Origin of the sequence: Marinicrinis sediminis, assembly GCF_042685085.1 — a bacterium.
Classification (GTDB): Bacteria; Bacillota; Bacilli; order Paenibacillales; family KCTC-33676; genus Marinicrinis; species Marinicrinis sediminis.
This window is the reverse complement of sequence record NZ_JBHUMM010000043.1, coordinates 599,565-714,907: the sequence shown is the minus strand read 5'-3', so window position 1 is coordinate 714,907 and position 115,343 is coordinate 599,565. Positions and strand designations below refer to the sequence as shown.

The following is a 115,343-nucleotide window of genomic DNA, read 5'->3' as shown; positions in this document are numbered from 1 at the left end:
GAGTCTCAATATCGTGCAATATCGTGATCGAGATAAACTTAGGAAACCAAATTCACTTTGTTTCCTCATGAGGCACTATATATTAAGCAATAGAGTTATGCTGCATACATTAAGCAATATAATTGAAAGAACCTGAAACACAGACTGTAGCAGCTAGTACATGACAACATCTCATGACAATAAAAATCATGTCATTCAAAATATACGAGTCACGCAAATAAGTCTGAGACCAGATAGGTTTTTTGTTTACTCACACGGATGATTTGAAAGACTTGGCATGTAAACAACCCTGAGAAAGGAAGTTTGAATAATTTGAACTTCACCTGCGAAGGGTCTAAAAAGCAAATCACATTTTAGTTTACATAATATATATTATCGGACATCATATAAAATGAGGTATAGAATATGTATCTCCATTTTTGCCTTGTGCCATTATAATCGTACCTGGTACTACCTTGTTGTCATTTATTTTACTGAGCTTATATGTAGTCATTTTTTTCTCTTAAATCCAGAATTTTTTTCGAATGTAGTCTAATGCATCGGTACCACCAAATGTGCTTATGATCAAATCAGTCACGTCAAAAGTTCTTGAATGTATACTACCCCACCATGCACTTAGTAATTGAGAACGTTCAATAATTAAACAATTAAACTGAAGATAAAACTTAGGGAATCATTTTGATCACATTTCATATGAAACCCCTTACCGCCCTATCGTATACAAATAATAAATCTTCAAAGTAGATTGGCCCTGTTTTGTTGATCTAAATCACCCTATAGTTGAAGAACAGATCATTAAAACTTCTTCCTTAAAATTTCGTCAATTAACCAAAATAATAGTGCGCCTATTATTGTTACTGCAACAAGTAAGGAACCCTCAAGCAAGTAAGAAATCACTAATCCAGCTATTAAACCAAAAATACTATGAATAACTAATGCCACTATAGTTCTTTGTTTTCCGTTTAGATTTATTGTTAGATAATCAGATAAAAAAGATACAGGTACCCCTATAAGAAGTACAAATGGAAAAGAACCTATAAAAAGAAGTCCAATAGCTAAGAAACTTGTGCCTTCTGTTATCGCAAAGTGAAAAGTAAGAAATATTCCAATTAATAAACTAGTTAAAACAAGCCTTAGAAATTTCCTTAATAATATCAAAATACTCCCCCTTACTCTCCTTTTTATGGCCCGCTCAAAAACAAATTATTATGCAATCGCTATCGATCTAATAACTTTTGGTACATCCCATCCAGATTGATTGAGGTTCGTTACTGCATTATCTACAGGTTATCTACTTGAAGGTCTTCTCCAGAAACAACGAAATATGGTTCAATTATCTCATTCCAAATATTACTTTATTAATCAAAAATATTCAAACTGAGGACTTAGACATTTTAAATCTTGATGTGTGGAATATAGTCCCCTCTTGTTCTTTGACCTCTTCCTTCTTTTATAATCCTTTCAATCTTGCCTCAGTCATCTCGCGTTTCCGTTTCTCCAAGGATCATGTTTGCACTTTCACATTATGTTGACCAATTGTCATCTTCATTCTACACATATCGCATACTGCTCTTTTTCAGCTCTTTCGTACTATATAATAGCTGGTAGTCTGCAATACCCGAGATTCTGGACAGACGGGAAGCAAACGCTTCACATTCTGTAGTTGTTTTCATGTGTATCATGCAGTAGAGATTGTACGGAAAATCCGGCAGCATGGGTCGGTGATAGGCATGAGTGACTTCCGGCTGCTCAGCCAGCCATTCTCCAAGTTCATTCAGGCGAGATTCCGGTACGCGCCAAACGATCATCGGATTGGCAGTGATTCCCATTTTCCGATGCCTCATCACCATCCCGATTCGACGGATCAATCCGGATGCTTTCATTCGGTCGATATGCTGAAATAATTCTTCTTGTTCGATCCCTAACTGGTTTGCGATCCATTGATAAGGCTGTGGGACCAGCGGCCATTCATCCTGGAGCAGACGAAGGATCGAGCGCTCTAACTCAGTCAATGGGAAACTGGATGCTGATTGTCGGGATGTCATGGACGAAGTTGATTGGTGGGGAGTCATGGACATGGATCTATCGCTCCTTGTGAACTTGAAACTGGACGTTAATCTTGTATCGTTTTTTAGCCGGAAGTGTATGAACCTCATATTGCGTAGTGAGTTCGATTTCCTGGCTTAATCGCTGGATTTCCTTCTGATCGGCAGCTATTAGGGTAAACCAAATATTGTAGGGATGGTTGCGTACATAATTATGGGTAACCGCTTCATAGTGGTTAATGATCTCACCTACAGCAGGTACATCTTCCTGTGCCACTTTCATTGCACACAAGGTGCTTGCATAGCCGAGTGTTTTAGAATCCAGTATCGCGCCGAATCGCCTGATCCATCCTTCCGACTGCAAGGTTTGCAACCGGCTCAGACATTCCTGTTCCGTCATCCCGACCTCTTCCGCAATACGTGCATAGGGTCTGTCACAGACGGGGAAATCACCCTGCATGCGTTGCAACAGTGCTCGATCCATTTCACTTAGCATCGTATCCTCCATCCCGACCGTGGTAGACACACCAGGGTTCCTCTGCCATAAAGTCTCCGTCATGATAATAATGGGCACGAGCACGACAACCGCCGCAGATCTTCTGATATTCGCAACGCCCGCACCCTCCTCCATATTCCATCGTACGGAGCTTGTGGAACAGTTCACTTTCCTTCCAAATCTGATCAAAAGGCTCATGGCGTACATTTCCTGCAGAGACGTTCAAGTAAGCGCAGGCCTGTACGTTACCTGTTGGACTGATGATGCAGTAACTGGTACCGGCAAGACACCCCTTCGTATAGCGAACACGAATGCCCTTTTGCCTGGCTACACGCATAAACTGCGGCGCACAGGTCGGTTTCAGTTCAATATCCAGTTCCAGCTGCTTGTCCATAATGTCGTGAAGCAATTGTTCATAGGCGTGCGCTCTCAGGGACTCTTCTTCGAGATGAACGGCTCGTCCAGTTGGAACCAGGAAGAAGATATGGTGACCTCTTGCCCCGTATTCAACTGCCAAATCTGAGAGTCCGGTTACTTCATGTTGATTCCAGTCCATAACGGTCGTATGTATTTGAAAAGGCAGGTTTGCAGCACGACAAGCCTCCATGCCTGCTACCGCTTCCTCATATGCATGATGGTAACGGCGAAATCGATTATGCTTCACCGGGTCCAGGCTGTCCAGACTAATGCCCATCGCCATCGCTCCCGCTTCCTTCAACTCCCTGGCCAATGATTCAGTCAGCAGCGTACCGTTCGTGCCAAATACCGGGCGAAGTCCGGCCTCAGATGCATAAGCAACCAGTTCGACAATATCCGGTCGCATCAATGGTTCACCACCGCTGAAGATCATGATCTTGAATCCCGCGCTTGCAATTTCATCGAGCAGTTTTTTGGCCTCTTGGGTATCCAGTTCCTCGTCTTGTCTCACGCCTGCCTCCCGGTAGCAGTGATCACAGAACATGTTGCACTGATTGGTAGTATTCCAGGATACAATCATGCCTCTTCCACCTTTCTAAACGTCTCGGCGACCGCAGGTGGATGGGCGTCCAGACGCAGGCTGATTTCTTCCTCCGTTAAATAACAAGCCGGATCGGAAGACCAGAAACGACCGGAAACTGCTTCAGCTCTCGCTCTAAAGTTGCCATTGCAAACATCCAACCAGTTGCAGCTGGCACATCTGCCCTCCAATAAAGGCTTGCGGTCTCGCAGTCCATTTAGAATGGGATGATCGGTCTGTGTCCATATCTCAGAGAATGGCTGATTCCGAATGTTGCCGAGCCGATGATTGCGCGTAAACTGATCAGGATGTACATTTCCGTGCCAATCGACCTCTCCGATCGCTATACCAGTCCGGTTGCCTCCGCTCAAACGCATGCGACCCAGAACTTGTTCCGCCATCGCCGGGTTTCGTTCTCTCAGCTTGAGGTACAAATAAATATTGTCGGCATGGTTGTCCACTGTCAGAATCTCCTGCTGCATGCCGCGAGCGTGAGCTTCCATCGTCCGTTTCATAATCGTATCTAATGCTTGCCGTGTCTCATTGGCTGTCAGATCCAGAGATTGAATCGCCTGACCCCGACCGCTATACACGAGGTGATAAAAACAGGCACGCGGGATTTTTTCTTCTTTCAGCAAGTCGAACATATCATCAAGCTGATGAAGATTTTCCTGGTGAAGAGTTAATCTCAGTCCTACTTTCTGCCCGACATCCAGACAATGACGAATCCCCTTAAGCGCACGATCAAAAGCGCCTTTTTGCCGCCGGAACCGATCATGCGTGTCTTGCAGACCATCCAGGCTGATGCCGACATAACTGATTCCGATTTGCTTCATTTGTCTCGCCGTATTCGCTGTAATGAGGGTGCCATTGGTGGAAATGGTGACTCGAATACCACGCGAAATCGCATAGGCCGCCAGCTCCAGCAAATCGGGCCGCATGAAAGGTTCACCGCCAGAGATGAGCAGAACGGGCACCCGAAAAGAGGCCAGATCATCAATAAATGCCTTGGCTTCCGAGGTATCCAGTTCATTCACGGGCTTCACACAACCGGATTCTGAATAACAGTGCAAACAATGGAGATTGCATGCCTGCGTACTGTTCCAAACCACAACCGGTCCCCTGTCGCCACCCGTACCGTGACGAGCCTGGCTGGCTCCGTGCTGATATCTCAGTGAATCTCCATAGCTTTGGTGTGCACATAACAATCCTGAAATACTAATCATCTTCATTCACCTTCCTATGCTCCCTATTATAGCCAGCAATGAACAATCAGAATGGATCATTTATGTGACGTTCCAGTGGATGGTCATGTGCGCCTTTTCACGTTACACACGTTTATCTTCATACAGAAAGGCGATCCCTCTAACAAGGATCGCCTGAATTCGGATAGTGAATATTTGTAAGTCACGCTCTTTCGTGTCATGTCGATCTTTCGGCTTGAGCATGGTTAGCGCTACCTGTTTCGTTGTCTGTTTCGTTGCCTGTTTCGTTGCCTGTGAACACACATCTCAAGCATGAAATTTGATGCGTTGTAGTCTGAGGGCGTTAAGTACGACAGAAACCGAGCTGAACGCCATCGCCGCTCCAGCCAGCCAAGGGGCCAGCAGTCCGACAGCCGCCACAGGAATGCCAAGTGAGTTGTAGGCCAATGCCCAGAATAAATTCTGCTTGATGTTGCGCATTGTTTTCCGGCTCAGCCAAATGGCATCTGCAATACGGTTCAGATCGCCATGCATCAACGTTAGATCGGCGGCTTCCATCGCAACGTCAGTACCGGTTCCAATGGCCATCCCAATATCTGCTGTAGCGAGAGCGGGTGCATCATTAATACCATCTCCGACCATGGCAACCTTCTTGCCTTGCGCCTGCAATTTCTTGATCTCCTCAGCCTTTCCTTCCGGCAGCACTTCGGCAAGCACATTTTCAATCCCGACTTGTCTGGCAATGGCCCGGGCGGTTCGTTCATTATCTCCGGTCATCATATATACCTGAATGCCCAGCTCCTTCAAACGGGCAATAGCACCGGCAGAGGTTTCCTTAACGGTATCGGCCACTGCCACCATTCCGGCATATCTACCGTCAACCGCGACGAGCATCACGGTTTTACCCGACTGCTCCATTCTCTCCATGTCTGGGAGGGCTTTCTCGAACGAGATATCTTGCTGTGCCAGTAGCTTGCGTGTCCCGATCCATACTTCTTTGCCCTCCACGACTGCACGAATCCCGAACCCGGGCATCGCTTCAAATTGGGATGAAGAAGGCAATTCAATACCTTTCTCTTTCACACCGCTGACTATCGCCTCCGCAAGCGGGTGCTCGGAATGACGTTCTGCTGCACCTACAAGCTGTAAAAAGGCGGTCTCGTCCTCTTGATCGACCACGATGTCCGTCAGCGATGGTTTTCCATTCGTAATCGTTCCGGTTTTATCGAGTACAATCGTCTGAATATGCTGGGTCGTTTCCAGATGTTCCCCGCCTTTGAACAGAATACCGTTCTCGGCTGCGCGTCCAGAACCCGCCATAATGGAGGTAGGTGTAGCCAGACCGAGCGCACAAGGACAGGCAATGACGAGCACAGCAATGGCTTTTTCCAGCGCACCTGCTAGATGACCTTGATCTACAAAGAACAACCATATGAAAAAGGTGATCAACGAAATCGCTACGACGATCGGCACGAAAATGCCGGAGATTCGGTCTGCGATCCGCTGGATCGGCGCTTTCGATCCCTGCGCTTCTTCCACTACCCGAATAATGTGGGCGAGTGCTGTCTCTTTGCCTATCTTTGTTGCTTCCATCATAAAGGAACCATGCTGATTAATCGTAGCACCAATGACGAAGTCGCCGGATTGTTTCTCTACAGGGATACTCTCGCCGGTCAGCATGGATTCATCAATGGATGAATGGCCCTCTCTGACAATGCCATCCACTGGAATCTTCTCACCCGGTCTGACCATCACCTGATCACCCACTACCACCTGATCCACGGCTACTTGAATTTCCGTTCCTTCACGGATCACGGTTGCGGTCTTGGCCTGTAAGCCCATTAAGGACTGAATCGCCTTCGATGTCCGTCCTTTGGCCAGCGCTTCAAATAGCTTCCCCAGAATAATGAGAGTGATCAAGATGGCACTGGTCTCAAAATACAGTTCCGGATTGTGGGAATGGTCTTGATTCAACCAGCGCACGCTTACATAGACACTGTAAAAGTAGGCCGCTGACGTTCCCAGCGCCACGAGTACGTCCATATTGGCGCTTTTGTTTTTTAACGCCTTGTACGCCCCGATATAAAAAGGTCCACCGACCCAAAACTGTACAGGCGTAGCCAACAACAGCTGAAACCAGGGATTCATGAGAATGTCTGGCGCCCAGATAAAGGATGTCCAGCTAAAATGTCCAACCATCGCCCACAGCAAGGGAAAAGAAAGGATGGCAGACACAATCAGCTTCTGCTGCTGCCGCTTGATCTCTGCTTGACGATGATCCTGACTCGGATTCTCCTCATCCTGTGTTACCGCCTCATAACCGAGTTGCTGAATTTTTGCGATCATTTCCTCCTGCGATACCTGCGTCGCCGAATAGGTAACATGCGCCGTTTCCATCGCAAAATTCACAGTGGCCTCACTGACCCCCGGAAGCTTGCCCAGTCCTTTCTCAATCCGGTTGGCGCAGGCTGCACAAGTCATGCCGGAAATACGGAAATCTGCGCGCTCCTTGACCGTATCATAGCCTAACTGTTTAATTTTATCTTCAATTTGCTGCCCGTCCACTCGGGAAGGTTCATAGGCGACGGACGCCTTCTCCATCGCAAAATTGACGTGGGCCTGTTGCACACCTTCCAAACGCGATAACCCTTTTTCAATCCGATTGGCGCAAGCCGCGCAGGTCATTCCCTTGATTTGCATCTGCATCTGTTTCAATGGTTGTTCATTCACGGTGACACCCCGCTTTCTGACTCTCATCATCCTCATAATGGAATCTTCTCATCTATTTTATACCCACTGGGGGTATGTTGAATTCAAAAAAATATATGGCTCAACCGCCGTCAACCGAAATCAAGCCATACCTTTGGAGCAAAGATCAAGGCTCCAAATCAGGTTCAAACCTTATTGTACATCATAGCCTTGATCTTCGATCGCTTCCTTAATCTCTTCCACACTGGTCTTGGCCTCATCATAACGAACGTCTACCTTTTTGGAGGCAAGATCGACTTTTCCTTCTGCATCCAGCTTCATCAACGCTTTTTCAATAGCTGCTACACAGTGATTACAAGACATGCCTTCCACCTGCAAAGTTAGTTCTTTCATTCTCTTCACTCCTTTTATTTCATTAGTTTGTTGACCGTGACGATCAATTCATCCAGTACCTCATGCTCGCCAGCTTCAATCCGTTCAATGACACAGCTTTTCATATGGGCTTCCAGCAGCAGCTTGCCTACACTATTCAGGGCCGACTGCACGGCGGCAATCTGATTCAGTACATCATCGCAATACGTATCCTTTTCGATCATGGCTTTTACACCGCGAATCTGTCCTTCAATCCGATTCAGACGAGACTGCATATTCTTTTTTACCTGTTCCGAATGATGACTCTTTCTTTCCTTGCCTTCTCCCGGATCAGAATGACAGGCATGCCCTCCCGTCACAGACGGATTGTTTGTTGTCGTTTCATTCATTCTCATACCTCCTGTAGGTATCTGTCTTACTTATCATAATATACCCTAATGGGGTATGTCAAATGTGATGAATCCATTTCTTTCAAAGATTTTCAGGGATGTTTAGAATCGCTTGCAGACTTTAACTTGTACATGATGTACATTCGATAGAGTCCATAGACCAGTATCAGGAATCCCAGGTAGATCACGATGGCCAGCAATGCGCTTGAAAGTGAGCTTGTCAGCTTCTCGCCAACAAACGCAAATACGAGCATGACCGGAATCTTCCCGAGAAAGGTAGCGAGTAAAAAGACGACCCACGATATGTTTCGATATGCGGCGAATATATGGATGAGCTGGGCTGGAATAAACGGAATCAACCGGAATACGAGAATGGCCATAAATGCATGTTGATCCACCAGTTGGGTAAAGGCCTGCCACTTTCGACTGTTCCATTGGATCGGTTTCTGTTGCGATGGTCTGGATAGGGTCATCAGCACTACCATAAACATGATCATGCCCGCCAGTGTAGACGAGACAACACTCAATAAGCCGCCAATCCAAAAACCGTACTTCACACCTACTGCTCCAGCAAACACCCCATAAGGCACGACGGGAACCAATCCAAATAAAATGCCCACGAGCAAAATAATCGGGATATCGGTGAGCCGGTCTTCTTGCAGCCAGTCCATTAATGGCTCTCTGAAGCTTATAACAAGTACAGCCATTAGCAAATAGCCTGCTAACAGACCAAGGGAAGGTTTACGTATCAATCCGTTCGATTCCTTTCTGTGACCATCTATCAAATAGGAGATTGGTCAATCATGAAGATATTCAGCCGTTCCTTGATCCAGAATTTGTTTCCAGGAGGATCCGCGATCTGTTGTCTTGTACATATTCATGTTATACGTGGCGATTACCAGATGATCGGTTTGCTCGGGATGTTGGGCCAGATACTGAACCGCATCCTGTTTCTGAAGAGGGAGTGACATCCTGAATACCTCATTCATTTGATCATCGAACTGAACCAGTTCAGGACCTTCTCTTGTGTATATACCTGCCAGCAACGTACCATTGGATGCAAACTCTATTGCCGTGACTTGTTCCTTCAGTAAAGGTGAAAAGTCATTTCCGTAGTTGCTGGATATATACAGGCCTTCTCGCGTAGCAACCGCGACGATCCTTTCATCGGTAGGATGTACAGTTAAGGATTGAACGTCACTTGTCAAACCTGACAGGTTACTGGCGACCCAGGTCTGCCCCTGATCCAGGCTATACATGAGTCCGGACTGATTCATTTGTTGATTTGGAAACGGGTTCATCACATAGATTGTATGGCTTTCGTATCCGGCATCCATGATATGAAAATCCATTTCCCCATACAAGGTGATCCGTTCCAGTTCCCCATTGTCGTAAGACCCCTTCACAATCCCTATAGGGTCCTCCAAGGTAGAATCGACAGCAGGATGTCCACTGCTGTAAAATCCGTTATTCACACCTGAGAATCCCATGTAATCATGGCGATCCCCTTGTCCGACAAACCAATCTTCATCCCTGTACATCCGAATGCCATCGTGTGTAGCTACAATCAACTGGTCTCCATCAGGTGCATAACTCATTCCATGATAATGCTGGATAACCATCGATTCTTTCTTGTCAGGATAAAAAGTAAGGATCGCACTGATGACGACAATCAAGATCAACAGGTAGATCAACCCGTTCAACGATTTTATGTACGTGCGATGTTTCAATTTTACTACCCATGCGATCAACAATAAGCAGATAAAGAATATCAATAGCATCCAATCCCAGGCAAATCCCATGCCTTGTTCTTCTTCTCCATTGTGAACATGAACATTTGTCGCAGTCGCAATAAACAAAATTAGAACAACTGCGATCTTACCCACGTTATACATCTTTACTCTCTCCCTTCATAAATGGCAGACAAGTTCTGTATGCAAATCATCCATGAAACGCATCCTCGTGTCAAGTTCATCCTATTCCATTCGCATATGGGTCTGAAGATGGGACTGAGGAATCCGAAAACAGAAAAAAGAGCAGAATCAACTGCTCTCCCAAGACCCTTCGTTCGTACTTTTTATACGTTTTTTTGAAATCCATTTTGACAGGATAATGAGGACAATCATGCTGACAGCCAGCCACCATAAGCGGGTTTCGTATTCCGCTATATTCATGAGGTCATGTCCGAGTATGACATACAGCAGGGTGCCAGGTATTTGACCAATTCCCGTCGCAATCAGAAATGATCGAAACCGGATGTTGCTGATACCTGCCAGAAGACTGATCACATCAAATGACACGATCGGCACCAACCTTGCGATCAAGATGATGGCAAACCCGTTTCGACCACTAATCTCGTCAATTCTGCCAAGCCTGCTGTATTTGTCCATCAGTTTCCGGGTATAGCCATAGCCAAGTTTCCGGGCAAGCCAGAAGTTGAGCAGTGCACCTGCCATTCCGCCTACCCACGAAATCACAAAGCCCCAAAAGATGCCAAAAACCATTCCGTTTGCTGCCGTGATGACGAAACCAGGAAGTGGCGCTGCAACCGCTTGTAAGATCATGAATCCGATACTCATCACAGGCGCAATCCAGCCAAATGATCGGAGCAGTTCCACCAGTTTATAGATGGAGTCTCTGGAAAACAGAGCGAATAGACGATGGACCTGTTCGGCATACATCCCATAGCCTAAGCCGATTAACAGGCATATGAACAAGATCAGGAAAAGCAAATACTTGTTGATAGGTCGATGCTTCATCAGTCAGGCTCCCTCAATATCCGTCTGGCCTCCAGCATGCGCTGCAATCCGGTGAAGGTCTCTACCACCAGAAACAGACCTGTGGACCAGAGCAGCAGGCCAGGCAGCAGAATCATCAGTGTGAAAAGCAGGAAACCTTCCGTCCGTTCCGCGACCCCCGCCTGATAATAAAAGGACTTCATGCCCTTCTTCTCCGTCAACGCCCCTACCGTCAAAAAAATGGTCATCGAAAATACAATGGAGGCTGTCAGTAGGAGCAGCAGCAATTGCGCATCTGGGTATTTCACTGCCAGACCGATGATGACGGACAGCTCCACCAGCCGGTCAAAGGTAATGTCCAGCAACGTTCCCCACGGGCTGGTCTGTTTCTTCAAACGGGCCATCGAGCCATCCACGGCATCAAGAAATCCAGAGAACCAGAGCACGGCAACTGCGATAATCGGCAGATCGGCATAAATCCAGTAGCCAACGGAGACCCCAATGACAAATGCAATCCACGTGACCTGATTCGGGGTCAGTCCCCATTTCAGCAGCAGCCGTGCCGTATGACCGATCACGGGCTGCACATATTTTCTTGCATGGGTATCCAGCATGGTACGTCCCTTCCTTCCGCGTTCCCTCAATTCGTTATACGTGTGCTATCCCTGAATCGAGCCCTGAATCGAGGATGCGATCAGGTGAAGCTCACTCACGTCAAGCGAGATGCCGACCTGATCTCCCGCCTCATATCGGCTGTCTGCATCCATTCGCTGCAAGATGTGCAAGGTCTTGCCCTGGCAATGCACCGCTAGCTCATAAAATCCTTGCCGAAGCCTGGTCGATTGAACTTCACCGTGCAGGACCGCTTCACCGGGATCTCTGGAAATACGCATCTGCTCCGGCCGAATGACCAATGTGACGCTGCCCGGTGGTTGTTCCGGTATTAATGACAGATCAAGCCGGAAAGATTCCGATTCAAACACGCCTTGCTTCAATTCGCCATTGAACACATTGCGTGCTCCGATAAAACGGGCCACTTCCGGACTGTAAGGTTTCATGTATACGTCCATGGGAGAACCGATCTGCAATACCTTGCCCTCCTGCATAACAGCGATCCGATCGGCAAGCTCAAAGGCTTCCTCCCGATCATGGGTCACCAGCAGCATCGTAATCTGATATTGCTGATGAATATCTCGAACAAGCTGTCTCATTTCAGCACGGATGCCAGGGTCGAGAGCACTGAAGGGCTCGTCCAGCAGCAGCAGCTTCGGTTTGGTGACAATTGCTCGGGCGAGTGCCACACGTTGTTGCTGCCCGCCGCTCAGCTCATTCGGATAACGGTCATCAAATCCGGCAAGTCCAACCGCGCCCAGCACTTCCTGTGCGGCCTGTTTACGATTTTTCTTCGACCAGCCCTGCATTTTCAGCCCGAAGGCGATATTGTCGATGACAGGCATGTGCGGAAAAAGCAGAGGCTGTTGAAATACCATGCCGAATCCCCTTTTTTCTGCTGGCAGATCCGTAATGGTTTCATCTCCTAAACGTATGACACCCTCGTCGGTCTGCAATAGTCCTGCGATACATTTCAGCAAGGTCGTTTTCCCGCAGCCTGAAGGACCAAGGATGGCAAAACTTTCTCCCTTCGTAATATGAAAATGTACGGGACCGATCGAGAATCCGCTCTCTCTTTTCCCCTGCTGATATTGTTTTTTCAAACCATCTAGCATCAAATCGGCCAACGGTTACGCCTCCTTTCCCCTTCCGTTCTGTGATTCATATGGATTTGGCACGCGATCGTTTGCGGTAATATGCATTCAGGATCATATCCAGTCCCCACAAGGCCCCGGCAGCCAGTCCTGCGAATACGAGCGTATACGCTGCTGCAATGGTCGGATCTCCGCCACTGGCGAACGGGAACAGCAAAATGGGAATCGTGACCACTTGTCCGCCTCCAACGAGAAAGGTAATCAGGTACTGGCTGAGCGAGACCAACATACTGAGACCGGAACCGGCTATGATCCCCGGTAAAATATGAGGCAGCACGATCCAACGAAAACGCTGGAATCTGCCCGCGCCCAGCATCCGACCCTGTTCTTCCCATTCAAATCCAAGGGTTCCGAAGCTGATCATCAAGGCTCGAATCATATAGGGGAGCGATGGGGACAAATGTGCCAACACAACACCAAACACCGATTCTGTCAAACCGAGTCGAATAAAGGTCAAATGCATACCCATCACCGAAACAAACGCTGGAATGATAATGGGTGCATACAGGACGGCCTCTATCCATCGTTTCCCCTTGAACTGATAGCGCGACAAGGCGTCCGCAGCTGGTATGGCCAGTATGAGGTTAATCAGCGTGACGATCATCGCAATCCCGATACTGGTGATAATGGCTTCGCCCGTGCCAGAACTGGATGAAAACATATATGTCCACGCTCTCAAGCTCCAGCTATCAGGAATCAGCTGCGGCCAAGGCATGCGCAGAGAGAATGCGCCCAGAAACAGCGGGACAAGGGGCAGGGTGACGAGAATCAGGATCAACATCGTGATCCCAACATGCATGCGATGCATCCATTTGCTCATGACCATCCCCTCCCGCCTGCGGTCAGCCATCTTCTGCCTAACCGGTAAGCGAGCAAGCCCATCATGGCGGTGATCACCACGAGCAAGATCCCCACGGCCATCGCTTCAGGTCTTTGTGACAAATCCCCTGCATACCATTCATAGGCGAGCACAGGCAGTTGTTTCGGGTAAGTCACCCCAAGCAGATAAGGGACTTCAAAGGCTGAAAAGGTAAAGGCAAACACGATAAATGATGCCGCAAACCAGGCCGGCAAAAGCAATGGCAGCACGATTTCCTTCACAAACTGAAAACTGCTTGCTCCAAATACCCGAGCCGCTTCATGCCAGGCATCATGAATACGCAGCAGTACCGGGTACAGCACCAGCGAGATGAAAGGTGCTTCCTTCCACGTATACGTAAGCACGACCCCGATGCCGAATGGATCATTGACCAGAATCGGAAACTCGGTCATTTGATCGATCCAACCGAAATGATAGGCCAATCGTGCGATCCATCCACTCTGACTGCAAAGCAGCACGATGAGATAAGCCCCAGCCAAATGGGGCACAACGAACGGAAGCTGAAACCATCTTCGCCAAAACGGCACCCATTTCATCTGCTTGGATTTACTCAGCAAAAACAGGCAAATGGACATCATCAGCCCGAGGAGAGCCGCAAACAGGGTAGCGAGCAACGATACCCGCAAGCTAAGCCAAAAGGACAGCCAAAAATCGGCTGCACTCAAAATATGGGAATAGGCGGAAAAGGAAAAAGCGGATTGACCCGCGACCGGGAAATATCCCAGGCTCTGAATCAATCCTTCTGTAATCCCGCCGAAAAACAGCACCACAATGACGATGAGTGCCGGCAGAGTCATCCATAGCGGTTTATGGCTTCGCCACATGCTCATTCCAGCTTTCTTCTATTATACTCACATAGTCTGATCGAATCTCCGGCAGGCGATGCGAGGCCAGTTCTTCAGCAGACAGCGTAGCGGGTCCGCGATCAATCTCAGCGAGTCTGTTTGCATCTTCTTCCGACAGTTTGGCCGGGTCAATGGCCATGTCCTCTCCCCAGTGCTTGGGATCAAACTTAGCAATTTGTGCGGCTGGAGACAGCAATTCATTGATAACGACCATCGCGCCCGCCGGCTCGGAGGCATTGAACGGAATGCCCAGGTAATGCGTGTTGGAAAGGGTGCCGCTGTCCAGCACGAAGGTACGTGTCGTTTCCGGGAACGTTCCCTTTTCAATCAGGTTCGATGCCCGGGAAGGATCATAGCCCATGCTCATCCATACTTCGCCATTGGCAAACATCTGATCCAGCTTGGCCAGACTTTCCGGATATGTCTTGCCCTCCCGCCATAAATAGGGTTCGATCTCATTCAGATAATTCCATGTTGGCTCCAACATCGCTTGCAATTCCGCTTCCGTCAAATCAGCCATATAGGGCTCGTGACCGCCTGTGGTTTCCATCATTACGTGCCGGACAAATGCACTGCCGTTGAAATCTGGCGGAGCGGGATACGTAAATGCACCCGGATTCGCCTTCACCCATTCCTTCAATGCTTCCATGGATGTCGGTGGATCGGCCACCTTGGCTTCATCATAAATGAAAACAAATTGTGCTTTTCCCCAAGGTGCTTCCATTCCTTCTGTCTCCAGGCCAAAATCGTTGGCAATATCCGGTGCATCCAGGTCGACATATTGATTGGCGTTAGGCAGCTTGGATACAAAAGAGCCAAATAAAAGATCGTTCTCCTTGGCTGTCTTGAAATTCTCGCCGTTGATCCACATAATGTCGATGGAGCCATCCTTTTTGGAGGCCTGTTTCTCTGCCAGCAATTGATTAATGATGTCTTTCGTATCATTCATCGGAACTCGCTTCAGCTTCACATTGGCTTGTTCCTTCACACGCGGAGCGACCCATTCATCGATATACGTGTTGATAGAGTCACTGCCACCCCACATATACAGATGAACGGTTTGTCCCTCTGCCTCCTCCGCAATTTGGTTCCATTCCGCGTTCAGCACATCCAGCTTATTCGCTTCGCCATTGTCCTCATTTGAACTTGAACAGGCAGACAACACGATTGCGGCCAGCAGGATCATCATCAGTCCCGCTGCAACAGATTGACGTTTCATCCATCCCTCTCCTCTTCTCTTCATCTAATTTCTATGTTATATCATATCTTTCACTTTAGCGCGAATCACGTATTTTCTCTGTAAGCTGGCTTACAAAATCGCCAATTTCATGCATGAGCCAGGCAGGCTATTACGTATGTATGAGCTGAATGCAATAAAAAGGGGAATCAATGTGATGAATACTGATCATGATGTGCAACGCATTCAACAGCTGATCCAAACATTTCTGGATGATCAAGAGACAGATGGATCGTGGCGGTACGGGTTTGAAATCGGTGTACACGCCGACGCCTACACGATCATGATGCTTCGCTCACTGCAAATTCGCGATGAAGCCTGGATTCAGGAGCTTGCTCAACGTATTCGAGCCAAGCAGACACCACACGGTACCTGGAACGTATACCCGGACGAGCAGGAGGGCAATTTGGATGCCACGGTAGAAGCTTATTTCGCCCTTCGTTATGCTGGCTATGTCAGTGCCGACGATTCTGGTTTGAAAAAGGCAAGAGCCTTTATCCACGAACAGGGCGGACTTGGACGACTCAACAGCCTGATGACCAAGGTCATGCTCGCTTGCTGTGGTTCATATCACTGGCCGACCTCCTTCCCGCTTCCGGTTGAAGTCATGCTCCTGCCTCCTGGTTCCCCTGCCCATCTCGATGATTTCTCCGGTTATGCGCGCGTTCACCTGGTTCCTGTCATGATTCTTGCTGACAAGCGATTCAAGCTTGTTCACTCGCATACACCCGATCTAACTGAATGGACTCGGACTCCATCTGTCGACAGTCAGAGAGAACGCTCAGCAAGTGCCATCTGGCAAGCGCTACTCTCCTATACTACCCCACTTCGACACTGGCCGAAACCGTTGCATCAGCGAGCCTTGCAAAAGGCAGAGCAGTATATGCTGGACCGCATTGAACCGGATGGCACGCTGTATAGCTATGCCAGTGCCACCTTTTTGATGATCTTTGCGCTGACGTCACTCGGATATCCATCACGGCATCCGGTCATCCAGCGAGCGATTCAGGGGATTCGTTCGCTGCGGTATCCGACAAATGGATCGGTCCATGTCCAGAATTCTACCTCTACCGTATGGAATACCGCCTTGATCAGTGATGTGATGCAAAAATCCGGTGTGCCATCTTCCCATCCCGCTATCCGGCAAGCCGGGCATTATCTGCTTCAGAGACAGCAGACGAAGCTTGCGGACTGGAGTGCAAAAGTGGAACATCCCGTCGCCGGAGGTTGGGGGTTCTCCGATATCAACACCTTGAATCCTGATGTAGATGATACGACAGCAGCGTTGAGAGCCATATCCCGTCTGCGTCCTGATAACCCTTCCATCCGTACCGCTTATGCTCGCGGTGTACAGTGGGTGTTGTCTATGCAGAACAGCGATGGAGGCTGGCCCGCATTTGAACGAAATACGAATCACCCCCTGCTTCCGCTGCTGCCGATCCCCGGTTCCCACTATGCTGCAACCGATCCGTCCACGGCCGACTTAACGGGACGAACGTTGGCATTCCTCGGAGATGAAGGGCTGGCCAAACTGCATCGGCATGAAGTACAGAAAGCGGTTCGCTGGTTGTATCGGGATCAGGAAAAAGAAGGTTGCTGGTTTGGCCGATGGGGTATTAGTTATATTTATGGCACCTGGTGTGCAGTCCGGGGATTGCTAGCAGTTGGTGAAGCTGCCTCACACGAACCCATCCGGCGCAGTCTGGATTGGCTCATGCATATCCAGCTCCCTGACGGAGGCTGGGGTGAATCCTGTCGCAGCGATCTGCAACAGCAGTATGTACCTCTGACGAAGGCGACCATGACCCAGACAGCCTGGGCGATGGATGCCTTAATCGCGGCTTGTGACAAACCGACGGAGGAAATTGAGCGTGGCAAGCGCTACCTGGTCCGTCATCTAGATGAACTGCATCGAGAGACATATCCAACAGGAGCAGGACTACCCGGCACTTTCTACATTCGATATCACGCCTATCCACCTCTATGGACATTGCAGGCGCTGAGTCATTACAAGCAAAAATACGGGTCAGACTAACTCGCATTACAAGATACCTGTGAAATTCATGATTTCATTCAAACGGGCCGACAGGATCGCCAATTGATCTGTGATCAACAAGTATCCGATCACGATCAGAATCGCACCACCTGCCTTCATCATGATACGGGTATAGCGATGGAGTCGTTTCATCGATGTGAAGAAATAGGCAAAGAGGAAAAATGGCACTGAAAAGCCAAGCACATAAACGAGCATATAAATCATCCCGTTAGCCGGATCGACCGCAGCCATTCCGATAATCGTGCCTAGCATCGGGCCAATACAGGGCGTCCATCCGGCTGCGAATCCAAGTCCGAGCAGAAACGAACCGAGGTAACTGCCAGCTGGTCGTGAAGACGACATGGACCTGTGATCTTGCACGAACCATTTCCATTGCAGCACGCCAATCAACATCAGTCCCATGAAAATGAACAGCATGCCGCTTCCAATCCGTATCCATTCCCGGTAAGTGATGAACCAACTCCCAACCAGTGTAGCAGAGAAACCGAGCATGAAATAAATGAGTGAAATGCCCGCGACGAATACAGCCGTATGTGTCATGATTTGCATCCGAACCCGTACGGACTTCTGTTTGTCTGTCATATCCTGATAGGACAGGCCTGTCAGTCTAGACAAGTAAGCGGGATACAAGGGCAGTGTGCACGGAGAGAGAAAGGACACGAGCCCTGCTGCAAATGCAACACCTAACTGCACACTCATTCCAGATTGCCCTCTTGATGATGCGACTGTTCTTCGATCAACTCGTCCAATGCGAGACGCAAGAGCTTCTCCCCCTCTTCTCCTCCAGCTCCTATTTTCTTGTAGGCTATCCTTCCCTGATGATCCAGCATGATGACCGTAGGGGTACTGAGAACTCTAAAATCTTGAGTCACTTCACCTTCCTCATCCAAATATACGGGGAAGGTATACTGATTCTCGTCTATATAGGACTGGACGGTATCCCGGTTATCCAAATGAGTCAGATTAATCGCTGCAACGGCTATTTTGTCCTCATAATCCTTCACAATTTCATTAAAACCGGGCATTTCTTCTCGGCAGTAGTGACACCAGGTGGCCCAAAAATTGATGAACATCGGCTTGTTGACCTGCTGGCTGTCTATACCGTCATCCGATAACCCTTCCAGTTGAAAAGGCGGAACATGGGCTCGTTTCTCTATGGGGATGACAATCGAATCGGGCAGGTTTGCGGCTTGTTCCGGTGATCCGTTGGAAGGCCGGGATTCAGCCGCATGGTTAGCTCCACATGCAGACAGCAGCATCGTCATGAGCAGGACAAGCAGACCTCCTGTTTTTTTATAGGAAACAGTTGCAGGAAGCGAACATTTCATTTCGTGACAACCTCCTCTTTCTTTATTGAAGCCTCGTTCCAGATATGCGGGAAGAACTCGATGCAAATGATGCCAGCCAAAAGTAATGCCATCGTAATGGGGCCATTCGGATAGACATGGGTTTGAAACGTAAATGCGGATGCGCCAATCAGGATGACCCCCGCCCGGTTTACACCTTTCAGATATAAGGCGATCGCCGCAAATAATACAGCGGCCACCCAGGACCAGACGGCTAGCGTGATCAACAACTCTCCCCCTGGCATATCCAGATTGAACAGGGAAAGAAACAACTCGTACATTCGATCATATGCCGGATCATCCACGGTTATAGCGGCATCACGCATGTATTTGATTAGAATACCCGTGGAGATCCCTGCAAGGGTGTCAAACGCGGTGTACGTAATGGCGAAGATCCATAACGCGATCCGGCTGATACACGCGAAGAAGTGATCGACCTCTTTTAACAGCAGCCATATCGAAGTCGCGACCAGTGCAAACAATGGTAATTGGTAAATATGTAGCGTGAGCCACCAGTCTCCCTCTTCGGCATGTGCCAGCATATGATCAAAGTATACATGGGACGGGTGCCATAGCTCCAGCAACCCAAGTGCTGCCGGGGCGCCGAGCAGGATCAACCATCTCCACCATCTGAACCATTTGAAACGAGACGTCATCTGAACCAAGCGAGTCGTCCTCCTTCATCATCATCCATATCTCATTGAGCTTACCAGACCTGCAATTTTTTTTATGTAAGTCAGCTTACATACGTGTGATCAGGATCACAGATACACTGAAGCTGTCAAAATCATGCACAAATAAGGAGGGATTTTCTTTGTCAAACGAAAACGAAAATGCGAAGCGTACTTTTTCAGTCAAATCCGGTATCTTGGCCAGTCTCATCGGTGGGTTGGTGATGGCTCTGCCTATGGGGTTAATGGGTTCCTTATCGGGTGTTGCCTCCCTCATAGGCAGTGAATCCGCTATCGTCGGTTTCCTGGTGCACATGATCATCAGTGTCCTATTCGGAATCGCTTTTGCGCTATTCGCCGGACTCTTTCCATTTCATTCTGCTGTTCTGGGATTGATTTTCGGTGTCCTGGTCTGGGTAGCTGGGCCTTTGTTTCTGATGCCTATGCTGACCGATGGCACAGGTGCCTGCGGCACGGCCGCGTGTGGCATTTCTGAGCGAGGAGCCTGTGGCACAGTGAAGCAGGACGCTTGTGGAACAGCCGGAAAATCAGATGCTTGCGGAACAGTTGACAAGTCAGCATGTGGCGAAGCCCATAAATCAGCATGTGGAACTGCGGACAAAGCTTGCGGAACGGTCGCAGCCAGCAGCAACGCTTGTGGAAATCCATGCAGTGGGGGCAGCAGTGACGCATCCGGCATGCTGGTGAGCCTCGGTATGCATGTACTGTATGGTCTTGTCACCGGTCTATCCTTCAAAATGATCAGCAGCAGAAAAACGGTATAGAATCGTTCTGGTGTTCATCTTCAATGCTAAGGTCCCGTTCTCTTGCTCGTTTTCTATCAGGCAGGAATTTTGCCAGAAATAGCGAATAGAAACAGGAACCGTCATTTTAAATTGGAGGTATGAACATGGTCTTGCAACGCATTAGTTTGTTAACGATTGGGGCACGTGATTTGCCAAAGCTGCGGGCATTTTATCAAAGTCTGGGGTGGGAGGAAACGGAAATCAGTTCAGACAAGTATGCCGCCTTCAAAACGGCGGGCGTCATCCTCTCCCTGTTTCCGATGGAAGAATTGATCAAGGATGCCGGTATGGAACAGGCACAGTGGAAAGAAAGCCAGGATGGATACAGTACGATCACGATGGCGATTAATGTGGATCAACCTGAGCAAGTAGATGAAACCATTGAGGAAATTCGCAAGTTGGGCGGACATATTTTAAGGGAACCGAGCGATGCGTTCTGGGGAGGACGGACGGCATACTTTGCCGATCCTGAAAAAAACTTGTGGGAAATTGCCTATAATCCTGCTTCTGTATTTGATGAAAGAGGGGCCATGCTCTCCTATTAGCCACATCGCCCCATCATGATTGATTTGAATATGCTTTTCATTCGGACACCTGCAAGGAGCTCAGACCACTCTTATGAAGTGCTTGCTTCCTTGGAGGTGTTCGAGGTCATTTCTTGAATCCAGGCCGCTACATCCGTCATTACCTGTGCATCGACCGAATTCACTTGTGTATACTCCTGATTGGTCGGTTTCCCTTCACCTGGCATCATCAGGTGATTCAATTTCGGATATAACTGGAAGGTCCAATTGCGCTTGCTACTGAAAGCCTCGTACCATTGCTGATAATCTTCCATGGTAACCTGGTAATCGCGTTCGCCCTGTAATAGCAGGACAGGCTTTGTAATGGAACTTGCTTTCTCGACGGGATCGTAGGCGATCAGGTCTTGCACATACGTTTTGTACATACCCAATATCTTCTCTGTTGGCGCTAAAGTGTCGATTTCGTCCAATTTCGCTATCTCTTTATTTACAGCTTCGATCTGAGCCTGATCTGTTTCATCCACTTCTCCATCCAATCCCACCAGGTATTCCACTTGCTCCGGAATTAACTCGTGATGACCTCGTGCAGGTCCGGCCATGATAATAAACCCAGCAGCTTCCCTCGAATCTTCTGCAATTCTTGGCATGGCATAACCACCGATACTGTGTCCGAGTACAAAAATTTGATCTGGATCGATACGCTGGACGGATTGCAGTATCTTTACAATCGCCACAGCATCGTCAATGGTTTCCTCGTATAAGGTTCCCTCTATATCTTGTGCAAATACTTCCGGGTACGTATAGTTTCGTTTATCGTACCGATACACCGCAATGCCCTGTTCCGCCAATCCCCATGCGAGGTCCCGAAATGGCTTGTTCGATAATATCGTTTCATCGCGGTCGGTGGCCCCTGAACCATGAACAAGTACGACAACGGGAAATCGATCGCCTTCTATGGGAAGTGTAAGGGTGCCTCCAAGCTCGAATCCATTCACATTGGAAACGAGTTCTTCTTCCATGATGGAGACCGGCATCTCGATCTCTATCCCTTCCTGATACATCGCAAATTGAAGTCCCGCAATTTCTTGACGGTCATTGAAGTAGACATCTACATTCACATTTTCCTTGGATAGCTCAACGGGCACAGCGATGATGGTATAAGTACCCTCACTCTTTCGCCATACTTCAGAAAACCGTACCATCTCTCCCTGATTCGCTTTCAAATCTTCAAACAAAGCCTGATAAATGGTCGCATTTACTTGAGAGGTCATTACCTCATCATGTGCATAGTCCGTATACGCCGTCCCATAGTTTGTTTCGAACAAGTCCCTCACATAGCTCAATGCCGTTTCTTCCAACGTGAGATTGACCTGTTCATGAGATTCATCAGGATCTGTTTCTTGCTGATCACCTTTGTCTATGTTGTCAGGCGTGTTGCTCATCTGATTTTGGTTCTGCTTGGCAGAATGATGATTCGTTTGAGGTTCATTGGCGCAACCCGCCAACAGCATCGTCCCAGCCAATAGCATCATCCCTACGAAGATGATCCAAAGCTTTTTCATCGGCTTCCATCCTTTCTGTTCCGGCGTTTTTTTCTCCGAAGTTATAGGGTAAACAGGATCACTAATATCAGTGCAACGGGCACGAGCAGGATCACATAACTCATAGGCTGAGCAAAGTTAATGGTATAGCCAATTCCAAAACGTTTTTCTACGAAAATCGACGGATCATTTGGATTAAAATAGAGAAGCCCGCCTTTCCAATACGAATCGTCATCTACACGCTCCTGCTTGTTGGCCTGTTCCGTTACGAGTGCCCCTTCTATATCGGAATCGACTTTACCCACTCGGATGGCAAGAACAAGCACTCCCGCTAAAATCAAGAGAAAGAAAGCAATTGGCATGAACACAAGGAATTGATCATGGAACATATTTTCATAGAGAAGATGAAGTTGCAAAAAACTAAACAACATGGTGATCAATACGTTGATGATCATGAGAAACCAGCTGGTATATTTGCGCAACCGCAGCTGTCTTAACCTGGATGAGGTCAAATTGGCTGCGTTGATTTTGATGCCGGATCTTTTAGTGAAAAGATTGATGATCAGGAACATCATTTGAACAGTAAGCAACACCAGCGGCAATCTGATCACGGACATCCAGTTTTTATCCGTAAAGGCATCTGGTTGTCCATCTGCTCCCCAATGAATCGGAATCTGGCCTGGCAACTGGTCATACAACCGAATGGATAACACGACAAGGATGACCGTTACTATACCAGGAATCAAATGGATCCAGGATGGAAGCATCTCATCCTTCACACGCAAGGCTAAATCTGTAACATGAACCTGCTTGACGTCACGAAACCACTCTTCTGCTTTCTTTCGTTTCATCGTCTGATAATGGAAGTAAAAATAGAGAGAAAGGCTTGTCAGCAAAACCGTAAAAATGGCCAACACACCGGAGAGCACAAGCTTCGTTTCATCTGTCCCGTTCTGATTCCAGATGACATAGCCAAGTGTGACGGCAAGGCCCACGACGAAAGTAAGCGCGGCATATTGCTTTTTATAAGATTGAAGTCGAGGGTGTTTCGTTTGCTCATTCGGAACGGTGACACCAAACACCACCGATCTCTTCACTATAAATGGAATGAAAATCTGAACGGCACTGATAAATAAAATCGCCATAAACAACATCGTAAATGCCATGGTTACCCCTCCTTAATTTGATGCATCAAGTCTGTAATTAAGCTGTGCAACTTTTCTTCACTGATGCCTCGTACGAGTGCCTCGGCTACAAGCGGTCGAAATGCTTCGGACATCAGATCCATGCGTGCTTGTGAGACATCTTGGCTGACGATAATGACGGCTCCTTTTTTCGGTACGATTTCAATGATTTCCTTGGAGACAAGTTCATGGTAGCTCTTGTTGACCGTGTGCATGTTCACGCCAAGATCGCCTGCCAGTGCGCGAACCGAGGGCAATGTGTCTCCTCTCGACAAGTCACCTCTGGCAATCGCCACGATAATTTCATTTTGCAGTTGTAGATAAAGGGGTACGCTGGAAGCCGGATCGATTGTAAGCATGGGGATCTCCCTCCTGTCTTTCTATAATTGGGACGGAAAAGAAATGACATAAACTTTGTTCTAGTTATACTATAACAACTGTTCTATTTACACTATAACAAATCTGTTCTACTTTGTATATAACAACTTTATTGCTTTGTTGGGCTTCTCGTGATCATAGATGACGCTATATATGATGAAATCATACTTGATATGATTTCAAATGGATCTCATGAACTGATGTCACGATTAAATTTCCTTATTAAATCTCCTTAGTTAATCTCTTTGATTTAACTCATTAATATTTAATGTCATAAAATAAAAAAACCTCGATGAATCGGCCCCATTGCCAGGGTCGTTCATCGAGGTGTCATCCTCAATCGTAAGTGTGAAGTTCAATAGAAGTGTTATTCTTAAAAGGAAGGATGGCGAAGTATCATGCTTACGCCTTTCGGGAAGTTTGATATTTACGCATGAAGGAAGTATCGATATAGCGCTTCAGCTTCCAGCACCATTTGCTGTGGATGGAAATGCCCTTGTACAGCAACAGCCCTTGTCCCCCGCCTGTAGAGAGGATCGACAAAAAGGACGATTGCGGTTCATAGGAGGTCAGGTTTGATGGTGTCGTCTTTTGTTTCAGACTCTCCATCAGATTAGACCATAAAACAGGTGCTTGCCGTACCGCATATACGCCAGCCTTGGGCATCGATGGCGCAGATGCGAGCGAAATGCAATCGCCTGCCCCAAAGATGTTCGGATACGTGCTGGATTGCAGCTTTTCATTCACAAGCAAGTAACCGCTTCGATCGGTTGGCAGCCCACTCTCACGGAATAGAGAAGGCGCAGCGGGACCTGTGAGCCATAACAACTCATCATATGGGACGGATGTGCCGGATTGCAGGGTCAATCGTTTCTCTTTCACTTCCGATACGGACGTATCCAACATCAGATTCAACCCTTTTTGCCTGGCAATAGCCGCCATGCGATTCGCGATCCGGTTCCCGTAAGATGCCAGCAATTGACCGCCATGAATGAGTGTGACAGGTGGAAGCTGATGTTTTTTGCGATAGGCCTGCAAGCTGAGACTCATCTCGATCCCCGAAGCCCCGCCACCGACCACGACGGTTCGCTTGCTCTGTTGCAGGTTGTCCACGAAATGGGGTAATCGATAGTTGGGTTTGATCAGTGCCGCTTGATCCAGTACGCCAGAAACGTGATGATGGGCAATTCCGGAACCGATATTAACGGACAGCCAATCGTAAGCAATCGCTGAACGTGTCATGAATAACTTGCTTGAATGATTTGAATGACCCGTTTTACTTGTTTGGTCGGATGTATGCGAAGATGAATCCGCATCGACATAAACGAGTTGTTCGTGCGGTTCAATTTGCTTTGCCTTCGCTTCTATAAATGTAACCCCTGCCTGCTCACACATCGCAAGGAGATCTATTCGAATGTCATCGAGGCTGTATATGCCCTCCAGGTAGCCGGAGAACATGCCGGAGTAATATTGATAGCGATCCGCTGATATGAGGGTCACCTCGGTACCTGGCAACACCTGATCCTGCCATTTTTTCAATAGATGTACATGGGCATGCCCGCCTCCGATCAGAACAAGTTGTTGCGGACTCAACGGAACCACCGGATATATCGCTTCATCAGCTTGGGAATAGCACCGGAGAACAGTTTGTTGCGCCAGTATTGATCAGAAGCTCGCTGAACAGCCGCCCCATGTGTCGGATATGGATGGATAACATGCGAGATGTCTCCAATCTTGTGTCCGTGATGCTTGGCAAATACAATCTCTTGCATCCAGTCTCCAGCTTCCTTCCCAACAGCATGAGCGCCCACTATCTTCCCTTTTTTGTCTGTGATCACCTTTACCAGCCCTTCGGTTTCATGATCGGCTATGAAACGATCTACTTCGTCCAGCGTCACTTTGTACACCTGTATGTCTGAGCCGATCTGCTCGCGTGCTTCCTTTTCAGTTAAACCAAGGTGAAACACTTCTGGATCTGTGTAGATGACCCAGGGAACGTGCGTATAATCAACTTTTCTCCGCAGTCCGAACACGGCATTGCTGACGACCACTTTCCCTTCCATTCCCGCAGCATGGGTAAATGGAAATGCCTGAAGCACATCCCCGATCGCATAAATATGAGATCGGTCTGTTTGCAGCGTAGGCTTAACCTGAATATGTCCGCTGTCTGTCGTCTTCACTCCGGTGTGATCCAGTCCGATTCGGTCGGTATTGGGCTTTCTGCCAGTCGCCACGAGGATGTCATCGACGAGGATTTCTTTTGTCTCCCCATCTTGCTCCACGAGGATCATTTTATCTCCGTTCTCTTTCTTCCCAACCTTCTGAACCTTGGTATTCAGCATGATCTTCAGTTCCTTCTCCAGTGCAGATTGTATGAAAGGAACCAGTTCTTCGTCCTCTTTCCCCAATAGCTGAGAGGAAGCTTCTGCTACGGTCACCTCGATGCCAAATCTGGCCATGGCCTGCGCGAGCTCCAGTCCGATGACTCCGGCGCCAATGACAAATAGCCGTTTGGGTTTATAGGTCAGGTCAAAGATCGTTTCATTTGTGATATATCCGGTTTCCTTGAGCCCTTCAATCGGAGGAATAACCGGACGGGAGCCGGTGGAGATGACAATTCGTTTCCCGTAAATGGTCTCCCCGCCCTCGATCATCAGATGGTGATCATCCTGAAAGGAACCCCTTCCAATATAGACATCGACCCCCATATCGCGAAAACGGTCTGCATCATCGTGTTTCTGAATATGAGCAATCGCGGCTTTCACACGCTTTAACGCTTGCAATAAATCTGCTTCACCCGTCACTTCAAGGTCAAAGGCTTCCGCTGATAACCTGGCCTGATGCACTTTTTTGGCTGCATGGATGAGAGCCTTGGAGGGCACACAGCCATAATGCAAGCAGTCTCCTCCTGGCTGCGCGTTTTTCTCGATCAACGCAACTTTGGCGCCCATACTGGCAGCACCAGCCGCTACGGTGAGGCCTCCTGCACCTCCACCCAACACAATCAAGTCATATTGTTTCATTGAATCTCACCTTCCAGTCTTTTACGAAATAATAGCGGAATGATCAACGCCAGCAAAAAGACAGCTGCAGCGATGGCGATTTTGCCGGGATCTCCATCAGCAAAGCTGGAACCCAGAAAATTATAGGCAAAGGTGCCCGGAATAATCCCGAAAAAGGTACCCGTAAGAAAAGCCCGAAAACGAATCTTGGAAACACCTGCAATGTAGCTGATCAGATCGAACGGAAATAGCGGAATGAGGCGAAGCAACAAGACATACAGCAATCCGCGCTTCTCGAGCTGATGCTGGATTTTTGAAAAGCTGCCCTTCCACTCCATTTTCACGAGGCTCTTGCCCATGAAACGGGCCACGAAAAAAGAGACGATGGCACCGGCCGTTGCCCCAATGACCGTCAATACCGTTCCCCATAAGGCACCAAATGCCAGGCCGCCCGCCAGAGACAGCACCGAGGCTGGAAACAAGATCAGTGGCCTTACCGTATACAAGAGAATATATAAAAGGGGTGCGACCCAGCCAAAAGACAAAATCCAGGTTCGGATGTCAGCCGGAGTCAGTTCCAGGTACGATTGATTAAACCATATCATTCCTGCAATCAGTCCCACAACAGCCCCTAGCTTTAACACAATTGACAGTTTTGGTTTCATAGGAACCTCCTGCTATGTTTATCTATTACACCTTTACTCTTGCTGTTGACTCATTCGAACGTATACGGACATTCTTCCAGTCTTGATTTGATCATTCCTGCATAGTTCATTGAGCACCATCGTTACCGTTTCGCGTGTTGAACCGATCATGCTGGCAATCTCCTGATGCGTTAAGGGCATATCGATCTTGGAATACCCTTCATCTCGTACGCCAAATTTTTCGGCCAATGTCTGCAGCAAATGCAAGATTCGTTCACGAACATTCCCTAGCGCCAGTTGTGCCAGCATGGCATCTCGTTCTTTGAGCAGTCGGCTGAGCTCTTTCATAATCCGTACCGTTAAATGGGGCCGATCAATCAAAAACTGTTCAAATTGCTCTTTACCAATGGAACACAGAATCGTCTCATCCATCGTCTCAATAAACGTATCCCTGGTTCCAAGCGAGAAGGAATCAATCTCTCCAAATACATTACCGGAACCGAGTACACTTACAATAAATTGCTTGCCGTCCGGATGAAGCTTATACAGTTTAAGCTTTCCTTCCTTCAGCATATATAGTCCTTCCCGAAAGCTGTCCGGCGATTGAATCAGCTGACCTCTCTGAATGGTGGACATTGGCGTTAATTGCTCAATTTCCTTTAATTCATCCATTGTCAGCGCTTCAAACAGGCTGATCTTGGATAAATACGATAGCTTGTTCATGTTCCCACACCTCCCCTATATGATTCATGTTACACGTTCAAAACAAAGATGCTGCTTACATGACGACCATCCATCTCCCGTCCTGCTCTGCCAGGCGAAAGCTCTTTTTACATGCCGGACAATAGGCCGCATCACCGGGCTTGGCATGTCGGGTCCGTTCGATGATTTCCCCGTGCTGCGGGCAATGCACGAGGGGAATGGCCGGTGCCGAATGAAGAATAATGGATGCGAAGCCGGCTTCCTTCGCGATGCCTACAAAAATATCGGTTAACGCTGGATCAAACTGGGTGCCCCGGTTTTGTTCGATAATGGCAATGGCTTCGTCTGCGGACATTGCTTTGCGATACGGACGATGGCTGGTCAGGGCATCAAACGTGTCGGCCAATGCGATGATGCGAGCTTCAATCGGAATGTGATGACCATGTAGCCTCTCCGGATAGCCCTTCCCATCAAAACGCTCATGATGGGATCGAATGCCATGCATATACGCAGACAGAAAGGTACTGGTCTCAATCAGGTGAACCCCAATCTCAGGATGCTTGCGAATTTCGGCGAACTCTTCCTCGCTCAGTTTGCCATCCTTTTGCAAGATCGCATCGCCTACCCCGATTTTTCCGAGGTCGTGCAGCATTGCACCGGCTTCAATCCAGGCGATTTGCTTTGTGCCCCATCCCAGCTTCTCCGCCATCTGTTTCGCATATTGGGATACTCGCCATACATGCCCGGCGGTATAGGGATCTTTGGCCTCAACGACTTTTACAAGGGTATTCATCAGTTCGAGCTGTCGCGTCATCTCGCGGAGGTCTTCGTCGCCTTCTGCCATTTGATCGTTGTGCGGCCCACTTCTGAACGCATCCTTATTGTCTTCCTTGTCTGTATGCCGCATTTTCCACCAATTGCGCCACCTCTTCATCTGGATCGGCTTCATCTTCTGTTCCTCCTCTTGGCTGTTCGCTACCGCTCACATGTTCATTTCATTTTCACAACGTATGTAATTAATTTGATAGCATCAGCTTACCAAACATAGCGAAACGGTTCTGTAAACTACCTTACATAAAGCAGATTTCAACTGTTGGGCATGGGGACAGGCAACCGAGCTGACATCGCTACGGGCATTCACGAAGATTCGCATAGGAATCCGCTCGGTCTTTCACTGTGGCATTCGCGCAGGCATGCTTGGTTCCGACAACAGAAAAAAGACTTTCCAATATTAGCTTTGGAAAGTCTCATTTAGACACGTCATCGGCATCAGCTTGAAACGGTCTTAGCAGTTAGAGCAATAGATCCAACCAGATTTTGATTGCGGTCGCACTGATTAACAACGCCAGCATCGCTTGTAAAATCCGGGTATTCATTTTCTTTCCGAGTGATGCTCCGATCGGCGCTGCCAACAGGCTTGCTACAATCATAATAAAGGCCGGTACATAATCAATTTGTCCAGTTGCCATTTTGCTGACGGTTGCCCCAATGGATGAAATAAAGGTAATGGCCAAAGAAGAAGCAATCGTCATCCGAGTGGGAATTTTCAGTACGACAAGCATAATTGGGACGAGCAGGAAAGCTCCGGCTGCCCCGACAATTCCCGCACCGACTCCAACGATAAAGGCGAGAATGGCTGCCAGCGGTTTGGAAAATGTCACTTTATCCAGCGGGATGCTTTCATTGCCTTTCTTCGGAACAAACATCAGTAGGGCGGCCATGACGGCAAGCAGTCCATATACAAAATTGATCGTTTCCTCAGACATCGCGTTCGAGCCGAATCCGCCAATCAAGCTACCAAGTAAAATGCTCGTCCCCATATAAAAAATGAGGGAACGGTTTAAATAACCGCCTTTCCGATATGCCCATACGCCACCGATCGTTGCAAAAAATACCTGAATGGCACTGATTCCTGACACTTCATGTGCGGTAAAAGCCGTTAACCCCAGAAGCGGCGGAATGTATAGCAGCATGGGGTACTTGATGATCGAGCCACCAATCCCAAGCATGCCTGAGAGCAAGGAACCAGCAAAACCAATCAGGAAAATCGTTAGGATGAATAAGAAATCCATGCTGTTTCCTCCTTAAAAAAGGGGCCTTGTCGGCCCCATTCCGTTATTGTAGTGAGCGTGTTGCTTCCTTTACTCCCGAACTGCACAGCGATTGGGTCCGATCTCCATTTCACGCTGATCTTCTTCATTCGGGTCCAGTTTCCCCATGTTGGTTTTTCGAATATCTTGATACGCATTCGGTTGTGGAGGGAGATTCTCAGTCACCAGCTTTCTGAATGCTTCCTCGTCCTCTATATTCAACCCATGATTGTGGGCATACAGATGGCCGAGTGTTTGCCAGACGGTACCGTCCTCATTCAATTCCTTGAAGGACATAAAGTGAGCCGGCAATACCACGAGTTCATCAGAAAGCTGACGATAGCGCTGATACAGACTTTCACGCAAGTCCCCTACCCAATCCTCTGCAAGTCCGGCAAGATCCGGTCTTCCAATGGAATCAACGAATAGAATATCCCCAGTCAGCAAATACTTCTCATCAATGACAAATGAGGTAGAGCCAATTGTATGACCTGGAGAGTACAGGGCGTGAATATCGACCTGGGTATGTCCAATCTGAACATGATCGGCATCTTCGAGCGGCTGGTAGGCAAATGTTACTTCCGTTGCATCTTTCGGAGGTAGCCAGTATAACGCGCCGGTTTCTTCAGCTATACGTCGTCCTCCTGAAATATGGTCTGCATGTAGATGCGTATCGAACACATGGGTGATGCTGGCGCCGTTTGCTTTTGCAAATTCGGTATACACCTCTGTCATGCGAGTGGCATCAAATACAGCCGCTTCACCATCAGAAATGAGTACATAAGAGAGACACCCTTTTCCGATGCGCACAAATTGATACAACTCGCCTCCACCGTTCACGTCACCTACTTTTACGGGCTGCAAATACTCGCTCCATGCGCGCATGCCACCCTGCAGGTAAGCAGCATCTCGGCCTGCCTCAGACAGCATTTCAGCCACCATAATCGAAGAACCTTCTTTGGCACAGACCACGAGTAAGGGCAGATCGGTCGGAATATCCGGTAAAATCTCCTCCACGCCGTCCAGCAGATCAAAATAAGGGATATTCAAATATTGAAAGGACTTCCCTTCAATCTTCCAGTCCTCAAAATCACTTGTATTGCGTACATCCAATATAAACATCGCTTCCTGGTCAAATACTTTCTTGGTTACTTCCTGTGCAGTCATGGCCTGTACAGTCATGATTTCATTCCTCCTTCTTATGATTCAATAAACAATACTTGTTTGAATTTAGTTTGAATTTAAATCGTTGATTGGTTTATACGCCTGTCGTTTCACCTGTCCATTGACTCATTCCTGGCACGACATTATATACGTGGCTAAAGCCACTGGCAGCCAGTTTCTGAGCCGCCATGTCACTACGGCTTCCGGTACGGCAAATGACATAGATGGTCTGATCCGCTTGCAATTCGTTCATTCGCTCTTCCAATTCTCCGAGCGGGATCGAGATCGCGCCTGGAATGCGCGCAAAGGCATATTCTGCAGCTTCTCGTACATCGAGCAGGATCGCTTCATCGGTCAGTGATGCTGCCAGTTCTTCATTGGATACAACGTGAGGATGCTGTCTCTCCACGTTCTGATCATCCTGACCGGCCTTGCGCAAATAGTGCTTCAACAGTTCGCCTTCCTCGAGGGTACCCAAGTATTGATGGCCCGTGCTCTCTGCCCACGCTTTGAGATCAGCCTTGGAGCCTTTATCCGTCGCCTGAATTTCGAGAACTTGACCTTCCTGTAAATCCTTCATCGTTTTTTTCGTTTTCACGATCGGCATTGGGCATGCCAATCCTTTGGCATCCAGCACATGGTTGGCCTGAATTACACTCATCATCGATTCCTCCTGTTTCGTTTATACCCCATGGGGTATAAAAATGATTAAAAAAATTTAGGTTCAATCCCTTGTTTTTTCTATAAGGGACACACGTTTATCGCTTTATCGCTTAAACGTCAAACTCTTTTCTCTTTTTTTCTTTTTTTTTAAGCTCTATTTTGCTGAGCAGATCTTTTATTCAGTCTTGCCTTCCCATTCCAGCATGCCGCCAGTCATGTTCGTGACATCAAATCCATGACTTTCTAAAAATTCAGCGGCTCTGCCACTTCTGCCGCCAGATCGACATACCAGCAAATAAGGCTGCTTCTTGTCCAGTTCCTGCATCCGAAATTCGAGTAATCCTAACGGAATATGCAGCGCACCTGGAATCTTGCCTTCCTGAACTTCTTCTACTTCACGCACATCCAAAAATACGAGCGGACTTTTCTCACCGTGAATTTGTTCGGCTTCTTTTGCTGTGATCTCTTTCATATCGATCCCTCCAGTGTGTGATCCTGATTCTCTTCTTCACTCTTCTTAAATAAACAGGTTTACGCGACCGTCTTCTGCATCGCCCAAATAAGCAGCGACACCTGCGTATTCAATATCTTCCATCAACTCTTCTTTTTGAAGACCGAGCAAATCCATGGTCATCGTACAAGCGACGAGTTTCACGTCCATTTCCTTGGCCATCTCAATCAATTCGGGCAATGGCACTGCGTTGTGCTTTTTGATCACGTTTTTAATCATTTTCGGACCCATGCCGGCAAAATTCATTTTGGACAAGCCCATCTTGTCTGCGCCTCTCGGCATCATTTTTCCAAACATTTTTTCTAGAAAGCCTTTTTTGATAGCAATTGGCTCATCCTTACGCAGTGCATTCAATCCCCAAAAGGTATGAAAAATGGTAACCTCATGATCATAGGCTGCTGCACCGTTGGCAAGAATGTAAGCCGCCATGGCTTTATCATAATCTCCACTGAACAAAATAATATTCGTTTTTTTGATTTCTGCTGGATTATTCATCAGGCTGAACCTCCCTGTTGTTTAAATTTTAGTTGTTTCATCATCTTATGCTTGTTATACACATACCTCTATAGGTATAATAAAAGGGTAAAAAAATTTACCCTTTTTTAATTTCGAAAATAAAGACTTCGCCTTCTTCTCTCGCATCCAGAAGCTCATGGCCCGTGGACTTCGCCCAAGCTGTCAAATCGCTTTTCGCGCCTTTTTCTGTGGCTAGTACCTGAAGCACCTGTCCGGATTCAAGCGTTTGAATCGCCTTTTTCGTTTTCACAATCGGCATTGGGCAAGCTAAACCTTTTACATCGAGAACTTGATTTACTGTCATAATCTATTTCCTCCTTATGGGTTGTTTACTGGTAATGAGCTGATCGGTTTAAATGTGTGCATCAACGATCAACTACACTTATCTTATACCCCATAGGGTATTTTGTCAACCACCCTTTTGAAATTTCTAATATCGCATCAATAAAACGCTGTTTTATGTATTCATGAATGGATTTCATTGCAAACTTCATATTGAAAGGTGTGAATGAATAGGGTATACGGAAGAACTCAAAGGGGATAAAGCTTGTTGCAGGTATCGTTGATGGTACTGATCATGATCAATCATTTCTTCTATTATATAAAGGAGCGAATACGGTTTGCCTGACCGAGGACATAGATAGGCGCCATTGGCGGTTGTAGGCTTTAATAACTGCATGGTTGGCATACGCTGCAATTGCTCACACAACCAATGGCGATGATAAATAAACTGATCTATCAGAACTTCCTGTTGCACCGTTCTCGCATAGGCGTATCCGATTTCATTAAAGGCATCAAATTCGGGGAAGTACAGACCCAATCCTTCTCTGGCAGCCGGGATCACTTGTGTGCCCAAATGCTGATCCCAATTCAACAAATGACCGACGATTTCGCGAACCGAAACTTTTCCTGCCGTCACAGGCATAGACCATTCTGCTTCGGAAAGTGACTTCAGTTGTTCCACGAAACGGGCAAATTCACGATACTGGGCAATGAGTTGAACGGAATGGGTCATTTCCATACCTCCAAGAGTTTGATATACATATATTACCACACTCAACGCCTGGAATCAAACATATGTTCTTATTTCTTTTCGCGACTGGATAATTGGCGCATGTATGGAACCACTTCATGATAAGGGAGATCCCCGCCGAATAAATCCAGCGCACTGCCAATGGTCAGATCCAGCTTGCCTTTGGAAAGGGAATAAAAATCTTCAATGTCTGCAAAGGAGCGTGCACCGCCCGCATAGGTGGTTGGGATGCGTACCCACTCAGCCAGACTTTTTACCAAGCGTTCGTTGATGCCGGCTTTTTTGCCTTCTACATCTACAGCATGGATCATAAACTCCGCGCAGTATTGTTCCAGCTGCTGCATGTTGTCCGCTGTAATCTCGAAATCACTGAATGTGCGCCATTGATTGGTGACCACATACCACTTTCCGTCCTTTTCCTTGCAACTCAAATCAATCACCAGCTTGTCTTTTCCGATTTCGGAGACGATACGGTCGAGATGATCCATTTGGAGCTGACCGTCACGGAAGATGTAAGAGGTCACGATAACGTGGGAAGCCCCCTGTTCCAAATAAAAGGCCGCATTGTCCGCATGAATGCCTCCGCCAATCTGTAAGCCGTTCGGATAAGCCTGCAATGCCTGAATGGCAGCTTTATCGTTATTTGGCCCCAGCATAATGACATGGCCCCCGGTCAGTCCGTCTTCCTGAAAACGCGAAGCATAGTACGCGGAGTCATAACTGGATACAAAGTTCTCAATGACAAGCTGATCGTTGTCGTTTAAGCTTTCACCTACGATTTGCTTGACCTTCCCCTGGTGCAAATCAATACATGGTCTGAATTTCATACGCTAATCCACATTCCTTCCTGTTGTCCTGCCTTTGCAGAAATTCGAATTCTTGATATTGTATCACACTACCGCAGACGTTTTTGGAAACAGACACTGGATGGACAATCGGCATATGCTCCAAACCGTTCAATCGGTTGAAATCCGTGTTTTTCATAAAAGCCAATGGCTTCCGTCTGCTGGTCTCCGGTTTCCAGTTTAATCGTATGTTTGCCTTGCTCTCTGGCTTCATTCTCCAACATTTTCAGAATACGGGCTGCCACACCCTGATTGCGATAAGCAGGTGCTACATAGAACCGTTTCAGTTCGACCTCTCCTGGTTGCCATACCTGGATCGTGCCACAGCCGATCGCGGTTTCGCCATCGAACGCGACCTGATAAATCAATTCCTTTCCTGCAGCCTGGGAATGATCTACAACAAAGACTTCCTCAGCCGGATATTTCTCATATAGCTCCCGATCCAGTTCCTGAATCAAGCGTTGGACCTCGGGGTGCTCCCATTTCAATGGGTGAATGGCATATTTCTTCATGGTCACCTTCACATTTCCTTCCCTATATAGATCTACGATGATGATTCGCCTTTCAGATCCGACTGATCTCGAACCACAACAGTCTGCGCTTTAAACCTTGCTGATCCCTTATTACATTCGATTGAAAGATTCAAATCTCCTTGTTTCGCATTCAGGAAATGAAAATGACCAAAATTATTGAAGGGGTTTTCAAATCTATTGTTGTTTTTAAAGCAGAGCTTTAATATAATCAAATTGTTGCATTTTGCTAAATTATGCCGAAAACTTCTATTCTTATGATCGGCATCAGGCTGCAAATGGAACAGATTGAAATAAAGGAGGAATCAGCGTGGTCAATCATAGAGGAGTCGGTACCGCTGTGGTACTAACCTTGATTACATGCGGCATCTATGGCATTTATTGGTTTGTCGTGTTGACCGACGAAGTGGGAAGACTAAGTGGAGACAGTTCATTTAATGGATTCAAGCACTTATTGCTAACCCTTATTACGTGTGGGATCTGGAGTATCGTTTGGTCATACCAGATTGGCAAACAAGTCGCAGAAGCACAACGGGCAAATGGCAGAATATCCAATGACAACTCCGTCTTGTATATCATCTTGTCTATCTTTGGATTTTCGATCGTGACAATTGCACTGGTACAGTCTGATGTTAACCAAATGGTTTAATACAAGGTTGCTGGACGAGTACAGGTCCAAGCTTCTATGGGGGACTGGGCTCGGACTGGGCGCAATGGTGTACCTCAAGGTCTGGCTGCCTGTGACGAACATCGGCGTACCCTGCGTGTTCCATTCGTTAACCGGATTGGACTGTCCAGGATGCGGAATGACGAGAGCTTCACTGGCACTGTTAAACGGTGATCTCTATCAGGTCTTTCGTTTTAATCCGCTTATTTTCTTCATCGCACCCTTATACATAGCTTTTCTGATCGCATCGAAGATGCAGAAACGTCAGTTAAGTCAATGGCTGATCGTCATCATGGTTATATCCGCACTTGCCTTTGGCATCTTGCGTAACGTACCATTCTTTGACTGGTTGGCCCCCACCGTCGTTTCATAGCGACAGAAAGAGGACACCATCATGCGTGTCCTCTTTTTCAATCTCATTATTGCTCCTTCATTTGCCCCTCGTATCGTTTATTCCTTATTTCATTTACCGTGTCGGTGTCTGCAATTCGGCTCTTGCCTGATGAGCAGCTTCTACCATATGCTTCAACGCTTCGATCGTTTCCGGCCATCCTCTCGTCTTCAAGCCGCAATCCGGGTTAATCCAGAAAAGCCGTGGATTGAGAAGCTGCAGCGCTCTGTTAATCATTGCCGTCATTTCCTTCACTTCAGGTACTCGCGGACTGTGTATATCATAGACCCCCAGGCCAATCCCCAGCTTATAAGCGTACGTCTCAAAATGTTCAATCAATTCTCCATGGCTGCGGGACGTTTCTATGGAGATCACATCGGCATCCAGCGCCTCGATGGAAGGAATCATATCATGAAAATCGCAATAGCACATATGCGTATGGATCTGAGTCGTGTCCCTCACAACAGAAGTAACCAGGCGGAAAGCACGTACCGCCCATTCCAGATACAGCTCCTGTCTGCTGGCTTTCAGAGGCAGCCCTTCACGCAGAGCTGGTTCATCCACCTGGATCATTTCAATGCCGTTTGCCTCCAGCGCTTCGACCTCTTTGCGCAGTGCAAGGGCAATCTGATTCGCCACTTGTTCAGATGACAGGTCATTTCGGACAAAAGACCAGTTTAAAATCGTCACCGGACCCGTCAGCATACCTTTTACCGGCCTGGACGTTATCGACTGGGCAAACTGCGTTTCCTTCACCGTCATTGCTTCTGTAAACGCCACATCACCATAAATAATCGGTGGTTTCACACAGCGTGAGCCGTAAGATTGGACCCAGCCATTTTTCGTAAACACAAAGCCAGCCAGCTTCTCACCAAAAAATTCCACCATGTCCGTTCGTTCAAACTCGCCATGTACGAGCACATCCAGTCCGATTTCCTCTTGTGTCCGGATACAAGCTTCAATCTGTTCATTCACAAACGCCTCATACTGATCATCACGCCATTCCCCTTTGCGCCATAGTCGTCTGGCCCGTCTGACTTCCGGCGTTTGAGGAAAACTGCCAATCGTGGTAGTCGGCAGAGTCGGCAGTTGCCATTTTTCGGCCTGGAGTCGATGACGTACTGCAAATGAAGCAGATCTTGTCACGTGACGTACATCCAGTCCTGCCAGTTCTGCTGCTGTATCTGGTCGATGGCGTCCTGCCAGAGATCTGAATTGCTGCAAAGCTTCCTTTGATTCCCATAGTGGTTTTTCCACCGAAGAAGTCCCCTTGTTGCATGCATCTCTGAGGATGTTCAACTCTTGCAGTTTTTCGCGGGCTCCGGCCAGTGCTCCCTGGATCATCGGCTCCAGCGCGTCTTCATTTCGAGTCGTTACCGGCACATGGAGCAGACTGCAAGAAGGCTGGAGGATCACCTTGTCTTTCGGTACATGATTGCAGATCGTTTCGATCCATTTCAGCTTCTCTGTGAGGTCTGCTCTCCAAATGTTGCGACCATCGATCAGACCTGCGCCCAGCCATTTATCCTGCGGCCATGCGATTTCTTTCAATGCCTGTAGATGAACGCCTCGATCATGAATAAAATCGAGTCCCACGCCATGCACAGGCAACTGCAGCAAATCATGCAAGTTGTCCACGGCTTCAAAATACGTTTGCAGCATCACTTGAATGCCCGGTACTTGCGTGGCGATGGCTTCATAAATCTCACGAACATACGCCTGATCCGCCACCGAAGATTCCCATACCAGACATGGCTCATCGATCTGCACCCATTTAACCCCTTCCGCCTCCAATTGACGGAGCATTTCCACATACACCGGGAGAAATGAAGAGATTTTTTGACTGAAAGAATCCGCTGCATATCCCTTGCTCAGTTTCAAAAATGAATACAACCCTACGATGACAGGCTTCCCTTCCACCCCTGCGCGTGCCTTGGCAAATCGATACGCCTGAAGTGGCTTATTCTCGGCAAGATAAGGCTCTCCTTCTCCAATTTCCGGAACCAGATAATGATAATTGGTATTCATCCATTTTGTCATTTCACAGGCAGTAGCCTGTTCATTTCCTCTGGCCATCGCAAAATACGTGTCCAGCGTAACCGCTCCGCCCGGATGTCCAAACCTTTTCGGCACCATGCCAAACATAACAGCCATATCCAGCATATGATCATAATACGTAAAGTCGCCAACCGGAATCAGATCGATTCCGCCCTGCACAGACTCCATCAGATGCCTCTGTTGAATCCGCTCCATTTCGAAGCGAAACTCAGATTCATCCCACTTTCCGGCCCAGAACTGCTCCAGCGCTTTCTTCCATTCTCTTTGCTCTCCTATTCTCGGAAATCCCAGGTGACTCGTTATCATGGATTGATTGCTCAACGCTTTCCCCTCCTGTTGTTTACTTTCTCCTGCTCATGGCTCACACATGATCTATCTTTGTTTTTTTCATCCTCATGTTGATATGTTTCATTTTCTTTCAGTCACTCTCTGGCACTTGCTCGCTTCCTACTCTTTATTTTCCCTAACAAAAAAGCGCCTTTCCCCCGTACTGGCAAGGGAAAGACGCTCGTCACAAACACGTACAAATTCACGACCAACCGGATACAAAATGGCATCCAGCGGTTGCGATCGTCTAACACCTCCCTATCTCCCGTAGGTTAAATATCAGTGTTGTTGAAACAGGCAGGTCTCCTGGCTAACGGCATTCGATCATCAGCACCTTCCCAGTGGGTGAGCACCAGTGGCATTATCGCTGTGAAACAACCGTTTACAGTGGCGGGACCGCGTCGGATTTGAACCGAACTTCCCTTTTAAGCGAATCCGTCAGCAAGCATCTGCTCCTGAACGTTTCGCACCTGTTCCCGAATATGCAATTATTAAGTCTAGTAAACAGGTATGATTATACGGAATAATCAGACAATACGCAAGCCCCTCTTTCAATCTTTTGGAATGATACACTCACAAGAATCAAGAAAATATTGAACATTCATAAGATCATAGGCTTTCTCTCGAGCTGGAATGATTGCGTTTTCCGTACCAGTAAATACCGCTTACTCTCTTGTCGTCTATCGATTATGATGAAACTATCCGAACATAAGGAGCTGACAGCATGAGGAAATGGCGAAGGACCATGGCCGGAATAACGGCAAGTTTAATGCTATTGTCTTCCACCGCACACGCAGGTACATACACCGTTCAAGCCGGTGATTCACTATGGAAAATTTCCACCGCTTATTCGATCAGCCTGAACGAACTGATGACGCGCAACAACCTTCATTCTACCACCATTTATCCCGGTCAAATCTTGCAGGTGCCAGGACCAGACACCTATCAGGTACAGACGAATGAAACGATGTGGACCATTAGTCAAAAATTCAACATTTCTTTGTCTGCACTCATTCAGGCCAATCCTCAGATTGCTAACCCGAATCAAATCTGGGCTGGATTGACCCTTAACTTGCCGGAAGGAACCTACGTTCCGCATACAGCAAACCAATCCGCATGGAAGAAACCAGCCGCTTACGCTGACGGACAATTTCCGCTGGCAGCAGGTTCCTATCAGACACCTCTCGTCCACAACTACGAGGATGGGCGATCCTGGTCACCTGATGGACACGCGACCCGTAAGCATGAAGGGGTTGACCTGTTTGCCGATAAGGGGACTCCCGTCTATAGTGCGATGGCTGGTGAGATCATCAGCTTTGGCTGGAATACGTACGGAGGCTGGAGAGTGACGATTCGTACCGATGCCACAACGGCCTTTTATTACGCTCACTTGAGCAAGTACGCATCCGGAATCGGAACAGGCTCAACGATTAGAAAAGGACAGCTGATCGGTTATGTAGGCAATACGGGATACGGGCCAGAAGGAACGGAAGGAAAGTTTATCCCCCACTTGCATTTTGGCATCTATAAAACGAGTTCTTCACCCTGGACGAGCATCGATCCCTATCCTTACTTGAAATGGTGGGAAAGCCACTGACATTGTCTTTCATGATCCAGGTTCATGACCTGGCTTCACGATTGATCGGACTACATCCCGCTTGATTCGTGAATGTTTTCCTCTGATTTTTCTACAATAAGGACGAGCTCGCACGATGGACACACCCGTTCAGTTGGCTGCACAGCTGTCAGGCACCCCGGACAATGTTCCAGCTGAACGGTTTCTCCTGTCCCCAATGTTTCACCTGTCAAACCAGTTTCATCCGTCCTCATGACTTCATTCATACCTGCTGCTGCATGCACACCAAATTGTCGCTGCTTGGCTCCATCAGCGGCTGCCTCTGAAGTTGTGTGCAAAAAGGCGTGCAGCGCCTCTTTGGGCGAAACCTGATCGACCGAAACAACCCTCAGCTCCTCGGTCAACTTCCAGCTCATCACCCCTTCGCTGTCACAAACCGCTGCTAATGGATATTCGTTCTTTTCTTCATACGGAAACAGACTACCTCCAAGTACACTCGGCATTTGGGATTGTGACAATCCATAACCCGTTCCGATTAGAACATAATGCTCCCTTGTCGGAAGGTGTTTCACAATGATGGTCATGCCTTCCCCCCCTCCTCTACATGAGTACCTTGGATTTATGATCGAAGCTCTGCTCGCCTCTGGCCTGTTTCACCCTTTTCAACTGAGCAACGATCATCACACTAATTGATACCAGCAAAAACCACGAGCTGTATTTTCCCCAGTGAACCATCCGCCAGCTCAGTTCCTGATCCGGATATTTCCATGCGCCAAGAAAGGTGGAGATATTCTCTGCGAGCCAGATAAAGAAAGCAATAAGCAGATAAGAAACGATCGCATGCATCCGATACCTGTGTTGACCCACCCGATAATGAACATACGTCCGATAAAAAAGCAGACACAGAGCGGCTGTAATCCACCATCTCAAATCATAAAAAATATGATGGGTAAAAAAGTTCACATAAATGGCCGTACCCAGCATGACTGTCAACCAGCTGCCAGGCCAATGCTGCCATTTCAGATCCAGCCTTCTCCACGACTGACAGATGTAACTGGCCACACTGGCATACATAAATCCACTATACAGCGGGACTCCCCCCACCTTGCTCCATGCTTCCTCGGGATAAGCCCATGAGCCCATATGAACCTTGAACAATTCCAGACCGAGTCCGATCAAATGGAAGACCGTGATGACCTTTAACTCATCCTTCGTCTCCAGGCCGGACAGAAACATAAATAGTTGCATCAGCAGGCAGCAGATTAAAATAAAATCATACCGATGAATAAATGGAACCTCGATCACTTTCGTTAAGGCAAGTGACAAGAAAATACAGACCGGAAACAAACAGCTCATCGCCTGATGGTATCCAAACCGAACAAGTTGTTTCATCGCATGCTTCATCCCTCGATCTCCTTAGGAAACGGACGATCGTGTGAAAAGGGCTGGGATCTGCACACGGTCATCAAACATCCGGTCATCCCTCACAAACGAAGTGATCTCTTTCACCTGCCAGTCCATCTCATGCAAGTCTTTCAGGCGAACAACAATCTCGTAAAAAGAGAACGATGGATTAGCATTGACCAAATAGATACCAGGTTCGTATTGCAACGCATCCTGGCCGACCACCTTGGCCGTGTCTTCCAGAAAGCTGGTTGACGGATACCACTTGGAACTCGCTTCAATAAACCCTTTTTCTTCATGCGAACGAACGAGAAAATCAAACATATGATTTGCACCCGGCTTCGATCCGATCTGCCATCCCAGACGCAAAATCACGGCATTGGAATGATGGTTCAGGATGATCTGCTCACATTCGCGCTTGTAGCGGCCATAATCTTCTTCCGCATCAGGTTGGCTCTCTATCGTATAGGGGCCTGTTCCCTGCTCGGAGAAAACCGACACGGTACTAGTAAAGATCAGCTTGATCCCCAGTTCCTCCGTCACCTTTACGATATGCGACAGCCATTCAACAGGGCCCGTTGCAATTTGAAAAAACAAATCCGGTTTTGTTTCTGCTATAAACTGACGAATCGCTGCTTCATCATCCGTTGGAATCCGTGTGCGATCCCAAATGACCAATTCAAGCCCTTGTTTTTGCAATGCTTCATATACATAAGGCGCCACGGCCCCGTTCATCCCTGTGATGATCGCTTTCATCTCGTCCACTCCTCTTTCATTTTCTCAATAGATTCTACTCTATTCTACCTTAAATCACGGTCATATGCTTCTTTCACAATATCTCGTCTATGCGTATGATAGAGTGTCCCCCCAGATTTATGGCTAAACAGTAGGACACCTCCCAAGTGTCCACCCAGATTTATGGCTAAACAGTAGGACACCTCTCAAGTGTCCACCCAGATTTATAGCTAAACAACAGGACACCCTTCACAGGTGTCCCGAATGATCCCGCTATTTAACCTGACTGATCTGTCTGTTGCCAACATTACGGATCGACAATCTCATCCAGCTCTGTATGTGGGTCCTGATTCACTGCGGCCAGAATGTCTTCATCCGTTTTATTCTTGCCCTTTATTTGCACCGCAGCCTCCGTCTGATTTTCCAGTTGCTTTTCAATCTGACCGGTGCCATGTGCTCCTTGATGTCCACGTGATGTTGTCATACCTGTCTCTCCTTTCAGATTACATGCTTAAACCGCTATCTGGTAGGTTGTGCAAATGTTTAGCTCCGTATGCAAGCTGGACATGCAGAGAGAGAGCAGACATGAATAGAATGGTACATTTAGGGAAACCTGAATATATCTGAAGGAAAGGATGTGAAGGTCTTGGAAACCAATATGAGTTCAGAGGAAGTCCTCAGCCAGATTTCACAGCTTCACAACTCCGGGGAAGCATTGAACAAAAAAACAGTAAAGAAAAATTACCCGGATCTCATGAAAAATGCACTGTACTATTATCCTAGCTGGGATCACGCGATCGAGAAATCCGGCATTGCCGATTGATGAACCGCTCATGCAGGCAAGAGGTCCAGACAGCTACTACCTGATTCACCTGAATCGCCAGTTCTGGATCTGCATGCCCTGCTTCCTTTACTTCGCAAGCTCCCTCTCCATCCACTACCCTTTTCTTCTCCGCCATTGTAAGAACAGATATACGATCATGCCAGCCGCTACACCATACATCGCAATTTCCAGCAAATCAATCGTAAACGACACCTGCACCGTTTCATGCAACCGATCCAACTGCCCATATTCGTTCAATGGGTCTGATTCATTGGAGGCCGTATGCCAATAAGCAGAAGTCAGCAACCAGAAGACTGAAATCATCCCCATCAGCAGGGTTACACTCAGCACATATCCTTTACGGCGGCGTTTCGGCGGCTTCATTACAGGGCGCCGTAAAGCAGCTTTTTATGTGTTTCCAGCCGATTCAGCAGCTTCGGATTGCCTGTCGGGGCATCCACCTTCGTCCCGTTGCCGTCTCCACTCGACGTTGACCATCGATACAAATTCCCGCCATAATCACATATCGACTCCACCGCATGTTCCACCCAGGCATCAAAGGCCGCACGAATCTCCGTCGGCTTCAACGGACTGGGTTTAATTTTCAGTTTATTCATCACACCCGTCAGATACACGATAATTTGCTCACGTGTTTTAAATTGAATGTTCGGCATCAGCTTTTCGAATATGGCATGATGCGGCACATAATGCTTATAACTGCCCTCTTTATCTCCATCCCCAAATGAATCTGCGATCATTTTAGCCGAGCCAGAGATGCCTGGTCGGGCGTACTTGACCATCGCAACGGTTTCCTTTAGAAACTCCTTGCCCGTATCCTCGAACCCGAGGTCCTTTCTCGTATACGGAATGAGCATCCTTTGAATTGGCGATGTGAGTCCCTTGGGATCAGGCCGATCTTCTATCCATCGTTTCAATTGCTGATTTCCCACCTTCTTCTGCAGCTGCATCAACTGCATCATCGAGGTACTCTTCAATCTGGAAGTTGAATTCGGTCTTGGCGTTTGCCAGGCTTGTGTGCCAATGGCTTGCTTCACACGTCTCTGGTATACAGTCATCCTTCTTCTCTCCCTTCCTGCTTCTGCCGCACCCTGTGAGGACCCAATGTCCATTACAATTTCGGTGAAGCCACCTGCATCATTTCCATATACCATCTTTCGGCAAAAACCCTGTCCTTTCCTGCCACCCTTTCTCATACGAACGTAAAATCATGGCTTATTCAACAAACCGGTGGCATATATATGAAGTTAGCGCATCATCCTGATTCTACAGAAAAGGAGACTGGTTTCATGAACACGTATCGCAAAAAATACGTTCCCTTCAGCAGCCCGCTGGACCCTTGCAAACCGTTGCCCTATGTCACATACGAGACGCCGCCTCAGCTGTATTTGGGATTTCAGCCTCCCCGTCTCGCCCAATACACGCCCCGGGATGCACTTCGAAAAGGGACGCTCTGGAAAGCGCTCTACGCCCCATATACCAACCCTTATCAGGCCTATCCCGAAATGAAAAGGGAGGCGAATGAAGATGAATCCGTATGAATCCTGGACCAAGGAAAAACAGTTGAAGTACGACGAGTGGATGAAGAAAATCCAGGAGGTCGATTTTGTACTGGTTGATCTAAACCTCTACCTCGATACGCATCCTGATGATCGGGACGCCATCGCCCAGTATAACCAATTCGTTCAGCAAAGCATGAACTTAAAAGCGCAGTTCCAGCAAACATTCGGTCCCTTGTACCATTTCGGTTGCAGCTATTCCCCTTATCCATGGGTGTGGAAGGAAGCACCTTGGCCCTGGCAGGTATAGCGGGCCCGGGATCATCAACTTGACAAGGAGGTTTGCATCTTGTGGATCTATGAGAAAAAACTGCAATACCCTGTTCGCGTCAACAAATGCGATCCGCACATGGCCAAGTATCTGATCGAGCAGCATGGCGGCGCGGATGGTGAACTGGCAGCCGCACTCCGTTATTTGAATCAGCGGTATACTTTGCCGGACAAAGTGATTGGGATCGTCAACGATATCGGAACCGAGGAATTCGCGCACCTGGAAATGATTGCGACGATGGTTTACAAGCTGACGAAGGATGCCACACCGGAGCAGCTCGAACAGGCTGGACTTGGCGCCCACTATGCTGCACATGGCAAGGCGCTCTACCCGAACAGTTCGGCGGGTGTCCCTTTTACCGCTACTTATTTCCAGGCCAAAGGCGATCCGATTGCTGACTTGTACGAAGATATTGCCGCAGAGGAAAAAGCAAGAGCCACCTACCAGTGGCTCATCAACATGACCGACGATGTGGACCTGAAGGATAGCCTGACCTTCCTGCGAGAAAGAGAAATTGTCCATTCTCAGCGATTCCGTGAAGCGGTCGAAATGATCAAGGAAGACCAGTCCAGCAAAAAAATCTTCTGAGTAAGAGAATTCCACGGACTAGAGGGATTCGTCGTTTGCATACATACGCATACGTCAGGCCGTGGCATATGACCATGACCCTTCTGTGTGTTTGGCTTAATTTATGTGTCTCGTCTGCAATCATCTATGCAAATGCTGTGACGCCTGCATATGTTGAACAAGAGAGCATCAGGATGTTCTTATATTCGACGAGGAGGTGTTGTCAGCATGCAGCCGATTCACTCGATTTCAGAGGCAGGACTGCGCCCGTATATCGGGTCTCCAGTCTGTTGCATTCGGACCGATGGCACGTATGTATTTGGTCATGTCAATAGATGTGAAGGCGGTCAGCTCCACTTGGATCAGGCCTTCGATGGTCCAGGCAACTTGCCCACCAACGTTTACGCGGCTCAGGCCAAATTAAAAAGCAATCTGAAGAAAAAAGCGAAAGTCTCTTATTATCCGTATGGTTATGGCTACGGTTTTGGCTTTGCGGCTGTCGCCTTGTCCTTGGCTGCCATTGCAGCCATTGTTGCTTTTCCATTCGGATTTTTCTTCCTCTAGGACATTCATCTTCAGGCACCCTCCCTCCCGTGCCTGCTGGCTAAATGCCAAGAAGCCTCCCTTCAACCGAGCGTTGAATAAGGAGGCTTCTGTCCTGTTCGAAGCGTTTATGCGGATATCGTATAAAAATAGATAGAAACAAATGAGAACAAGAGAATACATGTGAAAACAAGTGAAAACAAGTGAAAACAAGTGAAAACAAGTGATGCTAGGATAACGTTCGCAGCAAGAAGACACCGCTCAGGCAAAACAGAATGCCGGTTATCTCCGATAACGTAAACCGTTCCTTCGTATACAGTCTCGTATAGACTAGAATAAGCAAGACATTCAGCGAAACAACCGCAGAGACGAGACCGGTAATGCCCACTTGAAAGGCTTGCATAATAAAGATCATGCCTGAAATATTCGTCGTTCCCACCAGCATACCCCACAAGAAGGTCGGAGACGGCTTCCAGCTTCGTTCCCCGTCAGCCACTGGCGGATGGTGTGCAGAACGCTTCTTCTCCACTAGCCAGGACAGACCGAACAACAGACTACCCATCGTAAACATATAGAATAAAGTAGGATACAAATCTGCCTCTAATATCGTACTTTGCTTGCTGGTCAAATCATTAAAACCGAAAAACAGCATCGTTAAAATGCCCCATCCGATCCCTTTCGCTGCCCAATCCCCTGAATAGCGGATCAGCAGGACGCCGGTTAAAATGACGATAAACGCACACAATTGCCATAACGTCAACGATTCGTGCCAGATGACATAGGCGAGCGATACGACCACAACGGGTGGCAAACTGGTAAAAATCGCAATGACAGAAGCTTTCCCGACTGCAAACCCCCTGTACATACTCGCATTCGCGGCAAACGAAAACATACCCATAAACATCCCGATCATGGCCGCATAGCTGAATTGCTGACCCGATAACAAGACCAGCACCGTACTAACTAGTGCGCCAGTCACAAAAACGCCAAACAGCATTAAATTTCGATTCATGGGCTGCTGCGACGTCCAGTGATACAGCGCTCCTCTAAGTCCGAAGCACCCTGCCGCACATAAGGCAAAAAACATCCACATCCTGATGACCGCTCCTTCGATGATTTCATTCCTCCCATGCTACAGAACAAATGCCCTTTCGTCAACCAGAACGTTCACAATATCGTTAAAGCCACCTGCTTGTGCTGCCCTTGTGTCAAGCGCTACAATAAACATAAGACCTATTGATATCATGCATCCCATTCCATATGGCAAAATTACACCCGACCGTTGAAGCACGAGTGAAAGGCAAAAGCGGATGCGTAAGCCATCCATAATTAAAGGTAAAACATAAGCGGATGCCATCCATGAATTAAATAAATAAAAAATGTTTCCGAATAGAAAGGATGAATCTTTATATGAAAAATACACCTATTGGTCGGCTGCGACTGATCGGACTGCTTGAAGGGATTTCCTATCTTGTCCTGCTCTTCATCGCCATGCCCCTGAAATATTTCGCAGGATTTCCAGTTGCCGTTTCCATCTCAGGCGCACTGCACGGACTGCTGTTTGTGTTGTTCTGCCTCGCGATCCTGCACGTGATGTTCGTCCATCGCTGGTCGATCTTCAGAGGTTTTTGGGCATTCGTCTCATCCCTTATCCCTTTCGGCACCTTCGTACTGGACAAACAGCTTCGCAGAGAAGAAGCCTAGTCTAGTAGTTATCTGAGGTGCCATCACACCCACTATTCTCACCTTTTCATCTCCGTGACACAAACGGTCACACAAACTAAACGAGATAATAAGCGAGATAACACAAACAAAAGCTCTCCGTTTCCCTTCCGGGATCGCGAGAGCTTTTCATCTATTCCTACCTATTTCCATCTATTTCTATTCATTTCAAATTCATCACTCAAGCATCACTCAAGTTTAAAAACACGCTCTGTCTTATCTGCTCTTCATCAGAAGCTGCACAGCTTCCTGTACGAGCTTTCCGGTATCTTGTCCAGATTCCTGCTCTTCCAAAATGCATTTTTCGAGATTGGTGGCCACGATATAAGCAATGGCTTTATCCGCTGCACTTCGAACTGCGGACAACTGACTGACCACATCCTTGCAGTTCTTGTCCTCATCCATCATCTTGAGCACACCGCGAATCTGACCTTCCACCCGTTTCAGTCTTCTTTTTACATCATCATCATACTTCATCATCGGTCCTCCTCTCTCGTTGGATCTCATTTTCACTCTACTTTCCTTCACGTCACTTATCTTACGTCATTTATCTTAACTTAACGAACCGTCCTGCTGACACACACAAGGACGCTGCAGCTTGAAAAACGGCTTCCATCTCTGCCAAAGTCCGCGTTCCCATTGTTCCGTGCGGTCTTGTCCATTGCGGCAGATCATGGTGACATATATGTGGGTATAGCCTTGTTTGTGTAGAAAGTTTGCTGCCTTTTTCAGCACATGCATGGACGTACCGGTCAGAATCAAGATCGTTTGACGATCAGACACCACGTCTTTCTTCCATACATGCCGAAGTCTTCCTTTATAAATATGAGTCGTCTTGAACGGAAGCGGGTTCTGCTGGACATCCATGGCTTCACGCAAATCAATGATCTGGGCCAAGTTGTCTTCATGTATCAATTGGTTCCAATCGTGCATAGGTACCAATGGTGGTCTCATCTTCTTGATCACCTCGCTGATATGCGGTTTGCTTCAATCTGCTCAGATCGTTCAGCAAACCGAAAAAGGTATACCCCGTCGGGTATACCTATCATAAAACGACCGCATGAAATTGTCAACTTGTTATAGCGAATAGATGCCTGCGGCGTAAGGCTGGAGCATCAGTTGCTCATCTAGACGCTGTATATGTTGTGCTTTCGTATCGTTGGAGAGCAGACAATGCTTGATCTGCCAACCATACAAGGCTGGCAATTCGAATCGGACAGGCTGGTCCGATGTATTCAGCATGATCAGCCACTTTTCTCCTTCATACGTTCTCGTATATACATAGAGGGACGGGTGATCACCAGACAGATCTTCATAATCGCCATAGATCATGACAGGGTGCTGTTTACGCAGTGCAATCAGGGACTGATAATAATAGAAAACAGATTCCTGATTCTCCAGCGCTTCTTCTACGTGAATATGAGGATAGTTCGGATTCACTGGCAGCCACGGCTCTCCGGTTGTGAAACCCGCATGCTTCTTCGTATTCCATTGCATCGGCGTACGGGAGTTGTCCCGGCTTAGTGGCTGCAACTCAGCAAGAACCTGTGTTGGATTTCGACCTTTGCCAACTTCTTCGGCATATTTGTTCCGCATCGCAATATCTTGATAAGCATCAATGGTATCATAGGTCACCCCAGTCATCCCAATCTCTTCACCCTGGTAAATATAAGGAGTTCCTGGCAAGGTATGCAGCAGCGTGGCAAAGCATTTAGCCGAAGCCTCCCGATACTCGCCGTCATGTCCGTATCGGGTAACCAGCCTGGTATGATCGTGATTGTTGAGGAATTGCGAGTTCCATCCCTTTTCCTTCAACCCCTCATACCATCTGGTCTGAATGTGCTTGAAGCGCACCAGATCCCATCGCGGCATCTCATCGGCTACTTCGAAGTGAAACAGGCTGTGCAGTTCCTCCCGATCCTCATGCACATATTGCAGTCCTTCCTCCGGTCCCACGAAAGCCACCTCACCGACCGTCATGATATCATAATGCTGCAAGACCTCCCGGTTCATTTCCTGCAGGTAAGCATGGATGCCCGGGTTATTGCACAAATATCGAATATCTGATGGTTCTTCGGCATCCGGAAATCCTTCCTTTTTCGCCAGCAACGCAATGGCATCCAGTCGAAAACCGTCTATTCCTTTATCGAGCCAGAATCGCATCATGGCATAAATGGCGTGTCTGACCTCTGGATTTTGCCAGTTCAGGTCCGGCTGCTCGGTAGCAAACCCGTGAAAATAGTATTGTTCTGTTCGTTCATCCCATTCCCATACCGAAGGGGTGAAGTAAGAACGCCAGTTATTGGGAGGCTCGTTTTGCTTCTCTCCCTTGCCGTCCTGCCAAATGTACCAGTCCCGTTTCGGGTTGTCCCGGGATGAGCGAGATTCTACAAACCAAGGATGCTGATCGGAAGTGTGATTCACAACCAGATCCATAATCAGCTTCATTCCCCTCATATGGATCTGCGCCAGCAACTCCTCCCAGTCTGTCATCGTGCCAGCCTTGGGCATAATGGCTTCGTAATCAGAGATATCATAGCCATTATCTGCATCAGGCGAGGCATAGACCGGATTCAGCCAAATGACATCTACACCCAGAGACTGGATATAATCCAGTTTCTCGATCACGCCACGAATATCCCCGTATCCGTCCCCGTTCGTATCATAAAAGCTTCGCCAGTAAATTTGATAGACCACCGCTTCCTTCCACCACGTATGCTTCATTTTCTTCACCTCATCATCTGTTATGGTCGCATAGGTCTTGCTCGGATCTTATCCTGTTACATTGCTTTCAGTATACGGCGGACAAGCTATCTGCGCACGGTCTAATTATAAAGGAATGCTTGTACTATATTGACCATTTCGATAAGATAATCAATGAAAACTGGATATCTCATGCAAGGAAAGGAACATGCCGGAAAAAGGGTCGTATAACCGGAACAGGGGGAATGAAATCATGGTCTATTATGCACCTGAACGAATCAAGCAGACGAGGATGAAATTGCGGCGTCAGGCTTTGCATACCATCCTGGAGGAATTCGACAGAGAGCTTATGCAACTGTCCCACGAAAAGCGAATGAACAAATACATAAAAATGGCGGAAAACCCGTTTCGATTTTTTCGCGGCAGTGCGTATTTATTTTATTATGATGTTACCCGTACCCCTTTTATTTACCACACCCCGCCAGAATGCCCGACCTGGATTCAGGGAGACCTCCATTTCGAGAATTTCGGAGGCTTTCGGTCGGAAGCAGGCGACATGGTATATGATGTTAATGATTTTGACGAAGGTTATCTCGGTTCGTACTTATATGATATTTTGCGCATGAGTGCAAGCATTGTCCTCGTTGCAGAACTACATGGTTTTTCTGATCAGGAACAGGATGAAGCAATTACCACTTATCTAAAGGCCTATGTAAAACAAATGCAGCGCTTCGGACAACGCCTGGAAGACCCGTCTACGCTGCAATTCACTGAAGACAACACGAATGGTCCCATTCGCAAAGTGCTGCGAAAGCTCAAACAGCGGCAGCAAAACCATCTGCTTACCGGCATTACCTCCAGCGTGGAACATCATCGACAGTTTGTCCATACCGATGAATTACATCCTGTATCTCCGGAAGAACGGGTAGCTATTTTGAAGCAATGGGAACAATATGTGGAGACGATTGATCCGGAACTGCGACAAGATGAGGCTTGCTACCGTATCAAGGACATGGCCGTCAAACATGGCTCCGGCACGGCCTCCATCGGTCTCGACCGTTATTACCTTTTAATAGAAGGTGGCGAAACACTGGATGCACAGGATGACGTCATCTTGGAAATGAAAGAGGTACGTGCTCCGATCCCGGCATTCCTCCTGCCTCATAACGAATCGTTCTGGGAACAATTCCTGCACCAGGGAGCCCGCGTGATCACTACCCAAAAAGCCATGCACCATGAGGCCGATGCCTATTTGGGCTATACAAGTCTGGCGGACCGCCATTTTTACATTCGGGAGCGTTCCCCGTACAAGAAACGAGTGAAGGCCGATCGCATCAAGCATTTCAAAGGGTTCACAAAAACCTTGCACTGGATGGGCAAAATCACTGCGAAAATTCATGCACGTGCCGACGCCGATCTTGCTCACGGGCTGCTGGATTATCATAGTGAAGATGAAATTCTCAAAGCCATTGGTGATGATGTGAACAGCTTTTATCGTCGCATCTCACTCTGGTCGCGCACATATGCCAGTCAGATCCATGAAGATTACGATATTTTCTGTGACTGGTTGAACACCTTTGAGCAAGAAGAAAAACCGTCTCAAGAAGGGACAGACGCGTAACGTTTGCGATGAAACTGAAACATTTCGGCATGTGGAAGGCTGCCTTCATCCAGCAGATCCCGAACCATATTGGCCGCAATCATGCTGTAGACCGTCCCGTTGCCACCATACCCCAGACAAAAGACACTATTCGGCATATGCTTCTGATAACCGATTAACGGATACCCGTCTCTCGTCACCCCGAAGATAGAGCCCCACGAATAGGCAGACTGGACGCCCATTGAAGCGATATCCGGAAAGAGCGTGTACAGAAACTGCAGCAGCTTCTCCTGCTTGTGGATCAGCCTCGTCTCGCGCTCTTGTACAGAGGTCACCTGCTCATCCTCACCACCCACCAAAATGCGGCCATCAGCTGTTGTCCGAATATAGTGGTAGGGCCTGGCTGTTTCCCAGATGAGACATGGATTCACATAGCGATCGAGATGGGCAATCGGCTCCGTTGCCATGGCGAAGGTGCTCAGCAGCTCGGCTGGCTTATTCTTCTTGCATTGCTGGGCCGCATATCCGGTTGTAAATACCGTCCATTTTGCTGTCAGAGAGTAGCTTTCCTGCTCTTTGGCAGATTTTTTGTCCTCAATTCCTTCTTCCCCTTTGTCCTCCGTCTGGCTCGGCCTGCACGTATATCGATTATATCCTTGCTCGTTCTCATAGGAGATGATCTGTACACGCTCATAGACGCGTAGGCCATATCGTTGAACCGCCGTTCGCACCAGTGCATGGGTGAACTGGAATGGATTCACTTCCGCATCCCCTTCCGTCCAGATCGCCGCGCTTCTCGAAAAAGGAAATTGTTGGGCAATCATCTCTTCGTCCAGCCACTTCACCGGAAATCCATGCTTGAGCAGTGTTTCATATTCAGCTCTCAGTGCATGCGTATCCTGGGCGTCGCTTGCCATATAGAGGCTGTTTCGCGAGGTGAAATCTACCTGTTCCACAAGCTCGCCAGTCATTACGCCCAACTGTTCAACAGCCTGCTGACACAACCTGTAGAACGTAACGGCATTCTCTTCTCCGTAGGTGTGTATACAGGAAAGCAGGGATTTATCATTCATAAACTGAAGCAAGCCTGTATTGGCGGCCGTACTTCCTCTGCCAATTTCATTCTGCTCCACCAGCACCACTTCATGTCCGGCCTTGGACAGCACATAAGCAAGCAAGGCTCCTGTAATGCCTCCGCCTACGATGCATACCTCACATTCCATTGATTCCGACAGTACCGGATAGGTCGGCACTTGTTGCATGGATGGCCACAGCAAAGTTCCCACATTCAATTGCATCTCGATCTCCGCCTTCGCTACGCATAATCACACAGATGGCCAACGAATGACCAACGAAGTCCATCCTGCGCTATACCAGAGCCATACCCCATTTCCTGTACCTTCAAACAATCTTCAAATAAAGCTCCATGACACCATCCACACCCCTGACTGCTGCCCTTCCAGACGCCATCCAGCCAGCAAACATTCTTCATGAAATGTTAAAAGCCCATATAACCGACTTCAATCCGCTTCAAACTGCTTCAAACCCCATGCTTACAGGTCTGTTCATATTTTTTCTAGCCAGCCTTAGAATATACAGACAGCCGTGATAAATCGTCAGTGCTTCCATAAGATGCGAGTTAAAAGTAGATCAGCCAGGCGATACACCCTGCTAATACAAAACGATAATAGGCAAACCAACTGAGTTTGAGACGCTTAATCCATTTCAAAAAAGTTACGACGGCCAGCATCGCTACCATAAACGATACAGATAAACCGATCAGAAACAGCGGCAAATCGTGCAAAGTCAGAAATTCACGGCTTTTCCATACATCCAGGCTTGTGGCCGCAAGCATAATGGGAACCGACACGATAAAGGTAAACTCTGCTGCCGCCTTTTGACTCGTACCCAGCAGCATGCCACCAGAAATCGTAGAGCCAGAACGTGAAAAGCCTGGCCACAGGGCAAGACATTGAAACAATCCAATCCCAAGTGCCTGGCGATGCGTAATCTGATCCAGCTCATGTGCGTGAATGGTCCCTTGCTTCTTCTCGGCCACAATCATCAGTAATCCGCCCAATACAAGACCGATCATCACCGTGGAAGGCTGAAACAAATACGTCTTGATCCAGTCATGCAGCACAAGACCGACTATCACAGCCGGAGCCATCGCCAATCCGACATGAATGAGCGTGATCCTGCCAGTCGAGGCTACTTTCTGTCTACGAAATGGCATCCATTCAACCAACATGCGCTTAAAGGTGTCTATATACAGAATCAGAACGGCTAACACGGCTCCAAGTTGAACCACCACCTCAAACGTCTTCGCTTTCTCGCCCTCAAAAGAGAGCAAATACGCCGTTACAATCATATGCCCGGTTGAAGAAATAGGCAGGAATTCCGTCAATCCTTCCACAATACCCAATATGATCGCTTGTAACCATTCGCCCAACATCGCATCCACTTCTTTCTCTCTCATGAATAGACAAGCCCGTACCAAAACTCACCGGTTGTCCCTTTCTTTAATATGAATGTATGATACAACCAAACTGGGCATGTGTATAGATTCTTTTGGTTTATCATAATTTCATTATGTAAACAAACTGATGAAAAATCAGGCATTCGCATCGATTCGCGAATGCCTGAACCTGGTACCCTATTTTTCTCCCTACACCTTCGGATTGAGAAATTCCTTCGTCTCCTGAATGGAAACTCCCGTTGATGCCTCAAAATCATAAAGGGCTTTTGTCGTTTCCGAGAAACGATCCAGTTCATTGTATGCCGGGATACCGTGATAAGCCATATCCAGACCCTCGTCCTCTTCTTCTGCACTGGCTCTCAGTCCAACCGTCACTTTCGCGAGGTAAGCAATGGCGGCACCACCGCCAAATCCCCATACCACAATCGCGACAATGCCGACCACCTGTGCGATCAGCAGCTCGGTCTGACCAGTCGTGAACAGCCCAGCCTCCATGTCAAACAATCCGAGTGCAATCGTCCCGAATACCCCATTAAATCCATGTACAGCTACTGCACCGACCGGATCGTCTACCTGAATGGAATCGATGAAAATCGTAGCAAAGATGACGATGAGTCCGGCAATCAATCCGATCACAATCGCAGACCACTGTGAGATGAACGCACAGCCAGCTGTCACCGCGACCAGACCGGACAGCGCCCCATTCATCACCATACTCGGGTCTGTCTTGCCATATCTGAACATCGTATACAGCATGGAAGAAGTTCCGCCCGCAGCAGCTCCGAGCATCGTATTAAGCGCAATCGATGACAGCATCCCGTCCGCTGCATTCAGTGTACTTCCGGCATTAAAGCCGAACCAGCCAAACCATAAAATAAACACACCCGATGCCGCCAGCGGAATATTACTCGGGGCGAATACGTTAACACTGCCATCACGGTATCTTCCCTTCCGCGGACCCAATATCCAGGCAATCGACAGCGCGGCAGCCCCGCCAAGCGCATGGATGACCGCTGAACCTGCAAAGTCCTTCATTCCTAATTGAGCCAGCCAGCCATCCCCGTTCCATACCCAGTGACCCGAAATGGGATACAACACCATGGCAATCAGAGCCGCAATAATCACATACGCCTTGAAGTTCATGCGCTCAGCTACCGCACCGGACACGATGGAGATACACGCAACCGCGAACCCGAGCTGAAAGAGCACAAACGCAGCCGAGGGCAGATCCATGCCCAGATCAATCGACTCCGGAGATCCGAATAGAGACAGCCCAATCCATCCGCCTGCATCATCGCCAAACATGAAGCCAAACCCAATGGCCCAGAAGGCCAATGCACCGATTGTCAGATCGACAAATATTTTCATTGTAACGTTAACCGCGTTCTTTGTTCGGACGAGTCCGGCCTCCAGCAAGGCAAACCCGCCTTCCATGAATAATACCATGGCAGCCGCCAATACCACCCAGATTGTATTTAAATGGATCAATTCCATTATGCCTTCTCCTCCTCAGGTTGATGTAGTTCATCGATGGTTTCATCCGTTTCACCCGTTCGAATGTTATACGCTTCCAGAATCGTGGAAACAAAGATTTTGCCATCGCCTGCTTCACCCGTTTGTGCGGAGGCCACAATCGCCTGAATAGTCTGCTCAACTTTATAATCTGAAGTGACAATTTCCAATTTCACTTTTGGATGCAAGCTCACTTTGTAATTTTGTCCCCGATAAACCCCGCTTTTTTCCTTTTGCTGCCCTCTGCCAACCACCTGATTCACCGTAAAAGCTGTTACACCGATTGCATGCAGTGCCCGAATCGTATCATGCAGTTTTTGAGGGCGAAGAATCGCTTCGATCTTCTTCACGTCGCCCACCCTTTTCTGTTAGTATAGTTAACATCTTATGAATGAAAACAAAACACACCTCTTAAATATCACATTTTTTAGTCGATTCGTCAACGATTTTTTCTACTATGCCGATTACCTGACATATAAGGTTAGATAATTACCTATTTGAATTCAGTATGTTTTTCGATTTCGCTGGAGATATTAGCCTCAAGTGCATGTTCGATGAAAGTGAGGCCTTTCGATGTCCCTCGTCGTCTTTTTCACATTAGCCTGGTTGGCTGTATTTTATCTGTATGGCTTAAATAAGCACTGGACCGTCATCGAGAATACGTTTATTTTTCTGCTTGTACTCGTACTCCACATCAATTTTACCTGGATTGCAGGCGAAGAACTGAAATGGTTTACCGTTACTGAACATCCGATGACCTATGCAGCCTATCTCATTCAGCGAACCATTTTAATCCCGACCGTATTTGTCATTGTACTGAACTGGATAGCCAGCGCATCGAGCTGGTCTCGCAAGCTTTGGACTATCGCTGGCAGTCTGTTACTGCTCCTTGTCATTCAATGGATCTCAACTGCCTACGAACTGTTGCGTTATGAGCAGTGGAATACCGGTTACGACCTACTGTATCTGGTTCTATTGATGAGCCTTGTCATGATCTTGCATCGGGGTTATCAGACGTGGATACCGAAGGAGACGGAGGGAATCAAATGATCTTATGGCAGCAATTTGATCAGAACGAGTGGTCGATTCTCATCGGGCTCATAGCGGGATATCTCCTCATCTTCCTGCTCCCCCACCGCATTCCGGCCCGTTATGTCGTGTTAAGCCTGCTATGGGGATTTTGCGCCGTGATTCTGATCAACTTCACCATTGGCGGTGGCCTGCTGGACTACTTCGTGGTCAATGACTCAGATCGATACGAATGGTTTGACTTGATGACCTACTTCATGTTTGCGCCGTTCAGCTATTTGTTCATTTATTTTTACGATGCGTGGAACATCCAGAAGCAGACCTTCTTCCTGTATGTGCTTGGCTGGACCGTGCTATCGATGGTGACACAAATATTTTCCACCTACATGGGGATGACACATTACCAGAATGGATACAAAGAATCTTATAATGTACTGTCTTTTCTGATCATTCAAACCATAACCGGCCTCTACTATATGTATTTGAAACAGCTGGATGCGCAAGGAGCATCCCGTTCTGCCAAACAAAAAGCTTCACAGCCATAATGCGCCGTGAAGCTTTCATCTTCTACCATCCTTTTCGTTTCTGAAACTGCTCTGCAATCTTTCGAACGATCATATCGGTCTTTTCCTCTTGCTCATCATCCAGCCGTACAATTCGAATCTCTACTGGATCTTCCGGATTGGGGTCTTTAAAAACGAGCTGTTGCGGATCTTCTACCTCCACCTGATAGCCGCACGTTTTCAGAAAACCCTGTATCGCCTCTACGGTTGGAGGCTGTTCATCTGCCGTAAAGAGCAGCCCTTTGAGGTTTCGCTCTTCTCCTGTCTCATTCAAATGGTCAATGCGAAATAAAAAATTCCATTCCATTCTGTTCACAGCCCTTTCCGTTGATTATGTATAAGATAGGTCGAGTTGAACACAATTATACTGTTTAAAGCCGCCGAGTGCCATGATCATCCTCACTCCATTCTCACTTTCTCCTCATTCACTTACTTTATGTAAGATACATTACAGAAGTTTGTGAAAGGAATTGGTATGATCAATGCAGTTGCGAATCACATGCAACCCCAACTCATAGATAAAAGGAGAGAATTAATTATGAAAAAGGTAGCCATTTTCGTACATGCTGGAGAACAAGAAGGAGCCAAAGCTCTGCACAGCCTGCTCTATTCGCAGGAACTGCATGAAGCTGGCCATCAGGTGAAAGTGATTTTTGACGGAGCTGGAACAGCATGGGTACAAAAATTCGAAGATCCGGAAAACCAATTCAATCCATTATATAAACAAGTCAAAGAACTCGGCGTGATTGAAGGCGTATGTGAGTTCTGTGCGAATGCGTATGGTGTTAACGAGTCTGTATCCTCATCAGGTTTGCAGTCGATCGGAGATGTAGGCGGTCATCCCAGCATTGCCCAACTGGTTAGCGAAGACTACGAAATCATCATTCTATAAGCAAGTGAAAACCGACGCCAGTATCTAGGCGTCGGTTTTATTTATGTCGATACGTTTATGTCGATACGTTTATGTCGATACGTTTATGTCGATACGTCAATATCGGTTTCATTTATGTCGGTTCGCTTATTTAGTCATTTGTTTATTCATACTCAGCTTCAGCACATTACCTTCTCGTTCCATCTTCAGTCCTAACGCCGAACAGGACACATAGCGCTCTATGACATGCTCAAATGCGCTGGCGCCTGTCACATATTGATTCTCACAATGAATGATGGTTGCAGGCAAGTCCGGCCATTCAAATACAAGCTCATATTCTGTGATCTGAACATACTTGGTAAACACACGAACAGAAAGATAGGACTCCCCGTCGATAACGCACAAGGCATATAGGCTAAAGGGCTCATGAACGTCGAAATCATCCGATTCGATCGTAAAGGTTGGCGAATGCTGAATGATCGTATCGATCTGCGCATTCGTCAGAGGCAAACCCAGCATTCGGATGTTCATTTGCCTGACTTGATGCACAATGATAGACAAATAGTACAACACGCCAGACCCCAATGTCCCAATTAAAAGGATGAAAAACAACCTATCACTCGTTGAAAAGGCACCCACCAAGGTCAGAAGCACCAGCACCGTCATGAGAAATTTACTGCCGCCCGACATATACATGACCTCCTTCACAGATATTCCTCCATGAACTGCTTCCTGAGAATCATTTCATTTCCGACAAAAATTGATCCTGCGATCCCTTCTGCGACTGGATTCGCATATGATATGATAAAACCAGTTTCGGTGGGACAGGAGGCCGTCAGCATGCATCGATTGACCGAACAGGAAAAAGCAGGCGTCTATAAAGCGATCTCACAACGCAGGGACATTCGAAGCTTTTTGCCCGATCCGATTCCACCCGAAATCCTCGACAAACTGTTGCTTGCAGCGCATCAGGCCCCTTCTGTCGGACTGATGCAGCCCTGGAATTTCATCATCATTCAGGACCCGGCCGTCAAGGTCTCGCTGGCCCATGCAGTGGAGAAGGAAAAGAGAGCCCTGGCCATTCACTATGAAGGGACAGGACGGGAACTTACCTTTCTCGAAATGAAAATTGCCGGTATTCTCGAAGCTCCGGTGACCCTTTGTGTGACCTGTGATCCAACGCGTGGCGGGGATCATGTTCTGGGTCGTAATTCCATTCCGGAAACTGACAGCATGTCGGTCAGTTGCGCCATCCAGAATATGTGGCTGGCTGCTTATGCGGAAGGCGTAGCAATGGGCTGGGTGAGCTTTTATAAAAAAGCTGATGTTCGCACCCTGCTGCAAATCCCGTACCATATCGATCCAATGGCATTAATCTCGCTGGGCTATACCGATGATTACCCGGACAAACCCATCCTGGAGCTGAAGGACTGGGAGAAGCGAAGATCTCTTCAACAGCTTGTCTTTGACAATCAATGGGGTCAACAACAGCAGATATCACCGAAAAAATCTTAACCTTTTAACCCTGTGCTTTCTTTCGGGTATTTTTGCTCTCGACCACATAGCGATCCAATGCAGGAATTCGCTTGCCAGATTGACTGCGCTTTACGTAGTCATCAATAGATGTGTATCCTTCCTTCATAAGCACTTCCTGAAATTCCATCAGGAATTTGGTCGCACACACCTTGCATAGATAACCTTTCGTAATTAACTCCTCACAAAAATAACACGCATAGGCCAAATTTGGATACTCATGCGTCAGAATCCGCCCTTCCATCACGTATTTTCGGATGGTCTCTATGGGAACTCGGGTCGCCTGACTAACCTCTTCCACATTCGCATTCCTGTAATCACGCAAATATCTCAAGATATGAGCCATATTCAAGTCTAAGTTCTGATTGCACGACGGACACAGTTCCCGATGATTAACACGGCTAAGCTGTCCACAGTTTGAGCAATTTTCAATTTTTTCCATAGCATCACCACGCTGGCTCATCATTATGTAGGATTGGTGCCAGATGATCCTTGACTATATCTCGCCTTTCCAATCTGCTCCAACTTTTTCAAAAGACTGGCGTACAGCCGCATAGAGATTCGCGTCCAATGGTCCCTTTTGAATGTTGGCAATATGTTCACGAATATGCGACAGTTTCGAAGAACCGACGATACAAGTGTGTACACCTTCCGTAAATGCCGTGAATCGCAAGGCCAGCTCATTCCAGCTAAGCTCCCCTGGCGCCAGTCCCATTTCCTTTAAACGAAGCCAATACGTCTCACAATATTCTCCCACAGGCTGCTCTGAATAGCGCCAAGGTGCATTGGCAAGCGGTCTCTTCGCAATTACGCCGAGTCCTTGCGCAATCGTCTCAGGCAACACCTGACGGATACTTTGCTGATCTGCAATGTTAATCGAGCATTGAATGCTGGCAAAGGCTTTGCTTTGAACCGCCCAATCCAGCGCTTCATTTTCACCCGAATATGCCGCATTAATGACTTTTCCCTGCTCTGCCATTTTGAGCAGCGCTTCGATAACATCTCCCTGTTTCAGGGTCTCTACAGGACAGGAATGCAGATGTACGATATCGAGATAATCGGTTTTCATCACTTTCAGTGCGCGGTCTACCCCGGCCTCCACACAGGCTCCGGTCCAATCTTCAAACCCGTCAATCCCGTATCCTACCTTCGTAGAGAGGACATATTCATCCCGACGATGGGAGATAAATTGCCCGATTCGCTCTTCCGAAATGCCGTACCCTCTTGCTGTATCAATCAAGTTGATGCCTTCATCCAGTACCGAATGAAGCAATTGTTCTGCTGTACGATCATCCATTTGGGCAGGATCGCCGATATGACCTGCACCAAAGCCAAGTTTCGTCACATGTTTGGTCATCTTGCCAAACTGATTTTTAGGTATAGGCATTTGCTTATCTCCTTTTGATGATTGTCTAGCTTATTTTACCATAGCCCCGCGTGTATCGCACAGGATTATTTGCATGTATCAATTCCAGTGAAGATGGTTAAGATCACTGTAAGACCTTTCGTCTTCATATGTTTCCCAATCTGTTATTGAACTCCCATTTGCAGTCAGGTATAATACTTGTAAGCGTTTTCTACATTCATACGATAAGGGGTGGCCAGGATGATTTTTGAAACAAAATACAGAATGGAAGCCTTGTCCAAAGCCAAACATGAATTGCAAAATGCCCAGCAGAAACCTCTTCAATCTAACACACCCTCTCCGCATACCGAGCGTCATACCGATACAGTGGTCGCACGTACCGGATGGGTCTATATGCTGAGACAGTTATTTCTGCGACCCAAACAGCATCATTAAGCATCTTCCATACGATCCATGAACATTTGATGGCAAGCGATAAATATCCTTTACTTTCCATTCGCTCTATGAGAGAATGCGGTAAACACGTACGTAAAGGATCGTGAGCGATATGTATTCTCGAATTCTCGTCGCAACAGATGGCTCTGCCCACGCGAACCGGGCGTCTGAACACGCCTTGAACCTAGCCAGACAATTTCCGGGTGCACATGTTACTTTATTTCATGTCACACCTTCTCTTTCTCGTGGACATCTGATCAAAAGTCAGTTCGATATCAAGTCCATGCTGGAGGATGAAGCCCATCAGCACATTACGAGGACAGAGTGCAATTTCAGGGAGGCTGGCATTCCATTTCAGGTGGAAGTGGCACTCGGTGACCCTGCAGCAGAAATTATACACAAAGCTGAAACCGAAGCTTTTGATTTGCTGATCCTTGGCAGCCGCGGGTTGAACAAGTTCAAGGAATTTGTTCTCGGCAGTGTCAGCAATCAGGTCGCACATGAAGTCAAATGCCCGGTTCTGATCGTCAAATAAGCACTTATACAACCGAATTATACAACCGAAAATATATCCAAAAAAAGCGCAGTCCTGCTTCAGAGGAGCTGCGCTTTATCTATAATACGTCCTGTAATGTTTGGCATCTGGGTGTACCTTCACTTTAACATCTTAAACCGTACGCGATTATGGTTAATGACCAGAGGTCGCCGTCAGACCAATCTTGTCTACAAGAAGCTGGCTCTCTTCATTCAGTCCCGTAATCGTGACCTTCTTGTTAAACTGCTGATACTTCAAGATGACTTTGCCGATGCCCATCACAGCCGACTGGTCCCAAATGTGAGATTGACTGAAATCAATCGTGATCTGGTCTGGGTCCTCCTGAAACTGGAACAGGTCTACAAAATGATTCATTGTACCGAAAAACATCTGTCCTGAAATGACATACGTTTTACTTCCGTCCTGTTCGGTACGAACCGCGGAACGGATTTTTGCCATTTTCCAGGCAAAGATCATGGCACTAAGTACCACCCCTGCCAGCACACCCTTGGATAAATCGTGTGTGGCCACCACGATCGAGACGGTTACCACCATCACGAGTGAATCTGCCGCCGGAATGGAACGAATTCGGGTCAAGGAAGACCAGTCAAAGGTTCCGATCGACACCATGAACATCACACCGACCAGAGCGGCCATCGGAATTTCTTTTACGATCGGACTGCCCACCATAATCAGGAACAAGAGAAACAGACCTGCTACCATCGTAGACAGTCTGGTTCTGCCGCCAGATTTGACGTTAATCACAGATTGCCCAATCATGGCACAACCCGCCATACCACCGAAAAATCCGGTAATGAAATTTGCAAAACCTTGTCCGCGCACTTCGCGGTTTTTATCACTCTTCGTATCGGTCATATCATCTACAATCGTCGCTGTCAGCAAGGATTCCAGAATGCCGACTACTGCCAGAGACAAGGAATAAGGTAAGATAATCCATAGTGTTTCCAGCGACAGAGGAATAGATGGTAAATGGAACAGCGGCAATGTGCTCGTCAAGTTCCCCATATCCCCTACCGTGCTGACTCCCCATCCGAGCATGATCGTCGCGATGCTAATCACGATAATCGCCGCCAGGGCAGAAGGCACAGCTTTCGTAAATCGTGGAAGCACATAAATAATAAGCAAAGTGACCGCGACCAGGAGATACATCTGCCAGCCTTGTCCACTAAAATGAGGCAACTGGGCCATAAAAATGAGGATGGCCAGTGCATTCACAAAACCCGTCATCACTGAATGCGGGACAAAAGAAATGAGTCGGCCTACTTTTAAGATACCAAATAAAAATTGAATGATACCTGTTAAAATCGTTGCCGCATACAGATACTCGATGCCATGATCACTGACCAGTGTCACCATGAGCAATGCCATTGCACCCGTAGCAGCAGAGATCATGCCCGGTCTCCCACCGACTAAGGCAATAATAACCGCAATACAAAAAGACGCATGAAGACCGACCATCGGGTCCACACCGGCAATAATTGAAAACGCGATGGCCTCTGGAATAAGCGCCAGCGCGACCGTGATGCCGGACAGCACGTCTGCACGAGTGTTCGAGAACCACGATTGTTTAAATGTAGTTGTTGTTGACAAACTTGTTCCCCCTTGTTGGATGAATGTTTATTTCTAATTACCTTAACTTTACATGCGATTGTCCTCTTGCAGAACAATCAGAGCCGTTTCACACAATTTCTAATTATACAGAAGCCTGTTCAAAAAAACGAGCAGAAACACAGACAAATAAAGCGGTTAAAACCAGCCATTTCTTTCATATGCGTATGAATACTTCAATTTTCGCACTTCTCCCCTATCTCATTCCATTTTTCTCACCTATCTCATTCCATTTCTCTTCCCTTACTATATTTAGATCCATATTTTTTCATTTCGCTTTCAAAAATAATCAGAATGATCCTCAAGTCAATGAGGAAATTCATAGTCAGTATGAAAAATGGACTGATTTACAGAGGTTTTGGTTGAATTTTGTCGAATATACGGTAATAAGTGCAACAAACTCTCACAAAATACATGAATAAGGTGGTCATGCCATGCGTTTAAAGGACAAGATTTATCTACAGCGGAATATTGTGATAACCTGGATTCTATCGTTTGCCACATTCCTTTTTTGGATTCTCTTTATTTTTTTTGAAAAAGATACAGGAACACTGATCGTGAACATCGGATTAACATTGCTCGTCGCTGGAATGTTCTATGTGAATCATAAAAAGAAGTTCATCCATTATTTTCAATACGTGGTCCTGTTGTTAGCGATCATCATGCAAGCAAATGGACTTACACAGAACATGGAAAGTACATACTTAATTACGAATATGTCGTTTGCGATCCTGCTCATGCTTTATCCCAATTACAAGATTATTTTGATTGATGCCATCGCCGTCTTAATTTTGGTGAATATTGGTTTAGTGAATGGCATGGATTTCACGGAACTCCCCCGAACCGGAGATTTTGTATTAACCAACATGCTCGTCATCGCGGACTACGGCGTTCTCATTACGATCAATGTTCTGTTTGAGCGATTATTCGGACAAATACAACGAAGAACGGAAGAGGTCGAGGCATCCAAGCAGCAGATGGATGATGTGTTTCAAAATATTAAAGATGCCGTTGTCAGACTTAATCAATTCAGCTCTAACCTGCAAGTCAACACTCAGCAGACCGGTCGAATTACAAGTGAAGTGACCAAGAGCTTTGCTGAAGTTGCAAAAGGGGTTGAAGCGCAAGCTGTGAGTATAGGAGAAATGAACGAGTCCATGCACGTATCCGATCAAAGTATTTTAACCGTTGCTCAAAATGCAGAGCAAATGAAAAAAAGGATCGAGGAAACAGCGGCTTATACAGTTCAAGGCGGCAATCAAGTGAAAGATATGACAGAAAAAATATTACACGTAGATCATATTATGACAGAGCTTGATGCGACCATGCAGGCCTTTCACAAACAAAGTTCACAAATTTCCACCATTGTGAAAGCGATTACAGACATATCGAATCAAACGAATTTGTTGTCCTTAAATGCAGCAATTGAAGCAGCTCGCGCGGGAGAACATGGACGGGGATTTGCTGTGGTCGCGCAAGAAGTTAGAAAGCTGTCCGATAATTCCATGACTTCGACTGGCGAGATATCTTCGATTTTGAATGATATTCACCAAAATATTGAATTATTGACCACACAAGTGCAAAGAGGGATGGCTGCCAATAACCATAGTAAGTCGTCCGCCATTGAAACGGAACATATTTTCAACCAAATAGAGAGCAATGCAGAGATGGTGATGGAGCAAGCTACAGAAGTGGTAGAAAAGACATCTTCACTTCGTAGCGCCTCGTCCGATATCGTAAATGAAATCGTCACGATCTCAAGTTTAACGGAGCAATCAAGTGCTTCTGTTCAAGAAATTTTAGCAAATGTGGAAGAGCAGGACACGAAAGTTCATGACATTGTGAAAAGCATGGAAAACCTGGAGCAGCTCATTGATCACTTGACGAAGCTAACTGCGAAGAGCTAATGATATTGAACTTTCCATTTCATTGATATGGACTAAACTTTTAGCCCCCGTTGTGTTCTCGCAACGGGGGCCTCTTTTGCACACGACTTCGTCTGGCTTTGTCCGGCTTCGCATGACTTCGCGCGGTTTAGCACAGTTTCGCGTGAGCTCATTACTATTCCACTTCACTCCGTTCACAACCTTCACGTACTCCGATTACGTGACCAGATCTACGCCGAGCACAGTCAGGACAGCAATGATGATCCCATAGCCGACGATGCTGATGGCAGAGAAAATCAGCAGGGTCGATCTGGACATGCCCACCGCCTTGCCTAGCACAGCCACGGCCCATGATCCGATCAGTGGGGTAAATAACATAATCGCAATGGCGCCGCGCTTTTCCACCTGCGGCTGGTATTTGTGATTGGCCATTTTGTTCAGCCACTTCCCGATCCGGGGAAAGCGACATAGAAAATCATAGAAATAAGCGATTAACGGAATGGGTGTAAAATTTCCGATACACGACCATACCACAGCCGACACCGGGTCCAATCCCATCACCATCGTGCTCGGAATGGCCAGATAAATTTCAAACATTGGAAAGAAGCCGATAAACCAGGCCGTACCCATCAACGTGATATATTCGAGCATGTCTTTCTCCTTTTCATGGATGCCTTGGGATCAATGAAGGTCTAGTGAAATGTACGGATTTCTGTGATGTCTATGTCATCAGAAGCTTAAAGAGGTCTGGATCTAACCAGTGATGTCCTTGCATCTCCAGGCATCAGATTAGGGATGTCCGGGAAGGTGATGGATTACATAGGAAAAGGCAGGTCTCAAAACCCTGCCCCCTTCTTCTCGTCTGTTACGCATTACATCATCCAGGACGAAGCTTGCATCATCCATTACGAGGTTTGCATCGCTTCATTTAGCAACCATACCTTTTGCCTGCCTGTCTTGATCAGGCCCTCTTGCGCAAGCTCCTTCATCAGTACACTGACCGATTCCCTGGTCGCGCCAATCATATTGGCAATTTCCTGATGGGACAACGGTACATCAATCCGATGATAATCTTCTTCCTGTATCCCGAATTGACTGGCAAGCTTGTGGAACAGATACAGTGTCCGATCTCGCAAGTCACCCAGTGCGAGCTTTTCCAGCAATTCTTCCCGTTCCTGCAATCGGTCGCTGAGTTCCTTCAGCATACGTATGGCAAGTTGGGGTCGTTTAAGCAAAAATTGCTCAAAATCATCCTGGAGAACGGAACAAATCAGCGTTTCATCCATCGTTTCCACATAGAGATCACTGGTTCCAAAGGAAAAGCTGTTCATCTTGCCAAATACATTGCCCGGTCCAAGTATACTCGCCGTAAATTGTTTGCCATCTTCATGCAGGCGATAACAGCGCACCTTGCCTTTTTTAATGAAGAAAAGACCAGATTCACCTTCTTCAGGAGATTGAAGAACCGTCCCTTTTTTTATGTCCTTGAAATGAGTCATCGGTGCCATCCGATCGATTTCTTCCAGATCGGCATCCGACAGCACTTCAAAAATATCGATTTTAGATAAGTACCATAATTTATTCATGAATGGCGTTCCTCCACATTTCGGTATGGGCATGCTGTCATACCCATAGAAGTATTGTACCATGCCAAAAACCTGCCTGCCAATGATCAGAGCTTATTCCACCTGCTCTTTCCATCGCATTGGAAGGAAACGTCATCCTGCGGAACGCCATTCTGTATTTACATGTCAATTGTCAGTGTTGATTCATTAAGAATGATCCAAATTAGTCATGATAGGTCTTATTGTGCTTGTCACTCTCCGTCTCGATTCTTTCCATGACGAGCATATATAAGGCAATTAGCGAGCTAGCAATCCATAGGGGAATGAGGAAATGCACGAATCCTTCCCAACCTGTCCCTTGAAAGAAGGAAATAAGAATCCAGCTAATCATAAACATAACCTGAACAGCAACAAAATGCCGAAAAAACTGGATCGGAAGCCAGATGATGATGGCAATCAACAAAATCAAAGTAAACCATAAATTCACGGTCATCCCCCCCCCTACGCTCCAAGACAATGCCAAGTCAATTCAATTCAAATCAAGTGCAATCGAATCAAAGCGATGTCATTTAATCCGTTAAATGCAAGGCGCAATTATACCGTTCACAGTGCCAGCCTGCTTGATTCCGCTCCAGTATCGTGAGGGACGTATTTTCCAGCTTGGCACGGGTATCTTCATCAGGAATGAGCGTACGAATGCAGTGTCCGAGAATCGCACCATGACTGACAAACAAAATGGCATGATCCGGATATTGGGTGATGTAGTCCTCCATACAGGCGGTACCTCTCTCGATTAATGCTTCCGGCTGCTCGATGCCGAGTTCTTGATCTCGCCAGTTTTCGCCCCACTTGGCAATCCGTTCTTCCTCAGTCGTCCCCTCAATCTGTCCGCCATGCATTTCTCGCAACCTCGGATCCAGAATCACCTCCGGAATGCCGAGCGCCTCCGCTACCGCATGGGCAGTCTGCTGGGCTCTTTGCAAATCACTGCTCACAACCAAATCCCACTTTTCCTGTGCCAACCTTGCGGCAAGACGACCGGCCTGATCCAACCCCTTCTCATTCAGTGGAATATCCGAATGCCCTTGTGCTCTTCCCAACAGGTTCCACTCCGTACTGCCATGTCTGATTAATCCGATTCTACTCATCTCTCCCGCACCCTCCCACATCTTCCTCATTCATTTCCATGTTCCTCTACTACCTAGTATCATAACTGAAATGATTGAGAATGGAAACGCTCAGGTACGTTCTTGCATCCGATCCAGCATCATCATATACCGTTGTCGACCGTTGTACTTCGACCGAAGTCCGTAAGAGCGCAGGCCCAGCTCCTGCAGATTGCGCAAGCTGGGCTGGTTGGCGGGGTCAACCGTTGCACAGATATACCGAAAGGATGCAGCACGTGTACTCAGCTTCAGGGCTGCTCTCGTCATTCGAACGTGCAATCGCTGTCCCCGATAGGCGGGATGAACCATGCATGCTTCCAAATGCATCACTTTCATCTGCTCATACACATTCAGATTGAGATCACGTCCCAGATTGTCCGGCTTGTCCATCGGGAAATAAAACACTCGAAACCCAATCATCTTGTCTGCATCATACAGCGCCCACACTTCCCCATATTCAGTCAGTATCGCCTGCCATTCATCCTGTTGAAGCGGACAGTACGTGGACCTGTCCTCCCCAATCATATACGTTTCCAACTGAAAGGCATATAAGGCAGGCAGATCTGTCAACGTGCACAATCGCAGCACTGCACGCTCATCTTGATCTCGAAGGTCAATGAGATAGCTCACGGAATTAACCACTCTGCGACGTCCCGGAGGATCGTTGCTGCGGGATCGTGCTTGAACGGCTATAGATAAAAAAGATCAACACACCGAGCAGGAACACGAACCCGATAAAGCCTATGCCTTTCAGTCCCCAGATTGCTGCCAGGCCGAAGACCATCGGACCCAGCATCTGTCCCACCTTGCGAATGTTGCCATAGAAGCCGAGCGCTTTTCCCGTCCCGATCGATTGGGTTGCCTTTAACTTCAGGAAATAATTATTCATCGCCACAAGTCCGAAGCTGTCCGCCAATCCCAGCAAAATCACGGCCACGAATGCGGCCCACAACGTACCCTGCAAGGCAAAGACGAATATGGCAGCAGAGATGGTGATTCCGCACAACAGGATCGATTTCTCCACCCCCAGCGTTTTTCTGAAAAACTGACTGAGAAATGGCCCCAAATAGACAATGCATAATCCGTTTAGCAAAAAGGCACGGCCCACGTTAGATGATGAAACGCCGATACTCTGTGCAAATACCGGGAAATAATAGTCCAGAAACATGCTGCAAATGGCGACAGGCATAATAATGAGCAGGAAAAACAGGACGATATTTCTATTGCTCAGAAATTGAGCCACCTTCCAGCGAGATCGAGTGTCCGCCTGGCTGGAATCTGTTGCAGCCGCCGATGCTTCCGCTTGTCTGGGCATGACCCGAAGCATCGGATAACTGATCATCACGACGAACGAGATGAGGAACAGCGCCGTCAGGAATACATTGCTGAAGCCAATCCGGTCAGCAAGCATCGCTCCAACGACCACCCCGACATTGATCCCGGCATACATGCCTGAAAACAGGGCGGAAACCCCTTGCGAGCGCTCTTCTTCATGACGGGCAGCATTGACGCAGCCTCTCAAGGCCATCAAGGTTAAACCGTACCCTGCTCCGACCAGTCCTCTGGCCACGATAAACCAGACACCACTCCAGGCTGTCGCAGATAGAAACGTACCGAACAATAGCAGCAGCAGACCGCCATAACACACGCCCATCCAACCCTTTCGGTCTATCAGAAAACCGGCCACAATCGTAGCCAGCCCGGCCATCAGCATTTCCATTGAAATGGGCAGTCCCAGCACCACCTCAGGAGACAGGCCGTAATGAGAGGTATCAAATTCCCTCATGACCATTGGAATAAATGAAGTTGACATAAAAATGGCTGTAAACAGCAGAAAGGAAATGGGTCGTATGACGGCAGCCGCATGGCCTGCACCAGCCTCCCCGGAAGAAGCAACCTCGCCCTTGCGCACGTTTGGAACGCCACCCCTTGTGCTACGGTTGGAGCTGCGTGTCATGAAGAGCATCACGAGCAGTGTAATCTCAGCCATAAAAATGAATGACGTGACCAGTACGGTCAGCGTATCGAGGACAATATCCCGAAGCTTTCCATTAATATAAGCCTCAGAACGACTGAAAATCAGCGTGCCCTGTTGACCGTCTGCATCCGATGTCAATGTGATTGCCAATGAACCCTCGGCATCCGTCTGCTCAAACGTCGGATTCTGGCCGACATCTGTCAACAGCTGGATATCCGCAATCACCGGTACCGTCTTCATCGTTTGCTGCAAGTACGGTTCAATCTCGTACAACTGATCAAGCGGAACCCCTTTTTGCAAAACGGAATCGATATCCTTCTTCACAATTTGACTCGTTTGAACCATACTTTCCCTTGTAATATCCTGATAGGCCTGATCGAACAAATGATAATTCAAATAGCCAAATACGATCTGCATCATACTGAGGGATACAAGAATCGAAACAAAGATCCGCTTTTTTCGAATCCGGCCTGCTTCATCCAGCAATCGTACCCGCAGCACAAACAGCAAGCCCACGATGACTGCAATGGAAGCAACGATCGCCAGGTAACGGACCAGCTTCCATAAATACGCATTCGTTCGAGTGGTCACAACCGATTCGTCAAAGACCAGCTCAACATAGCCAATATCAGCCTGTGACCGATCCTTGACAGGTAGATAGATGTGATATTTCCCCGCCAGTTCGGCCGACAGGACCTCGTCCGTGCCGGTTTCGTCCTTCAGCCTTTCCGCTAACTCCGCAGGAAGCGACGTCCCCGTCGTTTTTCCGGCATCGGTATATCGGATCGTGCCATCCGGTAACACCAGACGTGTTTCTTCAATCGTCTCATTCAGTTCCTTCGTGGAAGCTAATACCTCATCCATCCCGTAAAAATTGCTGAGCGGCTTGCCATACTTGACCGCATATTCAATTTTACGTACACTTTCCTGCCCCGCCACCGCATAACCGGACACCAGAGATTCTTTGTATTTCTGCTGAAAGGACGCGATATTCAAGCCCCCTGTAAAGGCCAGCACCACCACGACCAGAGACATATAGATAGCGAACAGCGACCATTTTATTTTTCGTTCCTTCATCTGGTTCCCCCCTATTCGCCCTCAATGTTCGCAAAAATTTGATCTGCGACCAGCAGAATATCAAATGGAATCCGATAACCAATCCGATTGGCCGACTCCAGATTCAGTACAATACTCGGTGTATCCCCGTAAATTTGCGATAATTCTCTCGGTTTGGCTCCCCGCAGCACTTGCGAGATGGTGTCTGCGCCAAAATAACCAATCCCATCAAAATCAGCACGATACAGACTCATCAGGGCACCGTATTCGACGTCCTTCTGTCCGATTTGTGAAAACACCGGTACTCCTGCCTCATAAAATGGAGCCAGCAGCTCGGGAAGCTGGTCGATCTGCCAGGTACCTGCCGTCAAATAAAAGGCATCGACTTCCTGGGCAACCTGTTCAAAAGCCGCCTGGATCTCGGCCAGATACCGCTCCTGATCCAACTCATCGGACGGCTCTGCTACATGACGCGCCACGAGTTCAAAATCGAGCTCCTCTGCCATCTGCTCCACATCGCCGGCCGCTGCATAGACTCTTCCCAAATCGGAGTTGTCATGCACCATGCCCAGTCGATCATATTGGAAAATATCATGAAACACTTCAATCTGTCTCTTGTAGCGATTTGCATCCATATGCGCCCAGATATGATCCATACCCGAATCATGCTCAGAGTCAATAATGCCCGATCGCACCGCATTGCTGGATGAGAAGACAAGTGTCGGAATGTCATGGGCGTCCGTTGCAACCGTCTTCCCTGCCGAGGTGCCCAGTGCGAGAATAAGATCGAGATCCTGTTCTTCCTGGAATCGCTTGATCATCTGCTCCTTGCCGGAATCATCCAGATCAATCAGCGAATAATGGGCATCTTCCACGAACTTCAGATAAGGACCTGTCTCCTGCTCTGCCAGCCACTCCCACATGACCTTGCTGTCAACCTGCCCATCCTCGAAGGGAAGTCCCTCCAGCGAATTCAGCCAACCCAAATCCTCCAGACCTTTCAGCAGTCCTTGAAACGTCCCGGCAAAATTGAGATACGGGTCTGTCTCGACATATCCGATGCGCCAGGCCTCATCTCCGTTTTTGAAAACTGGCTCTGTCTGGTGTTCCATATCCGTGGTCGAACCGATGACCACCATAGAAGGCTGGCTGCATACGATCAGCAGCAGCATGATTCCCATCAACAACCAGCGTGCATTCGCTCCTGAAAAAGTTCCTCTGTTTACGCTTTTTTTCATCTATACTTCCCCTCCTATGGATGTTCCCTTGACGGAACGTTTTCGTTGCCGCGTAAGCCAGGCAAACAACAGCAAAGCCGCCAGCATCATGACACTGATCAAGCCGACTCCCTGGGATGCGCCCAGCGTCACGAACAGACCAAATACCAACGGACCAATCATCTGTCCGGCATTCTCAATCAAGCTGTAATAGCCCATCGCTTTTCCTTCACCCAGCTCTGTTGTAATAGGCCGCTCCGTGAAATAGTTGATTTGGGCGGTAATCCCGAATCCCTCTGCAATACCTAGTAAAATAACGGCAACAAACGCGGTCAGCATCGACCCGCTGATCGCAAATACAGCGAGAGCCAGCACCGTGATGCAGCCGGATACAAACATGGCCATTTTTGCGCCCAGATAACGCTCCGCATATTTGCTGAGCAGCGGGCCCAGAAACACAATGCATAACCCGTTTAGCAGAAAGGCTCTCCCGACATTGGATGGCGATGTACCCACCGATTCGGCATACAGAGGAAAGTAATAATAGAGAAACATGCCGCCGATGGCCACCGGAAAGATCACAAGCAGAAAGAAGAACAGAATGGATCGATCGGTGATAAATCGTCTCAGGGCACTGCCTTCCTGCTGCATCTGATCTTGCTGAACCGGCACGCGATGTACAGCCGAAGACGGTTCGGGTCCCACTGGCTTGCCTGTATTTACAATAAACTGGGCTGCAAACCAGAAACCGAGCACCGAGAGGGCTACGCCAATGAGAAACACCTGCGTGAATCCGAGATGATCAGCCACCATCGCCCCGATGACCACGCCACAGTTAATGCCCGCATATGCTCCTGAATTCAATGCAGCCAGCGCTTCATTCTTCGCTTCTTCCGTTGGAGCTGTAACCGTGAATGCCTGCATCGCCATCAAGGTCAGACCAAAGCCGACCCCGACCACTGCTCTTGCTCCGATAAATACCAGCGCATCCCACGCAATTGCGGACAACAGCAGACCGAGACCAATCGTCAGCATCCCTGTCAGAAATGATGGTTTCCAGCCTTTCTTGTCAATCCAGTAGCCAGCCAATATCGAAGAAATCGCCAACATCAGCATTTCGGCTGATATCGGGAGACCGAGCACAATGTCTTCAGACAATCCGAGTATCGGCTCATACAAATCCTTCATTAATACCGGAATAAAAGCGGAAGACAAGTAAACGGAAGCAAACACGAGAAAACCGAGCGGACGAACAATCGTACGATCCATCAGTCCAGCACCGGTCTTGGCAGATCGATCTGCATCGGTGTGCTGCTGAATCCGCTGATAAAGCAATATCAGTAATATCAAGGTGATCTCAACGAGCAGCAGAAAGGAAATAATGACCATCGTGCCTGTATCCAGCATACTGTTCAGTGTTTTGCTGGCAATATAGCTCTTGGACACATCCACGACCGCCATGTAGGCGACCTCCTGTTCTGCATCGGGAACGAGCGGAACGGTATATGTATAAACGGAATAGGAAGTGTCAGTCTGCAACTCCTCCGTCGTAAAATCGGTATTCATAATCGAAACCCGTTCGATTTCCGGAATGGAATCAATCATTTGATTCATATAATCGCCCAGACCGTAAATATCCTGGTAAGAGACCCCTTTGGACAGCACGTTTTCAATATCCTGCTGAATGACGTTCAGCACGATCGACGTATTCTGTTTCACAGTCTCCAGATATCGATCCTTCAGGAGCGTATAGTTCAAGACACCGAATGAAATTTGAATGAGGCCGATAATGAGAAAGATCACTGTCAGCAGCTTGGCTCGTTTTAACGACCCGTCGCTGGACAGGATAGAGAATCGATATAAAAACAGCACGAGCAGCAATACCGCAGCCGCCGCAAACAATCCCAGGTATATCATCAGCTTCCACATGTACGGGTTGACTTCCTGGGCGATCAGTGATGGCTTCAATCCCATCGCGAGAGAGCCAATCCATTCACCTGTTCGGTCATGAATCGGTACATAGATCGTTTCGTTCCCGTCGTGCTTCAGCACCTGAAAGTTCTGATCTTCCAAAGGCACAGGCGGCTCCATCCGTGCGTCTATACCCGCATCTGCCGGGCCTCTGCCATGTTCATCATAGATCACGGCACCCTCCGTGTTGACGACGTGAGTCGCCTCAACCTCGGAAGCCCTGTCCTTCAGTTCTTGCAGCAACACTTCCATGCCCTGAAAATTCGTCAATGGCTTTCCGTACTTCACCGCATATTCAATCTTCTTGACCGTCTCCTCGGCGAGTACCGCATAGTTCGAGGTCAGGGATTCGGTATAGTTTTTCTTGAAAGCAGAAATATTTAATGCACCCGTCAAAGACAGGACGATGACAATCAGCAGCGTGGTCGCCGCCATAAACATAAACCGGATTCGATTATGTGGCATGCGCAGTATCGCCCTCCTCTTCGCCTGTCTCTTCTTCGATATACGTTCGTGTCAGCCTGCTTCCCCACAAATGGACACAGTCCGCATGCAGCGCATCAATGCCGCATTGCGCTGCCAGCTGTTCGGCCATGATCCGATTCTCACCCTGCCGACCGATGACCACCGCCTCATCTCCGACCTGACACGAGGGAATATGCGTGACATCCACCAGAAAGTAGTCCATATACACTTGTCCATAAAGGGGAGCATACTGACCATGGATTAACACCTGTCCCTGCTGCCAGTAATACAGGAACATGGCATCGTTGTAGCCAATCGGAATCGAGGCGATTCGGACTTTCTGGTCCGTCCGGTATTGATAGCCATACCCGAACTGCTTGTCTGATTCCACGGTTTTGATATAAGCGATCCGTGCTTTCACTTCCATCAGCGGTGCGATTCCGGGTAAGCTCGCATGTTCCAGAACCGGTAGACCATACAGTAGTATCCCTGTGCGGACCATATCGCAAGCCAAATCCGGAAACAACAGAATACCCGGACTGCTCTGAGCATGAACGAGGCAATTGGTCCATCCATACACTTGCTTCAATTGCCTGGCTGTCGACAGAAATGAAGCGAATTCCGCTTCCGCCACTTCCAGATCGCCGCCATATGCAGACGGAATATGGGTATAGACGCCTGCAATATCTAGGGTGCTTAAAGACTGGATCTCAGCGACGAAATCGGCCGCGGTTTGCAAATTGATGCCTATGCTGCTCTCACTGATATCCAGACGTATATGTACAGATACGGGGGGCTTGTCCTCCCCTTTCTCCAGGTGGTAATCATGCAGTTCTTTGGCAAACCGGTAGGTGCAGACAGTAGGGGTCAGATCATGCTCGATCACTTCCGGAATTTGCGCTTCCGGTGTCGGACCCAGAATCAATATGGTGTGGTTGGACAAGGCCGCTCTTAACTGAATTCCCTCTTCCACGGTTGCAACTGCAAAATAGGTGAAGCCGCACTGTGCCAACTTTCGGACCATCACTACTGCGCCATGACCGTATGCATCCGCCTTCACAACAGCCATTTGCAAGGGCTGATGAGCAAGATGCGCCTGAATCAGGGACACATTTCTCTCCAATTGCGTCAGATTCACCTCCATCCAAGCTTGATGGGAATGTGGAAGAAGCTGCTGTTGCCTATCATTTTCACGTTCCATTACCGGTTCCATACACTCTCCCTTTCCATGCTTGATCTCGCTGTTATCCTTGAGGATTCACGGTTAACATCTTCGCAAATAAGTGAGTCTGCCTTCCCCTTCATAATAAAAATCCGGGCAATAGCCGACTCGTTCAAATCCTTTCTTCGCAAAAAGTTGCTGAATCGGCACATATAACGGTAAATCACACGTATACGACAGAATGTACCGCCCTCCCCTGTCCGCAACTCTCGCCAGCATGGCCTCGATTAAGGCGGAGGCCATCCCTTGCTGACGGTAATGCTGATGCACGACGATATAATCACATTGATACCCGCCGGTTTGATGTTCATTCTCACGGAACGCAATAACACCTGCCATTTGGTCATCCTGTCTGATGAATCCGTAATCCACGTGGGCACAGTGGAGAGACTGAAGCGGGTCCTGTTGAAAATGCAGAAGCTCCCCGGGGGTATGGTGCTGATCATCAAAGGAAGCCTCTCCACTAAGAAAGCGGGATATTTCCTGAGCCTCGTCTTCGTTTTTCATCCATTGAATCGAAAGATCAATCCAGGTTTGCTTCATCTCTGATCACCTCTCTTACGACACTTGCAGCTGCAAAACCGGATTCCATTGTGCAGATATCCCGTTTTGATAATAATGATCACTCAAGTAAAAATAATGCTGGGCAGCCTTGTCCATCCGATGATGCTTGATCACGGCCAGAAACCCTTCCCTGGCATCGAAGAAGCGACCATGCTGGTACATCTCGACCGACTGCTCGAACAATGCTTTCGTTTCATGCTTCTTCACTCGGGTAAACTCGGATTCACCTTGATACACATCATAAACGCGAATCGGCTCTTCGCCCTCCATCACCTGGATCACACCCAGATTACGGAACTGATATCGCTCCGCGTCCTCCACTGCATCGATGACCTCTTCGGTTGCGAGAATCGAACAAGCGAGCTCTGAGGAGAGCTGTTCCAGCATCATCGAGGTATTAACCCCATCGGAGATGACCTTGCCTTCCATCCGTTCCTGTTCCCCGATAATCCCTACCATCATCGGTCCGCGATGAATGCCAATGCCGATTGAGATCGGTTCCTCTCCCGTTGACGCCTGCTGTTCATTGTACGCTTCGAGCTGTCGGTGCATGGCGATCGAAGCTTGCAGCGCATGCTCTGCCTCGTCGGGGAACAGCGCCATCATGCCACCACCCAAATACTGGCTGACCATGCCGTCATGTTTGCGGACAACTGGTCCCAGATGACTGAACAAGCGGTTAATGAAAGCAAAATTGGCTTCCGGTGTCAGCTGCGCAGATCGCTGATAGAAATTTCGCATATTGACAGTCAGTACGCTCAGCGCTTCCTCCTTCTGATCGCCAAGTCTCGTATCCAGGATACTCTTCTTGCCCAGGAAGTTTAGAAATTGCTGCGGAACAAAGCGGTAATATACCTTGTTCATTTCCGTCATTTCCGTCACATACTGTTGAATCTGTCTGGCCATCTGATTGAATCGGTCTCCCAGATCCCCGACCTCATCCTTCGTGCGGATATGGACTTCGGTATGCCAATTTCCTTCCGCCAGTTCCACGACACTCTTGCGAAGCTTCCGGAGGGAGGACAGGAAATAGATCGTCATCGCCACAAACAGCAACAGCAGCAGCAGCGAGATCATCCCCATATGTTGAACCGTCTTCATGAGCATCTCCCGCTCATGCTGCTTGAAGCCAATCAGATCGGTACCCGTTTCGTAAATGCCCACGATCTCCCGATTTTCATTGAATACCGGGGATATGGCATACACCCACTCGCCGTTTGCATCGGCCCACTCGCCCGTAATGACCTCTCCCTGCTGAAGCACCTTCAGATTTTCCTCATTAAATTCAAACGGCGTATAGATATTGACCTGATCATCATTATCATGAATGACATACAGACCCTCCTGTGTGGCCCGATAAAGGGTATGGTAGTTGCCGGTATGATCAAATCGGTCATTGCCGCCAAAAATGGATTTCATCATTCGTTCCAGCTTGACATAAGCTGGTGAAAGAAAATCCGCTGCCGAATCAATCTTCTCCAGCTCGCTTCCATCAATGACCAGACTTCCCGTATGGGCAATGAGTGCGTATTCTTTGAATATTTCTTCCTTGAGCTTGTGCGCATAGCTTTCATAGATGACATACGACAGCAAGGCCATGGCAGCCAGAATAATCGGAATAAACACCGCAATCTGCTTAATCATGATCGAAATCTTTCGATTCATCATATAGGCGTATACGAAATACAGCGTATAGCCGAACAACAATGTCAGACCGGCCAGTAACGCGACATATCCCCAGCGAAAATACGTCGTGGATGACGGATATTGATAGGATGCCAGAACCGACTGGACATTCCCATTGGCATCCCGTTCATATATCTGATCGGAAAAAGCAACGTAAAGGGAACCGTTCGGACTCGCATAAAGCTCCTGAACATCGAGCATATCCCGTTCCTGTCCCCGTTCCTTGAATGTATCCGCCGAGATCAGACTCTCTACCTGATAAGGTGAATCCGGTGAAAGTCGATTGACCTGCCCCTTATCCATATTCAGAAAGACCAGTCTGTTGAGAGAATCGATTTGCAAATTCTCCGGCACGGTGACCCCTGTCCAGCTTTCACTCTGTCCGGGCGGATACACTTGTTTAACCTGACCGCTGGGCAGCCACTGATACAGCTTGCCTCTCCTCGTAACCAGATAGAGATGATCCGCTTCCGTTCCCGCAAGCTCCGAAATATGGATATCTGCCGGCAAGGAGAGTTGGCGCTGCATGACCGGCTCCGCTGTCACTGCTTTCCCTGCCGGTTCAGACAAATCGACCGCATACTGGACGGTTTGCTCTCCCTGAAGACTGTAGAAATACAGCTGTTGATCCCGAATTTGAAGCGAGCGAATATTTCCAATTCGTTCAAGGCCTGAAGGCTGTTCATAGTTCAGCTCATAAATCGTCTTTCCCTGAGCTCCTGTTGGACTATAGGAGACGATTTTCTCTGACTGGACATACAGACCGTAAGAATCCAGCTTTGTCACCACAGCATAGACCCTTCCATCTGCATCCGTAACGGCATCAGTGAAGTGGGAAATCGATTGGGCCGAGGTTCTTCCCTTACTCACCTCAAATTGGACGGTACCATCTCGCTGTACAGACATCAGCTTGCTTTGGGATTGAATAATCACCACCTGCTGCCCGGACTCGTCCAGTGAAATGTGTGAGATATTGGCGAATGAAAATTCTGTTTTCCATGGAGCGGTTGCGAGCGCATCCGTATGCCGGAGCGCAAACACGGACGAGACCGCCATGACCACAATCAATATGCTCAGCCAGATAATTTGTTTTCGCATTGGAATCTCTCCTTCCCTGATTTAGCTGTCTCCGTTAATCTCGATGAAACGATTGTCTTCGCGCTGGCTGATTTCCAATCCCAATTGATCTCTGGCAAAGGAAATCGGAACATAGCTTCGCTGGAAGACCAGCATCGGTGTGTGCCGCAGCTCTACAGTCTGCCCGTTTCGGTACATCTGTTTTTTGTTGATTTCGATGGCGATGAACGCGTTGTCCTTACTGAACAGAACGGTATTCCCCTGATCCATCCACATGACCGTCCAGCCAAATTGTTCGGCCAACGGACGAATCTGAACATAAACTTCATTCCCTCGTATAAAGGGAGGGGAATCATAATAGATCGTTTCGCGAGAGATGAGCGTTTCGACAACGAGCGGCTGCAGCTTGTAGGTTTCCAGGATGTCTTTGCCTGTCTCCTTGATATTCTGAAGCTCCGCTTCATCATATTTCTTTTTCTCCAGTAGCTTCACATCCACCCAGCCCGCGATGATCTGATCTTGAAGGTGCTCGATGACCGATTCCATCCCTGCTTTCACGATTGGATCGGTTTCGTTTATGTTGGATTCCTGCCAGGCAGCCAGCTCCGATTCAAGCAAATCCATCCACTCGAACGTCTGCAGCTTCATCCCTTCATCCTGGTTTTGGCGGAACGAATCCGTCAAGGCCGTCAGTTCAACCACCTCAGCTGTATCACCTGACAACTTCGCCTCATCAAGCGCGGACTGCAACTGATCGAGAATAAGGGCGACTTCATCCAGACTTTCCACGATCCCAGCAGAGTAGGGAGCCAGTTCCAGCCACTGCTCTGTCCATTGTTCAGCCATGTTCACGATCTCTGTGGACCCGATCTGCCCGTCTTCAATCTGCTGCTGAAGCTCATTTCCCATTTGCGTTGCCGTTGCTCGCAACTGCTGCTCGATTTGCGATGATGCTGGCTCGCTTTGTGTCTGCATGGATTGAAGCTCCGAGATTTGATCGGTCAATTGTGCGATTTTTTCCGTATCTTGTTCCTGTGTGGCTTGTTCCAGCTGCTGTTTCAGCTCTTCCTGCTGATCAGCCAGTTGTGCGTTCGCTTGCTCCTGCAAGCTCTCCCTGACAGCAGTCCGGTCCCCGATCAGGGCCAGTTCTTCCGCTGCGGCTGCTGAATCCGCTTCTTTTAGAGCTTCCATCAGACGAATGCTGGCTTTTACTTGCTCCACATCCGTCAATAGCGAGGTCGCAGCCAGCAGCTCGCTTTGCTCTACACTTGCTCCTGCCTCTGCATTTGCCTCAGCCTGCTCATCTTGTTTTTTCTCCAGGTTCAAGCGTTTGTCTTCCAGCTGGGCGATCACCACGCTGACCTGATCCGCAGTCAATGGCGTCGTCAGCTGATTCGTTGCATGGATTTGCACCTGCGCCGGATACTTTTGCACGGTCTGCTCTTTTTCGTGTGTAGGACTGCTCGTTTTCGAGATATCCTGCAGAGACAGCGCTTTGGAAATTTGGAACCATGCCCCATTTGCAAATTCAGAGCGGTAGTATACCGGGAATTGCGAATCAGGGTGCGTCGCCATGGCAGCCTTCACTGATTCGGAAGCAAGGGCATTGCGATGAATGAGATAGGTGCCGATTTTGACAAACCCGAGATCCTTCAGTTGCCCATTTTCTTGGCCTGCACCATTCGCCGGAATCAGCTTGGGTGCCGATGTTCGAGATTCGTCTATGACCAGGCTGCCTTTCTTCCCTGATCCGGTCAGTCGCCCGGAAGCGATCCACTTCTGCTGCTTGTACACATGGAAGCGAAGCTGGGACAAATCCTGAAAGACAACGGAGAGATGCTGAATCGGCTCGCCAACCTTGACACGCTTGTCGATGATTTGCAAACTGGCAGACGTCACGACGATATCCGTGATACCCAGCGAGGCATCCAGAGAAAGGCGAAGCTTACCCAACAAGCCTTCCGCACCTGACTCCAATTCCCATTTGCCAACCTCCCCTGAATCCGTAGAAGACGAACCGGCTAAGGAAGACAAACCATCTTCAATCCCATCGGTGGGCAGGATACCTGGCTGTCGCAACCCTTCCAGCGCCCCGGAGGTGTCGGTGTTCAGCTTGCCAATGGCTGACTGATAAGCCAGATAAGCAGAAATTCGCTGCTGCGTGGCTGTTTCCACAGCCTTCTTCTTCTCTTCAAGTTCGCCAGCGGTGATCAGACCATAATCGAATTTCAATTGCTGCTGTTTCTGCGTTTTTTCAGATTCTTTCTCCTGTTTAATCGCTTGTACGTATTCTTCCTCCGATTGCTTGGCGGCCAAATACGATTGCTTGATCTTCAGAATCAGTTGCTTGCGTGTTTCTTCTTCCTGCTGCCTCGCCTGTTTCCATTCCATCAGCACGGTTGGGAGCATATACTTCTGATCGTCGAAGTAACGCGTCCCGTCATATTCGCCCTGAAACAGGTTCAGTGGCAACGGCAGCACTCCGATAATCGGAAAAGGGATCAGAATCCATCCATCCCACTGATGATCCACCCGGTCCAGCATCAAGTCATGCTTGGCCAGGAACAAATCATCCGATTCTGCCTGGTTGCTTGCGAAGAGAGATTCAATCGGCTCCACACGACTATATTTGAATTTGGACGTATACAAGTCTCGAATCGTATCTCTTTTTAACTCCAGCAGCTTGCGGGTCTGCACCTTCTTGTCCATGGCCGGATCGGTTTGCAGGGCATGATCGATCCAGCGCCAGAGCTGATCCTGATTGAGATTGGCATAATCCATCTTCAGTTCAAATCGAAAGCCGCTCTCCAGATCCTTGCCCGTCTTTTGCGTAAGTGTCAATTTGCTCTCCTGGTAACGGAGTCTGGCGGTCTTGAGTGCGGAGGCATCTTCGTCCACCTTCGCTTGCTCCTCTTCGATCATCTTCGCATCGGCCAACCCGAATTTCGCTCTGGTCTTCATGTTTTCCAGTGCTTTCTGCTGCTGCTCCAACTGATCCTCCATTTGCTTGACAGACAGCATGGCCTGATAAACTTGTCCGTATGCGGTTTCGATCTCCGAAGCAAGCACCCGATTCAGTCTTTCCAGTTCGAGCTTTGCCTCTCGGAGCGCTTGCTCTGCCTCCGGTATTTTCATCGCAAGACGAACATCCTCGCTCAAGCTATGCGGTTTGGCAAACAAACCAGCATCCTTCCGTTTTTGATCGACAACAGCATGTCTCGCCTGTGTCAGCTCAATCTCCTTTTGTTTTACTTTCATTTTCTGTTCGGCAATCGAAGAGGAATAAGATTTGGCAGCCTCTATCGCGGCGGTTAAGGAGAACAATTTGTCCTCTGCAGCGGAGATCTGGATCAGAAATCCGGTATTCAGGGATGCAAACCCAAACAACATCAAGATTGATACGATCTTCCATTTCATCCATTTCCCCAACTTGTTCACATCCTTTATGGAAATCTATCTCTTTGTTACCTACACATTTACTAGAAGATAGTGTACGATATTCATATATACTAGAAAAACCGACAAAATTCGTGAGGTGATAATGAATGGGACAAGCCGTTTGTGGTGGAGCGATGCTGCAGTGTTCCTTTGGCGCAGCCCCAGGGACATTGATGGTCACACCCCAGAATCAAACGATGACATCGATGCCACTGGCCAACATCATGGACAACAAACCGATGATGAATATTATGCCGTTTGGCATGTGCAGTTCAATGGCCAATCCCCAGGTCGCGGCTGCGACTTCCGCAGCGTTGGGTGTTCTGACCCCTATGCCGTGCATTCCAGTCATCGCGGCTCCTTGGGCGCCAGGATCTCCAACCGTGCTGATTGCGAACATGCCCGCCCTGAACCAGAATTCCAAATGCACCTGCAACTGGGGAGGGATGATCTCGATTACCCAGCCGGGTCAGATGAACATTCAAGTTCCATAAACCGATAAGGAGTTCAGCCAGCCATGATTGAAAAAATTATTAACCCGATTATTAAGCCTTTGATCAAAAAGGCGAAGCGCCCTTTCATGATCGTGAAGAAGCTTCCCAAAACAGCCGTCAAATGGCTAAAGCAATTTATTAAGAAAACATTGAATCCGAAGGAAATGTCACTCAAGCAGTACATCCCGTTCGGACGCTACTACATATCCAAAAAGCTGCTGGTCATTATCTTGCTGATCGTGCTGATTCTCGTCTACTTCCTCTTTATCAAGCCCCCGTCCTTTATCAAGAAATGGATGGAGGGACCGACAGTCCTGTATGAACAGGAAGAGAAGACTCAGAGCTTTAGCGGCACCGCCAAGCTGTTCAGCGCTGAAGACCTGCTGATCTATGACGGACAATTCGATAGCGGTAAGTTTGCAGGTATCGGTAAATGGTACCGCGATAATGGCAAGCTGATGTATAGCGGTCAATTCGAGAACGGCCTGCCTCATGGAGAAGGCGAATGGTTTCGGGCCGATGGTTCGTTGCTCTACAAAGGACAGTTCGCTAACGGTGTCTATTCTGGTGAAGGCACCATGTTCAATGAAGATCAAACGCTGCGCTATGAAGGACAATTCCAGAATCAGCAATATGCCGGTCAAGGGGTCGAATACTACCCGAGCGGTGAGATCAAATACTCCGGTGCCTTCGATGTTGGCAAGTTCAACGGGGTCGGCAAACTGTTCGATGAAAATGGGACCCTCGTCTATGAAGGTGGATTCCTGAACGGCTTGCGCTCCGGCAGCGGCAAATCTTTTTATCCAAACGGGTTCGTGCAGTATGAAGGCATCTTCCTCGTTGATCTGTACAATGGCATGGGCACACTCTTTCAGGATACTGGCGTTACAGTCTATACAGGCGGATTTCTGAACGGCCAATATCATGGCAGCGGCAAGGAATACCTGGAAAGCGGAAGCCTGAAATATGACGGTCAGTTTAAAGAAGGCCGGTATGAAGGCTATGGACTACTCTATGATGAGAATGAAGTACCGATTTACCAAGGTTATTTCACCGCAGGCGTCGCCAATCCCGCATCCTTTATTGGCATGTCGGTTGCTTCCATCAAGGAAAAATTCGGCGAACCATCCGAAGTGACCGTCCGGGATGAAATCAGTGATCCTTCAGCAGAACTGACCTTGACGCTGTATTACGCAGATCTCGGGATGAACTTTGAAGTCGTCAATCAGGATGCCCCTGTTGTCGTATCCTTGCAACTGCGCAATCCAACGCTGATCAAGCAATTGCTGCAGACCGTCGTGCCTTCTTCGGAAGATGCGAATGCGGCTGAACGAATTCTCCGGATTGATGAACAAACGTATGCGAAAGTATATCCATTGGAAAACTTTACGTACTCCTTTACGTTCAGCGAACCGGATGAGCAGTTGCGGTCATTGCGAATCTTTCAGTGACCGATACGGAAACGGAAACCTCTAATTCTCAACAGGAATTAGAGGTTCTTTCTTTTGAGCTCATAACCAAACCATGCGTGTAAACGAGCTAGACCCTTATGACTGTGGCTTGTCCGGCTCCTGGCCGCTGGCTGCCTCCTGCTCCGCCTGTTCCATTTCCTGACGATTATTGTTCAAAGGGAACGGTTTGTCCGCGGCCTGTTTTCTCACTGCCCACCAACGAATTTGAAAATGGATCGGATCACTCATTTTGTGCAGCTTTACCCCGATGCGAAAAGTTCCCTTGTCCGGATACTGCAACGTCCCGATATCTATTTGTGACAATTCAGATTCGTACTCACTGCCCTTGAATACCGAGAGATCTCCTCCATACAGGCATCTGGCATGCTCGGGCTGGTGGGAGGCTTCCTTGATCTCCAGCTGGGTCATGATCAAAATTTCACTTCCCTGAAAGCCGTGTGTAATCTCGTCAGAGATGAGGCTTTTGGACGACTTGGAGAAGAAAGGAACCCCCGTCTTCGAATCCGGCTCATACTGAAAATCAATCGTCCCAGTTGCGACATCATCCTCCAGTTTTGGCGGCTTGGGAATGCCCAGATCGAATTCAAACTGCTGCAATTCCCTGCGATACTTCACTTCCATCTCGGGCTGATGATGGGCAGGCAGCATGTTTACAGACGCCTTGGTCAGAAAGGTGCCACTGCCACTTAGGCGATCTTTGCGTGAAAACTGGTACGCAATCGTCGGATTATAGACATACTGCTGAAAGGGAACCGGTTCAATCCCTTCGATTGTATAAGTGGCCCCCATCTGAATTAGATTGACTTTGGCGAGGTAAATATGCTGATCCTGGTTGGAAGCAATGACTTGATCAAACCGCTTTTCCTGCATATCCTTCATCATGCGGTCTACGATACTTCCCTGTATGATCTCAATCCGGTTTGCCGCTGGCGCTTCCATAAACAGCTCACGCTCGCCCAGATACAACTTGGCCTGATCCGGTAACATGGCGATACTGCCTTTTTCCCCTGCCTGATCGGCTGCCCTTAACCGCAGCTTCACTTCATACTCCGTCTCCTGTCCGACACCAGGCTCATCAAAATGCACTTTCGCCTGTGCGCCCTGCAATGGCTGAAAAAGCGGGGAATCCAGTTCATAGTCCAGTCTGATCTTTGGTGCTTGCAATGCTTTTTCGATGCGAACGGTTAATTCAAACACTTCCCCGGCATTGACATATCGAGGCGTAATCTGCAGCACGCGAATCATGCTGTCCTGGTACAGAACCTGATGATCTTCCATCATCCCGCGCATTGCAAAGGAAGACGGATCAGGCGCATCTTCCTGAATGTAGAGCTTGTAGCTCTCCATAATCCGGTTATACTCACTGATTTCCTCTTCACGGACAGAACTGTTCGCGACAGAATGAACCGGCTCTTTGCCTTTCTCATCATAGGCCAAACAGACATACACATTTTTCATATATTCATTGTTGGAGAATCCGTCGATCATAGACAGCTTCAAGGTCAAGGGAGAACTGACGACAATCTCCCTGCCCGCATGATCCAAGGCGACACCGGCTTCTACAGAGATGGACTTGTCATCAACCGCAATGACTTGAAGGCCTGTCACCACCCCAGTCCCGAACAGCAAGCGGTTCATCATTCTGCGTTTGTTGTTAAAGTAAGTTTGCTCAGACTCAAAATCACGTACCGTGAGTAATTTCCCGTAAAAGTAATGGTTGCGCTCGAACGGGTAAAATCTCGTTTTTTTCATTTTCTTCCCCTCTCTCCTCTTGGGTTCTCCACATTACTCCAGTTCGGAATCCAATCCCAAACGTGTATGTACATCCAGACGGTGATCCTGATTTCGATCAATGATGACGGTATGATGTGGCATGGCCGACTGCTGATTGAGTTGCAGCAATGACGGCTCTGATAAAAATGTATTCATGCCCAGATAGGTATGCATATCCAGGTGCATCCAGGGTTGCAGGATAATCAGTCTCGCTTCGGTATAAGCGGGTTTTTGCTGTTCAATGACCTGTTCGATCCAGTAGCGATGCTGTTCATCCCGGATGCTGTCCGGTTTAAGCAAGATGCAAAATGTATAAGGACCTGCACTGTACAAGGTGTGAAACAGCTGGCGCAGCTCCGCATTTTGCTGATATTTGATTTGGAAATATTCCACCAAAATCGGCTTGTCTCCCAGCAGAATCTCCAGCAGCTGTTCCAGACCTTCCCGTGTTCCGCGCTGTCTGTAAAGAATCGGTGCCTTGCGCAGCAGCTCCCGCAGCTTGCTTTCTTCCAGCTGTTCCATCCCCTTCAGACCGATCCAGCTGGACAGCCATTGAATGGATTCCCCTTGAACGGCTTCCAGATCAAAGAAAGCAGGGGTTTGTTGAATTCGCTCATCGAAATCGTCGAATAATGTGCCGAACATTGCCAGAAATCGATCCAGAAAGGCGTTCCCCTCTGACTGTGACTGATAGATCGCAGGCAGATACTGGGTATACAGTTGTCTCGGCTGATATAACCTCATCTTGTGCAGAATCGGCGTGGTACGTTCTGTACCGATCAGCTCCAGTTTGAACCACAGATATCTTCCCTTGGCATGGATTAGCAGAGCATCCTGGACATTCACCTTCGTCTCGATCCAGAGAGGTTTCAGCTTTTGAAGCTTTTCATCAAGCGGAATATTCGAATTACGGATATAGACATCCAGATCCTGATAGGAATCATCCAATAACAGATTGCGATGATCGCTTGTATAATAGGAGAATCGAATCTGTGCCTCATTTGGAATATGCGCGGCCTGTGTGACGCGGTGCCAGATCGTCTCTGCTTCCGTGGCGTCCACCGAACAAGAAAGAAAAATCCCCTCGAATACACCGGATGACCTGCGGGCAAGCATTCGACTCTGGCGTGTAAGCCGGATCAGACTGTGATGAGTCCGATTCCATACATACAGCCGTTCCTTCTGATCCATCATCAGTCTGGAGCAAGGCCCCCGATAGCCGGTAAGGGTCTGCTGAAACACACCCTCCTGGCTATATTGCTCAATCATGACCTCTTCGTCGGGCTGTTGGGCTGAATAACCCACATACAGTTGTCCTTGCTGATCGACAGCAAAACCGCCACCGGCCCCGGTACGCACACGGTTCAGTAGGGAAAAGGCCTGAAGAAGACTGCCGCTGTCCTTGTCATAGCTGCGTATCGCGCCGCTTTGCGGAATAGACAGGTAGAGACGATCCCGCCCAGCAGCCAGCTGAATCTGTTTATAACCGTGAATGATGGATTCCTTCATTTCAGCCGGGAGAAAATCTGTCACCTCAACGGCCTTGAGAATGGCGCCATTCCCATTTATTTTGAACAATACGCCAGACTCGGCCTTCCTCAGTGAGGCAAAGATCCACAATATCCCCGCCTCAAACGGGTCTGCATACAAAACCAGAGGTTGTACAGGCTCACCCTTCCACTCCGACACCATCCACAATGGCTGACCATTTGCCAGTGAATAGCTGACGATCCCGCTCACGGGGCCAGGCTTATCATTCTGCTTCAGCGGATCGGCCATCACCAGCTGCTCATGGGTAACCGCAAGGAGCGCTCGCGGTGAAAACAGCTCATGTCCGCTCGTATACATCCGTTCCAAATGATCATTGCGGTGATCATACTTCCAGAGATTCGCCTTTTCATCCAGCACATACAACATGCCTTCAGGTGAAACGGTCAGCTCTGCAATCTCGCTCATTTTGTCCAGTTTTTCAAGTGACAGCGAATCTTCCACTCGATAAGACTGCTGCTGCTGTAACCGAATCCCCTGCTCATGCATCCACAGGTTTTCAGACACTCCCTGGTTCCAGTCCATCCCTTTATTAAATGAAAAAAACGGGTTTGATTGTTGCACGGCTTCACCTCAATCCTTACTGCTCGTACACTTGCTTATGTATCTGCGCGACTGATCATGTCAATCTGATGAACACCTGAACAGACCAGGGCATAAGGAGGAATGCGAATGTCCCCGCCTTCCTCCTGCAACATCCCTCTCCCCTGTGCCTCCAGCCATATTTCTTGCACATAAGTGACGCCGGGAATGCTGTTGATGACACCAAAGATATCTCCCTTGTACACCGTCCGTCCGAATGCCCAGCCTTTTCCATCCTGCGCATCAGGCAGTGGAGTAAGCAGATGATAAAGCGCCTGCTCCACCTTCTCCTTTTGCTGCACGAGATGGGGCTCGGTGATGACGACCGCGTGCACCGTAATCTCGATATATGCTGGTGCAATCAGATGAATCTCGGTACCCAGCAGGCGATACGGCTCCAGGTATTTGCGAATGGTAGACAGAAAGCCCTGACTGGGGACCGGTTTTTTCTGGTGACTGTAAGGAACGACCACGATCGTCATTTCACCGGCTGCCTTGCGTCGCGGGTAATGCATCAGACCTTTGCGATATTGCGGAATCACATGCACCCTCGCCACCCGTACACCAGGGGCCTGTTTAATCAAGGCAGCCATATCTTCTGCGGTCACCATCCGTGTCGGTCGATTCAGATCTGCCAGTACACGCAGCTTGGCCTCTTTCATGGTCTCTGCTTCTCTTCCACCTACCGAGGGCACCGGATTGGTGACCTGGATCGCGGTACTCAGCGACTGATCAGGTGCAATCTCTGTAATGACATGCGGACTGAGATTGCCTGCTTCACCCGCGCATCGTCTGCACTGAACGACGCGAACCTCACAATGAACCTGTGGAATCAACCCCTGCTCATGGTTGCCGAACACGATCAGGTCCTGATCCGCATCATAGCGAACATGCCGATCAGACGGACCGGAATGATCAAAGTCATCCACCAGCTCCCAGTCCCACCAGATCCGCTTGCCGGCATCATCGTATGCGGAAGTTTGGATCATCAGCGACTGAGGCAGCACATGCTCGGTGATTTCAAATTGCTGTCCCGGCAGACCATTGCTGGTGCCCAGTCTCCGATCTTCTTCAAATTCCCTGGCATAGCAAATACAGCGAATACGCCGGCCAGCCGGAATCGCCACAGGCAATTGCTCGTGAGACAGGATCACCTGCATGGCCCCGGTCTGTTCGTCTCGCTGTGCTTCATATGCCTCCCATTCATAGAAACAGCCTTCCTCCAGCCCCAGCTGAACCTCAATCAGTCCTGAGAGAGAGAGCTCATGCATCAGTTCCAGTTGCTGTGTCCCTTCTCCAGTAGACGTGAATTCCAGCACGACACTGCGTGTATCCTGTTGTACAATCGGGATGGTATTGAAGGAAAATTGCTCTACTCTCGGACTTAGCTCATAACCTTCCTCTACGACCGTGCAGCAAAGCCAGTAGCGCATTTGATCAAACGCGGACAGCAGCGTACGCGGCTTCATGGGCGTTTCGATCTGAAAGTGAAGTCTGCCTGAGAAGGAGAGATGAGCGGTCTCATCGTTCACGATATGAAGTGGCATCCACTGCGCTTCCTCACTTTCTTCCACAAATCCGTAATACGTCCATTCAACCCGTGCGCTCGGAACGAAGGCTTCATCTTGTGCAGGCAAACGCAAAGGAATCGCATCCGGATCAGCCAACTGAATATAGATGGATTGCGCAACCTCTGTAAAAAACGGCTGATTCATCCCTAAAAAGAAACGGTTTCCGCTTTCTGCTTCCGCTCCGAATACGTCAAAGGACACTTTCGCAGACGAGTTCGCTGCCGAATAATCCTGGGTCTCATGTCCATGCTGAACGAGTACCTTCTCCATCTGATTGGCAATCAGCCAGTGGGTGTTCACCGTTTCAAACACTTGCTCATTGCCAATAAACTTGGTTCCCGCCATCAGCCGCCGAGGCTTCACTAATTCGGACAGATGCAATTCGGATACCGCCGCTTGTCGATCACCCAGCCTTGTACCCAGCAATTTTAGAAACTTCTTCTCGTGTGCGAGCGAGGTGCGATTGAGGTAATACTGCTGCATCTCTGTAAGCCATGCGAACAGTTCAATGAATGTAATACCCGGATCATGAGCATTTTCATCTGTCCAGGCCGGAAAATAGGACGGAATGGATTTCCTGGCCTTGCTTACGATGTCTGCATATCTTCGATCATCCAGATTCGGTATCGGCAGCATGTGCTCCACCTCCTTTTTCTCATCCCTCTTGTACGCGAACCATCACGGTATGCTTGCCCGAACGAATAACCCCGTGACGCGTCTGCTCCCATTGCTGATTGGATATTTCCACTCTCTGACCCTTCTCAACGCGATGCATGCTCATCTTGCACTGATGAACATAATTGACCGCGTGGATCTTCTTCAGCAAGGCATAAAACTGAGAAATATGTACGGTTTGTCCAATGTCCCAGCCTTCTCTTTGCTCATTGCCTGTAAACGGATCGAGATAGGCTTCCAGTCGTTCGACAGCCTCGACCTCTGCAGGAATACTCTCGTCCATATCATGGATGACGATTTCTGCTTGCACAGAGATTTCGATCCAGGCAGCTTCCATAATCTCAAGCTGATCAGAAAACGCGATCATCGCCGAAGCTTTATCCAGCAGGAAAGTCCTGACCTGCTTTTTCAAACCGGACAAATACGCCGGATTATCCAGTCCTGATTCAGGCAACAGTACAACGGCAAGCGATGCGCCGCTTCCACTTGTTTTTCCGGGCCAGGCAGACAGACACGTCACCTTGGCAATAGCCGGATAGGCTTCCCGTATCAACCATTCAAAATCCTCTGTCGTAACCGCTCGCCCTCTATGCTTGAGCTTCTGCGGACCTCGCTGCAACGCGTCCGGCAGTGTTTCCACATCCGTTCCACCCGCTGCAGGCTCCATATTAGTAACCGATTCAATAAACGCGATCGATTGCTGAAGCTGCTGAATCGCATGCCTCGGTACATTGCCGTACTTCCCCTGTACAACCCGATAGTTCACCCGCACTGCATCTGAACCGAGTACTGGCAGGGCCTTGCCTGTCGTCCCGTCTCCGAACCTCAGCTGTCCAGCCGCCCGGTCGAGCTCATAATAACGGTCTTGTCCCTTCGCATGCAGCAAATTCTCGGTATGTTCCCATTTGATCCAAACCCGTTGGAGAATACCTGCACTATCCTTGACCCATTCGATCTGATCAGGGTAATGCCTGGCAAACTCTTCCCATTCTTCCTCGGTTCTTTGACCGGTTTCATCCACCCACACTTGCTCATTCATGATCGGTTTGCGGTTTAATTGGAATACATGTCCCGCTGCGTCCGGTAATGGGTCTGGAAACTCATCCAGAACCGTCTCCTGCTGGGTCGCATTCACAGTATTCATATAGATGGCAGCGAGTCTTGGACGGGAAAAATCCTCCCGTTCCAGTTTCTCATCCCGATTCATGACGCGAATCCAGTAGCCCTCCTGTCCGAACCGTTTCCGCTTTACGAAATCCGGTGGAGCGGAAAACTGGACCGTTCCGTTTTCGTAAAGCCCGTCGGTTTCATCTCTCGTCTTCAGGAGCACCCATTGCGCACCCGCACCCTGTCTGCTTAAATACTGCCATTCCATATATGGAGGCTGTTCGCTCATCCGATTTGAAGAGGTCATGGAGAAGTACATACTGACAGGTCCCCCGACAGGTGGTTCGTCAAATCGCATATAGAGTGCGGGCACCTGATTCTCCACTGGGAAAAAAGGGCGGGTTGCCGTCCGACTGTACAAGAGTGACCCCGTCAGATTTTGCCACTCTCCATTATTTTTGGCGTGGCACGCTTCCAGAGGCTGCATGTCCGAATACGAATAGGACAGCTGGAAATGACTCAGCCACGGAGACAGGTAAATGCCATCCGTTTCATACAAATTTTCAATCGAAATCACTCTGCCTCTAATCCAGTAATTCAGATGGGAATTGACATAGGTCTCTTCCATATCAGTAGGGATGTTGAAATGGAGCTCGCCCTTGATTTCTTCCTCGGACAGATCATGAAACAGTTGCTCCTGCTCTTCCGATACATCCAGACGGACCCAGCCCTGACCGTTCCAATATTCCCAATAGACAAGTTCAATGGAAATTCGGGGCTTTTCCTTTTCGGCGAAATCCGATCGTTTCATGACCATCTTCCACTTGATATCCGGTGGCTTGTCCTTCATCAACTGATTGCGAATGGCTTTCATATTGAAGGCGATGGAGACCTGTCCATCCTTCTTGCTGAAAACCTCCTGACTGGCCAGATAAAAGAGCCCATATGGTGCAAAGAAGGGACTGAACGGATAGCATCCGTCTGCATTTTCCTCAATGTCATTCTGAAAGAGCAAATCCGGACCAATCGCCAGCCCTTCCTGAGGCAGATTGCGGGATTGCAATTGCAGTCCGTCCATTTCCAGCTGACCATCCGATAGAAACTGATAAGCAGTATCAAATCGCTTCACTTTAGCCCGTATCCAGAACAACTCATCGCTATCGTTATAGACACTGTCCCTGACCAAGGGCTTTTTAATCTGTTTGGTCAACCGAACATGATGGTCCTGCGCCGTGACCTCATCAAATGGCACCCACTCTTGTTCACTGCTGAGATAGGACCACTCCATGTGATCAGCATGACTGAGTTTCTCGGCAATTTGGGGAAGATCATAGGTACGTTGCTCATTTAGCAATCTGATTTCAATCACAGCTGGATGCACGATATTTAGTACACTTTCATGTCCGATGAAGAGACTGTGCTCCTGCATCTGCTCCGCATCATGATCGCCAAACAGCTCTATCGGCGCCATTTGACTCGATTCGATTTGACCATTTGAGGATGTAAAGATGTCCGTTGGCAAACTGCGAATGGAATCCTGTTTATAACTGACTTCGAGCAATTGTTGAATTTTCGCATTCGTCACATGCAAGGCTTTTTCCGTTTCGAACATGACGGATTCTTCCAGACCGGGTACTGCCGCGCCCACCTGCGTTCCTTTTGGAATATGAACCGGCTGTCTCGTGCCTTCGTTCAGCTTGAAGGTCAAGTGAGCTTGAGCAGGTCTGGCGGAGAGCAGCGAAGTGTTCAGCAGATTTAAAAAAGAAACGAATTGCTTGTGCGGAAGCTTGTTCAGTCGATGGATATTCTCCTCGAGCATATCCGCCACCATCCACGCAAGCGCCGTGCCCGGATCGGGATCGTCCGGCGAAAATCTCCATTCAGGAGTGTAATGCGGCGCCATTTCCTTCACCATTTGAATCACTTGTTGCCTCGTTCGTGGATCTATGATCGGAGTCCGCATTGGCTGTACCTCCCTTCCGGTTGACATTCAAGATTAACTGGCTCCTTCAAATAAATAAAACGGAAAGACCTGATTATATAAATTGTTCGTATTCCGAACCGTGTACTGTATATGAATGTGCAGCTTGCCAGGAATCGACGCATCGGCTTCGGCCCGTACGTCCACCTCGTCCACGCGCGGCTCCCAGTTTCGGATTGCTTTCAGAATATTCGATTCCAGCATTTTCAGCGTTGTATCATCGGTCATCTCGAAGTTGAAGTCACGCAGATCGCAGCCGAAATTCCCTCTCATCATGCGTTCCCCTTGCGAGGTTTGCAAAATAATCCGAATCGCTTCCGCTACATCATCCTCATGCTCAGACATCAGGATTCGACCGGTTGCGGGATCGACTTCGACGGGAAATTTCCATCCTTTTCCCAAAAATTCCTTGGCCACGCTTCTCGCCCTCCCTGCTCACTATCCCTTACTTACTATCTCTTACTTACTATCCCTTACTTACTATCCCTTACTTACTATACGAGATGAACTGCTCCCTAATGATGATCTGGGATAAACTGTTCCTTACTCTCTGTCCCCTACTCTCTATCCCCTGCTACTGCCCAGCACTAGTTGATCTTCACCATGCTGCCTTTTACCGCCAGCATGCCGTTTGATTGAATATTGAGAGACGCTCCTGCCTTGATGTTCATGGAGCCGGTTGCTTCAATATCGAGCTGGACGGATTTCATCTTCAGAGACTTCACACTTTCAATGGAGACATCTCCTTTTCCATTGACCGTCACCTTGTTGCTGCCGCATTCAATGGAAACCTGTTGCACGGAGCCCCCTTCGACGGTGACTTTGTTTTTATTGTTCTTGTCTGCCATCAAAATGGTATCCTTGGCATCGTCCCATTCGATCAGAGTGCCGCTCTTTGTTTGAATCGTGACCTTTTCTTCCCCGTCTGTATCATCAAAAATCAGCTCATGACCTGATCTGGATTTGATTTTTCGCAAATTGTTCTTGTCATCGGCTTTAGGTGATCCTTCTTTTTTGTTCCACAGCATACCCAGTACGTATGGCTTGCGTATCTCACCCAGGTGAAAAGCGACCAGCACCTCATCGCCGACTTCTGGGATGAACAGACTTCCTTTGTCCTTGCCCACCATCATGGTGGCAATGCGCACCCAATCCGTTTCATTTTCTCCTTCACGCAGAGGCAGTTTCAGTTTCACTCTTGCCAGCTTTTCCGGGTCCTTGTTGTTCGTGACAATCCCCACCATCACGCCAGGGATTATCGGAGACATGGTTTCTTGACCGTTCAGAGATTCCATCATATGGCATTTCCTCCTAGCTGAAATTGTGAAACATATCCATCCTCATCAACCTGATGCACGACTTCCTTCAAATAATACAGCGTGTTGTATTTCTTCCCGATTCCTTCCAGCTCGATGTAGCGACCTGCTCTCAGCTCAGGAATGCCTACGCACTCGCCGGAGCCGCTGATCAGTTCCATCGCCCTTCGATTCATTGCCGCTTCTGCAATGGCTTTGGCCTCCTTCTGAGAGCCTGCATTCGTATACATATAGTCCTTGTTTTTACTGGAAATTTTCTTCATGATATCGACACCGGTCTGAGAGTTTGATCCGAGCTTGGTGACGGAATTGACCTTTACTTCAATCCGTTCCGTTTTTTCCTCGTCATACCCGATGACGACCACTTCGGCAATTTGATCAGACAGATTGGCATCGATGGACAGTTCATACAGCGCCATCCCCATCTTCAACGTGGTCACGGGGGTTTTGTCTGTCAGCGCTTTTCGAAAATATAGCGTTTTGCCGACCACGAAGAAATCATAATGATTCAAATGGGCAAGCGACGTAATAAAATGAAAATCATTGGCTGCATTCTGTACAATCAATTCCTTTAGTTCCGCTGTGGCATCAATATCGGTTTTCAAGCCATAATTGCCGGCAATTTCCTTGACGACATCACTATGCTTTTTTTTCGCCCAAGACTTGGTATGCACGCCTTTCATCATGAGAAATGACTTGTCCATCCCGCTGACAATCAGCAGAGGGGTTTCCCCTTTTGGAAAATCCGCATATACCGATGTGATCATACCAACAAATACGGTCTCCAGCTTGTCTGTATAGCCCAGCTTGATCTCCACTTCTTTGCCGAGTGCGATTTCTTTTCCGATAAATTCAAAATCAGATTTTTCGTAATCGTAGCAATCGGAAATGACGAAGGAAAAGGAGTCTGCCTTGGGTTGCACGGTCGTTTCAATGCGGATAGATTTCAATACCATATGCTCTTGCTTGACCATATCCTTGCCACTGATCACGACGGCGACCGCAGGTGCAGCAAAATCCCGATATTTTTTCTCCAAATTAGAGAATGATGTTTGATTCGTCGTCAGTTTCAAATCTCCCAAGCTCTATCACTCCAGCCTTGGTACCGTCAGCTCGGTACCTGGTTTCACACTGCGCGGGTTGTCAATCTGGTTCGCTTCCGCAATCTCGCGCCATTTGCCCGGATCATCATATTCATCATCCGCAATCATCCATAGTTCTTCCCCCTGATGAAGGGTTCGCCGCTTCGTTCGGTCAGCAGACTGGCGAGGTGTATCCTTTAACTGTTCCTCCACAGAAGCGCTTTGCTTGAACTTCACCTTCAGGGTGGCTCGCACAGGAATGCCGGAATCGAGAAACATGGTAAAGCTCTGATTCACCGACATCATGACCCCTTGAAAATCGAGAGAGCCCCATACAAACCGGCACAATGGTGGTGTATGCAGATCTTTTTCCACATTCATCAGAGACGTGATCTTTTTTGTATATTTCCTGACGTCAGTTCGCTTTTCATAGGTGTCAAAAAACAACTCCACATCCAGCGTTTCCGCACCGCCGCTGCTGAATTGCGCGATGGGTACGGATATGCCGGGCGAAGATTGAAACGTATACGTATTTTGCAGGTCCACCGTATACTGATTCGGATTGAACATCACTTCAATCTTGTCTGTTTTATTCTTTTTGGTGCCTCGCTGGACATAGATCATTGCTTTTTTTAATGGCATGGTCTAAAATCCCCTTCTTTGTTGATCAAAACGCATCCGTTTACCAAGCGTGCGATACACTTCATCTGCCAGTTTACGGATATTGAACTGATCCATCTTTTCGCTCATTTGCACCACTTTCTCAAGCCGGTCATCGACCTCCTTGAATCGCTGGTTGATCTGTTTCGTATCGATCGTGGCAGCTGTCGGCTTTGGCTTCGACGCATGCTCCATCGGTGCCTTTCTGTGAAGTGTGGATGGAGAAACCGTTGCTGCCTCTTTGCGAGTTGCCGGATCCGCCGTTTTCTGCAAAATGGTCAGGCTGGGGTTTGCACGGGTTTGCTGTTCTGACCTTGCATGCAAGGACGTAGCATTCACCTGCACATGGGTCGTATCCATGGAAGAAGAGTCATTTCCCGCTTGGCGCAAACGCATACCGTCTTGACCAAAAAGCTGTGTGCGATGCAGAATCTCCTCATGCAAGTGAATCACTGGATTTGCAAGCTGTTGCAGCTGCGAGGGAGACCGTCCGATGGGTCTCGTCTCATGCAGATTCCACATCAGCTGAGCAGTCCCCTTACCCTGAGCATCCCGCCTATTCAGATCGCCAATGGCAGATCCCGCTGCCCGTAGGGGATGCAACCTGGACTCCGCAACCTGTCTCCAGGACATGTCGGACATTCCTGTGTGCGTCTGAAAGACCCTGCTGAAAGAGATCACATTTCCACTTTCACTTTTTCGTTCATTCTGGCTTTCTCTTTCTCTCTTTCTGTCACTTTCTCTTATACTTGCATGTTTACTTTGCCACTCATTGATTCGCAAAGGCCAACGTTGATCTTGCTGCTGTATCCGTTGCACGACAGTGCGGTTGTGAAGGTTCGGTGAAAGGATATCCGCTCTACGAAGCTGGTCTTGTCGATTCCAATCGGGATGCCACAGATTTCTCTGAACCATGGGGTTCCAAAGTTGCACCTGATTTAGATGACGGGTTGCTCCTTCGTGTGCCTGTCGTGAACGATTGTTAATATTCGAATGAGACTGAGATGCCGATTGAGCATGCAGACTATCGTTCTGCTTCAAGAACCGATTTGAAATCCGGTTTATCTCATTTATCTCATTGATCGAAACCCTAGTTAATGCATCGGCAGCCATCCTCTTATCATGACCGAGATCATGCAGATCTCTATGAGGGGCATGAAGCAGCGGCAGAAACCGCAGACGATTGAGCAACCGGTTGGGCATGTATTTCGGTATGTATACGTGTTGCGCAGTACGCATTTCTGGTTGAAGCTTTCTATGTGCGTTTTCAACTCGATGCCTCATACTCGTATCAGCATGATCGGACACCTGTCTCTGGAAAGTCAGGTTTTCTTGCCCGTTTGCCAACGGAGGCTCATCAATCTGAGCGTTCGCATGCAGTCTGTTGGTTTGATTCACAACACGGAAAGTCATCGGCTGCCAGGGTTGCAAAGTCGGGAATGATGTCCAGGTAGGCAAAGATTGCAACGGCATAGATTGTGAAGCTCCCGATATGAATGGCAAGGCTCCCCAAAAGGCACTGGTCTGTGAAACTGGCGAAACTAACCCCAATGACCGCGACATTATGCTGCCTGTTGATATATTCCGTTCCGGTTCCGGTAACGCCTCTGGCCATCCGAGATCATCCCATCCCGCTTGTAGCCGCTTTATCAGGGAGAACGTCTCTTCCTTCCAGCGTGTCAGTCGTGCAGGGTTGAATACTTGTTGTAATAAAGCTGATCGAGACATGTTATGAACTTGTATTGTACGATTTCCTGCTAGCTCTCTTGTTGCCACAGCTCCATTGACGATCGGTCGAACACTTGATAATGATGGTCCCCTATGTTGTCGATTATGTTGTTGATCACGCTGTTCATCGTGTTGTCGATGTAAAGAATGAAGCAAATGAAAACTGGCATATGTAAGCAAGCGAGAGACAGCTTGGGTGACCGCCGGAAATGCATCAGATGAGAAATCCCGTGTCCCTGAAGTCGTCATCTCAATTTCAAAAGTAGACTTCCACATCCTTGCAGACGGCTTGGGCATTCGGAATGCATGGGTGTTTCTTCGCTCCAGCACAAACTGTGTGGTCTGGTCACTTTGTCCCATGCCTGACCAAATGGATGTTTGTTCCTGGGTCCCTCTATCCGTTCCGGTTTGCTGGTGCAAAGCAACCGGGATCGGTCGCGGATGATCGAGCACAGTCTGACTGAACTTCCTGCGTCCTGTCGTCGCACTTGCAGACGTGTTCGATTCCATTAACAGCTGGAGAAAAGGCATCGAATCCGCTTGGCTCCATTGCAGCACATCCATCACAGATGGAGAACGGGACAGACGCGTATTCAAATCAATCGAGGTCTCATTTTCCGCGACATGACCGCGCAATATCTGCTTTATCACGTTCATGGATCGCATGATCCCTGGATCGTTCATTCGATTTACCGATTGGCTTCGTACCAATGAGAAAAAGAACTCAAGGGGCCGACTGATTTGACGTTGACGCCAAAGATTCCCATGTTCCCAGCGATCTCTGTTCATTCTGAAATGTTCATTTTGTCTGAAAACGCGGATAGGCTTATCGTCTCTGTAAATGTTGTTTTCCCGATCTATCCATCTAATCTGATCATTACTTTGATCCCTACCATTCACGTGATCCCCATGATCCCCTCGATCCCAGTGATCCAAGCTAATCCATTGATCCCAGCGGCTTCTGCCATTCCCGTCATCCCTATGATCCCAGACATTCCATTGATCCCAGTGACTTCTGTGATTGCTGTTATTTCGGTGATTACTGTTATCCCAGTGATTGCTGTTATCCCGATGATTGCGGTTATTCTCTTGTACGGTCTGAAGCCATTCTGTGCGAAGATCCCAAAGATCCCTCTGGTTGCTAACCGTAATGCGCTTCATCCGTTCACGGTCGATGCTGAACGATTCATTTTCATTCAAAATCTGATTGATGAATCGATCGTTCACATGCTGTGAACTCCTGATGTTCCTGATAGCGGACAATTCTCGGAACCATGTGGTTGACAGATAGTCTGGCGGCCTTCTCCATCGCATTTGCAGCATTTGGAGCGTGTTGAAGGCGGACTTCACAGACAGGACTGAATCCGCATCCGGCCTCACTGCTTGCAGGATCGTCTCAGCCCAATCCCTGGTTTCTAAAACCTTCGATTCGGAAGCAATGGTTTGTACAGAATGTATGCGCGGGTCACGCAACGGATGGACGGTGACTGGATCCATGGGCCTATGACCGCTCTTCTCTTCCTGTCCCCTTTCCTCCATCGTATGGCGCTGTAGCGAACGCGCGGTATTGAATAGAAGAGAGGATGAGAGAAAGCGAGCAAATACGCGCTGAAACCCGACCGGATGCACGTTGTGCGTAAAGGTATGCGTGTTCAGTCCCTTACGGATACCCGCATGCTCCCTCTCTAGTGAGCTTTCCGATACCGTTAAGTGAGAGAAGGTTTCTTGCAGCTTATTCCCATTCTGCATCCACCCCGCTAACTGTGACCTGTCTGAGGACGGGTGATGAACGGGCAATGAGTGCTCTGCCAGAGGATCAGTGCCGCGATGGGCAGTCGTATTCTCGACATGTACAAAATGTCTGTGTTTTTCAAATAGGAGCGATTCTAGAGCTGGATGAATCTGGCTTGCGCGCGGTTTGCGTCCTTCAGGCAAGCGTAACCCTTTACGGAGAGATGAAAAGGGACGGTTCGGGAAAACGATTCCCGGAAGGACCGCTCCGTTGTGAAGCGATGCATAAATCACGGAGTTCATTCGTCCCTCTTGCTGTTTGTTCTTCGTGGGGTCTGACTTTGGAAAGACGGGGTTTAACAGGGTATGCCTGGACCATAACCGGGAATGCTGAATCATGCTCTGCAAAGCCTGATTCCGGGGCGTAGCCTTTCCTGCATCCTGATTTCGTTTCCATTCAAGCCTGAGCTGAAACATAAAGGTTGAAGCCTGCAGCCAATGTTGACCTTCTGAGTAGGGGGTTCGCGCCAAATAATCCATGGCGGCCCGTTCTCGCGGCGGCTGGATTTGAAATCCGTATTTTTCATAGATCTCATTTGAAAATTGAGCATGGATGTCCGTCGAGCCAAGCGCAGGCAGTGGTTGCACAGGCTCTGAATCGAGCACATTGCGGTTCAGGGACGAAGCCAGAGAACGTATGAATTTGTGTATGAACATATAGGCTCCCTCTTTTCATCCCAGGTATTTGCGACTACAGGATGGTCTTCAGTCCATTGTGTACAAGTTCCAGTGTTTCGATGGATACATCACTACTCGTGGCATTCAGGGAAGGGCCTGTCCACTTGGACGGATACGCCTCGTAAAAGTTCCATCTGCATTTTTCCTTGCCGGATACATCTTCCATAATAATGGAACCGCTTTTACGCTTGAATTTCCCGTTTACGACTTCTTCATACCAATCCCACAATTCACTGCAATCGGTCATGCCTCTCTTTAACACGAGGTGCGGATATTTCGTCCTTTTCGGAATTCGATGGGAGTAGCTGTTGACTCCGCCTTCCTCATAGGTCTCATATTCCGTTTCACTCTCCAGGCCTGACACTTCTGAGAAGCTGCCAACCAACAGGCCGTCGATTTCTACCCAAAACCGATAGGTTGTAAAATAAGTATGATTCCAGTCACTCATTCGTCGCCTCACCTCTTGCTAAACACATCAAACGGATTTTCTTTCTTGTCATCGTTTTGAATGCGGTTGATTCTGGAAATCTCTTCGCACCATTTGCGCCGTTCGCGATGTTCCATGTTCATGATTTCATCGTGGGACCAGTGAAAATAATAGGCGATGAATCCTGCTTCCTCATAAATCCGTTCAGCAGGATATCCTACAATGCCCCCTCCATCTTTTCTAAAAAATCATTTTCTGCCTCGAACTGATTTTCACATTTCGGACATCGTACGGTCATGGTCGTTTTTTCGAGATCATTGATCTGGCGATAAAAATTTTGCAGGAAAGTCAGATCAGCTGTGAACAGACGCTCCATCACCTTCGTATCGATGGCTCTCAGATCGCCCAGCTTGGTAATGACGCGAGACAGTAAAATGATGGACAGATAACCCGGGTTTTGCTGAACTCTCTGGTCACGCATCGGCAATATTTCATCTGCGGCCGTAGCCAGTCTCATCACGCCATGTCGATGCAGGTTGCCATTCTCGTCTACAAATCCTCTAGGCAGTTCAAATTCATATTCCGTTTTAAATGCCATGCTATTCCCTCCTGTTATGGTTACGCGAGTTTGATACGGGAGGAGACAAGGGTGAGTCCTGCAGCCAGCTTTCACTGTCTGACAAGCTCACCATTATCCAACCGTTCATCCTGAATACTTCATTTACTTCAATGTTCCATCTTTACTCATCATTCTTCATACTTTCCACATGCTCCACCTGCGTCGCAAACGCCATGCCAGCTTTTCCAAGACGAGGCGAAGATGTGGTGAGCCATTGAATTATGAGCTTCTCAGCATACCTTCATGTGCAATTTCAAGCAGTTCAATCCCGACATCGGAAGAAGTCGCATTGAAGTCAGGCGCGGTATATTTCATCGGCCACGCTTCCATTATTTGCCACGTAGCAGCGTCGCTGCCTTCCTCATCAATCGCGATAATCGTCACCGTCTTGCGCTCAATCGTTCCATCCATCGCATCCTGCAGCCATTCGAACAGCTCCATGGAATCGGTCACGCCCCATTTGAGGGTGATATTGCCATATTTGGTCAGCCCGGGCAGCTTGCGTGGGGTCGTAATGTCATCGCCTTCACGGTACTCAATGACATCGATATTGGCATCAAAACCGGATACCTCACTAAAGCCGGCTTGCTGAATGCCGTCAATCTCAACTCTGAATCGAAAATTTCTATACGGATCTCTGCGTTCTCCTGTCATCGATGTTCTCCTTTCCCCATCAATCTAAATTGTGATTGTTGCTCAGTCGCTATGTAAGCTCGCGATTATTCTTCGTTCGTTTTTTGTGTAATCCGGAAAATGACGAATTCAGCTGGCTTCACAGGTGCAATCCCGATTTCACAGATCAGTCGTCCGTTGTCGATATCGTCCTGTGTCATGGTGGATCTGCCGATATTGACAAAGAATGCTTCGCTAGCGCTGCTTCCCATCAGGGCGCCGTCTCTCCAGATCCGTGTCAGGAAGGCTTCAATCGTCCGATTTACCCGTGCCCACAACATTTCGTCGTTTGGTTCGAATACGACCCAGTTGGTGCCGGCTTTGATCGATTCTTCCACGAAAATAAACAGTCTGCGTACGTTGATGTACTTCCACAGTCCGTTGGAAGAAGTCGTTCTCGCTCCCCACACTCGAATCCCTTGTCCGGAAAAAGCCCGAATCAAGTTTACGCCGCGCGGGTTCAAAATATCCTGCTCACCATTGTTATACTGACAATCCAGTCCAGTACAGCCTCTGACCACTTCGTTCGCAGGCGCCTTCTGTACCCCTCTCGACTGATCGGAACGGGCGTAGATACCGGCCATGGAACCAGACGGCGGGATGAAAATGCTGCGTTTTTCCAGTGGATCAAATACTTGCAGCCACGGATTGTAAAGGGCCGCATACTGGGAATCGAAAATGTCCCGATGTGTATTTACATCTGCTACTTTGGTCTTGTCCCGCGGGATATCCAGAATCGCAAACCGGCTCTTCAGATTCTCACAATGGGCAACAAGCGCCAGTTGAACGTTGGCATCAGTGACGCCCGGGACAGCCATGATGCTGACCACATCATTGTCAATATAAGCCTGAATGCCTGTCCGCTTGCCAGGTCCACGATCCTCACCCATGAAATCAGCCGGAGAGAGCGATGAAACCGAACCGTCGCTTCCACCTGAAAGTGCAATCGTGTAGGATGCAGCGTCTTTCTTGTCGCCCGCAATCAGCGCGAACGGAGAGACGACTTCCTCTTGCCCCGCTTCACTGCTGTGATCCTCTACAAGCACAAGATTGGAACGACTCAGGATCTTCGTGATATGGTTGGCAGATGCACCGTTCAAGGAACAGTTCTCATACGTTTCCACCTCATCACCGCATAGCACATTGACTTCCAGTTCACAGGTTCTCAGCACCTTCTGCGGAAGCAGATTGGCATCGATGACCGCATCTCCGCCCTCTAGCGGCTGATCCAGCTCCAAGATGGAATCTTGCGCCTTGACAACCTTGCGATATTGCTTCTGTTCGCCATCAGAGAAGACGACTACATCATCCACTTCAAACCCGGCCGTTGATTTAACCCGATAAGAACGGCTGGCCGATGCAGCCTCACCCTCTTGCGAAGCTTCTCCTTCGATCGCCAGGATTTGGGTTTTCGCTTTGGAAGCTGGTGCGACAGCGACGCGAATCTGATCTCCCCATACACCCGGATTTTTAGCGGTAAAATGAAGAACGGTCTGATCATTGGCAGACGGTTTGGCATCCCCTGGCGCGACACGCATAACATAACAGCGAGAGCCCCCGTTTAAAAAGAAATGATCGACGGCATAGGCGAGATAACGATATTCCCCGAATGCATTTTGAGAGAGATAAGATCCGTAATAACGCTGAAAATCAGCAAAGCTGGTAATCAGCAGCGGCAACCCCTCCGTTGGTCCTTTTTGAGCCACACCTATAAAACCTACGGTACTTGTGCTTACACCCTCCATCGGTACGGAGCCACTGTCAAACTCTTCAACATACACTCCAGGCGATAAATATTCAGCCATGTTTCCCCGGTTCCAAGTTATCCTGAAACCAGTTCCTCCTTTCTATTGATCGCTTGATGATTAACTAGTCTATCCTGCCTAACATGACAGTCTCTTGTCCGGTTACTCTCACCTCCCGTTCGTACTCCACTTTTTGATCCTGTTCAACGGTGACCTGGATGACACAATCTCTGCCTAGCGGCCCCCGAAAAGGAAGGACAAATTCTCCCCGCTCATTCTCCGTCGTTTCCACGACCGCGTATACAAGCGACCCGCGCTCATACTCATGCTCCAACGGCTCCGCTAGCAGGTAGCCCTCTTCCTCTTCCATCCATTTCACGATTCGAATGACTTCGTGAGCGTTTTTTTTCCTGCTTTTGAGCAAAACCGGCTCTCCCACGATGATATTGCCTAACAATTCAGTAAATTTCACCAATTGTGTCCCTTTTTCAGCCTTGACCTGTGACAATCTGGCCTTGGCCGAAGATTCACTTTGCACCGCCCCTCGAATCAAGGGAGGGGCAGATGGGTCATCCGTCTTTGCGGAACCTTCTCTGAACCGTTTTGCCAAGCTGCCTCGAATCAGAGCAGCACCCGATGGAAACGGATAAGCCGAATGCGGCTTGAGAATCAGGGGAGTAGCATAGACGGGATGTCCATCGGTTTCAACCTGCACATGCATCTCGGCTGGCAAATAGAAGAGAGAGGATACTTCGAGCGAATACGTGCCGGCGGGCACATCCATCAGCAGCATATGCCCGTCAGGCTTGCATAGCGGCTTGACTGAAACGCCATTCAAGCACACCGTGAGCTGCCGCAAGGCTGGTGGTCTACCCGTATACCCGTCCACCAAGGGAAGGATGATGCCGGCCGCTTGTCCAAAACGCGATTGTCTGCCTGTCTGCATCGTCTCCTCCTACCCCTGTACCGTAAAATCGGTACGTGTCACCCGCTTGACGGCTTTCGTGCGAGTGGATTCAATTCGTATGGGTCCGGCGATATAAGGAACAAACAGTCGAAAAGGAGTATCTGAAAAGTTCCAGATATTTTGCAACCCTTCCATGGGCATGTCTTCCTTCCGTACCCGCAATTCTTCATTGTTCTGCAGCAAGGTTCCCTTGAGTGCAGCACCGCGAATGGCAGAGTGATCATAGAGCACTTGCATCGCTTTGCCCATCATGCGGTGTTCATCGAGCATCTTCGATTTCGCATCCGCGCTAGAGAATGCCGTAAGCAGAAAATGAAGATTGATTTCAAGCGGCGGATATTGCAGGCTTCCTCTCGCGTCAGCAATCATTTCATTGGATCTGCTCTCACTGTCCGTCACATTGTACAGAAACAGCAGCAGATTCAAATCTCCCGGATCTGCAGGGGTGCCGAGACCGATATATTCAGGCTGGACGATCGGGTCGGGCACCATTTTTTCCCTTAGCAGCTCGATCAGCGTCAGACCCGCATCCGAGATCGCATTTGTATTTCCCATGGTCATCCTCCCTCTCTGATAGCGGTACGCTCTTCCAGATATTCCTTGAAGTCATCGAAGGAAAAGATTTTTCCGGTTTTGGTCAATTCATTTCTTGCAGATTGAACGAGATGCTTCATCGAAATCGCGGACGACGTTGCTGCAGCAAGAAAGGCGGCCCCCAGCACGATATTCTTAATATTTCCACCAGCAATTTCGAATTTTTCACCCAACAGATCCACATCAATATCTTCATGCAAGGGAGCCTTGCCACGAAGCATGGATTCCCATATCTGGGCCCGATATGCAGCGTCAGGGAAAGGAAACTTCACGACATATTGAATACGTCGCATAAATGCCTCGTCAATATTTTGAAGCAAGTTCGTGGACAGAATTGTAATCCCCTCATACTCTTCCATCTTTTGCAGCAGGTAAGCGGTCTCAACATTCGCATAACGGTCATGTGAGTCTTTCACATCTGTCCGCTTGCCGAACAGGGTATCCGCCTCGTCAAAAAACAAAATAGCCTGGCTGCGCTTCGCTTCTTCAAAGATCGTATGAATATTTTTCTCTGTCTCACCAATGTATTTGCTCATCATTTGGGAGACATCAATCTTATAAATCTGTAGATCAAGCTCATTGGCGATGACTTCTGCCGACATCGTCTTTCCTGTGCCTGGAGGTCCTGCACATAATATACTGATGCCCTTTCCATATGAGAGCTTGTCTCCAAATCCCCATTGGCCATACACGATATGGCGGTATTTCATATGTATCGTAGCCTGATAGATCTGATCTTTTTGATGATCAGGCAAGATCAGGTCCTCCCACGTATAATTCGGATGCAGGCGGACGGCTTTTTCATTCAGTCGATGGCTGACCTGCGCGTAGCATGCTTCAACCAGCATGGACGAGCTGATTTCTAGTTGCTCCTCACCAGGGTACTGCCATGTCATAGATTGTTCGGCTTTTTTGAGAGCGGCACGAATTTGGCCGGGATAAAGCTTGAACTGACTGGCCATCGTTCCGATCGATAGCGTAGAAGACAATCGGTACGGGATAATCGCAGACTCCCATATTTCAAGCCTTTCCGTTTCATTCGGCAATCGCAGTTTGATCTGGAGCCATTGAGGCGGATCGAGGGCATATGTGCTCTTCCAGCTTTCCGTAGAGAGAAGAAAGACAAAGGTCTTCTCCTGTTTCAATCGAAAAAGCAGTTCCTCTCTCAACTGTTTGCGATAGGGTTGATCCTCGAATAGCAATTCCAGCCGTTCGATGCATAGCACAGCCGAATGAAGCCTCGCTTCCCGAAAGCATAACGACCAGATTTCTTCGACGGATTCTTCGCTTTTCAGCAGCGTCTGCACCAATCTGGGAAGGTTGACATGTACGCATGTCTTGCCGAGCTGACTGCAAAACTGACGCACACGCTCCCTTTTCCCTGATCCTGCTTCTCCCTCCAGATAAAGCTGTCTCGGGAAAGTCTCGTCCTTATAAGCTGCAAGAGCCATGTGATGGATCTGCTGTTGCACGTCGTCCATCGTATCTGGCTGATTGATCTGCTCATAGAACTCGACTGATATGCCGTTTCGCTCCAGCGATACTGGAACCTCACCGGACAAACAGTAGTCGATCATGCGTTCATCCATCCGTAATGGTCGAGCCAAAAAAGGTACACTGGCATCGGACCATTCCTTGCCGATTGCAAACATCATCTCGACAAAAGGGTGATGCGGATCAAATAGCTGTCGCAGTCGCGAAGCCGAGACGAACCCGCCCATCAACTGAACCACAAGACCGATCGTCGGGTACTTGCAGGTCACATCATCCTGTAGGTAGGCATACAGCTTCTCATACTTGCGATCCACTTCCATCGCCAGGCTGATCCATAAGGCTGCTTCCTGCACGTCGTCTGCTTCCATTCGTCTGAGAAGCGACAGGACGGGCAATTGGATATGCTGATGCTCACTGGCAAGCAGTCTCTTTTCCATAGCCTGCTCCAGTTCCTGAATCGGTTCATCCAAGGGATGGATGAATGCGTTCTGGTTGCCTGAAGCCATGAGCTGCTGAACCTCTTCTTCTGTAATAATCAGGCCTTTCCACTGATCCATGGCGGGATCTTGCTGTCTGGCCTGAAACAAATCCAGTTGTTTCTGTATGTATAAGTCAATACGTTGTAATTGATCTGCGATGTATTCACCTATATGCTGATAAGCATTTACCGAATGATGTAGCAGATCGTCATGCGATGAATGAATACGATCTACAGAATTTTTCAGCATTTTCCCCCTCCATTTACAATAAAAAAGCGGATCATGCAAGATCACGGCGATTTTGCAAATGACGTTAATTGTGATCATCTTCATACAACTACCCACATTATACTGACAAAACGACAAAAAAAGACGGATATCTATCTTTTTTTAGCTATTCTTTAGGTGATTCGACATCATTCTTAAGGTCGATTGCCTGCATGTTTGATAGGAAGATCTGCCCCTACCATTTTTTTAGATGGACATGCAAAAGACCCGGATCTATCGATCCGGGCCTGACAGCATATATGAGAACACTTCCTATTTATCTGTATATCCTGTTTCACGATGCTGATACTTTTCAATCAAGTTCATCTTCAGGTCATAAGCTTCCTGACTCAAGCTCACGCGGAAATGCTCCGGATTGAGCTGCCGGGTATATTCCGGCCAAAACTGGGCAAGCTGCTGCTCATGATAGGCACGTATTTCCTCGAGTGATGGCAGGTCGTAAATGCATACTCCATTTTCCATTACAGGCTGAAGCAGAGCAATCGCCTCATAATCGGAAATATTTTTGGACATGAAGGGATAGGTAGGATGAAAGAGCTTGACCGGCTGTTGCTGTTCGATGTGCTGTTCATGTGCCAGTGCCATGTAATCTGCAATGGCTTTTCCACTCTTGCGATCAATGAGCCTGTATAACTTCTTGATACCGGGATTGGATATCTTCTCCGGATTCCCGGATATTTTGATTGAAGGGACATAACCACCGTCCACCTCTCTGGCTGCCAGTTTGTATACGCCGCCAAGGGCTGGTTGATCGTAAGCGGTAATCAACTTCGTTCCCACGCCCCATACATCGATCTTCGCCCCTTGCGCACACAGATTCAGAATGGTGTGTTCATCCAGATCATTGGATGCAATAATCTTCACATGCTGCATATTTGCCTGATCGAGCATTTTTCTGGCTTCTACGGACAGGTACGCCATGTCTCCGCTGTCCAGTCGAATGGCTTTGAGCTGACGGCCTTGAGCCTCCAGTTCTTTTCCTACCTGAATGGCATTTGGAACCCCGCTTTTCAGCGTGTCATACGTATCGACGAGTAAAACAGCCTGATCCGGAAGCGCTTGAACGAATGCCCGAAAAGCCTCCAGCTCAGAATCATGATCCTGCACCCAGGCATGCGCATGGGTACCACTAACCGGGATTTGAAATTTCATGCCAGCCGCTACATTTGAAGTGCCCGCAAAACCGGCAATATAAGCCGCTCTCGTTCCCCAAATGGCGGCGGATTCTTCATGTGCTCGACGGGTGCCAAATTCAAGAAAAGTATCCTGAATCGCGGTTCGTCTAATACGAGATGCTTTTGTCGCCACCAGAGTCTGATAATTGACGACATTTAAAATCGCGGTCTCGATCAACTGCGCCTCAAATATCTCGCCCTCCACCCGCAGGATGGGCTCACTTGGAAACACCAGTGTTCCCTCCGGTACAGCGTGTATGTTGCCGGTGAACGACCAGTTCCTAAGTGCTTCCAGGAATGCTTCGTCATATTGCTCAGGCTGTGTGCGCAAAAAATCAATTTCTTCCTCTGTGAAGCGCACTTGGGTCACATATGCCAGTACACGCTCGAGTCCGGCACTGACCGCATACCCGTTGCCGAAAGGAAGTTTACGAAAAAACAGTTCGAAAACCGCTTTTCGCCGGTGCGTACCCTGTTTCCAATGTGCGTACATCATATTGATCTGATATTTGTCTGTATGAAGGGCTGGAATTGTCGTCATCCTGCATGCCTCCGCTCTCGTAAGTTCGTCTTACTTGCCCGTTACCTGACCGCCAAGCGTTGATTCCACATGTCTCAGAGACCACTCATGACCAGCCTGGTCAAAGCTTGCCACCGCATCCGCATGCACCACCACTTGAAATCCCTTATTATAAGCATCGACCGCCGTGTGCAAGACACAGATATCAGTGCAGACACCGATTAAGTGAAGCTCTGTAATCTGTCTGGATCTGAGTTGCAGCTCCAGGTCCGTTCCGCTAAAGGCGCTGTAACGGGTTTTGTCCATCCAATAGATGCGATCTTTGTGCTGTTCATACACGTCCTGAAGCTTGCCGAACAATCCCCTGCCTGCTGATCCTTTAATATTGTGTGGCGGGAATAGCCTGGTTTCCGGGTGAAAGGGGTCATTTTCATGATGCAGATCCACTGCCATGACGACAAACTCCTTCTGATCCACAAACGAGCGGGTCAGTTCACAAATCCGATCCTCTATCGCCACTGCCGGTTCTCCGACCGGTAACGATCCGTTCACAAAATCGACGGTAAAATCAATGACAATCAGTGCTTTCATGATCGATTCACTCCTTTGGCGATCTGTATAAGTTGGCCCTCATTGACATACAAGACCTTCTGATATTGTCGTATATTATAACCTTCTTTCCAGGAGAGGACAAACCTTTATTGGAAACTTCCCCATCGATTCCCGTTTTTCTAACATGAATCTCCTATCACAAACAAACTCAGTTATAATAGAATGGGGATAGATTCTGTCGAACGATGGCTACCAATATGTCGAAAAAGCGGGGATTTTCATGGAGACAACAAATGCTGAACGGTTTGACCGTATGCTGAAGCTGACCACCTCATTGCTGTTTGAGAAAGAGCGATCATTTTTTAGATGTGACGAAACGAGCCGCAAGCCGAAACGTCTGGTAGAAATCGGATCGGGAAACGGCTATTATCTGTCTCAGCTAGTGAAGGACAGGCCTAACGCAACCGCTACCGGATTGGAAATGAGCGAGGCATTGTACCCCTACACCTTGCCCTATGTGCATGACCGTTTACAATTTATTCAGACTACCTACGAATCGTATCAACCCGAAGCTCCATTTGACACGGTTCTTTGCCGGCTCGTTATCGATCACCTTGCGAGCAGATCCCATTTATATCAATGGATTCGTCGTCATACCACCCCGCAGGCCAGCTTGTGGATCATAGATATAGAGGATATTGCCTGTCATGCTTTTGATGCACTGCCTGCCTATTCGGCGCTGTTTGTCCGGGAACGCCGTCGCATTCGACCCGGAGGCCTATTTTCTCTCAAGCAACGATTGCGGGCAGAGCTGATGGAAGTCGGATTTGTGGAAGAGGAGCAAATGTCCTATGACCTGACCCATCACCATCCCGATCAGAAGCAACAACTGTATACCTATCTGCGGCTGTCTGCGCAACTGATGCACGACAATCAGGCACAACTAGATAAGATCGAACAGGAACTGCAAGAGTGGCTGACAGATGTGCACAGCACCCTTTCGATTCCGATGTTTGCCATGCAATGGAGAAGGAGGAACTAACCATGGAGTGGTTTGATGCATACAGAGAAGATGTGGCATGGGTATTTTCCGAGGCGGAAAGTCGCTTGTCGAACTTTCCGGCCAGTTTGCAAGCAGATGCTGCCAGACAACTGCAACAATATCATCCTTTTCAGGAAAAGAGTCATAAAAACTATATTTGCTATCTGCTTCCTTTCTGGATGGGGCAGCCATTTTCAATTGAGAACCGTATTCTTCGCCAAATCTCATTAGCCAATGTATTCCTCATGATGCATCTGGTTACACAGGATGATGTCATGGATGATTCATCCGTAGATCGCACCCGATTGCTCGCGCTTAGCCATTTATTTGCTACCGCTTCGGTTAGCGAATATCAACAGTTATTTGATTCAAATTCCCTGTTTTGGGACATGTATGCCCAATATGCGACACAATGGGCAGATGCGGTATGTATGGAGCAGCAAGCTTCGAGCTTTGTGCAAAACCCGATTTCAATTGCAGCAAAGGCAGCACCAGTCAAATGTGCCAGTACCGCAGTGCTGCTTGTGCAACAGAACGAGAGCCTGCTCCCGCTTTATTCCAGAGCTGTGGACGCCGTGCTCGCTGCCCTGCAAATGGCCGATGACTGGGCCGACTGGCGTGAAGATTTGCAACTTCAAAATGCAAATAGTCTACTCGCACTCATCCGCTCGGAACCAGCTTATTCGTATTCATTGCCCCCTTCCCCCGAGCACATCCATCGCGCTTTATGTCTGTCATCAATCAGTGAACACTTCGTACAGATTGCGGAAGCCTTCGAATCAGATTTGCAGGAACTGGAACGAAAACCTAACCATTTGATCGCATTCTATCACGCACTCGTCACAGACCTTCGCAAAGGCGCAAATACATACACCCTCCAAAGGGAAAAAATGAAACTAGGCGGTTTTTCCTATTGGTTGTCGAAAAATATTGTAAACACATAGATATTTAGAACTATTCATGCTAATCTAGTAGAGTATCCGGACATCTCTCTATACATATTTTCCAGAAATTGAAAAGCAGAAGGAGATGAATGCAATGTCAGGCGAAGAAATACTCAAACATCAGATCATTCAAAAAGCATGGGAAGATCCTGCTTTCAAATCCAGACTGTTGAAAGACCCCAAGGCCGCGCTAAAGGAAGCTTTCGACCTCGATATTCCCAAGGACATCCAACTGGATGTGCTAGAGGAATCGTCCAATCATTTTTATCTGGTGCTTCCCGTCAATCCTGCCGACCTTTCGGATGATGACGGGGAACATTGCAATGGATGGTGGTAATTACTCAAACAAGCAGGCAGCAGTCCCAAATTCTCCTTCGACTGCTGCCTGCTGTTTATATCACTCGTATTCCTTCGGCATTTCTACCTGATCATAATTGTCAGCTGTTGGGAATCTGAGAATCGCCTCCGTGCCTTCCCCTTTGACACTGCTAAAAGTGAGCGAGCCTTTCATCGATTGAATGATGCGATAGGTGACCATCAGGCCCAGACCTGTCCCTTTTGTTTTATTGGAATAGTAAGGTTGTCCAAGTTTCTCAATCTCCTCCGCTTCCATCCCCACGCCTGTATCCTTGATATGAAGATAAATCTCATCATTTTTGGCGTATGCATGGAGTCGCACCTCACCTTTTTCCTCCAAAGCCTCTATACTGTTCTTCACCATATTGATAATAGCCTGCTTAAATTTGGCGGAATTTCCCATGATCGTCAATCCGGTCCGCACCTCCATTACTAGCGTACCATTGTTAATGCTGGCTAATGGAGACAAGATGCCGACAATATGCTTCAGTTCCTTGTCCAGAGAAATCGGCGCAATCGATTCCATTTGCGGCTTTGCAAACGTGAGGAAATCCGTGATGATATCAGAGGCGCGGTCCAGCTCTTGAATCGCCAGATTCAGATATCTTTTTTCTTTCTCACTCTTGTTTTCGCCTTGAAGTTGAATAAAGCCACGCGTCACCTGGAGTGGATTACGAACTTCGTGTGCCACTGACGCTGCCAGCTCACTGATCATTTCCATCTTCTCCGCGTGCTGCAATTCCCGGTTATACATCTCTAGTTCCTTCGTATAGCGCACTACCCGATCATGGTCCGCTGCAATTCGCCTCGCCAAAATCATGATTAGGGCTAGTATAAAGGCCAGAACGCCCCATTTCCAGTAAATAAAATCATAGTTGATGTCCTGGACTAAGAACCAGACCATTTCGCCAATAAAGA

113 protein-coding genes and 1 riboswitch (1 of these 114 only partly in view) are annotated in these 115,343 nt (G+C 48.2%); of the genes, 25 read left to right on the top strand and 88 right to left on the bottom strand.

Going from position 1 to position 115,343, the window contains the following annotated elements; translation table 11 throughout:
* Positions 1 to 795: 795 nt before the first annotated feature.
* The 16 genes from ACFSUC_RS17075 to ACFSUC_RS17000 all read right to left on the bottom strand — a co-directional run bounded on the left by ACFSUC_RS17075 (position 796) and on the right by ACFSUC_RS17000 (position 15,661).
* On the bottom strand, positions 796 to 1,158 hold the full coding sequence (locus tag ACFSUC_RS17075) for a hypothetical protein (protein ID WP_379930851.1): 363 nt from the start codon (positions 1,156 to 1,158) through the stop codon (positions 796 to 798).
* Positions 1,159 to 1,550: 392 nt separating this feature from the next.
* Positions 1,551 to 2,078, bottom strand: a complete 528-nt coding sequence (gene ahbB, locus ACFSUC_RS17070; RefSeq protein WP_379930850.1) for a siroheme decarboxylase subunit beta — start codon at positions 2,076 to 2,078, stop codon at positions 1,551 to 1,553.
* Between the two features lie 4 nt (positions 2,079 to 2,082).
* The gene (gene ahbA / locus ACFSUC_RS17065; protein ID WP_379930849.1) at positions 2,083 to 2,541 is read right to left on the bottom strand and encodes a siroheme decarboxylase subunit alpha; all 459 of its coding nucleotides are present in this window, start codon (positions 2,539 to 2,541) and stop codon (positions 2,083 to 2,085) included.
* Positions 2,531 to 3,538, bottom strand: a complete 1,008-nt coding sequence (nirJ2, locus tag ACFSUC_RS17060) for a putative heme d1 biosynthesis radical SAM protein NirJ2 (RefSeq protein ID WP_379930848.1) — start codon at positions 3,536 to 3,538, stop codon at positions 2,531 to 2,533. The genes ahbA and nirJ2 overlap by 11 nt, the downstream gene beginning before the upstream one ends.
* On the bottom strand, positions 3,535 to 4,764 hold the full coding sequence (locus tag ACFSUC_RS17055; protein WP_379930847.1) for a radical SAM protein: 1,230 nt from the start codon (positions 4,762 to 4,764) through the stop codon (positions 3,535 to 3,537). Before ACFSUC_RS17055 ends, nirJ2 begins: the two co-directional genes overlap by 4 nt.
* 285 nt (positions 4,765 to 5,049) lie before the next feature.
* Positions 5,050 to 7,509, bottom strand: a complete 2,460-nt coding sequence (locus ACFSUC_RS17050) for a heavy metal translocating P-type ATPase (RefSeq protein WP_379930846.1) — start codon at positions 7,507 to 7,509, stop codon at positions 5,050 to 5,052.
* A 135-nt stretch (positions 7,510 to 7,644) separates the two neighbouring features.
* A complete protein-coding gene (locus ACFSUC_RS17045) occupies positions 7,645 to 7,845 on the bottom strand; it encodes a copper ion binding protein (RefSeq protein ID WP_379930845.1) in 201 nt (66 codons plus the stop codon).
* Positions 7,846 to 7,859: 14 nt separating this feature from the next.
* Entirely contained in the window at positions 7,860 to 8,213 is a 354-nt protein-coding gene (locus tag ACFSUC_RS17040; RefSeq protein ID WP_379930844.1) for a metal-sensitive transcriptional regulator, read from the bottom strand.
* Between the two features lie 92 nt (positions 8,214 to 8,305).
* Positions 8,306 to 8,920, bottom strand: a complete 615-nt coding sequence (locus ACFSUC_RS17035; protein WP_379930843.1) for a TVP38/TMEM64 family protein — start codon at positions 8,918 to 8,920, stop codon at positions 8,306 to 8,308.
* A gap of 90 nt (positions 8,921 to 9,010) precedes the next feature.
* A complete protein-coding gene (locus tag ACFSUC_RS17030) occupies positions 9,011 to 10,108 on the bottom strand; it encodes a F510_1955 family glycosylhydrolase (protein WP_379930842.1) in 1,098 nt (365 codons plus the stop codon).
* 147 nt (positions 10,109 to 10,255) lie between these two features.
* The gene (locus ACFSUC_RS17025; RefSeq protein ID WP_379930841.1) at positions 10,256 to 10,972 is read right to left on the bottom strand and encodes a TVP38/TMEM64 family protein; all 717 of its coding nucleotides are present in this window, start codon (positions 10,970 to 10,972) and stop codon (positions 10,256 to 10,258) included.
* Positions 10,972 to 11,565: a CDP-alcohol phosphatidyltransferase family protein gene (locus ACFSUC_RS17020; RefSeq protein WP_379930840.1), complete on the bottom strand. Its 594-nt coding sequence runs from the start codon at positions 11,563 to 11,565 to the stop codon at positions 10,972 to 10,974. Before ACFSUC_RS17020 ends, ACFSUC_RS17025 begins: the two co-directional genes overlap by 1 nt.
* A 45-nt stretch (positions 11,566 to 11,610) precedes the next feature.
* The gene (locus ACFSUC_RS17015; RefSeq protein ID WP_379930838.1) at positions 11,611 to 12,690 is read right to left on the bottom strand and encodes an ABC transporter ATP-binding protein; all 1,080 of its coding nucleotides are present in this window, start codon (positions 12,688 to 12,690) and stop codon (positions 11,611 to 11,613) included.
* Between the two features lie 34 nt (positions 12,691 to 12,724).
* On the bottom strand, positions 12,725 to 13,537 hold the full coding sequence (locus ACFSUC_RS17010; RefSeq protein ID WP_379930837.1) for an ABC transporter permease: 813 nt from the start codon (positions 13,535 to 13,537) through the stop codon (positions 12,725 to 12,727).
* Entirely contained in the window at positions 13,534 to 14,427 is an 894-nt protein-coding gene (locus tag ACFSUC_RS17005) for an ABC transporter permease (RefSeq protein ID WP_379930836.1), read from the bottom strand. The genes ACFSUC_RS17010 and ACFSUC_RS17005 overlap by 4 nt, the downstream gene beginning before the upstream one ends.
* Entirely contained in the window at positions 14,405 to 15,661 is a 1,257-nt protein-coding gene (locus tag ACFSUC_RS17000; protein WP_379930835.1) for an ABC transporter substrate-binding protein, read from the bottom strand. Before ACFSUC_RS17000 ends, ACFSUC_RS17005 begins: the two co-directional genes overlap by 23 nt.
* 175 nt (positions 15,662 to 15,836) lie before the next feature.
* Here ACFSUC_RS17000 and shc point away from each other — a divergent pair, with 175 nt between their 5' ends.
* Positions 15,837 to 17,714 carry a squalene--hopene cyclase gene (gene shc / locus ACFSUC_RS16995; RefSeq protein WP_379930834.1) on the top strand — a complete coding sequence of 626 codons (1,878 nt, stop codon included), beginning with the start codon at positions 15,837 to 15,839 and terminating at the stop codon, positions 17,712 to 17,714.
* A 6-nt stretch (positions 17,715 to 17,720) separates the two neighbouring features.
* Here shc and ACFSUC_RS16990 read toward each other — a convergent pair whose 3' ends face one another.
* Genes ACFSUC_RS16990 through ACFSUC_RS16980 form a run of 3 tightly spaced genes read right to left on the bottom strand, consistent with a single transcriptional unit; the run spans position 17,721 to position 19,746 of the window.
* Positions 17,721 to 18,434, bottom strand: a complete 714-nt coding sequence (locus tag ACFSUC_RS16990) for a cytochrome c biogenesis CcdA family protein (protein ID WP_379930833.1) — start codon at positions 18,432 to 18,434, stop codon at positions 17,721 to 17,723.
* Positions 18,431 to 19,063, bottom strand: a complete 633-nt coding sequence (locus ACFSUC_RS16985) for a TlpA family protein disulfide reductase (protein ID WP_379930832.1) — start codon at positions 19,061 to 19,063, stop codon at positions 18,431 to 18,433. Before ACFSUC_RS16985 ends, ACFSUC_RS16990 begins: the two co-directional genes overlap by 4 nt.
* The gene (locus tag ACFSUC_RS16980) at positions 19,060 to 19,746 is read right to left on the bottom strand and encodes a hypothetical protein (RefSeq protein ID WP_379930831.1); all 687 of its coding nucleotides are present in this window, start codon (positions 19,744 to 19,746) and stop codon (positions 19,060 to 19,062) included. Before ACFSUC_RS16980 ends, ACFSUC_RS16985 begins: the two co-directional genes overlap by 4 nt.
* 149 nt (positions 19,747 to 19,895) lie before the next feature.
* Here ACFSUC_RS16980 and ACFSUC_RS16975 point away from each other — a divergent pair, with 149 nt between their 5' ends.
* Positions 19,896 to 20,537, top strand: coding sequence for a hypothetical protein (locus tag ACFSUC_RS16975; RefSeq protein ID WP_379930830.1), 642 nt, complete (start codon positions 19,896 to 19,898; stop codon positions 20,535 to 20,537).
* A gap of 125 nt (positions 20,538 to 20,662) precedes the next feature.
* Complete coding sequence (locus ACFSUC_RS16970) at positions 20,663 to 21,103, top strand: VOC family protein (protein ID WP_379930829.1); 441 nt, start codon at positions 20,663 to 20,665, stop codon at positions 21,101 to 21,103.
* 71 nt (positions 21,104 to 21,174) lie between these two features.
* Here the strand turns inward: ACFSUC_RS16970 and ACFSUC_RS16965 are convergent, their stop codons facing one another.
* From ACFSUC_RS16965 to ACFSUC_RS16885, 17 genes are all read right to left on the bottom strand, one after another.
* Positions 21,175 to 22,644: an alpha/beta hydrolase family protein gene (locus ACFSUC_RS16965; RefSeq protein WP_379930828.1), complete on the bottom strand. Its 1,470-nt coding sequence runs from the start codon at positions 22,642 to 22,644 to the stop codon at positions 21,175 to 21,177.
* A gap of 41 nt (positions 22,645 to 22,685) precedes the next feature.
* Positions 22,686 to 23,789: a DUF1648 domain-containing protein gene (locus tag ACFSUC_RS16960; protein ID WP_379930827.1), complete on the bottom strand. Its 1,104-nt coding sequence runs from the start codon at positions 23,787 to 23,789 to the stop codon at positions 22,686 to 22,688.
* A 2-nt stretch (positions 23,790 to 23,791) separates the two neighbouring features.
* Positions 23,792 to 24,166: a GntR family transcriptional regulator gene (locus tag ACFSUC_RS16955; RefSeq protein WP_379930826.1), complete on the bottom strand. Its 375-nt coding sequence runs from the start codon at positions 24,164 to 24,166 to the stop codon at positions 23,792 to 23,794.
* A gap of 421 nt (positions 24,167 to 24,587) precedes the next feature.
* Positions 24,588 to 25,778 carry an FAD-dependent oxidoreductase gene (locus ACFSUC_RS16950; RefSeq protein ID WP_379930825.1) on the bottom strand — a complete coding sequence of 397 codons (1,191 nt, stop codon included), beginning with the start codon at positions 25,776 to 25,778 and terminating at the stop codon, positions 24,588 to 24,590.
* Positions 25,775 to 27,208: a dihydrolipoyl dehydrogenase family protein gene (locus tag ACFSUC_RS16945; RefSeq protein WP_379930824.1), complete on the bottom strand. Its 1,434-nt coding sequence runs from the start codon at positions 27,206 to 27,208 to the stop codon at positions 25,775 to 25,777. The genes ACFSUC_RS16950 and ACFSUC_RS16945 overlap by 4 nt, the downstream gene beginning before the upstream one ends.
* A complete protein-coding gene (locus ACFSUC_RS16940; protein ID WP_379930823.1) occupies positions 27,205 to 27,852 on the bottom strand; it encodes a TVP38/TMEM64 family protein in 648 nt (215 codons plus the stop codon). Before ACFSUC_RS16940 ends, ACFSUC_RS16945 begins: the two co-directional genes overlap by 4 nt.
* A gap of 33 nt (positions 27,853 to 27,885) precedes the next feature.
* Positions 27,886 to 28,554, bottom strand: a complete 669-nt coding sequence (locus tag ACFSUC_RS16935) for a Crp/Fnr family transcriptional regulator (RefSeq protein ID WP_379930822.1) — start codon at positions 28,552 to 28,554, stop codon at positions 27,886 to 27,888.
* A gap of 55 nt (positions 28,555 to 28,609) precedes the next feature.
* Positions 28,610 to 29,482 (bottom strand): HD domain-containing phosphohydrolase, encoded by an 873-nt coding sequence (locus ACFSUC_RS16930; RefSeq protein WP_379930821.1) that lies wholly within the window; start codon positions 29,480 to 29,482, stop codon positions 28,610 to 28,612.
* Positions 29,483 to 29,825: 343 nt separating this feature from the next.
* A complete protein-coding gene (locus tag ACFSUC_RS16925) occupies positions 29,826 to 30,605 on the bottom strand; it encodes a sulfite exporter TauE/SafE family protein (RefSeq protein ID WP_379930820.1) in 780 nt (259 codons plus the stop codon).
* 69 nt (positions 30,606 to 30,674) lie between these two features.
* A complete protein-coding gene (locus ACFSUC_RS16920; RefSeq protein WP_379930819.1) occupies positions 30,675 to 31,805 on the bottom strand; it encodes an MBL fold metallo-hydrolase in 1,131 nt (376 codons plus the stop codon).
* A 76-nt stretch (positions 31,806 to 31,881) separates the two neighbouring features.
* Positions 31,882 to 32,448: a sulfurtransferase TusA family protein gene (locus ACFSUC_RS16915; protein ID WP_379930818.1), complete on the bottom strand. Its 567-nt coding sequence runs from the start codon at positions 32,446 to 32,448 to the stop codon at positions 31,882 to 31,884.
* 177 nt (positions 32,449 to 32,625) lie between these two features.
* Complete coding sequence (locus ACFSUC_RS16910) at positions 32,626 to 32,922, bottom strand: rhodanese-like domain-containing protein (protein WP_379930817.1); 297 nt, start codon at positions 32,920 to 32,922, stop codon at positions 32,626 to 32,628.
* 45 nt (positions 32,923 to 32,967) lie between these two features.
* Positions 32,968 to 33,456 (bottom strand): DsrE/DsrF/DrsH-like family protein, encoded by a 489-nt coding sequence (locus ACFSUC_RS16905; RefSeq protein WP_379930816.1) that lies wholly within the window; start codon positions 33,454 to 33,456, stop codon positions 32,968 to 32,970.
* A 97-nt stretch (positions 33,457 to 33,553) separates the two neighbouring features.
* A complete protein-coding gene (locus ACFSUC_RS16900) occupies positions 33,554 to 33,781 on the bottom strand; it encodes a sulfurtransferase TusA family protein (RefSeq protein WP_379930815.1) in 228 nt (75 codons plus the stop codon).
* 186 nt (positions 33,782 to 33,967) lie between these two features.
* On the bottom strand, positions 33,968 to 34,492 hold the full coding sequence (locus tag ACFSUC_RS16895; RefSeq protein ID WP_379930814.1) for a DinB family protein: 525 nt from the start codon (positions 34,490 to 34,492) through the stop codon (positions 33,968 to 33,970).
* Positions 34,493 to 34,560: 68 nt separating this feature from the next.
* The gene (gene hisA / locus ACFSUC_RS16890) at positions 34,561 to 35,337 is read right to left on the bottom strand and encodes a phosphoribosylformimino-5-aminoimidazole carboxamide ribotide isomerase (RefSeq protein ID WP_379930813.1); all 777 of its coding nucleotides are present in this window, start codon (positions 35,335 to 35,337) and stop codon (positions 34,561 to 34,563) included.
* Positions 35,338 to 35,405: 68 nt separating this feature from the next.
* Complete coding sequence (locus tag ACFSUC_RS16885) at positions 35,406 to 35,867, bottom strand: GNAT family N-acetyltransferase (RefSeq protein WP_379930991.1); 462 nt, start codon at positions 35,865 to 35,867, stop codon at positions 35,406 to 35,408.
* A gap of 328 nt (positions 35,868 to 36,195) precedes the next feature.
* Between ACFSUC_RS16885 and ACFSUC_RS16880 the strand changes: the two genes are divergently transcribed.
* Positions 36,196 to 36,534, top strand: coding sequence for a DUF4234 domain-containing protein (locus tag ACFSUC_RS16880; RefSeq protein ID WP_379930812.1), 339 nt, complete (start codon positions 36,196 to 36,198; stop codon positions 36,532 to 36,534).
* Positions 36,515 to 36,925 (top strand): DUF2752 domain-containing protein, encoded by a 411-nt coding sequence (locus ACFSUC_RS16875; protein WP_379930810.1) that lies wholly within the window; start codon positions 36,515 to 36,517, stop codon positions 36,923 to 36,925. The genes ACFSUC_RS16880 and ACFSUC_RS16875 overlap by 20 nt, the downstream gene beginning before the upstream one ends.
* Before the next feature lie 93 nt (positions 36,926 to 37,018).
* Here ACFSUC_RS16875 and metE read toward each other — a convergent pair whose 3' ends face one another.
* Positions 37,019 to 39,307 carry a 5-methyltetrahydropteroyltriglutamate--homocysteine S-methyltransferase gene (gene metE, locus ACFSUC_RS16870; RefSeq protein WP_379930990.1) on the bottom strand — a complete coding sequence of 763 codons (2,289 nt, stop codon included), beginning with the start codon at positions 39,305 to 39,307 and terminating at the stop codon, positions 37,019 to 37,021.
* Between the two features lie 300 nt (positions 39,308 to 39,607).
* A riboswitch (cobalamin riboswitch) is annotated at positions 39,608 to 39,817 on the bottom strand.
* 235 nt (positions 39,818 to 40,052) lie between these two features.
* Between metE and ACFSUC_RS16865 the strand changes: the two genes are divergently transcribed.
* The gene (locus ACFSUC_RS16865; RefSeq protein WP_379930809.1) at positions 40,053 to 40,925 is read left to right on the top strand and encodes a LysM peptidoglycan-binding domain-containing protein; all 873 of its coding nucleotides are present in this window, start codon (positions 40,053 to 40,055) and stop codon (positions 40,923 to 40,925) included.
* 50 nt (positions 40,926 to 40,975) lie between these two features.
* Here the strand turns inward: ACFSUC_RS16865 and ACFSUC_RS16860 are convergent, their stop codons facing one another.
* The 4 genes from ACFSUC_RS16860 to ACFSUC_RS16845 all read right to left on the bottom strand — a co-directional run bounded on the left by ACFSUC_RS16860 (position 40,976) and on the right by ACFSUC_RS16845 (position 43,527).
* Positions 40,976 to 41,488, bottom strand: a complete 513-nt coding sequence (locus ACFSUC_RS16860; RefSeq protein ID WP_379930808.1) for a hypothetical protein — start codon at positions 41,486 to 41,488, stop codon at positions 40,976 to 40,978.
* Positions 41,489 to 41,504: 16 nt separating this feature from the next.
* Complete coding sequence (locus ACFSUC_RS16855; RefSeq protein WP_379930807.1) at positions 41,505 to 42,308, bottom strand: DUF817 domain-containing protein; 804 nt, start codon at positions 42,306 to 42,308, stop codon at positions 41,505 to 41,507.
* A gap of 12 nt (positions 42,309 to 42,320) precedes the next feature.
* Positions 42,321 to 43,064: a sugar nucleotide-binding protein gene (locus ACFSUC_RS16850; protein ID WP_379930806.1), complete on the bottom strand. Its 744-nt coding sequence runs from the start codon at positions 43,062 to 43,064 to the stop codon at positions 42,321 to 42,323.
* Between the two features lie 286 nt (positions 43,065 to 43,350).
* Positions 43,351 to 43,527 (bottom strand): hypothetical protein, encoded by a 177-nt coding sequence (locus ACFSUC_RS16845; protein ID WP_379930805.1) that lies wholly within the window; start codon positions 43,525 to 43,527, stop codon positions 43,351 to 43,353.
* 162 nt (positions 43,528 to 43,689) lie between these two features.
* On the opposite strand from ACFSUC_RS16845, the gene ACFSUC_RS16840 reads away from it, so the two are divergent.
* Complete coding sequence (locus ACFSUC_RS16840) at positions 43,690 to 43,866, top strand: hypothetical protein (RefSeq protein WP_379930804.1); 177 nt, start codon at positions 43,690 to 43,692, stop codon at positions 43,864 to 43,866.
* A 114-nt stretch (positions 43,867 to 43,980) separates the two neighbouring features.
* Here ACFSUC_RS16840 and ACFSUC_RS16835 read toward each other — a convergent pair whose 3' ends face one another.
* A complete protein-coding gene (locus ACFSUC_RS16835) occupies positions 43,981 to 44,250 on the bottom strand; it encodes a hypothetical protein (RefSeq protein ID WP_379930803.1) in 270 nt (89 codons plus the stop codon).
* On the bottom strand, positions 44,250 to 44,942 hold the full coding sequence (locus ACFSUC_RS16830) for a hypothetical protein (protein ID WP_379930802.1): 693 nt from the start codon (positions 44,940 to 44,942) through the stop codon (positions 44,250 to 44,252). Before ACFSUC_RS16830 ends, ACFSUC_RS16835 begins: the two co-directional genes overlap by 1 nt.
* Positions 44,943 to 45,173: 231 nt before the next feature.
* Between ACFSUC_RS16830 and ACFSUC_RS16825 the strand changes: the two genes are divergently transcribed.
* From ACFSUC_RS16825 to ACFSUC_RS16810, 4 genes are all read left to right on the top strand, one after another.
* Positions 45,174 to 45,425 carry a spore coat associated protein CotJA gene (locus ACFSUC_RS16825; RefSeq protein WP_379930801.1) on the top strand — a complete coding sequence of 84 codons (252 nt, stop codon included), beginning with the start codon at positions 45,174 to 45,176 and terminating at the stop codon, positions 45,423 to 45,425.
* Positions 45,412 to 45,693 carry a spore coat protein CotJB gene (locus ACFSUC_RS16820; RefSeq protein ID WP_379930800.1) on the top strand — a complete coding sequence of 94 codons (282 nt, stop codon included), beginning with the start codon at positions 45,412 to 45,414 and terminating at the stop codon, positions 45,691 to 45,693. Before ACFSUC_RS16825 ends, ACFSUC_RS16820 begins: the two co-directional genes overlap by 14 nt.
* A 39-nt stretch (positions 45,694 to 45,732) precedes the next feature.
* Positions 45,733 to 46,302 carry a manganese catalase family protein gene (locus ACFSUC_RS16815; RefSeq protein ID WP_379930799.1) on the top strand — a complete coding sequence of 190 codons (570 nt, stop codon included), beginning with the start codon at positions 45,733 to 45,735 and terminating at the stop codon, positions 46,300 to 46,302.
* Between the two features lie 207 nt (positions 46,303 to 46,509).
* Complete coding sequence (locus ACFSUC_RS16810; protein WP_379930798.1) at positions 46,510 to 46,845, top strand: hypothetical protein; 336 nt, start codon at positions 46,510 to 46,512, stop codon at positions 46,843 to 46,845.
* A 208-nt stretch (positions 46,846 to 47,053) separates the two neighbouring features.
* On the opposite strand, the gene ACFSUC_RS16805 is transcribed toward ACFSUC_RS16810, so the two are convergent.
* Entirely contained in the window at positions 47,054 to 47,917 is an 864-nt protein-coding gene (locus ACFSUC_RS16805; RefSeq protein WP_379930797.1) for an EamA family transporter, read from the bottom strand.
* A 317-nt stretch (positions 47,918 to 48,234) separates the two neighbouring features.
* Between ACFSUC_RS16805 and ACFSUC_RS16800 the strand changes: the two genes are divergently transcribed.
* Positions 48,235 to 48,528: a DUF3817 domain-containing protein gene (locus tag ACFSUC_RS16800; protein WP_379930796.1), complete on the top strand. Its 294-nt coding sequence runs from the start codon at positions 48,235 to 48,237 to the stop codon at positions 48,526 to 48,528.
* A gap of 234 nt (positions 48,529 to 48,762) precedes the next feature.
* Here the strand turns inward: ACFSUC_RS16800 and ACFSUC_RS16795 are convergent, their stop codons facing one another.
* The 3 genes from ACFSUC_RS16795 to ACFSUC_RS16785 form a co-directional block, all read right to left on the bottom strand.
* Positions 48,763 to 49,026 carry a metal-sensitive transcriptional regulator gene (locus ACFSUC_RS16795; RefSeq protein ID WP_379930795.1) on the bottom strand — a complete coding sequence of 88 codons (264 nt, stop codon included), beginning with the start codon at positions 49,024 to 49,026 and terminating at the stop codon, positions 48,763 to 48,765.
* A gap of 72 nt (positions 49,027 to 49,098) precedes the next feature.
* On the bottom strand, positions 49,099 to 49,500 hold the full coding sequence (locus tag ACFSUC_RS16790) for a hypothetical protein (protein ID WP_379930794.1): 402 nt from the start codon (positions 49,498 to 49,500) through the stop codon (positions 49,099 to 49,101).
* A 123-nt stretch (positions 49,501 to 49,623) separates the two neighbouring features.
* On the bottom strand, positions 49,624 to 51,270 hold the full coding sequence (locus ACFSUC_RS16785) for a glycoside hydrolase family 13 protein (protein ID WP_379930793.1): 1,647 nt from the start codon (positions 51,268 to 51,270) through the stop codon (positions 49,624 to 49,626).
* A 232-nt stretch (positions 51,271 to 51,502) separates the two neighbouring features.
* Between ACFSUC_RS16785 and ACFSUC_RS16780 the strand changes: the two genes are divergently transcribed.
* Positions 51,503 to 52,870 (top strand): DUF2252 domain-containing protein, encoded by a 1,368-nt coding sequence (locus ACFSUC_RS16780; protein WP_379930792.1) that lies wholly within the window; start codon positions 51,503 to 51,505, stop codon positions 52,868 to 52,870.
* Here ACFSUC_RS16780 and ACFSUC_RS16775 read toward each other — a convergent pair.
* The 4 genes from ACFSUC_RS16775 to ACFSUC_RS16760 form a co-directional block, all read right to left on the bottom strand.
* Positions 52,849 to 54,147, bottom strand: coding sequence for an NAD(P)/FAD-dependent oxidoreductase (locus ACFSUC_RS16775; RefSeq protein WP_379930791.1), 1,299 nt, complete (start codon positions 54,145 to 54,147; stop codon positions 52,849 to 52,851). The genes ACFSUC_RS16780 and ACFSUC_RS16775 overlap by 22 nt on opposite strands.
* Before the next feature lie 341 nt (positions 54,148 to 54,488).
* Positions 54,489 to 55,328: an undecaprenyl-diphosphate phosphatase gene (locus tag ACFSUC_RS16770; RefSeq protein WP_379930790.1), complete on the bottom strand. Its 840-nt coding sequence runs from the start codon at positions 55,326 to 55,328 to the stop codon at positions 54,489 to 54,491.
* A 189-nt stretch (positions 55,329 to 55,517) separates the two neighbouring features.
* Positions 55,518 to 56,822, bottom strand: a complete 1,305-nt coding sequence (locus ACFSUC_RS16765) for an ammonium transporter (protein WP_379930789.1) — start codon at positions 56,820 to 56,822, stop codon at positions 55,518 to 55,520.
* Complete coding sequence (locus ACFSUC_RS16760; protein WP_379930788.1) at positions 56,822 to 57,190, bottom strand: P-II family nitrogen regulator; 369 nt, start codon at positions 57,188 to 57,190, stop codon at positions 56,822 to 56,824. Before ACFSUC_RS16760 ends, ACFSUC_RS16765 begins: the two co-directional genes overlap by 1 nt.
* Positions 57,191 to 57,413: 223 nt before the next feature.
* On the opposite strand from ACFSUC_RS16760, the gene ACFSUC_RS16755 reads away from it, so the two are divergent.
* On the top strand, positions 57,414 to 57,890 hold the full coding sequence (locus ACFSUC_RS16755) for a hypothetical protein (RefSeq protein WP_379930787.1): 477 nt from the start codon (positions 57,414 to 57,416) through the stop codon (positions 57,888 to 57,890).
* On the top strand, positions 57,887 to 58,414 hold the full coding sequence (locus ACFSUC_RS16750) for a hypothetical protein (protein ID WP_379930786.1): 528 nt from the start codon (positions 57,887 to 57,889) through the stop codon (positions 58,412 to 58,414). The genes ACFSUC_RS16755 and ACFSUC_RS16750 overlap by 4 nt, the downstream gene beginning before the upstream one ends.
* A 22-nt stretch (positions 58,415 to 58,436) precedes the next feature.
* Here the strand turns inward: ACFSUC_RS16750 and ACFSUC_RS16745 are convergent, their stop codons facing one another.
* Entirely contained in the window at positions 58,437 to 58,739 is a 303-nt protein-coding gene (locus ACFSUC_RS16745) for a hypothetical protein (RefSeq protein WP_379930784.1), read from the bottom strand.
* Between the two features lie 231 nt (positions 58,740 to 58,970).
* Between ACFSUC_RS16745 and ACFSUC_RS16740 the strand changes: the two genes are divergently transcribed.
* Complete coding sequence (locus tag ACFSUC_RS16740; RefSeq protein WP_379930782.1) at positions 58,971 to 59,324, top strand: DsrE family protein; 354 nt, start codon at positions 58,971 to 58,973, stop codon at positions 59,322 to 59,324.
* Positions 59,325 to 59,450: 126 nt separating this feature from the next.
* On the opposite strand, the gene ACFSUC_RS16735 is transcribed toward ACFSUC_RS16740, so the two are convergent.
* Positions 59,451 to 60,011, bottom strand: a complete 561-nt coding sequence (locus ACFSUC_RS16735; protein ID WP_379930781.1) for a hypothetical protein — start codon at positions 60,009 to 60,011, stop codon at positions 59,451 to 59,453.
* A gap of 132 nt (positions 60,012 to 60,143) precedes the next feature.
* Here ACFSUC_RS16735 and bluB point away from each other — a divergent pair, with 132 nt between their 5' ends.
* Complete coding sequence (gene bluB / locus ACFSUC_RS16730; RefSeq protein ID WP_379930780.1) at positions 60,144 to 60,818, top strand: 5,6-dimethylbenzimidazole synthase; 675 nt, start codon at positions 60,144 to 60,146, stop codon at positions 60,816 to 60,818.
* Between the two features lie 4 nt (positions 60,819 to 60,822).
* Here bluB and ACFSUC_RS16725 read toward each other — a convergent pair whose 3' ends face one another.
* Complete coding sequence (locus tag ACFSUC_RS16725) at positions 60,823 to 61,137, bottom strand: hypothetical protein (RefSeq protein WP_379930779.1); 315 nt, start codon at positions 61,135 to 61,137, stop codon at positions 60,823 to 60,825.
* 195 nt (positions 61,138 to 61,332) lie between these two features.
* A complete protein-coding gene (locus tag ACFSUC_RS16720) occupies positions 61,333 to 62,223 on the bottom strand; it encodes an aldo/keto reductase (RefSeq protein WP_379930778.1) in 891 nt (296 codons plus the stop codon).
* 219 nt (positions 62,224 to 62,442) lie between these two features.
* Here ACFSUC_RS16720 and ACFSUC_RS16715 point away from each other — a divergent pair, with 219 nt between their 5' ends.
* Positions 62,443 to 62,637: a hypothetical protein gene (locus ACFSUC_RS16715; RefSeq protein WP_379930777.1), complete on the top strand. Its 195-nt coding sequence runs from the start codon at positions 62,443 to 62,445 to the stop codon at positions 62,635 to 62,637.
* A 112-nt stretch (positions 62,638 to 62,749) separates the two neighbouring features.
* Positions 62,750 to 63,172, top strand: coding sequence for a universal stress protein (locus ACFSUC_RS16710; RefSeq protein ID WP_379930776.1), 423 nt, complete (start codon positions 62,750 to 62,752; stop codon positions 63,170 to 63,172).
* 153 nt (positions 63,173 to 63,325) lie between these two features.
* Here the strand turns inward: ACFSUC_RS16710 and ACFSUC_RS16705 are convergent, their stop codons facing one another.
* Positions 63,326 to 64,783 (bottom strand): SulP family inorganic anion transporter, encoded by a 1,458-nt coding sequence (locus tag ACFSUC_RS16705; protein ID WP_379930775.1) that lies wholly within the window; start codon positions 64,781 to 64,783, stop codon positions 63,326 to 63,328.
* 575 nt (positions 64,784 to 65,358) lie between these two features.
* Here ACFSUC_RS16705 and ACFSUC_RS16700 point away from each other — a divergent pair.
* Positions 65,359 to 66,708 carry a methyl-accepting chemotaxis protein gene (locus ACFSUC_RS16700; RefSeq protein ID WP_379930774.1) on the top strand — a complete coding sequence of 450 codons (1,350 nt, stop codon included), beginning with the start codon at positions 65,359 to 65,361 and terminating at the stop codon, positions 66,706 to 66,708.
* Between the two features lie 195 nt (positions 66,709 to 66,903).
* Here ACFSUC_RS16700 and ACFSUC_RS16695 read toward each other — a convergent pair whose 3' ends face one another.
* From ACFSUC_RS16695 to ACFSUC_RS16640, 12 genes are all read right to left on the bottom strand, one after another.
* A complete protein-coding gene (locus ACFSUC_RS16695; protein ID WP_379930773.1) occupies positions 66,904 to 67,338 on the bottom strand; it encodes a small multi-drug export protein in 435 nt (144 codons plus the stop codon).
* Positions 67,339 to 67,592: 254 nt separating this feature from the next.
* Complete coding sequence (locus ACFSUC_RS16690; RefSeq protein WP_379930772.1) at positions 67,593 to 68,273, bottom strand: Crp/Fnr family transcriptional regulator; 681 nt, start codon at positions 68,271 to 68,273, stop codon at positions 67,593 to 67,595.
* 202 nt (positions 68,274 to 68,475) lie between these two features.
* On the bottom strand, positions 68,476 to 68,739 hold the full coding sequence (locus tag ACFSUC_RS16685) for a hypothetical protein (RefSeq protein WP_379930771.1): 264 nt from the start codon (positions 68,737 to 68,739) through the stop codon (positions 68,476 to 68,478).
* 82 nt (positions 68,740 to 68,821) lie between these two features.
* Complete coding sequence (locus ACFSUC_RS16680; protein WP_379930770.1) at positions 68,822 to 69,400, bottom strand: histidine phosphatase family protein; 579 nt, start codon at positions 69,398 to 69,400, stop codon at positions 68,822 to 68,824.
* Positions 69,401 to 69,490: 90 nt separating this feature from the next.
* Positions 69,491 to 70,060 (bottom strand): GNAT family N-acetyltransferase, encoded by a 570-nt coding sequence (locus ACFSUC_RS16675; RefSeq protein ID WP_379930769.1) that lies wholly within the window; start codon positions 70,058 to 70,060, stop codon positions 69,491 to 69,493.
* On the bottom strand, positions 70,053 to 72,473 hold the full coding sequence (locus ACFSUC_RS16670) for an MFS transporter (RefSeq protein WP_379930768.1): 2,421 nt from the start codon (positions 72,471 to 72,473) through the stop codon (positions 70,053 to 70,055). Before ACFSUC_RS16670 ends, ACFSUC_RS16675 begins: the two co-directional genes overlap by 8 nt.
* An 11-nt stretch (positions 72,474 to 72,484) precedes the next feature.
* Positions 72,485 to 73,690, bottom strand: coding sequence for an ABC transporter substrate-binding protein (locus ACFSUC_RS16665; protein ID WP_379930767.1), 1,206 nt, complete (start codon positions 73,688 to 73,690; stop codon positions 72,485 to 72,487).
* Positions 73,691 to 76,105, bottom strand: coding sequence for an MFS transporter (locus ACFSUC_RS16660; protein ID WP_379930766.1), 2,415 nt, complete (start codon positions 76,103 to 76,105; stop codon positions 73,691 to 73,693). It abuts the gene before it with no gap.
* Positions 76,095 to 77,318: an alanine racemase gene (gene alr / locus ACFSUC_RS16655; protein ID WP_379930765.1), complete on the bottom strand. Its 1,224-nt coding sequence runs from the start codon at positions 77,316 to 77,318 to the stop codon at positions 76,095 to 76,097. The genes ACFSUC_RS16660 and alr overlap by 11 nt, the downstream gene beginning before the upstream one ends.
* 51 nt (positions 77,319 to 77,369) lie before the next feature.
* The gene (locus tag ACFSUC_RS16650) at positions 77,370 to 77,870 is read right to left on the bottom strand and encodes a GNAT family N-acetyltransferase (protein WP_379930764.1); all 501 of its coding nucleotides are present in this window, start codon (positions 77,868 to 77,870) and stop codon (positions 77,370 to 77,372) included.
* A gap of 15 nt (positions 77,871 to 77,885) precedes the next feature.
* Positions 77,886 to 80,675 carry an adenylate/guanylate cyclase domain-containing protein gene (locus ACFSUC_RS16645; RefSeq protein WP_379930763.1) on the bottom strand — a complete coding sequence of 930 codons (2,790 nt, stop codon included), beginning with the start codon at positions 80,673 to 80,675 and terminating at the stop codon, positions 77,886 to 77,888.
* 21 nt (positions 80,676 to 80,696) lie between these two features.
* Positions 80,697 to 84,083: a stalk domain-containing protein gene (locus tag ACFSUC_RS16640; protein WP_379930761.1), complete on the bottom strand. Its 3,387-nt coding sequence runs from the start codon at positions 84,081 to 84,083 to the stop codon at positions 80,697 to 80,699.
* Between the two features lie 116 nt (positions 84,084 to 84,199).
* On the opposite strand from ACFSUC_RS16640, the gene ACFSUC_RS16635 reads away from it, so the two are divergent.
* Both ACFSUC_RS16635 and ACFSUC_RS16630 read left to right on the top strand, forming a co-directional pair.
* Positions 84,200 to 84,586 (top strand): DUF4280 domain-containing protein, encoded by a 387-nt coding sequence (locus ACFSUC_RS16635; RefSeq protein ID WP_379930760.1) that lies wholly within the window; start codon positions 84,200 to 84,202, stop codon positions 84,584 to 84,586.
* 23 nt (positions 84,587 to 84,609) lie between these two features.
* Positions 84,610 to 86,037, top strand: a complete 1,428-nt coding sequence (locus ACFSUC_RS16630; RefSeq protein ID WP_379930759.1) for an MORN repeat-containing protein — start codon at positions 84,610 to 84,612, stop codon at positions 86,035 to 86,037.
* Positions 86,038 to 86,133: 96 nt separating this feature from the next.
* On the opposite strand, the gene ACFSUC_RS16625 is transcribed toward ACFSUC_RS16630, so the two are convergent.
* The 19 genes from ACFSUC_RS16625 to ACFSUC_RS16535 form a co-directional block, all read right to left on the bottom strand.
* The gene (locus ACFSUC_RS16625) at positions 86,134 to 87,810 is read right to left on the bottom strand and encodes a hypothetical protein (RefSeq protein WP_379930758.1); all 1,677 of its coding nucleotides are present in this window, start codon (positions 87,808 to 87,810) and stop codon (positions 86,134 to 86,136) included.
* A 33-nt stretch (positions 87,811 to 87,843) separates the two neighbouring features.
* The gene (locus ACFSUC_RS16620) at positions 87,844 to 89,943 is read right to left on the bottom strand and encodes a phage tail protein (RefSeq protein ID WP_379930757.1); all 2,100 of its coding nucleotides are present in this window, start codon (positions 89,941 to 89,943) and stop codon (positions 87,844 to 87,846) included.
* Positions 89,944 to 89,978: 35 nt separating this feature from the next.
* Positions 89,979 to 92,168: a putative baseplate assembly protein gene (locus ACFSUC_RS16615; RefSeq protein WP_379930756.1), complete on the bottom strand. Its 2,190-nt coding sequence runs from the start codon at positions 92,166 to 92,168 to the stop codon at positions 89,979 to 89,981.
* A 19-nt stretch (positions 92,169 to 92,187) separates the two neighbouring features.
* Positions 92,188 to 95,277, bottom strand: coding sequence for a baseplate J/gp47 family protein (locus ACFSUC_RS16610; RefSeq protein ID WP_379930755.1), 3,090 nt, complete (start codon positions 95,275 to 95,277; stop codon positions 92,188 to 92,190).
* Between the two features lie 33 nt (positions 95,278 to 95,310).
* Positions 95,311 to 95,712 carry a GPW/gp25 family protein gene (locus ACFSUC_RS16605; protein ID WP_379930754.1) on the bottom strand — a complete coding sequence of 134 codons (402 nt, stop codon included), beginning with the start codon at positions 95,710 to 95,712 and terminating at the stop codon, positions 95,311 to 95,313.
* Between the two features lie 170 nt (positions 95,713 to 95,882).
* A complete protein-coding gene (locus ACFSUC_RS16600; protein WP_379930753.1) occupies positions 95,883 to 96,593 on the bottom strand; it encodes a phage baseplate assembly protein V in 711 nt (236 codons plus the stop codon).
* The gene (locus tag ACFSUC_RS16595; RefSeq protein WP_379930751.1) at positions 96,590 to 97,693 is read right to left on the bottom strand and encodes a phage late control D family protein; all 1,104 of its coding nucleotides are present in this window, start codon (positions 97,691 to 97,693) and stop codon (positions 96,590 to 96,592) included. Before ACFSUC_RS16595 ends, ACFSUC_RS16600 begins: the two co-directional genes overlap by 4 nt.
* A 6-nt stretch (positions 97,694 to 97,699) precedes the next feature.
* Positions 97,700 to 98,335, bottom strand: a complete 636-nt coding sequence (locus tag ACFSUC_RS16590; protein WP_379930750.1) for a CIS tube protein — start codon at positions 98,333 to 98,335, stop codon at positions 97,700 to 97,702.
* A gap of 3 nt (positions 98,336 to 98,338) precedes the next feature.
* Complete coding sequence (locus ACFSUC_RS16585; protein ID WP_379930749.1) at positions 98,339 to 102,529, bottom strand: hypothetical protein; 4,191 nt, start codon at positions 102,527 to 102,529, stop codon at positions 98,339 to 98,341.
* 34 nt (positions 102,530 to 102,563) lie between these two features.
* Positions 102,564 to 102,998: a phage tail protein gene (locus ACFSUC_RS16580; protein WP_379930748.1), complete on the bottom strand. Its 435-nt coding sequence runs from the start codon at positions 102,996 to 102,998 to the stop codon at positions 102,564 to 102,566.
* A gap of 8 nt (positions 102,999 to 103,006) precedes the next feature.
* The gene (locus tag ACFSUC_RS16575; protein WP_379930989.1) at positions 103,007 to 103,201 is read right to left on the bottom strand and encodes a DUF6760 family protein; all 195 of its coding nucleotides are present in this window, start codon (positions 103,199 to 103,201) and stop codon (positions 103,007 to 103,009) included.
* Complete coding sequence (locus tag ACFSUC_RS16570; RefSeq protein WP_379930747.1) at positions 103,195 to 103,575, bottom strand: phage tail assembly protein; 381 nt, start codon at positions 103,573 to 103,575, stop codon at positions 103,195 to 103,197. Before ACFSUC_RS16570 ends, ACFSUC_RS16575 begins: the two co-directional genes overlap by 7 nt.
* A gap of 240 nt (positions 103,576 to 103,815) precedes the next feature.
* Positions 103,816 to 104,250 (bottom strand): phage tail protein, encoded by a 435-nt coding sequence (locus ACFSUC_RS16565; protein WP_379930746.1) that lies wholly within the window; start codon positions 104,248 to 104,250, stop codon positions 103,816 to 103,818.
* Between the two features lie 65 nt (positions 104,251 to 104,315).
* The gene (locus tag ACFSUC_RS16560) at positions 104,316 to 106,073 is read right to left on the bottom strand and encodes a phage tail sheath family protein (RefSeq protein ID WP_379930745.1); all 1,758 of its coding nucleotides are present in this window, start codon (positions 106,071 to 106,073) and stop codon (positions 104,316 to 104,318) included.
* Positions 106,074 to 106,137: 64 nt separating this feature from the next.
* Positions 106,138 to 106,959, bottom strand: coding sequence for a hypothetical protein (locus ACFSUC_RS16555; RefSeq protein WP_379930744.1), 822 nt, complete (start codon positions 106,957 to 106,959; stop codon positions 106,138 to 106,140).
* 9 nt (positions 106,960 to 106,968) lie between these two features.
* A complete protein-coding gene (locus tag ACFSUC_RS16550; RefSeq protein WP_379930742.1) occupies positions 106,969 to 107,535 on the bottom strand; it encodes a DUF4255 domain-containing protein in 567 nt (188 codons plus the stop codon).
* Between the two features lie 2 nt (positions 107,536 to 107,537).
* Positions 107,538 to 109,796 (bottom strand): AAA family ATPase, encoded by a 2,259-nt coding sequence (locus ACFSUC_RS16545; RefSeq protein WP_379930741.1) that lies wholly within the window; start codon positions 109,794 to 109,796, stop codon positions 107,538 to 107,540.
* A gap of 291 nt (positions 109,797 to 110,087) precedes the next feature.
* Positions 110,088 to 111,551 (bottom strand): nicotinate phosphoribosyltransferase, encoded by a 1,464-nt coding sequence (locus tag ACFSUC_RS16540; RefSeq protein WP_379930740.1) that lies wholly within the window; start codon positions 111,549 to 111,551, stop codon positions 110,088 to 110,090.
* A gap of 30 nt (positions 111,552 to 111,581) precedes the next feature.
* Positions 111,582 to 112,121 carry a cysteine hydrolase family protein gene (locus ACFSUC_RS16535; protein ID WP_379930738.1) on the bottom strand — a complete coding sequence of 180 codons (540 nt, stop codon included), beginning with the start codon at positions 112,119 to 112,121 and terminating at the stop codon, positions 111,582 to 111,584.
* Between the two features lie 241 nt (positions 112,122 to 112,362).
* Between ACFSUC_RS16535 and ACFSUC_RS16530 the strand changes: the two genes are divergently transcribed.
* The 3 genes from ACFSUC_RS16530 to ACFSUC_RS16520 all read left to right on the top strand — a co-directional run bounded on the left by ACFSUC_RS16530 (position 112,363) and on the right by ACFSUC_RS16520 (position 114,405).
* On the top strand, positions 112,363 to 113,124 hold the full coding sequence (locus ACFSUC_RS16530) for a class I SAM-dependent methyltransferase (RefSeq protein ID WP_379930737.1): 762 nt from the start codon (positions 112,363 to 112,365) through the stop codon (positions 113,122 to 113,124).
* A gap of 2 nt (positions 113,125 to 113,126) precedes the next feature.
* The gene (locus ACFSUC_RS16525; protein WP_379930736.1) at positions 113,127 to 114,068 is read left to right on the top strand and encodes a hypothetical protein; all 942 of its coding nucleotides are present in this window, start codon (positions 113,127 to 113,129) and stop codon (positions 114,066 to 114,068) included.
* Positions 114,069 to 114,162: 94 nt separating this feature from the next.
* The gene (locus tag ACFSUC_RS16520) at positions 114,163 to 114,405 is read left to right on the top strand and encodes an NHLP leader peptide family RiPP precursor (protein ID WP_379930735.1); all 243 of its coding nucleotides are present in this window, start codon (positions 114,163 to 114,165) and stop codon (positions 114,403 to 114,405) included.
* A gap of 60 nt (positions 114,406 to 114,465) precedes the next feature.
* Here ACFSUC_RS16520 and ACFSUC_RS16515 read toward each other — a convergent pair whose 3' ends face one another.
* On the bottom strand, positions 114,466 to 115,343 hold the 3' portion of the coding sequence (locus ACFSUC_RS16515; RefSeq protein ID WP_379930734.1) for an ATP-binding protein. Its footprint extends 1,099 nt past the window's final position; 878 of the gene's 1,977 nt are visible here — the last part of the coding sequence; its start codon lies beyond the right edge, outside the window — the gene reads right to left on this strand; it ends in the stop codon at positions 114,466 to 114,468.

Bases quoted from the DNA above. Each gene is read 5' to 3' on its own strand.
- ahbB (WP_379930850.1), bottom strand. From the start codon at position 2,078: ATGTCCATGACTCCCCACCAATCAACTTCGTCCATGACATCCCGACAA.
- ahbA (WP_379930849.1), bottom strand. From the start codon at position 2,541: ATGCTAAGTGAAATGGATCGAGCACTGTTGCAACGCATGCAGGGTGAT.
- nirJ2 (WP_379930848.1), bottom strand. From the start codon at position 3,538: ATGATTGTATCCTGGAATACTACCAATCAGTGCAACATGTTCTGTGAT.
- ACFSUC_RS17055 (WP_379930847.1), bottom strand. From the start codon at position 4,764: ATGATTAGTATTTCAGGATTGTTATGTGCACACCAAAGCTATGGAGAT.
- ACFSUC_RS17050 (WP_379930846.1), bottom strand. From the start codon at position 7,509: ATGAGGATGATGAGAGTCAGAAAGCGGGGTGTCACCGTGAATGAACAA.
- ACFSUC_RS17045 (WP_379930845.1), bottom strand. From the start codon at position 7,845: ATGAAAGAACTAACTTTGCAGGTGGAAGGCATGTCTTGTAATCACTGT.
- ACFSUC_RS17040 (WP_379930844.1), bottom strand. From the start codon at position 8,213: ATGAATGAAACGACAACAAACAATCCGTCTGTGACGGGAGGGCATGCC.
- ACFSUC_RS17035 (WP_379930843.1), bottom strand. From the start codon at position 8,920: ATGGCTGTACTTGTTATAAGCTTCAGAGAGCCATTAATGGACTGGCTG.
- ACFSUC_RS17030 (WP_379930842.1), bottom strand. From the start codon at position 10,108: ATGTATAACGTGGGTAAGATCGCAGTTGTTCTAATTTTGTTTATTGCG.
- ACFSUC_RS17025 (WP_379930841.1), bottom strand. From the start codon at position 10,972: ATGAAGCATCGACCTATCAACAAGTATTTGCTTTTCCTGATCTTGTTC.
- ACFSUC_RS17020 (WP_379930840.1), bottom strand. From the start codon at position 11,565: ATGCTGGATACCCATGCAAGAAAATATGTGCAGCCCGTGATCGGTCAT.
- ACFSUC_RS17010 (WP_379930837.1), bottom strand. From the start codon at position 13,537: ATGAGCAAATGGATGCATCGCATGCATGTTGGGATCACGATGTTGATC.
- ACFSUC_RS17005 (WP_379930836.1), bottom strand. From the start codon at position 14,427: ATGAGCATGTGGCGAAGCCATAAACCGCTATGGATGACTCTGCCGGCA.
- ACFSUC_RS17000 (WP_379930835.1), bottom strand. From the start codon at position 15,661: ATGAAACGTCAATCTGTTGCAGCGGGACTGATGATGATCCTGCTGGCC.
- shc (WP_379930834.1), top strand. From the start codon at position 15,837: ATGAATACTGATCATGATGTGCAACGCATTCAACAGCTGATCCAAACA.
- ACFSUC_RS16990 (WP_379930833.1), bottom strand. From the start codon at position 18,434: ATGAGTGTGCAGTTAGGTGTTGCATTTGCAGCAGGGCTCGTGTCCTTT.
- ACFSUC_RS16985 (WP_379930832.1), bottom strand. From the start codon at position 19,063: ATGAAATGTTCGCTTCCTGCAACTGTTTCCTATAAAAAAACAGGAGGT.
- ACFSUC_RS16970 (WP_379930829.1), top strand. From the start codon at position 20,663: ATGGTCTTGCAACGCATTAGTTTGTTAACGATTGGGGCACGTGATTTG.
- ACFSUC_RS16965 (WP_379930828.1), bottom strand. From the start codon at position 22,644: ATGAAAAAGCTTTGGATCATCTTCGTAGGGATGATGCTATTGGCTGGG.
- ACFSUC_RS16960 (WP_379930827.1), bottom strand. From the start codon at position 23,789: ATGGCATTTACGATGTTGTTTATGGCGATTTTATTTATCAGTGCCGTT.
- ACFSUC_RS16955 (WP_379930826.1), bottom strand. From the start codon at position 24,166: ATGCTTACAATCGATCCGGCTTCCAGCGTACCCCTTTATCTACAACTG.
- ACFSUC_RS16945 (WP_379930824.1), bottom strand. From the start codon at position 27,208: ATGAAACAATATGACTTGATTGTGTTGGGTGGAGGTGCAGGAGGCCTC.
- ACFSUC_RS16940 (WP_379930823.1), bottom strand. From the start codon at position 27,852: ATGAAACCAAAACTGTCAATTGTGTTAAAGCTAGGGGCTGTTGTGGGA.
- ACFSUC_RS16935 (WP_379930822.1), bottom strand. From the start codon at position 28,554: ATGAACAAGCTATCGTATTTATCCAAGATCAGCCTGTTTGAAGCGCTG.
- ACFSUC_RS16930 (WP_379930821.1), bottom strand. From the start codon at position 29,482: ATGAAGCCGATCCAGATGAAGAGGTGGCGCAATTGGTGGAAAATGCGG.
- ACFSUC_RS16925 (WP_379930820.1), bottom strand. From the start codon at position 30,605: ATGGATTTCTTATTCATCCTAACGATTTTCCTGATTGGTTTTGCTGGT.
- ACFSUC_RS16920 (WP_379930819.1), bottom strand. From the start codon at position 31,805: ATGACTGTACAGGCCATGACTGCACAGGAAGTAACCAAGAAAGTATTT.
- ACFSUC_RS16915 (WP_379930818.1), bottom strand. From the start codon at position 32,448: ATGAGTGTAATTCAGGCCAACCATGTGCTGGATGCCAAAGGATTGGCA.
- ACFSUC_RS16910 (WP_379930817.1), bottom strand. From the start codon at position 32,922: ATGAAAGAGATCACAGCAAAAGAAGCCGAACAAATTCACGGTGAGAAA.
- ACFSUC_RS16905 (WP_379930816.1), bottom strand. From the start codon at position 33,456: ATGAATAATCCAGCAGAAATCAAAAAAACGAATATTATTTTGTTCAGT.
- ACFSUC_RS16900 (WP_379930815.1), bottom strand. From the start codon at position 33,781: ATGACAGTAAATCAAGTTCTCGATGTAAAAGGTTTAGCTTGCCCAATG.
- ACFSUC_RS16895 (WP_379930814.1), bottom strand. From the start codon at position 34,492: ATGACCCATTCCGTTCAACTCATTGCCCAGTATCGTGAATTTGCCCGT.
- hisA (WP_379930813.1), bottom strand. From the start codon at position 35,337: ATGAAATTCAGACCATGTATTGATTTGCACCAGGGGAAGGTCAAGCAA.
- ACFSUC_RS16885 (WP_379930991.1), bottom strand. From the start codon at position 35,867: ATGAAGAAATATGCCATTCACCCATTGAAATGGGAGCACCCCGAGGTC.
- ACFSUC_RS16875 (WP_379930810.1), top strand. From the start codon at position 36,515: ATGTTAACCAAATGGTTTAATACAAGGTTGCTGGACGAGTACAGGTCC.
- metE (WP_379930990.1), bottom strand. From the start codon at position 39,307: ATGATAACGAGTCACCTGGGATTTCCGAGAATAGGAGAGCAAAGAGAA.
- ACFSUC_RS16865 (WP_379930809.1), top strand. From the start codon at position 40,053: ATGAGGAAATGGCGAAGGACCATGGCCGGAATAACGGCAAGTTTAATG.
- ACFSUC_RS16860 (WP_379930808.1), bottom strand. From the start codon at position 41,488: ATGACCATCATTGTGAAACACCTTCCGACAAGGGAGCATTATGTTCTA.
- ACFSUC_RS16855 (WP_379930807.1), bottom strand. From the start codon at position 42,308: ATGAAGCATGCGATGAAACAACTTGTTCGGTTTGGATACCATCAGGCG.
- ACFSUC_RS16850 (WP_379930806.1), bottom strand. From the start codon at position 43,064: ATGAAAGCGATCATCACAGGGATGAACGGGGCCGTGGCGCCTTATGTA.
- ACFSUC_RS16845 (WP_379930805.1), bottom strand. From the start codon at position 43,527: ATGACAACATCACGTGGACATCAAGGAGCACATGGCACCGGTCAGATT.
- ACFSUC_RS16835 (WP_379930803.1), bottom strand. From the start codon at position 44,250: ATGAAGCCGCCGAAACGCCGCCGTAAAGGATATGTGCTGAGTGTAACC.
- ACFSUC_RS16830 (WP_379930802.1), bottom strand. From the start codon at position 44,942: ATGACTGTATACCAGAGACGTGTGAAGCAAGCCATTGGCACACAAGCC.
- ACFSUC_RS16825 (WP_379930801.1), top strand. From the start codon at position 45,174: ATGAACACGTATCGCAAAAAATACGTTCCCTTCAGCAGCCCGCTGGAC.
- ACFSUC_RS16820 (WP_379930800.1), top strand. From the start codon at position 45,412: ATGAATCCGTATGAATCCTGGACCAAGGAAAAACAGTTGAAGTACGAC.
- ACFSUC_RS16810 (WP_379930798.1), top strand. From the start codon at position 46,510: ATGCAGCCGATTCACTCGATTTCAGAGGCAGGACTGCGCCCGTATATC.
- ACFSUC_RS16805 (WP_379930797.1), bottom strand. From the start codon at position 47,917: ATGTGGATGTTTTTTGCCTTATGTGCGGCAGGGTGCTTCGGACTTAGA.
- ACFSUC_RS16800 (WP_379930796.1), top strand. From the start codon at position 48,235: ATGAAAAATACACCTATTGGTCGGCTGCGACTGATCGGACTGCTTGAA.
- ACFSUC_RS16795 (WP_379930795.1), bottom strand. From the start codon at position 49,026: ATGATGAAGTATGATGATGATGTAAAAAGAAGACTGAAACGGGTGGAA.
- ACFSUC_RS16790 (WP_379930794.1), bottom strand. From the start codon at position 49,500: ATGAGACCACCATTGGTACCTATGCACGATTGGAACCAATTGATACAT.
- ACFSUC_RS16785 (WP_379930793.1), bottom strand. From the start codon at position 51,270: ATGAAGCATACGTGGTGGAAGGAAGCGGTGGTCTATCAAATTTACTGG.
- ACFSUC_RS16780 (WP_379930792.1), top strand. From the start codon at position 51,503: ATGGTCTATTATGCACCTGAACGAATCAAGCAGACGAGGATGAAATTG.
- ACFSUC_RS16775 (WP_379930791.1), bottom strand. From the start codon at position 54,147: ATGCAATTGAATGTGGGAACTTTGCTGTGGCCATCCATGCAACAAGTG.
- ACFSUC_RS16770 (WP_379930790.1), bottom strand. From the start codon at position 55,328: ATGAGAGAGAAAGAAGTGGATGCGATGTTGGGCGAATGGTTACAAGCG.
- ACFSUC_RS16765 (WP_379930789.1), bottom strand. From the start codon at position 56,822: ATGGAATTGATCCATTTAAATACAATCTGGGTGGTATTGGCGGCTGCC.
- ACFSUC_RS16755 (WP_379930787.1), top strand. From the start codon at position 57,414: ATGTCCCTCGTCGTCTTTTTCACATTAGCCTGGTTGGCTGTATTTTAT.
- ACFSUC_RS16750 (WP_379930786.1), top strand. From the start codon at position 57,887: ATGATCTTATGGCAGCAATTTGATCAGAACGAGTGGTCGATTCTCATC.
- ACFSUC_RS16745 (WP_379930784.1), bottom strand. From the start codon at position 58,739: ATGGAATGGAATTTTTTATTTCGCATTGACCATTTGAATGAGACAGGA.
- ACFSUC_RS16740 (WP_379930782.1), top strand. From the start codon at position 58,971: ATGAAAAAGGTAGCCATTTTCGTACATGCTGGAGAACAAGAAGGAGCC.
- bluB (WP_379930780.1), top strand. From the start codon at position 60,144: ATGCATCGATTGACCGAACAGGAAAAAGCAGGCGTCTATAAAGCGATC.
- ACFSUC_RS16720 (WP_379930778.1), bottom strand. From the start codon at position 62,223: ATGCCTATACCTAAAAATCAGTTTGGCAAGATGACCAAACATGTGACG.
- ACFSUC_RS16715 (WP_379930777.1), top strand. From the start codon at position 62,443: ATGATTTTTGAAACAAAATACAGAATGGAAGCCTTGTCCAAAGCCAAA.
- ACFSUC_RS16710 (WP_379930776.1), top strand. From the start codon at position 62,750: ATGTATTCTCGAATTCTCGTCGCAACAGATGGCTCTGCCCACGCGAAC.
- ACFSUC_RS16695 (WP_379930773.1), bottom strand. From the start codon at position 67,338: ATGCTCGAATATATCACGTTGATGGGTACGGCCTGGTTTATCGGCTTC.
- ACFSUC_RS16690 (WP_379930772.1), bottom strand. From the start codon at position 68,273: ATGAATAAATTATGGTACTTATCTAAAATCGATATTTTTGAAGTGCTG.
- ACFSUC_RS16680 (WP_379930770.1), bottom strand. From the start codon at position 69,400: ATGAGTAGAATCGGATTAATCAGACATGGCAGTACGGAGTGGAACCTG.
- ACFSUC_RS16670 (WP_379930768.1), bottom strand. From the start codon at position 72,473: ATGAAGGAACGAAAAATAAAATGGTCGCTGTTCGCTATCTATATGTCT.
- ACFSUC_RS16665 (WP_379930767.1), bottom strand. From the start codon at position 73,690: ATGAAAAAAAGCGTAAACAGAGGAACTTTTTCAGGAGCGAATGCACGC.
- ACFSUC_RS16660 (WP_379930766.1), bottom strand. From the start codon at position 76,105: ATGCCACATAATCGAATCCGGTTTATGTTTATGGCGGCGACCACGCTG.
- alr (WP_379930765.1), bottom strand. From the start codon at position 77,318: ATGGAACCGGTAATGGAACGTGAAAATGATAGGCAACAGCAGCTTCTT.
- ACFSUC_RS16650 (WP_379930764.1), bottom strand. From the start codon at position 77,870: ATGAAGCAAACCTGGATTGATCTTTCGATTCAATGGATGAAAAACGAA.
- ACFSUC_RS16645 (WP_379930763.1), bottom strand. From the start codon at position 80,675: ATGCGAAAACAAATTATCTGGCTGAGCATATTGATTGTGGTCATGGCG.
- ACFSUC_RS16635 (WP_379930760.1), top strand. From the start codon at position 84,200: ATGGGACAAGCCGTTTGTGGTGGAGCGATGCTGCAGTGTTCCTTTGGC.
- ACFSUC_RS16630 (WP_379930759.1), top strand. From the start codon at position 84,610: ATGATTGAAAAAATTATTAACCCGATTATTAAGCCTTTGATCAAAAAG.
- ACFSUC_RS16625 (WP_379930758.1), bottom strand. From the start codon at position 87,810: ATGAAAAAAACGAGATTTTACCCGTTCGAGCGCAACCATTACTTTTAC.
- ACFSUC_RS16615 (WP_379930756.1), bottom strand. From the start codon at position 92,168: ATGCTGCCGATACCGAATCTGGATGATCGAAGATATGCAGACATCGTA.
- ACFSUC_RS16610 (WP_379930755.1), bottom strand. From the start codon at position 95,277: ATGCGGACTCCGATCATAGATCCACGAACGAGGCAACAAGTGATTCAA.
- ACFSUC_RS16600 (WP_379930753.1), bottom strand. From the start codon at position 96,593: ATGATGGAATCTCTGAACGGTCAAGAAACCATGTCTCCGATAATCCCT.
- ACFSUC_RS16590 (WP_379930750.1), bottom strand. From the start codon at position 98,335: ATGCCATTAAAAAAAGCAATGATCTATGTCCAGCGAGGCACCAAAAAG.
- ACFSUC_RS16585 (WP_379930749.1), bottom strand. From the start codon at position 102,529: ATGTTCATACACAAATTCATACGTTCTCTGGCTTCGTCCCTGAACCGC.
- ACFSUC_RS16580 (WP_379930748.1), bottom strand. From the start codon at position 102,998: ATGAGTGACTGGAATCATACTTATTTTACAACCTATCGGTTTTGGGTA.
- ACFSUC_RS16570 (WP_379930747.1), bottom strand. From the start codon at position 103,575: ATGGCATTTAAAACGGAATATGAATTTGAACTGCCTAGAGGATTTGTA.
- ACFSUC_RS16565 (WP_379930746.1), bottom strand. From the start codon at position 104,250: ATGACAGGAGAACGCAGAGATCCGTATAGAAATTTTCGATTCAGAGTT.
- ACFSUC_RS16560 (WP_379930745.1), bottom strand. From the start codon at position 106,073: ATGGCTGAATATTTATCGCCTGGAGTGTATGTTGAAGAGTTTGACAGT.
- ACFSUC_RS16555 (WP_379930744.1), bottom strand. From the start codon at position 106,959: ATGCAGACAGGCAGACAATCGCGTTTTGGACAAGCGGCCGGCATCATC.
- ACFSUC_RS16550 (WP_379930742.1), bottom strand. From the start codon at position 107,535: ATGGGAAATACAAATGCGATCTCGGATGCGGGTCTGACGCTGATCGAG.
- ACFSUC_RS16545 (WP_379930741.1), bottom strand. From the start codon at position 109,796: ATGCTGAAAAATTCTGTAGATCGTATTCATTCATCGCATGACGATCTG.
- ACFSUC_RS16540 (WP_379930740.1), bottom strand. From the start codon at position 111,551: ATGACGACAATTCCAGCCCTTCATACAGACAAATATCAGATCAATATG.
- ACFSUC_RS16535 (WP_379930738.1), bottom strand. From the start codon at position 112,121: ATGAAAGCACTGATTGTCATTGATTTTACCGTCGATTTTGTGAACGGA.
- ACFSUC_RS16530 (WP_379930737.1), top strand. From the start codon at position 112,363: ATGGAGACAACAAATGCTGAACGGTTTGACCGTATGCTGAAGCTGACC.
- ACFSUC_RS16525 (WP_379930736.1), top strand. From the start codon at position 113,127: ATGGAGTGGTTTGATGCATACAGAGAAGATGTGGCATGGGTATTTTCC.
- ACFSUC_RS16520 (WP_379930735.1), top strand. From the start codon at position 114,163: ATGTCAGGCGAAGAAATACTCAAACATCAGATCATTCAAAAAGCATGG.